This is a genomic window from Halorubrum amylolyticum (genome assembly GCF_004114995.1).
Taxonomy (GTDB): domain Archaea; phylum Halobacteriota; class Halobacteria; order Halobacteriales; family Haloferacaceae; genus Halorubrum; species Halorubrum amylolyticum.
The window spans coordinates 393640-495047 of sequence record NZ_SDJP01000001.1 but is presented as its reverse complement, the minus strand read 5'-3'; the positions used below and the strand labels follow the sequence as shown (position 1 = coordinate 495047).

The following is a 101408-nucleotide window of genomic DNA, read 5'->3' as shown; positions in this document are numbered from 1 at the left end:
GCCGCCAACTCCGTGACTCTCGTCCCATCTTCCCGTCTCAGTTCGTCAGCCGCGGCGTTAGAACTTGTGGGTAAGAGACAAGACTGAACTCGTGGGCATCCGCCTCGTATTTATGTGAGACCGGCCCGGTCCGCGTCCCGCGGCCCCCCGCTCGTCGGCCGTATCGAAGCAGCCGCCGCTCACCCGGATGAATCGCCGATACTCCGGCTTTTCGCTCGGCCAGTCGAAAACGTTTACAACGGCGGCCGGTCTCCCCTACGGTATGGCGGACTGTCCACTCGCCGACGACTGCCCCAGTTTCGACGAACGAATCGAGGGGATGGGGTGTCAACACTACGGCAACAAGGGCGGCGCGGAGTGGTGTAACCACTACGACATGCCCATCTACGAACTGAAACAGCAGCCGGTCCAGCCCGGCGAGGAGGTCGTCGTCGAGGTCGACGACATCCACGAGAGCGGCGCCGGCGTGGGGCGCACCGACGACGGGTTCATCGTCCTCGTCGACGGCCTGCTCCCCCCGGCGCGCGCCGAGGTCCGAATTCACCGGGTAAAATCGAGCCACGCGACCGCACAGGAGGTCGTCGAGCGCCTCCCCGACGATCCGGAGGCGGACGAGGAAGACGACGCCGACGGGGAGGTTCCCGACGACGACGCGGAGGAGGCGGACGGGGACGACGAGGGCGACCGGCGCCGCGACCGCCCCGACCGCGAGCGGCTCGGCAGCCGCGAGAACTTCTGGGGCAAGTAGATCGCGTCCCGGGGACGGCCCCACCCCACGGACAGTCCGGACGCTACCGATCCGCCGCCGCTCCCGACCTCGTTTTCTCCTCGTTCCGCCAACCCGCCGAAACCGCCGTTTTTTGAGCGCGCGTCCCCTGACGACGCGTATGGTCGCAGACGACGGGGCTCCGGAGTCCGATCCCGGTCCCGACCCCGACGACATCGACGCCGCGGCGCTGTTGGAGCGCGCGGGGTTCGACGCGGACGAGAGCGTCCTCACCCGCCGGCAGGCCGAGGTGCTTGCCCTCCGCGAGCGGGGGCTCCGCCAGTCCGACATCGCGGACCGGCTCGGTACCTCGCGCGCGAACGTCTCCAGCGTCGAGGCCAGCGCCCGCGACAACGTGGCGAGCGCCCGCGAGACGGTCGCGTTCGCGGAGGCGCTCGCCGCCCCGGTCCGCGTCGAGATCGAGGCGGGGACCGACCTCTACGACGCGCCGAAGCGCGTGTACGACGCCTGCGACGAGGCGGGCGTGAAGGTGAACCAGACCGCCCCCGATCTGATGAAGACGATCGGCGACCGCGCGGGCGACGCGGTCCGCGGACGCGAGGTGCGTGACCAGCTGTTCGTCACCGTCGACGCGAACGGACAGATCCGAGTGCGGCAGCCCTGAGCGGGCGTCGAAACCTGTACCGCCGTATCACGTCACTCCTCCAGCCGCTCGGCCACGCCCACGAGCGTCCCGCCCGCCGTCACGGTCGCCTCGCGAGCGATCGAGTAGACGATCCCGTCGCGGTCGGCCGCGGCGGTCTGGAGCGGCTCGAACGTCGCGGGGTCGTGAACGACGCCGAGCCGGTCGCCCGCCTCGACCTCGTCGCCGACCGACAGGCCGCGCTCCGGAGCGAACAGCCCGGACTCCGCGGCCTCGACGCGCCCGAGGTGGTTTCGCGCGACCGTGCCGTCCCACGGGGCCGGCTCGCTGGGCAAGAGGCCCTCGTGGCGGAGCACGCCGAGCATCCCCCTGACCCCCGTGTCGACCGCCTCGGGGACGACCTCGCGGCTGTGCGCGAGTTCGGGGGTGACCGTCGGAATCCCCTCGCGGGTGGCGGCGACGCGGAGCTTGCCCGCGAAGCCGCGCTCGGTCCACTCCGTGTTCGCCTCGTCATCAGAACTCGTCGAGTGCTGATTGGCTCGCAAACCTCCCGATTTGCGATCGTCGCCCGCGGCCTCCGCGAGCAGGAGGTCGGTGCCGAACGCCTCCGCGAGCCCCCGGCAGGCCGCGTCGTCGCGCATGTACACCGCGTGGGTGAGCATCGCCGGCGAGCCGGTGTGGAGGTCGACGACCGCGTCCGCCGCGCTCGCGAACCGCCACAGCCGGGCCGCCATCCGCTCGTGGAGGGTCCCGTCGGCGTCGCCGGGCCAGCAGCGGTTCATGTTCGAGTGGAGCGCGTCGAGCGACTCCGGCGTGGTGTAGGAGACGCGGTCGAACGTGAGCGGGTCGGCGACCGGGACGGTGACGAGCGTCCCGTCGAGGGCGAGAGCGTCGGCGTCGGCCGCGTCGCCGCCCGCCCCCGTCAGCCGCTCGTGGAGTCGGCGGAGGACGGCCGTCCCGTTCACCTCCCGGCCGTGCTGGGCCGCCTGCGCGTAGACGACCGGGCCGCCGTCGGCGGGAACGTCGAGTTCGGGACCGTCCGGGCCGTCGACGAGGTCCCCCTCGCCGTAGGCGTGGACGGTCGTTCGGACCGGGACCCCAGAGGGGAGTCGCGCGAGGACGAGGTCGCGAGCGCCGTGCATACCGGACCGTCGCGCCTGACGGGCTTATAAATCGGGGCGAGAGAGGGTCGATCACGGACGCTAAGTCGGTGCGCCGCCGACCCCGATCCGAGATGCGGGTCACCCTCCTCGGCACCGGCGACACGACCGGAACGCCGACGGTCGGCTGCGACTGCGACACCTGCGCCGCGGCGCGCGAGCGCGGCGTGTCGCGCTCGCGGTTCTCGGTCCACGTCGCCAACGAGCGCACCGGCGAGTCGCTGCTCGTCGACTTCAGCCCCGACTTCCGGAGCCAGTTCCTCGACCGCGACGTGTCGCTGCCCGACGCCGGACTCGTGACGCACATCCACTTCGACCACCTCGACGGGCTCGGCAACGTCTACCGGCTGGTCGACGGGCTTCCGGTCCACGCGCCGAACGAAACCGACCCCGCCACCGACGAGAGCGTCGCGGAGACGATCCGCGCGAAGTACGACTACCTGGAGGACCGGATCGGTGTCCACGCCCGCGACCCGTTCGAGCCCTTCGAGACGTGCGGGTTCGAGGTCCGGTTCGTCCCCGTCGACCACCCGCCGCTCCTGTGTTACGGCGTCGTGATCGAAGACCCCGAGACGGGCGGGAGGCTCGCGCTCACGGGCGACACGAGCTACGACATCCCGGAGCGGTCCCGTGAGGCCCTGTCCGGCGCCGACCTCCTGCTCGCCGACGCCATCGTCCCCGCGTCGCTCTGCGAACACCACCCGATCGGCGGCCGCCACGAGGGACCGGACGGCGTCCCGCGCACGTTCGGCACGAAGCACATGACCCGAGAGGGCGCGATCGCGCTCGCCGACGAGCTGGACGCCGACCGTACCCGCCTCGTCCACCTCGCGCACTACTACCCACCCGACGAGGCGTTCGAAGAGCCGCTCGCGGTCGACGGGGAAGTCTACGAGCTGTAGCGCGAGAGAACCGGCTGTAGCCTTTTGTCTCGGTAGCACGTACCGCGGTCGAGATGGGCGTGCGATCCCGGGTCGGCGACGCGCTCGACCGGCTTGAGCCGCCGCCGCGAGCGGTCGACTGGTCGCTGTTCGCGTTCGTCGTCGCCGAGGCCGTGACGGGGCTCGTCTCGTTCACGGTGGGCGTCCCCGAGGGATGGCCGCTGTTCTGGCTCCACCGCGCGTTCGGCGTCGGGATCGTCGCGCTGCTCGCGTGGAAGCTCGCTCGGGTCCGGCGCCGGCTCACCGATCCCGGCCTCTGGCAACGGTCGACCGCGCTGTCCGTCCTGACGTTCGTCGCCGCGCTCGGCGCGCTCGCGACCGGAACCGCGTGGGTGTTCGGGCTCGACGTTCGGCTCTCCTCTTGGACGCTCCTCTCGGTCCACGTCGGCTTCGGGCTGGTCCTGCTCCCGCTCGTGGCCGCGCACGCGACGACCCGGTTCCGGCTCCCGCGCCGGGTCGACTTCGAGCGCCGCCGGACCGCGCTCCGGTACACCGCCCTGCTGGCCGCGGGGGCGGCGACGTACCGACTTCAGCAGGGCGTCAACGACGCGCTCGACACCGCCGGCTCCGACCGGCGGTTCACCGGGTCACAGCCGCGCGAGGGCGAGGGCAACGCGGCCTTCCCGATCACCTCGTGGGTCGCCGACGACCCCGACCCGATCGACCGCGACGACTACCGGCTGCGCGTCGAGGGGCTCGTCGCCGAGCCGATCGAGCTCGACGCCGACGAACTCGCCACCGGCCACGAGACGGAGGCCCTCCTCGACTGCACCAGCGGCTGGTACACGGTTCAGGAGTGGGGAGGAATCCGCGTCGGCGACCTGCTCGATGCGGCCGGCAAACTCGACGACGACGCCGCATACGTGCGGTTCACGTCAGTCACTGGCTACCGCTGGAGCCTCCCGATCGAGGAGGCCGAGGACGCCCTGCTCGCCACCCGCGTCGGCGGCGAGCGACTGAGCCACGGCCACGGCGCGCCCGCTCGGCTGGTCGCGCCCGACCGGCGGGGGTTCCAGTGGGTGAAGTGGGTGACGCGCGTGGAGGTCCGGTCGGAGTACGACGTGGGCCAGTGGGTCGTGACGCTGGTGAGCGGGTTCGAGTAGTCCTCAGACGAGGTCGAGATCGAGAACGGCACGCAGCCCGTCGACATCGAAGTCGGCGTCGGACACGACGAGTCGCTCGTTTAGGACGACAGCGGTTCCCGCGATGAATGCGTCACGGGCCGCAAGCGGGTCACCTCGGTCGCGGAGCGCGTCCTGAAGCACCGCCGCCTCACGGGCGACCGCAGCCGACGTGTCGACCACCTGTATCCAGTCGAGAGCGTCGTCGACCGCGTCGAGATTCGTTGATCCCGACCGGAACACCTCGCCTTGGTACACCTCGAACAGCGCGAGCGGCGGTGCGTTCGCCGGCTCGTCGGCGTGTTCGCGGACGTACTCGACGGCCGCATCTCGTCCAGCGAGATAATCGATGAGAACGCTGCTGTCGTACACCGTCACCGCGAGTCGACCCCGCGTTTCATCTCTCGGCGTTTCTCTCGTGCACGCTCGGGCGCGTCGGTCCCCGACCAAAGGCCGGCCCCGGCCCGGATATCCTCACGGCGCTCGCGGATCAGCCGCGTCAGTAGGTCGTCGAAGGTCTCGTCATCGCTCTTCAGCGACGCGAGTGCAGCGTGCGTGTCCTCGTCGACGCGGATACTCTTGCTCATGTGAGTTCGTATACTACCCAGTATACAATACTGTTTCGCCGAGCAGACTCTCGGAGTACGCTTTTCGTGGCGAGCGGTTCTGCCGTCCCGTCGCAGCTACTCGTACTCGCTCCCGACGACCTCGCGGATGCGCTCCGCGGTCACCGGGCCGACGCCGTCGACCTCCAGTAAGTCGTCCTCGGGTGCGGTCATCACGGCCTCGACGGTGCCGAAGTGTTCGAGGAGGGTGCGCGCGGTGACCGGGCCGATGTCGGCGATGGCGGAGACGACGTACTCCTGCTGTTCCGCGCGGGTCTTCGTCGTCTTCTCGCCGTGGACGCTCACCTCGCGGTCGCGCGTCTCCTGCTCGCGCTTGGCGATGGTCGCGAGCAGTTCGGTGGAGTCAGCCTCGTCCTCGGTGCGGAGGACGCTCACGTCGAAGTCGACCGCGAGCGACGCGAGCGCGCCGCGGATCGCGTTGGGTTCGATGTCGCGCTGGCCGTAGAGGTTCGTCCCCTCGACGACCATCACGGGCCGGGCGTACGCCCGCGAGAGCTCGCCGACCTGCTCGAACATCGACCGGTCGGCGTCGAGCATCGAGTCGACGAAGTCGGCGGCCGACTTGCGCTCGACCGCGACCCGGTCGGAGAGCACGTAGTCGCCGACCGCGAGCGTCTCCAGCCGGGTGACGAGCCCGTCGCGCGTCGAGAGGTCCTTCGCGATCGATGAGTCGAGCTCGCGCTGGTCGACGACGACCTCGACGCCCTCGTCGACGCCGGCGGTGGCGACGACCCCGTCGTCGTCGCTGTCGGCGTCGCCGTCCCGGTCGGCGTCGCTCGCTTCGGCCTCGTCGCCGTCCCCGTCAGCGTCGTCGCCCTCTCCCTCGGCGTCCCCGCCCTCGCGCGCCTCCTCGGCGAAGTCGGTGAGGCCGGCGTCGGCGTCCTCGCTGTCGTCGCTGCCGGTATCCCCGGCGTCGGCGCCGTCGTCGGCCGCGCTACCGCCGGCTTCCGGCTCGGTGTCGCCGTCGCCGTCGGATTCTCCGGCGAACGCGTTGAGTCCCGCTTGGCCGTCGTCCCCGACGGTCTCCTCGATGTCGTCGGTGGCCTCCTTCAGCTCGGCGAGCTGGCTGGCCATCTTCTTCTCGCGGCGCCGCGAGATCCAGAAGAACGCCTCGTCGCGGGTGTCTTCGGCCATCAGGACGACGACCTTCCCCTCGGCCTGCCGGCCGGTCCGGCCCTTGCGCTGGATCGACCGGATCGCGGTCGGGACCGGCTCGTAGAAGCAGACCAGATCGACCTCGGGCACGTCGAGTCCCTCCTCGGCGACCGACGTGGAGACGAGCACCTCGAACTCGCCGGACTTGAACTCGTCGAGCGTCTCCTGCTGCTGTGTCTGGCTCATCCCGTCGGAGCCCTCCTTGTCGCCCTGCCCGACGAACTTCCGCACGTCGAAGCTCGCGGAGAGGAACTCCACGAGCGCCTCGGCGGTGTCGCGGGACTCGGTGAACAGGATCGCGCGCTCGCCCTCGTTGATCCCGAGCGTCTCCGCGAGCAGGATGCGGGCCTTCGAGAACTTCGGATGGAGCCCGTCGAACGCCTCGACCTTCCGCATCGATTCCCGCACTTTGGGGTCCGCGACCATGCGCTGGCTCGCCTTCGACGCGCCCGACGAGCGGGCGGCCTCGCGCTGGCGCTCGAAGTAGCGACGGACGGACTCGACCGACTGCGTCTCGACCAGCTCGGTCGCGCGGCGGAGCTTCATCACCTCCGCGTGGGTGGACATCCCCTTGTACCCGTCCGACTGGTCGTTGTCCATCATCTTCTTCAGCTTCCCCCGCATCTCGTTGAGGTCCTTCTGCGAGAGGTCGGGGTTCGTCGTGTTCGTCACGCCGAGCGACTTGAGCTTCTCCAACCGGTCGGTGATCACCTCGTTGAGCGCGTCGCGGATCTCGAGGACCTCGTCCGGGAGCGTGACCTGCTCCCACTGCACGTCGGTGTCGTGGGTGTACTCGTCGACGTCGGCGTCCGCCTCGGTCATCACCTCGACGTTCACGAGCCCGAGGTTCTCACAGACCGTCTCGATCTCCTCGGTGTCGCCGCCGGGCGAGGCGGACATCCCGGTGACGAGCGGGTCGGCCGCGTCGGCGTGGTAGCGCTCGGCGATGTAGACGTACGCGTAGTCGCCGGTGGCGCGGTGACACTCGTCGAAGGTGCAGTGGGTCACGTCGCGCAGCGAGATCCGGTTACCGACGAGGTCGTTCTCGACGACCTGCGGTGTCGCGATCACGATCCGGGCGTCCTCCCAGAGCGCGGCCCGGTCGTCGGGCTTCACGTCGCCGGTGAACACGACGATCTCGTCGTCCGGAATCTCCAGCGCCTCGCGGTAGAAGTCGGCGTGCTGCTGGACGAGGGGTTTCGTGGGGGCCAAGAAGAGCGCCTTACCGCCCGCCTCGTGGAGGCGCTCGGCCGTGACAAGCAGGCTGACCGTCGTCTTGCCGAGGCCGGTCGGGAGACAGACGAGGGTGTGTTCGTCGGCGGCCGCGTCCGCCAGCTGGAGCTGGTAGCGGCGCCGCTGGAGGAAGTCGTCGACGAGCAGGTGTCGGTCGATCCCGGCGGCCTCGGTCGCCATCGGCGGGGCTTCGCCGCCGTCGGCCTAAAGCCTTCGCGAAGCGGGGTGAAAGTTAACGGTCGTCGGATCGCTCCTCTCGGAGCTCCTCCGGCACGTCCTCGTCGACCAGCTCCGCCCACTCGGCGAGCCGGTCTCCGGTTCGGGTCTGTGCGCTCATCACGCGACGGATCTCCGTGGTGCGTATTAACAGTTCCCCCGATTCCACACGAGCTGGCATCGGTTCGGCCGTTCGCCTCCTCGCACGTCCGATCGTGGGCGGAGCCGACTCGCGCGCCAGTCGCCGGAGCCGACTCGCACGCCTTTTACCGCTCACGCGCCTCGGACCGGCATGAGCAACCTCGACGAGTTCCTCGCGGGCGAGCGGCTCGACGACGTGGTCTTCTACGTGAGCGATGCGTACCTCGACGACGACTCCCGGCTCCGAAGCGTCGGCACCGAGACGGACGGCGGCGTCCGGCTGATCCTCGACGGCGAGACCGGTCGGTCCGCGTTCCAGGCCGGCACGGGGATGGGCGCGATGGAGTTCGCGAAGACGGCGATGGGCGCCGAAGGGGAGATCGCTCGCTCGCTCGACGACGGGGCGTGTCCGTTCGCGGACGACGCGGACGCAGACCCCGACGACGACCACGAGATCCGGTTCGTCTTCGCCTTTGCGGAGGCGCAAAACGAGGAGGTCGGCGGCCTCTACGCCGAGGGCGACGTGGTCCACGCGTACGCCCACTGCACCTGCGGCGAGAGCTACTCGCACAAGTGGGTCATCGGCGATCGCGACGACTGAGCCTCTGGAAGCGCCCGTAGCTCGTGCTCACTCCGAGCCCGGGGCGTCTTCCTCCGGCACCGACCCCTCGACGAGCGACTGGTCGGCGTACCGCTCCCGGAGGTCCTTCTTCGAGAACTTCCCGGTCGCGGTCTTCGGCACCTCGTCGATGAACTCCACCGCGTCCGGCACCCACCACTTCGGATACTCTTCGCGGAGTCCCGCTCGGATCACCTCGACCAGCGCCTCCCGGTCGACGCCCTCTCCCGCGACGACGAACGCGACCGGGCGCTCCTGCCAGCGCTCGTGCGGGACGCCGATCACGGTCGCCTCGCTGACGCCGTCGTACGCCATGATCGCGTTCTCCAGCTCGACGCTGGAGATCCACTCGCCGCCCGACTTGATCACGTCCTTCGTCCGGTCGACGAGCTGGATGTAGCCGTCCTCGTCGACGGTGACCACGTCGCCGGTCTTCAGCCAGCCGTCCGCGAACCCATCCTCGCTGGCCTCCGGGCGCGCGAAGTACTCCTGAGTCACCCACGGGCCGCGGATCCGGAGTTCGCCGAACGCCTCCCCGTCCCACGGAATCTCCTCGCCGTTCTCGTCGATCACCTCGAACTCCAGTCCGGGGGCGACGAGTCCCTGCTTCGACCGCTTGTCGACCTGCCTCTCGTAGTCGGCGTCCCGCAGGTCCGAGGTGAGGTGCGAGACGGTGCCGATCGGCGACAGCTCGGTCATCCCCCACGCGTGGAGCACCTCGACGCCGCGGTCGTCGTACCACTCGATCAGCGCCCGCGGCGCGGCCGCGCCGCCGACGATCACGGTGTCGAGCGTCGAGAGGTCCACGTCGTTCCCCTCGGCGATGTACTCGCGGAGCCCGAGCCACACCGTCGGCACGCCCGCGGAGATCGTCACGCCCTCCTCCTCGATCAGGGCCGCGAGGTCGGCCGGGTCGGGCGACGGGCCGGGATAGACGTGTTTCGCGCCCGCCGCGGTCGCGGTGAACGGCATCCCCCACGCGTTGACGTGGAACATGGGGACGACCGGCATGACCACGTCGGAGTCCTCCATCGGGATGCCCTGCGGCGTCTGCGAGGCCATCGTGTGGCTCCACAGCATCGACTGGGTGTACTCGACGCCCTTCGGTTTCCCCGTCGTGCCGGAGGTGTAACAGAGGCCGGCCGGTTGGTCGCCGTCGAGGTCGGGCCAGTCGTAGTCGGTCGACCGGTCCGCGACGAACTCCTCGTAGGGCGTCGCGTCGAGCGCGTCGATCTCGGACGAGCCCATCACGACGAAGTCGACGCCGTCGAACTCCGGAGCCCCGTTCGCGGCGCCCTCGTCGCCCCCAGCGGCCGAGGCGAGTTTGGGGGCCAGCGACGGGTCGACGAAGATTATCTCGTCGTCGGCGTCGTCGACGATGTACCGGATGTGCTCGTCGGGCAGGAGGGGGTTGATCGTGTGGAGCTGCGCGCCGGTGTTCGGGACGCCGAAGTACGTCTCGAAGTGGCGGGCGTGGTTCCAGCAGAACGTCGCGATCCTGTCGCCGCGCTCGATCCCGTGGTCGGCTAAGGCGTTCGCGAGCCGCGCCGTCCGGTCGGCGTACTCGGCGTACGTGTGTCGCGTGCGCCCCTCGTGGGTCCGAGAGACGATCTCCGTGTCCGGGTACAGTCGTTCGGCGCGCCACAGGAACGGTCGGAGCGTCTGAGCGTGTCCACCGGGCATACCTCACACACCACGGAGTCGAGAACTATGAACGTTATCATGGTTGATCGTGATGGTTATAGAGAGTTCGACGACTCACCTGCTCATTCATACACAGTCGAGACGGGACCGACGGTGAAGGCCTCCAAAGCCCCAGCCGCGAGGACTCGCGCGGCTCGCTGCGCGCTTCAGTCGCTCACTCCGTTCGCTCCTTCCAGTGCTTGCGTCGCCGTGCTTCGCCCTCGTGACTGCCCCTTTAAGTCCCACCCGACCGCACAGCCCCGCACCTCACGCCTCCCCAGCCTCGTCGGGGGTCCTTCGCTCCGCTCCGGACCCCCGACTCCCTCGCACGCGCTCTCGCCGGCGGCTTTGCCGCCGGCTGTCAGAGAGACCTTCGGTCTCTCCCTACTCGCGCTCTTCGAGCGCTCAGAGGCGCGCGCCGACCGCACATCGGCTGTCGGTTAGAACGTCGTCACCTACCCCCGGAAGAGGCTCGCGTGGACCGGCGCGTGGTCGGGTTCGGGGCGCGCGGAGTCGTCGCGCTCGCCGCCGCCGTCGGAGACGGCGCGGCCGGCGGTGCCCTCGGCGAGGAAGTCGCGGAGGGGCGGACCGACGTGCTCGGGCTCGACGAGGAACGCGTCGTGGCCGTGGTCGGAGTCGATCACGTGGTGCGCGACCGGGGCGTCGCCGGCGCGGAACGCGTCGGCGAGCGACGACGACTGCTCGACGGTGAAGTGCCAGTCGGCGGTGAAGCTCAACAAGAGCGCCTCGCCCTCGAAGGCGCCGAGCGCGTCGGCGTCGGTGCCGTGGCCCGCGGAGAGGTCGTACTCGTCCATCGCACGCGTGAGATAGAGGTAGCTGTTGGCGTCGAACCGGTCGCTGAACCCCTCCGCCTGATAGTCGAGGTACGACTCCACCTCGCGGTACGGGAAGAACGCCGCCGTCGGCTCCGGCGGGAGCCCCAGATCACCCTCCTCGCGGGTCAGCGAGTCGCGGCCCGCCGATCGGCGGCCGAACTTCCGCTCCATCGACGCCTTCGAGAGGTACATGATGTGGCCGATCTGGCGGGCCAAGGCGAGCCCCTCGTCCGGCGAGGGGCGGCCCTCGCCGTAGTAGTCGCCCCCGTTCCAATTCGGGTCCGCGCGGATCGCCCGCCGAGCGACCGCGTCGAGCGCGAGACACTGCGCGTCGAGGCGCCCGGCGGTCGCGATGGCGACCACCCGGTCCACGTCGTCCGGGTAGCGCTTCGCCCACTCCAAGGCGTTCATGCCGCCGACGCTCCCGCCCACGACGGCGCGGAGGCGACCCACGCCGAGGTGGTCGAGCAGGCGGCGCTGTGAGCGCGCCCAGTCCTCGACCTGCACCGGCGGGTAGGCGGTCCCCCACCGGTCGTGGTCGGGCTCGTCGGGGAGGTCGAGGTCGGCGGGGCGCTCGCTCGCCGGCCCGGTCGTGCCGTAACAGGAGCCGGGGACGTTCGCGCAGACGACGTAGTACTCGGTGGTGTCGATCGCCTTCCCCGGGCCGACGATGTCGTCCCACCACGCGCGGGCCTGCCCGGCCTGCCCGGCACCGCGGGTCTCCTCGTCGCGCTCCGGCGCGGGCGACCGGGCGACGTTCTGGCTGCCGGTGAGCGCGTGACACACCAAGACGACGTTGTCGCCGTCGAACTCGCCGTGGGTCTCGTAGGCGACCTCTAGGTCCGGGACCGACTGGCCGCACTCGAAGGTGAACTCCCCGAGCGCGGCGACGCCGTGGCCGGTCGGAACGGTGCTCACGGCGTCACACCTCCGGGTCGTCCGCGGATCGCTCCAACGCGTCCGCGGATCGCTCGGCCGAGCCGTCCGCGGCCCGCTCCCCCGCAGCGCGCTCGCCGGCGGCGAGCCCCTGATCGAGGTCGGTAATTACGTCGTCGGGGTCCTCGATCCCGACGGAGAGCCGGAGCATCTCCGGGTAGACGCCGGCGAGCCGCTGTTGCGTTTCGTCCATCTGCGCGTGCGTGGTCGAGGCCGGGTGGATGACGAGGGTCTTCGCGTCGCCGATGTTCGCGAGGAAGCTCGTCAGGTCGACGGCCTCGCAGAACGTCTTGGCGGCCTCGTAGCCGCCGTCGACGCCGAACGTGACCATCCCGCCGTAGCCGTCGAGGTACTCGGCCGCGTTGTCGTGGCTCTCGTGGTCCTCGAAGCCGGGGTACGCCACCCAGTCGACCCGGTCGTCGTCGCGGAGGTACTCGGCGACGGCCCGGGCGTTCTCGCAGTGTCGCTCCATCCGGAGCGGGAGCGTGTTGAGCCCCTGGATCGTCTGCCACGCGTCGAAGGGCGACTGCTGTCCGCCGGTCGGTCGGACCCCGCGTTGGCGGGCGACGTTGGCGAAGGCGGCGTCGCCGAACTGCTCGACGAAGTCGATCGGAAACGCGGGCGACTCGCCGTCGAGTTCGTCGTAGTCGGCGTCGGGATGGTCCCACGGGAACTGCCCGCCGTCGACGACGACACCGCCGACGGTGGTGCCGTTGCCCGTGATCCACTTCGTCGTCGACTCCCAGACGATGTCGGCGCCGTGCTCGAACGGCCGACAGAGGTAGGGGGTCGCGAACGTGTTGTCGACCACGAGCGGGACCGCGTGCTCGTGAGCGATCTCGGCGAGCCGCTCGAAGTCGGGCGTGACGAGCGAAGGGTTCGCGACCGTCTCGACGTGGACGAACGCGGTGTCGTCGTCGATCGCGTCGGCGTACGCCTCGTCGTCGAGCGTGTCGACGAGCCGCGCCTCGACGCCGCGGCGGCTCGCGATGCTCGTGAGGTACGCGGCCGTGCCGCCGTACATCTCGGAGCTGGCGACGACGTTGTCGCCCGCGCTCGCGAGCACGGTGGCGATCGCGTCGAGCGCGGCCATCCCCGAACCGGTCGCGACCGCGTCGGAACCGCCCGACAGGTCGGCGAGCCGGTCTTCGAGAACGCTCACAGTCGGATTGGAGAGCCGGGAGTAGATGTGGCCCTCCGCCCGGAGGGCGTACATCTCCGCCGCCGTGTCCGCGTCGTCGAAGACGAAGGAAGTCGTCTGGTGGATCGGGGTCGCGCGCGACCCGGTCGCCGGGTCGGCCTCGGCGCCGGCGTGGAGACTCCGGGTGTTGAACCCACGTGTCATGTGTGTAGTGCATATATCCACAAACGTCTATAACCGTCAGTTACGGCAAGTGATGCCCCTGCCTGTGTCGGAGCGGCGACGGCAAGGCTCTGGTGCGGGCGCGACCTCCACCGTCGACCGGCCGAAGCGTGAATTTATCCCCGATCGAGAGCCAACGTTCGGTAATGGCAGTCGCCGATCCTCCCGTGCCGAAACTCACTGCGCGCGCGAACGCCTGCGCCGACCGGGTCCGCGCCGCGGACCGCGTGCTGCTCGCGTCCCACATCGACGCCGACGGGCTCACCAGCGGCGCGATCGCCTCGACGGCGCTCGCGCGGGCCGGGATCGACCACGAGGTCGTCTTCGAGAAGCAGCTCGACGCCGAGTCGATCGCCGGCATCGCCGCGCGCGAGTTCGACGTCGTCCTCTTTACTGACTTCGGGTCCGGCCAGCTCGACGTGATCGCCGACCACGAGGACCGCGGCGACTTCGTCCCCGTGATCGCCGACCACCACCAGCCGGCCGACCGCGAGACGGAGTTCCACCTCAATCCGCTTCTCGAAGGGATAAACGGCGCGAGCGAGCTGTCCGGGGCGGGCGCGAGCTACGTGCTCGCCCGCGCGCTGGAGGGGCCGGACGGCGACAACCGCGACCTCGCCGCGCTGGCGGTGATCGGCGCGGTCGGCGACATGCAGGACTCGGACGGCGGACTCGTCGGCGCCAACGAGGCGGTCGTCGCCGACGGCGTCGACGCCGGCGTCATCGAGACGCGGACGGATCTGGACCTGTACGGCAGGCAGACGCGCCCGCTCCCGAAGCTACTGGAGTACGCCTCCGACGTGAAGATCCCGGGGATCTCGAACGACGAGGCGGGCGCGATCGCTTTCCTCACCGACCTCGACATCGAGGTGAAACGCGACGGGGAGTGGCGGCGCTGGGTCGACCTCGACGGCGAGGAACGGCAGATTCTCGCGTCCGGACTGATGCGCCGCGCCGTCGCCTCCGGCGTTCCCGCGGACCGGATCGAAGCGCTCATCGGCACCTCCTACACCCTCGTCGACGAGGAGCCGGGCACGGAGCTGCGGGACGTGAGCGAGTTCTCCACCCTCCTCAACGCCACCGCCCGGTACGAGCGGGCCGACGTGGGGCTCGCGGTGTGTCTCGGCGACCGCGGCGACGCGCTCGCCGAGGCGCGCCGACTCCTCCGAAACCACCGGAAGAACCTCTCAGAGGGGCTCCAGTGGATAAAAAACGAGGGCGTCACGGACGAGGAGCACCTCCAGTGGTTCGACGCCGGTTCGCGAATTCGCGAGACGATCGTCGGCATCGTCGCGGGAATGGCGATCGGGTCGCCGGCCCTCGACGGCTCGAAGCCCGTGATCGCGTTCGCCGAGGAGAGCGCCGAGGAGCTGAAGGTTTCCTCGCGCGGGTCGCACGCGCTGGTCCGGAAGGGACTCGACCTCTCGGCGGTGATGCGGGACGCGAGTCAGGCGGTCGGCGGCGACGGCGGCGGACACGACGTGGCCGCGGGCGCGACCATCCCGATCGACGAGCGCGACGCGTTTCTCGCGGAAGCGGACCGGCTGGTCGGCGAACAGCTCTCGTGAGGGGGTCGCGGCTCCCGGCCCGACCGCGCGATCGGACGCCGATCATTTCAGCGTCGCGTACGTCAGCAGCGACACCGCGAGCAGTTCGAGCACGCGCATCCCGAGCACGACCCGTCCCACGAGCGGGTCCATCGCGTACAGCGTCCGCATACTGCTGAAGAAGAAGGCGATGGAGACGAGGTTCTCGACCAGCAGGACGGCGCTGAACCCCAACAGACCGAGCAGTAGCGTCTCGCGGTAGTTGCGGAGCCAGACCGCGGCCAGCACCGCCAACAGCGCCCTGTTGACGCCGGTGAGCAGGATCCCGAACGCGATGGGAGTGGCGGGGGTCATAAAAATCGTTTCGGCGCGAACAACGCGGTCCGGGAAGCCACCGGGAGACGGCGGTCGACACGTCACCCGACCGTCCGCCGGACCCACCCGGCCGAGCCGGTCGGCGACGGGTCGGTGGATTCTCGGATCTGGCGGGTCCCTTCGCCGTCGACCGCGCGGACGACGACCTCGTGTGTCCCGTCGGGATCGAAGACGTGGCGCCACTGGTGCCAAACGTCCGCGTCGGGGAGGGAGTCGGAGAGGGCGGCGTCGGTCCACGAGTCGCCGCCGTCGGTCGACACCTCGACCCGCTCGATCCCGCGCGTTCCGGCGTACGCGTGGCCGGCGAGTTCGATCCGGCCGTCGCCGCGCTCCGTGATCCCCTCGTCCCAGAGCTTGGCGACCGTCTTCACCTCGCCGGTCCCTTCCCAGCCGCGCTCCTCCCAGTAGCCGTCCTCCTCGACGTTCAGCAGCTCGATCTCCGAGAGCCACTTCACGTTCGTCTCGCCCCAGTGGCCCGGGATCAGCACCCGCACCGGGTGGCCGTGGCTGGGGGGCAATTCCGTCCCGTTCATCCCCCACGCGAGGAAGCCCTCGGCGAGCACGTCGACCGGGAACTGGACGTAGTACCCGTCCTCGCCGCGGAGCATCGCGCAGTTGCAGTCGCCCTGCGGGTCGACCGACTCGAGCAGCGGACGGATCGGCGTCCCCGTCCAGACGGCGTTGTCCAGCTTCCGACCGTTCAGGTCCTCGCCGACGCACCGCAGCGTCACCGCGCGGTGCTCGACGGGACGGTCGATCAGCTCGTCGAAGTCGACGGTCCGGTCCCCATCGGTCTCGCCGGTGAACGTCAGCGACCACTCGGTCGCGGCGACCCGCGGGTCGAACTCCGCGATGTCGACGTTGTAGAACTCGCCGATCGGGCTCACCATCCCGTGGAGGTCGTCGCTCTCGACCGCCAGCGAGGCCGCTTCGAGCTCGCCGAGCCGCGCGGCGGCGCCCTCGGACCGCGGAGCGTCGGCGAGCGCCTCGTCGTCGGCCCCGATCGACCGCCGACCGACGACCGTCGCGACGACGAACCCGAGCGCCCCGACGACGACGCCTAGGGTCCGACGGCGCACCGCGTCGACGGCACCGGTCGGCCCCTCCGGGACTGGAGCGTCGTCACCGGAGGCCGAATCAGGTGCGGGCGAGGAAGCGGGGAGCCCGCCGATCCCGACGACGACCGCCGCGGAGAGCGCCGCGCCAAGCGCCTGCGTCGAGAGTCCGGTCAGACCCGCAGCGAGCAGCCACGTCCCGGCGCCGGCGGCCGCGGCGCCGACCAGCGGTCGATCCGCGTGCGCTGAGAGTCGAAGCCCCGCCAACGCGATCGCACCGAACAGCCCGACCACGGCCGCGAACGCCATGGCGACGTGGATCAGGTGGCCCGCGTCGCCGACGGTCTCGATCGCGACGGTCACGATCGGGCCCGGCGTCAGGTTGACGATTGCCTGGTCGACGGGCCGGACGACGAACGAGGGGGACCACCCCGTGACGAGGTACGAACCGGCAACCCCCGCTGTTCCGGCCGCGGCCGCGAGGAGCACCTCTCGGTGTTCGGTAACGTAGGTCATGATCTACGTCGGGGTTACAGTCACTTGAACCACGTCCTCGGCGGCCGGGTACTCGTGGCCATCGTCGACGTCGCTCAGCCGGCGCACGGTGCCGCCCTCGTCCGTTGGAACCGGCGCCGCGTGTCGTGTTCCGTCATGTCCCCGACGAGGGCGATAACGAGGATATAGATTTTTCAACTACCGGACAACTTTGGTGCGAGATCGGGACAAGTTCCGTTCAAACTTCGTTCAAGATCCGGGCGGGGTCGGGGAACACTCACGGGCGGAAGCGCATCGACATCGACGAGAAGACGAGCGAATCGACGGGTGAAACGACGGCGGCGAGGCGGGGCAGCGACGAGCCAAGTCGACGACGCGTCAGGCCTCGCCGAGGTCGCGGAACATCGCGCGGTAATCGTCCGACGACAGCGACTCGCCGAGCTCGTCGATGTCGGCGTCGAGGGCTTCGAGCCGCTCGACCAGCTCGGCGTACGCCTCGTTCCCCTCGCGCTGGGCGGCCGGCTTCTGGGCGTTGAGCACCGCCCGCTTGCCCGCCAACGCCGCGGCCTTCTGGATCAGATCGTCGTACTCGCTTCGGGTCAACAGCGTGTCGATCGCCGCCAGCAGCTTCGAGCGGCTGACGGGCTTGGTGAGGTACAGATCGAACCCCATATCGATAATGTCGAAGTCGGGTTCGACCGCGGTGACCATCGCGACGCGGCAGTCGTAGCCGGCCTCGCGAATGTGTTCGAGCACGTCGTCGCCGCTCCCGTCGGGGAGGCGCCGGTCGAGCAACACCACGTCGACCGCGCCGTCGACCCGGTCGATCGCTTCGGCGGCGGTCTCGGCGAGATCCACGTCGTACCGCTCTTCGAGGAAGCCGGCGTACAGCGCGGCGATGTCGGGCTCGTCCTCGACGACGAGGACCGTCTGCTCGCTCACCGCCGATCACCGCCGGGGTCGACGGGGGACGCTTCACCGGGCATACAGGAAGGGGCGGCGTGTCGAGGAATAAACCTGTCGCCGTCCGTGCGGTCGGTCCGTCGGATCGTCTTTTATATACTCCCGTCGCCAATGAAGGGACGAATGTCAGAACTCGTCTCCACCGGGGTCGAGGGACTCGACTCGATCCTCTCCGGCGGTATCACGGAGCGGTCGACGGTCCTCGTCTCCGGGAACCCCGGCACCGGCAAGAGCATTTTCGGGATCCAGTACCTTCACCACGGCGTCACCGAACACGACGAGCGCGGCGTGTACGTCTCCTTCGAGGAGGACGAGGCGGACATCCGCGGCGCCGCGGAGTCGATCGGGTTGGAGGGGTTCGACGACCTCGTTGACCGCGGCGACATCGTCATCCTCGACAAACGCGAGATGCTGCGCGAGACCGACTTCTCGACGGCTGTCGACCGGCTGCTCGACACGATCGAGGACGGTGACTTCGACCGGCTGGTGCTCGACTCGCTGTCGATGTTCCAGCTCTTCTTCGACGCCGAACAGGAGAAGCGGACGTATCTCCTGAAGTTCTCCGATATCCTCAAGGCGAACGGGCTGACCTCGCTGCTCATCAACGAGCAGGGAGCCGTCTTCCCCGACACCGAGGTCGGGCTGGAGAACTTCCTCACTGACGGGAACATCTACTTCATCCAGACGCCGACCGACTCCGGCGTCAACCGGTACGTGTGGGTGGCGAAGATGCGGAAACAGGACATCGACACCGACATCTTCCCGATGGAGATCGGCGAGGGAGGGATCACCGTTCACGAGCGGGCCGGCGGGTTCTCGATGATGGGACGGTCGGACGAGCCCTCGTTCTAACGCTCGGTGGGGCGCAGACCGAAAGAGGGGCGGGGACGACCGCTGTATCGCGGGGCCGAAATCGGGTCGTTACTGTCCGGACGAGAGGTCGCGCCACACGTCGTCGAGCCGGTTCTTCACCGCGGAGCGCTCCTCGACCTCGACGGTAAACCCGTCGCGGAAGTCGACCTCGACGCCGTCGACCTTCCGGCGATACACCTTCACGCGACGGTGCTCGTCCGAGAGCGGGCGGTCGTGGAGCTCCAGCAGATCGGCCTCTTCCAGTTCGTTGATCCGGCGGTAACACGTCGCGATCGGAACGTCGAGCTCGTCGCTGAGGTCCTGCGCGGACTTCGCGTCACCGGTCGCGGTCAGGATGTCCGTGTTGTACTTGTTGCCGAGCACCGTGATCAGATCGTCCCCCACCATTCACGTTATCGATGTTGATTTCTGGGGCTTAAAAGGATACCGGTGATCGATCGGGTGCGAGACGCCGTGCCGGGGCGCCGCCGCACGGTGATGTCGGGCGTTCGGCTTTGCCGGATATTCGCGGGTGTTATCGCCGGTGATAGCCGCCCCCGTAGGTTTATAACCCGACTCCGGTCAGGGTGCGTATGGAGCTCATCGAAGGGCTGTATCTCGTGACGACCACCGTGTTGGCCGGCGCGAGCGCGACGCTGTTCGCGTTCGCGGTCTCGGCGTACCGGTCGTCGGGCCGGACGGCGATGGCGTACTTGGCGGTCGGATTCGGGCTCGTGATCCTCGCCGCCGTGGCGACGCCCGCCGCCGCCTTCCGGACGTCGTTCGCGAACCCGCAGGCGCTGCTGCTCGTCAACACCGGTCTGCTCGCGGCGTCGATGGCGCTGGTCGCCGGAAGCCTCGCCGTCTACGAGCCCGGCACGCAGGAGTTCGTGATCCCCGAGTCGGAGCTGGCGCGGATTCAGGACCGCTGACCCCGCGCTCGGCGGACGCCGGGCGACCGGCGCCGACCCGCCGACCCGCCGATTCGACTCGGGTTGACCCTCCCGAGACCGCGGGCACGCCCTCACCGCCCGCCGACGCGATCGCACTGCCGACGAGATCGCACTGCCGACGAGATCGCACTGCCGACGAGATCGCACTGCCGACGAGATCGCACGCCCAGCGCCGCCCGACACCGTTCCGGTTCCGGCCTCGATTCCGGCGTCGCCGTCGCTCTCGCTCTCGTCCTCACCTTCGCCCCCGCCCCGCGACTCGACGCCGTCGAGCGTCCCGACACTTGTCGGTTCGAGTAGCGTGCTTTGGGATCTCACTCAGTCGATTTTACCCGGTCGGTTCCGCGACGCCCTGATCCAGAATCGATAACGCGATCTCCCGATCGTTGATGTGTTCAGAAACATATTTAGGGAAAGAAACCGAATGATCGCAAGACTGCAGTTCTTTATCAGTCCGTATAATCGGCACGGAGTCTTTAATAGGGAAATCCCGCTCCGTAGCGATAACGCCCGCCGGGCAGGCCGGGGGCCGACGCAACACACAATGTTCGAAACACTACTGGACGAGGAAGAGCGCGGTCAAGTGGGGATCGGGACCCTCATCGTGTTCATCGCGATGGTGCTGGTGGCGGCGATCGCCGCCGGCGTCCTGATCAACACGGCCGGGTTCCTCCAGACGCAGGCGGAGGCAACGGGCGAAGAGAGTACAAGTCAGGTGAGCGATCGGCTGCAGGTCGTGAGTACCTCCGGGAACGTGGTTTCCAGCGGTGGCGATTATGTGGTTGATAACGTCACGTTCGTCATGGCCAAGGCCCCGGGTGCCGGAAACGTCGACCTGAACGAGACGACCGTCCAAGTCATCGGTGAGGGCGGACAGGAAAGTCTGCAACTTAGTGAGCTTGAATCCGAGGTCGAGAGCGTCTTGGACGTTGATAACGCTGTGCTTACTGACAACAGCGATCGCGCTGCTGTGCACTTGAACTTTGACACCGGCCAGTTCAGTGGATACGGGATGCTCAACGCCGGGGAAGACGCGACCGTCACCTTCACGACACCGTCCGGTGCCACGACGACGAAGGAGATTCGCATCCCGACTACGCTTACGGAAGAGCAGGACTCGGTGAGGCTATAACAATGTTCGAAGCAATCACGAACGAGGAGCGCGGTCAGGTGGGAATCGGGACCCTCATCGTGTTCATCGCGATGGTGCTGGTGGCGGCGATCGCCGCCGGCGTCCTGATCAACACGGCCGGGTTCCTCCAGTCACAGGCCGAGGCGACCGGTCAGGAGAGTACCGATCTCGTGTCTGAGCGCATTGATGTGACGAGCACAGTTGGTGTCGTGGAAGATGGCACCTACAGCTACGGTCAGGGCATCGGAGATAACCCGCAGAATCTCACCGAGGTCCGTATCGGTGTCGCCGGTGCGGCCGGCGCTGATCAGATCGACCTGAACAAGACCACTATCCAAGCGGTCGGACCGAACGGACAGGCGACGCTGACGTTCGAAGATGGAACTGGTTATTCCAACGGCATAAGCGACGCCTCCGTGGGGAACTTCGCTGTCCAAGACGCTGATGGTTCCTTCGTCAGCGCTGATGGGGCGGTTCTCAACTCGACCAACTCGTTCACGATCGTACTCAACACCCACAATGAGCCGTTCGGGAACAATAGTGGAAGCAATCCCGCTAACGTGACCCTGTTCGGCGAGAGCGAGTCCTCGTCGCTCGACATCGTCTCGCCGTCCGGCGCGACGACGTCCGTCCAACTCACCGCGCCCGACCTGTTCAGCAGCGAGGGCGAAGCGGTCAAGCTCTAACGAGCCCCGAATAGCCCCCTAACAACTGCCGCGGCGGAACCGGTCCGCCCGGAACACCTATTTTCTCGCGTCACCACGACTACGCCATGAGTGACCACGACACACCGCCGGCCGATCCCGACGAGCTCGACTTCACCGACGACGAGGACGTCGTGGAGATCGGGGAGAGCCGGTACGTCGTCGGGACGAACGGCCGGCCCAACGTCGGCCGGTCACAGCCCGACCGCCGCTCCGCCGACGAGACGGGCTTCACGTCCGCCGACCCGGCGAATCCGTCGGAGCGGCGACCGCCGGACCCGGGCGGAGGTGCCGGCGGTCGACCGCGGGACGGTCAGCCGCAGGGAGGCCGGCCGCAAGGGGGCCACGCGCAGGGCGGCGCCGGCGGTCGGGCGCAGGAGGCTCCCGGACCGGGCGGCCGCCGCGCCCCCGAGGTCGACCGGCAGTCGGTGAGCCGGTGGCTGGCGAACTCCTTCGACGGGGACGGGTTCACCTACGGGATCGACGCCACGCTCCACGTCGACGGCGACACCACGCGCCAGCGGATGGTCTCGAACGACGTGACGGCGACGTTCGACTCGCTCGTGACGTGGTTCGCGTCGAACGCCGGACCGAGCTCGCCCACGCCGGAGGCGCTCGGGCTCCTGCTCCTCGCGTCCGAGACGACCGTCGACGTCCCGCCGGTGGCGATCAAGCGCTTCGCCGCGAGCCAGGGGCTCACGGCGAGCGACAGCATCGGCGATCTCGTCCGCGCCGCGGAGGCGGCCGACGGCTTCCGGATCGAGTGACCGGACCGAGCGTCACAGCGCGAGGAGCAGCGCGGCGCCGAGCAGCGCGAACGCCGCGTACAGCCCGACCATCACCTCGCGTTTCAGCGGGCTCCCGAGCGGCTCGGCGGTCAGCCGCCGGATCGGCGGCAGGATCGCGATCCCGCCGAGGATCAGGGGGAAGGCCCCCGGACGCGGGACGAACGTGAGCGCGACGACGATCGTCCCGTACCCGAGGACGTAACATCCGCGGCGCCAGAGCTGCTCGCGGTCGGTGAGGTTCTCCGTCGGGACGAAGCCCGACCCGCCGTCGTCGTCGTCGGCGGCGGCGCCGCCCTCGGACTCGGCCGCGACCTGCTGGGCCTGTCGCTGCACGTACTCGTCGAGCTCATCCGCGGCGTCCTCCGTCTGCGGGGCGCCGCACTCGACGCAGTAGCGGGCCTCGTCGTCGAGCGACGAGTCGCACCGGGGACAGGTCTTCATCGTAGTGTGTAGGGCAGACGGTCCGGTTTAATTCTTCGGAAGACCGCCACCCGCGTGCCCGATCGCCGGCACTCCGGGCGTCCCCGCCCTCCGGTCCGGATCGGTTATCAGCCGTAATATTCGAAGGCGTACGTTTTAATCCGTCACGCCCGCACGTCGACGCAGATGGACCTGCTGCAGCGGAATCGGCCTCGCGCGACGAGCGGCGACGACGGGTCCGACCCGTCCGCCCGGCCGGCGTCTCTCCGGATCGAACGCCCGGCGTCTCCGACCGCGGCCGCGCCCCGCCGAGCGACGGGCGCCGCGCGCTTCGTTACCGGACGGGACGCCCGCGCTCGCTCGCGTGATCATGTCTGAGCGCGTCGGCGGAGCGCCGCTCCTCCTGTTGCTGGTCGTGCTGTGCGTCCTCATGTCGGGAACCGTCGCGGGGGCGGGCCACGGGATCGACCGCGTCGACGGGACGGCGTCTCCCCACGGGGCGGGCGCGGACGGCCTCCGCGCGACCGACGACGCGGACCGGAACCTCAGCTCGGGGGCGACGTTCTGGCAGGGACAGACGGTCGCGTTCGACGATCCGAACGAGACCGTCGAGGCCGATCGGTTGCATCTCCGGGAGTACGACGACGAGGCGGACGAACCGGGGGCGCTCGTCCGCGAGTTCGAGGTCGACGGCCCGGTGCGGATCGACACGGCGTCGCTTCAGGGCACGTACGTCCTCGTCCCGGCGGGGGAGCGGACGAGCGCGGTCGCGGTCGACAACGGGACGATCACCGGGACCACCGAGGCGGAGGCGGCCGCCCCGTTCGAGGTGCTCGTGCAGACGCTCGACGTGGGCTTGGTGGGGAGCGGCGCCGGCAACGGGACCGTCGAGACGGATCTCGAACTGGAGCTGACGTCGAACCGCGCCCGGTACAACGTGAACGTCACCGCCCCGGGCCTGACGTTCGACGAGCTCGAGTCGGCGTTCATCCGCGACCGCCTGCTCAGGGACCGGAACGCGCCGCACGCCGACCGACCCCCGATCGATCGCCGCGGCGACGGCTACGGGATGTACGCCGCCGACGACGTGATCGTCCTGCGCGGGTTCGCCGACGGGCGGCTCCGGTCGGACTTCGGCGAGGCCGAGTCGATCCCCCGCGCCGTCACCGTCGAGGTGTCCGACACGGGCGTCACGGACACCGCGGAGATCTCGGCGAGCGGCATCGAGACCGGTCCGTTCGAGATAACCGAGGTCGCCGCGCCGGGCTCGGTCGAGCCGGGCGCGACGGTGACGCTCTCCGCCACGGTCCGGAACCGGTGGAGCACGACGAGCGAGCGGGACGTGACGTTCCGGCTCGGCGACGGGGGACAGACCGCGATCGAACCGTCCCTCCCCGCCGGCGCGTCGACCACCGTCTCCACGACCCTCTCGGCGCCGAGCGAGCCCGGGGAGTACGAGTTCACCGTCGACACCGACGGCGACTCGGCCAACGGGACGGTCACGGTGACTGACCCGAACGGCTCCGACGGGGAATCGGACGGCGGCAGCGACGGCGACGACGGTGACGACGCCGGTAGCGACGAGGACGACGGGGGAGCGGACGACGGCAGCGACGGCGACGACGGTAGCGACGGCGGTGACGAGGACGACGGCGGTAGCGACGGCGACGGCCCCATCGCGATCGACATCAACCTCCGGCTGGGCGCGGGGGCGCTGCTCACCCTCCTGTCCGGGGCCGGGGTCGTCGCGTGGCGTCGTCGCTGAGGTCGTCGCTGGCGTCGTCGCTGAGGTCGTCGCTGAGGTCGCCCCGATTATAGCGGGCGAGAACTGCACCCGATATCTTAAATTCTCCCGTTCGATACCTCGCCGTATCCGATGGATTCCGTCACGTCGACCGGCGGCGCCCCCGGTCCCCGCCGCCTGCTGGTCGTTGGACTGCTGTTGTGCTGTGCCGTCGGCCTGGCGGCGTCCGTCCCGTCGGGCGCGGCGCAGTCCGGCGCCAACGGCACCGTCGAGGGGACCGTCACCAACGCCGCCGGCGAGCCGATCTCCGGCGCGACGGTGACGGTCGACGGCCACTCAGGCCTGACGGACACGACCGTCGAAAACGGGAGCTACGAGATCGACGGCGTCCCGTACGACGAACAGCGGCTGGTGGTGACCCACGACAAGTACGAGGAGCTGGGCACCGACGTCGCGGTGTCGACGACGAACTCCCCGGTGACGGAGGACGTCACCCTGACGCGAAAGACAGGAACACTGACCGGAACGATCGCAGGCGAGTTCGGTCCGATGGGGGGAGAGGCGCTTCCCGAGGTCACCGTCACGGTACGACACGACAACGAGACGGACCGAGAGATTCTGGCAGCCACCGAAGAGGAGTACGACTGGGGCGCCGAGACCAACGAGAACGGCGAGTCCGTGATCGTGACCGACACCAACGAGAACGGCGAGTATACGATGACTCAGGTCCCGACGGGAGACGTCACGGTCACCGCGACTCAGGACGGGTTCGAACCGCAAGAAGCGGATGTGACAATCCGGAACAATGAGACGACCACTCGAAACGTCGATCTGGCCCCCGTCCTCACGACCGTCGACGGGACGGTCACCAACACCGAGGGGGAACCGATCGCGGACGCGACGGTTTCCGTCAACGCGGACACCACCATCTGGCCCGGCATCGACCAGAACTCTCTGGAAGCCGAAACCAATGGGGACGGGACCTACGGGATAACCACGGTCCCGTCGACGACGACTGGCGGGCAGCGCGACGTCGAGGCCGACGCCGACACGTTCCAGACGAAGACGATGTCGCGGTCGATCCCCGAGGACGGGCTGACGGAGAACTTCGATCTCACTCATGTGGACAACGACATCACGGGACGCGTCACCGACCGGCACGGGAACGGGCTGTACAACGTGTCGGTCCGGATCGAGGACGACGTGGACCACAGCGCGACGACCGGCTCGGACGGGCAGTACCAGCTCTCGGACGTCCCGTTCGGGACGCACACGGTCGTCGCGGAGCACGCCGACTACGAGAACCAGGATCATCCCGTGGAAGTCGGGCGGACGGGAGAGCCAGAGACCGAACGGGACTTCAACCTGACCCGCACGACAGACGTGCGGCTGTCGGTGGACGACGTGTGGACGGACCTCGGACAGGCCACGGAGACGGTGACGGTCCAGTACACGTTCGACGAGGAGGTGGAAGACGAGGTGAACGTCGCGGTCGAGGGGCCGTCGTCGACGATCGACAACAGGTCCGTGACCGTCGGCCACGACCCCGACTCGCCGTACACGGAGACGTTCCAGCTGCCGGCCCGAAGCGAGATCGACGACGGCGACTACACCGCCGAAGTCAGCGCGCTCGACGAGAACGACTCGTCGTCGTTCGCGGTGTCGAACGTCTTCGAGAGCGGCGCCGTCGAGTTCTCGCAGGACCGGTACCAGTCGCCCGCGGGCGACTTCGTCGTGGTCGACGTCACGATGGACGACACGCTCGACGAGGCGTACCTCCTCGTCGGCGGCGACCGGGAGTCGACGGAGCGCAGCCTCCAGAACCACCTCGACGTCCTGCACGTAACCGGCGACGCGTCGTTCGTGATCAACACCCGGCTCGTCGGCACCGACGCGCCCTCCGAGGACGTGTACATCCCCATCTCCGACGGCGACGTGACGAGCTACGCGCACAGCATCGGCGCCGCGAGCGACCCGGACAAAGAGGGCGTTGACCCGGAGGGGACGTTCTCCGACGTGACGTTCCAGAACCACCGTGGCACCGAGGTGGCGGACACGCTCGCCGAGTTCCGCGACGAGGTCGGGCTCACCGCGCGCGGGAGCCCCCTTCAGGCCGGCCGGTACCGCCTCGTCGCCGGCGCGACCGGAACCGTGATGCTCCGCGACGACGACGTCCCCGACTTCCGGCACCCGGTCGACCGGTCGAACCTCGTCCTCACGCAGCCGGAGCTCGGCGGGGTGAACACGTACGTCCTCCCGCCCGGCCCGGCCGACCAGCTTGACCGGTTCGACGAGGAGTCGGGGCCGCTTCAGCTCGGCGACATCGGGGCGCTCCGCTCCGACGCCACCGAGACCGACACGATCGCCCGCGGCGACCGGGTCCTCGTCGAGGTGCGCGGGAGCGGGACCTTCGGCGCGCTTCTGGAGGGCGACACCGAACACCCCGCGATCAACGAGGACGCCGACTCCGGGGAGGGCGCTCCCGGGAACATCGACACCGAGCAGTTCGCGACGCTGCTCGAACGCCACGAGGGCGTCCACGCGGAGCTCACGCACCGGTCGCTCGGCGCGCCGAACAACCCGGGATCGACGCTTCGGTTCACCGACGTCGCCAGCAGCGACCTCTATATCCTCCCGGACGACAGCGCGTTCCAGTGGGAGAGCGGCGACGCCGTCGGCGACGACCCCGTCGTCGGCGGCCTCTACTTCGTGATCGACACCCGCGGGTCGGACCCGTTCGACAATCAGCCCCGCGACGGCGACGAGCTCGCCTTCGAGATGGCGTACGAGTCCCCCGAGGGCGAGCGGTATCAGTTCGAGGACTACTCGCTCGCCGACGGGGAGCGGCCCGACCCGTTCAACCGGACCATGGAGGAGAGCGACGGCCTCGAACACTTCCCGTACTTCGGCGACGACGACACGACGGTGCGGACGAACGACTCGTTCGTCTTCGAGGACCCGTACGTCGAGTACCGCCAGACGGGTCTCGACAGGGAGCTGATGGTCCCGTCCAGCCAGAACGGGGTGATCGCCGGGAACACGAACATCGCCCCCAACTCGGACGTCACGGTCCAACTGATCGCGAGCGACCGCCCCGAGCCGACGACGATCACCGTCGAGGACGTCACCATCGACGAGGACGGCGGCTTCGAGGTCGTTCACGACTTCTCCGAGCTGGAGCCGGGCGAACGCGTCGAGGTCGAGTTCTACACCCCCGAACGGCTCGTCGGGAACAGGCTGCTGGACAAACGCGGCGCGATCGTGGTCGACGAGCTCGACGAGCCGGCCTACTTCGAGGTCAGCAACCTCACGGCGGAGACGACGGTCGCCCAGGGCGAGCGCTTGGACTCGATAGCGGGCGAGGTCACCAACACGGGCGAGATCGCCGACCGGCAGATGGTCGAGTTCGCCATCGACGGCGAGACCGTGACGGAGACGTCGACGACGCTCGACAGCACGGAGTCGACGACGCTCGACCTCTCCGACCGGTTCGTCGTCCTTCCTCCGGGCCAGTACGAGTACGCCCTCCGGACGGACGACGACGAGGAGACCGGGCAGCTGACGGTCACGGAGACGGACGACGGGAACGTCACGGCGGCGGACCGGGACAACGGGACCGCCCGGACGGTGAGCGAGTCACCGGACACCGGGGACGCGGAGTCCGGCGCCGAGGACGGCTCCAACGGCGGTGAAGACGACTCGAACGGCGGTGAGGGCGGCCCGGACGGCGGCGACGACCAGACCGATCCGACGCCGGCGCCGCCGCTCGGGATCGGGACGCGCGAGACGTTCGGCGGGACCGTCCTCGTCGGCGCGACGTACCTCCTCGGCCACTGGGTCTGACGCGTCGTTCGCCGGGGCGCGGGCGCGTCATCGCGGGGCGCGGGCGCGTCATCGCCCGGTCTCCGCGGCCGATCGACGCGCCGATCGGTTCTCAGTGATGAGAACCGCGGGGGAGTCGTTAAGTGAACGCTGTCCCGCGTTCCAGATAACTATGGCGACGCGCGTGCTTATCGCGGACGATTCGGAGTTCATGCGGAACCTGCTCCGGGAGATCCTCGAAGGGGAGTTCGAGATCGTCGGCGAGGCCGAAAACGGCGTTGAGGCGGTCAACATGTACGAGGAACACGGTCCTGACCTCGTGATGATGGACATCGTCATGCCGATCCGGGACGGCATCGAGGCGACGACGGATATCCTCGAGCAGAACCCGGAGGCGACCGTGATCATGTGCACCAGCGTCGGACAGGAGGAGAAGATGAAGGCGGCCATCAAGGCCGGCGCCGAGGGGTACATCACGAAGCCGTTCCAGAAGCCGAACGTGCTCGACGCCATCGGATCGGCGGTATAATGCGCGTCGACGTTCGGGCGCTCGGCGCCTGCAACCGGCTGGCGGAGCGGGGGGCCGGACAGGCCGCCGGCGCGCTCACCGACCTGACGGGCACGGACCTCTCCGTGGAGGTCACGGGCGCCAGCGCCGCCAGCGGCGAGGACCTCGCCGAGGCGTTCGCCGGCCGGGAGTCCATCGGCGTGAGCGTCGGGCTCCGCGGCGGGCTGGAGGGCGAGGCGGTCCTCGCGTTCGACGCGGAGAACGTCGACGACCTGCTCTCGCTTCTGCCGGGCGGGTCGTCGATGGGGCGCAGCGCGGTGACCGAGGTCGGGAACATCGCGCTCGGCGGCTTCCTCGACGGCTGGGCGAACTACCTCGGGACGGCGATCGACATGACGCCGCCCCGGTACTTCGAGGCCGACGGCGCCGCCGTCCTCCCCGACGGGGCGCTCGCCGGCGACGGCGTGTTCCTCTTCGAGAGCCGGCTGGACGCGACGACGACGGACCTCGACTTCTCCATCTACATGCTCCCCGACTCCGGGCAGTTCCGCGACCTCGTCGTGGGGAAGACCGCGCCGGCCGCGGCGCCGGGCGCGGACGGCGAGGCGGGGAACGACGACACCGGCAGCACCGCGGTGTCGTACGAGTCGCTGTCGACGTTCTCGTCGCTGGCGAAGCGCGGCTCCGCGAACGCCGCCGACAACATCGCGATGATGACGGGCCTCGACACCAGCGTCGACGTGAGCCGGCTGCGGTTCGTCCCGCTCGCCGACGTGCCCGCGGAAGTCGGCGTCAAGCCCCACGCGGGGACCGTCTTCGAGCTGCAGGGGGAGCCGAGCGGCTACCTCGCGATCCTCTTCGAGGAGGAGTCCGCGGAGAAGATCGCGGCCTCGATGCTCCCGAGCGAGCCGGACGAGCCGCTTGGCGGGATGGCGGAGAACGCCCTCTGCGAGCTGGGCAACGTGATGACGAGCGGGTTCATCGACGGCTGGGCGAACGTGCTCGGTACGTCGATCACCCACTCGCCCCCGGAGTTCGTCCACGACATCGGCTCGGCCACGATCAGCCCGCTGGTCGCCAAGCTGAGCCGGCGGCAGGACTACGGGTTCGTGATCGACGCCGCGATCCAGACGGAGGGGGTGCAAACGCGGTGTGACGTGTACGCGCTCCCGGACGAGCGCGAACTGGCGCGGGCGCTCGACCGGCTCTCGGAGCCGTGAGACACCCCTCGTCGTCCCGCGACCGAACGCTCTCCGAGGGGTCCGACGCCGCGGCGGGGTCCGACGCCCCCGGCGTTCACGCCGACGCGGACGCCGGCGGGAGTCGGATCAAGGTCGGCGTGAGCGAGCTGGCGGTCGCGGCCGACGGCGAGACGCTGACGACGAGCGGGCTCGGGTCGTGCGTCGCCGTGGCGCTCGTCGACGAGGCGGACGGCGTTCGCGGGCTGTTGCACGCGATGCTGCCGACCGGTACCGGGACCGACACCGGCATCGAGCGACCGGGCAAGTACGTCGACACCGGGATCGAGACGCTGATCGCGGAGCTGGAGGCTGCGGGCGCGTCCCCCGGTCGGCTCGAGGCGCGCGTCGCCGGCGGCGCGGAGATGCTCGATCTCACGGACGCGGTCGGGCCGCGGAACGTCGCACGCGCCGAGCAGTATCTCGACGCGGTCGAGATCCCGGTGGTCGAACGCGCCGTCGGGGACGGCGTCGGCCGGACCGTCCGGTTCAGGCCGGACGGCCGGCTGGTCGTGCGAGCGGCCGACGGGTTCCAGCGGACGCTGTAGGTTCCAGCGGACGCTGTACGGACCACCCGCACGGGCGGGGACGGACGATGGGTACGAGACCCCCGCGGTGTCGCCGGATTCCCGGACGAACGCGTGTTTTCTCACAGTTGATATTTTGAGGGGTGAATTGAAGTATGTTCTTGGGGTCGTACACGGTAATGGGCCTCGAACTACCGGTGTGGGGAGCTCCAACGGCCGCATGGATAGTCGCCACGCTGGGGCTCGTCGGTGCGAGCGTCCTCGACCGTTTCCTCGACGATGACGGCTCCAACGACGACGATTCCGGGGGCATGGGCGGCGACGACGATCCCTTCGGCGGCGGGATGGGCGGCGGCGAAGGCGGCGGCGGCATGGGCGGCGGAATGGGCGGCGGCGACGACTTCGACGACTTCGACGGGATGGACGAGTGGGACGACGAGTTCGACGACGGCGGCGGCGGCGGCGGGGGGTCGGACACCGACGAGCTGGAAAAGCGGCTCGACGACCTGGAGAACGAGGTCGCCTCCCTCTCCTCGACGGTCTCGACCGTCCGGTCGGAGAACGAGGAGATCTCGGCCGCCGTCGACGACATCGAGGAGGACGTGCGGAACCTGCTCGACATCTACGAGATGGTCACCCGCGGCATCAACCCGTTCGTCGACGACTCCAGCGGCTTCGACGGCGTCGACGGCGGGGGGGAGGGGTCGTTCGGCCTCTTCGACGACGACGGCGAGGACGACGGGTCCGACGACCTCGACGAGGACGTCGCGAACGCGGACGCCGACGGGTTCTTCGACGACGACCTGCTCGACGACGACTTCGAAGAGGAAGCGGAGGACGACGAGTTCGCCGAGCTGGACGAGGAACCGGACGACGAGCACACGGACGACGGCGACCCCGCCGACGCCGCGTCCGAGACCGCGGCGGCGGACGACGGAGACGACATGAACGACGATGGAAAGAGCTTCAGCGAGCTGAAAGAGGAGTACGACGCCGGGGAGGCCGACTGGGCCGACGAGGAGGGGGGCGACGGCGACGCCGGTGCCCCCGCGGACGAAGACCCGTTCGACGACGGGGAGGACTCGTTCGACGACGACCTCGGCGACGAGACGGACCCGTTCGACGACGGCATCGACGACGACGTCGAGTCGTTCGACGACGAGGGCGACTCGTTCGACGACGAGGGCGACTCGTTCGACGATGGCCCGCTCGACGAGGGTCACGAGCCCGATCCGGAACCGGAACCCGACCGCTCGCGCGGTCGGCAGCCCGGCGGCGACCCCGCCGAGGCCGGCGGCGACGGCTTCGAGTACGTCCGCGAGGACGACCTCTCGGGGACCCGCGGCAAGCCGTACCTCACGGAGCTGCCCGGCGACTACGTCGGCGACCTCCTCGTGATGGAGTGGCTGGAGTTCCTCGTCTCCGAGAGCGACGTCACCGACGCGGTGCGCGCGATCAACTACTACGAGCGCATCGAGTGGATCGCCCCCGAGGCGGCCGCGCGGCTCCGCGACTTCCTCTCCGGGTTCGGCACGATCGACCGCAACCTCGTCGACCGGCCAGGGACCGACCGGCTGGTCCGGGAACACCACACTCGCAGCCTCCGGTACGTGACCCAGCTCAACGGGACGAGCGGTCACCTGCTGCTGCTCGACCGCTGGGACGACCTCGCCGGGGGATCGCTGGTCGGCGGCGGCCCGCCGCCGGTCGGTTCGAGGGGTCGCGGAGGCGGCCGTCGGGGTCGCGAGGGCGGCCGCGACCGCCGGGACCGCCGTGACGGTCACGAGGGACGTGCCCCGCGCGCGGACCGCGGCGGCGACGACCGCGACCGACGCAGCGGCGACGACCGCAACCGACGCGCCGGCGGGAACGGTCGCGGCGGCGACGCGGACCGCCGGGAGAGCCAGACGGACCGCCGGGAGAACCAGACGGACCGCCGAGACGGGCACGCGGACCGCCGCGGCGAAGGGCCCGAGGACCGCGACCGCAACGGCGGCTCTCCACGGCCGATGAACGATCCGAACCCGCGTTCCGACCGCGCCGACCCGGCCGACGGAGGGTGGGGAGATGGGCGTTAGCGTCTCCGCGTCGACGGCCATCATCGTGGCGGGGCTGTTCTTCGCGTTCACGACGTTCTACCCCGTCGCGGCCAACGGCTTCGACCGCGTCACCGACGCGCAACACGGGATGAACGAACGCGCGCTCGAACGGCAGAACACGGCGTTTACGGTGTCGAACGCGACGTACGACAGCGGAACCCTCACCGTCAACGCCACCAACGACGGCTCGCTCGGGCTCGTCGCCGGCGACGCGACGCTGCTCGTCGACAACGAGTACGTCGACGTGGGCGGAGCCAACGCGACCGCGACCGTCGACGGCAACGGCGACACCGAACTCTGGCTCGCCGGCGAGACGCTGACGATCAAGGTCGACGACGGCAACCTCTCGACCGACGTGGCCGCGGGGACCCGCGTCGTCCTCGTCGTCGAGTCCGGCGTTCGCGACGCCGCGGAGGTGAGCGCGTAGATGGCCAGCGTTCCCGTCTCGCACCTCATCCTGTTCATCGCGAGCCTCGTGATCGCGGCCGGCGTGGTCGGCACGATCACCACGGGCGTCGACCGCGTGAGCGCCGCCGTCGACGACGCCGGGCTGGACGCGACCGAGACGCTCCGGACCGACGTGACGATCATCTCCGACGCGAACGCGGGGGTGTACAACGTCAGCGGCCAGCAGAACGTGACCCTTTTGATAAAAAACACCGGGACCCATCGGCTCGCGCCCGACGGCTCGGGGCTCGACATCGTCTTCGACGGCCAGTACGTCCCGCCGAGCGCGGCCGACGGCGAACTCGTCTCCGCCGACGCGGGCGCGGCGTGGAGCCGGGGCGACGTGTTGCGGCTCACGATCAACGTGAACGATCTCGACGACACCACGAACGGCCTCGACGACGGCGACCACCGGGTGTTCATCACCGTCAACGGCGACGAGGAGCTGTTCCAGTTCCGTGTGGAGGGGGGGAACTGAGATGCCCCACGACAACCTCCTCTCCTTAGGGCTCGGCGAGCGCGACCGGCTGAACAAGGAGCTCGGCGGGGGGATTCCCCGCGGGAGCATCGTCCTCATGGAGGGCGACTACGGCGCCGGCAAAAGCGCCATCTCCCAGCGGTTCGCCTACGGGCTCGTCGAGGAGGGCGCGTCGGTGACGATGATGTCGACCGAGCTCACCGTCCGCGGGTTCATCGACCAGATGCACTCGCTGGAGTACGACATGGTGAAGCCGCTCTTACAGGAGGAGCTGCTCTTCCTCCACGCGGACTTCGACTCCGGCGGGGCGTTCTCCGACGAGGACGGGGAGCGCAAGGAGCTGCTCAAGCGGCTGATGAACGCGGAGGAGATGTGGCGCTCGGACGTGATCTTCCTCGACACGTTCGACGCCATCTTCCGGAACGACCCCACCTTCGAGGCGCTGGTCCGGAAGAACGAGGAGCGGCAGGCCGCCCTGGAGATCATCTCCTTCTTCCGGGAGATCATCTCGCAGGGGAAGGTGGTCGTGCTCACGGTCGATCCCTCGGCCGTCGACGACGACGCGATCGGCCCGTTCCGGTCGATCGCCGACGTGTTCCTCGAACTGGAGATGATCGAGGTCGGCAACGACATCCGCCGCCAGATCAACGTGAAGCGCTTCGCGGGGATGGGCGAACAGGTCGGCGACACGATCGGCTTTTCGGTCCGGTCGGGGACCGGAATCGTCATCGAGAGCCGCAGCGTCGCCTGAACACATGGACGAGTCGACGCACAGCCGTCCCGGCCGCCGGGACGCGACCGACCCGACCCGACACACGGAGTAGGACATGACCGAACACGGAACCGCCAAACCGTCGGACGAGCTTCGGAAGGCGGCCATGCGGCGGCCGCACCTCCGCGAGCACCTGCGGGAGTTCAAACAGATCACCGGGGAGTTCCCGCAGTTCATCGAGGAGCCGAAAGACGAGTACGAGTCGAACCACCCCAACGTCATCTACCCCGTCGGGGGACCGATCTACAGCCACATCTACGGCGACCTCGGGCAGGACACCAAGTACTACGCCATCGAGCCGGAGGTGTCCGGCCCGCAGGCGGAGGTCCTCAACGAGGTGAAGAGCCGCCTCCTCACGGTGAGCGGTCAGCACACCGCCCCCGACAACGAGGCGGAGTACGACGACCTCATCGAGGAGCTGTTAGAGGAGGTCACCCACGTCGACGAGCAGAACGGCGGGCTGCGCGGCAACCTCTCGAAGGTGCTCAACATGGGGAGGCTGTCGGTCACCGAGGAGACTTACGAGAACATCCGCTACCGGCTCAACCGCGACATCGTCGGGCTCGGGCCGCTCGAACCCGTGATGCGCGACCCGGCCAACGAGGACATCCACGTCATCGGTCCCAAGGAGTGTCACGTCGACCACGGCACCTTCGGCATGCTGGAGACGACCGTCGACTTCGGCACGCCACAGGAGTTCGACAACTGGCTGCGCAACATGGGCGAGCGGATCGGCGACCCCCTCTCCGACTCCGACCCCATCGTCGACTCCACGCTGCCGGACGGATCGCGTATCAACATCATCTACTCCGACGACGTGTCGTTGAAGGGCTCCTCGCTCACGATCCGGCAGGGCGAAGAGGTGCCGCTGTCGATCAACCAGATCACCAACTGGGGGACGCTGTCGCCGCAGCTGTCGGCGTACCTCTGGCTCTGCTTGGAGAACGAACAGACCGTCTTCGTCGTCGGGGAGACCGCGTCCGGGAAGACGACCACGCTGAACGCTATCCTCTCGTACATCCCGAACGACTCGAAGATCTACACCGCGGAGGACACCGCCGAGGTCATCCCGCCGCACAACACCTGGCAGCAGCTGTTGACCCGCGAGGGCGGCGGGGAGGGCTCCTCCGACGTGGACATGTTCGACCTGGTCGCCGCCGCGCTGCGGTCGCGCCCCGACTACATCATCGTGGGCGAGGTCCGCGGCGCCGAGGGGCGCATGGCGTTCCAGGCGGCCCAGACGGGGCACCCGGTCATGCTGACCTTCCACGCGTCCGACATCGTCTCGATGATCCAGCGGTTCACCTCCGAGCCGATCAACGTCCCGGAGACGTTCATGGACAACGCCGACGTGGCGCTGTTCCAGAACCGGGTGAAGCAGGGCAACGACGTGCTCCGCCGGGTGACGAGCGTCCAGGAGATCGAGGGGTACTCCAAGGAGATGGAGGGGGTCGTCACCCGCGAGGTGTTCAGCTGGGACCCCGTCGAGGACGAGATCGTCTTCCAGGGGATGAACAACTCCTACGTGCTCGAAGAGCAGATCGCGACGCTTTTAGGCTACGCCGACACCCGCGACATCTACGACGACTTGGAGTTCCGCGCGGAGCTGATCGAACGGATGATTCAGGAGGGAATCCTCGGCTACCACGAGGTGAACGACGCGATCAACTCCTTCCAGCGCGACGGCGTCGAGGGGCTTCCCTTCGACATGCACCGGAACGTCAGATAGCCATGGCGGTGAAGGAGGTCGGCAACGGGCTCGCGACGGCCGCGCAGCTGACCTCGGACGTTCTGGAGTCGTACGAGAAGCTCGACATCTCGAAGCGGAAGTACGTCGGGCTCGTGTTGATCCCGGCGATCGCCGTCTTCCTCGCGAGCGTCGTCGGGCTGTTCGTCCTCCCGCTTCCGTTCGCCGCGCGGGTCCCCGTCCCGATGTTCGGCGGGCTCGTGTTGGTGGCGGCGGTGATCTATCCGAAGATCTACCTCTCCAGTCTGGAGACCAAGATCGACAACCAGCTGCACCTCGTGATGACGCACATGACCGTGTTGTCGACGACGAACATCGACCGGATGGAGGTGTTCCGGACGCTGGCGAAACAGGAGGAGTACGGCGTCGCCGCCGAGGAGATCGGACGGGTCGTCCACCTCGTCGACACTTGGAACCAGAGCCTCGACGACGCGTGTCGCCGGCGGGCCGAGGAGGTCCCCTCGGACGCGATGGCCGACTTCTTCGACCGGCTCGGCTACACGATGGGGGCGGGCCAGTCGCTAGAGGAGTTCCTCGTCTCCGAGCAGGACGTAATGTTAGCCAAGTACGAGACGGTCTACGAGTCCTCGCTGTCGAATCTGGAGGTGATGAAGGACCTGTACATGTCGATGATCCTCTCGATGACGTTCGCCCTCGTCTTCGCGATCGTCCTCCCGATCTTGACCGGGAACGACCCGACGGCGACGGTGGCGGCGGTCATCGTCCTGTTCGTCTTCGTCCAGCTCGGCTTCTACGCGATGATCCGGGCGACCTCGCCGTACGACCCGATCTGGTTCCACCCCGACGAACGGGCGCCCGGCGACCTGAAGCTGTGGGCGTCGCTCGGGGTCGGCGGCGCGCTCTCCTTCCTCATCATCGGGATCACGGCCGCCGGGATGTTCGGGTACGGCCCGGGGCTCCCCGGACTGCTCTTCTTCCTCGACGACGTGCGGCTCCCGCTGTACCTCGCGGTGCCCATCTCGCCGCTTTTCATCACCGGCGTCGTCCTCCGCAACGAGGAGCAGGCGATCACGGCCCGCGACGCGGAGTTCCCCTCCTTCATCAGGGCCCTCGGCGCGACCGAGAGCGCCAAGCAGTCGACGACGACCGACGTGTTGACCACGCTGCGCGAGAAGAACTTCGGCGACCTCTCCCCGGCGATCGAGCGGCTCTACCGCCGACTCAACATGCGGATCAGCACCGAGGGCGCGTGGAAGCAGTTCACCTACGACACCCGGTCGTACCTCATCCAGAAGTTCTCCGAAATGTACCTCGTCGGCCGGCAGATGGGCGGCGACCCGAAGATGCTCGGCGAGCTGATCTCGAAGAACATGAACGCCGTCAACCAGCTCCGCGAGCAGCGCCGGCAGGCGGCGATGACCTTCATCGGCCTGCTGTACGGGATCACGGCGGCGGCGACGTTCGCCTTCTTCATCGGGCTGGAGATCGTCGCGATCTTAGCGGACCTGACGTCCGACTTCGGGCTCGATCAGATGGACATCGGCCAGATCGTCTACCCCAGCGCGTACGACATTCCCCTCATCGAGTACCTGCTGCTCACGGTCGTCCTCTTCAACGCCGCGCTCTCCTCGCAGATGATCCGGCGGATCGACGGCGGCAACCCCGCGAACGGGTACATCCACTTCGTCCTGCTGACGTGGCTCGGCACGGCGACGGCGATCGCGACCCGGACGCTGGTGAACGCGATCCTGTCGATTTAGGAAGTGAATCGTTCTGTGGATCGGTTATGAAAAGTTGATACCGGAGTGGCGGCAGTGAACACCGCCAAAGCCCCAGTCGCGAGGACTCGCGCGGCTCGCTGTGCGCTTCAGTCGCTCACTTCGTTCGCTCCTTGCAGTGCTTGCGTCGCCGTGCTTCGTCCCTTCGGGAGACTTCGTCTCCCGTGCCCCCGCTCGCTTCGCTCGCGGGGATCACGACTGCCCCTTTGAGTCCCACCCAACCGCACCGCACAGCGCCTCACGCCTCCCCAACCTCGTCGCTCACTCCGTTCGCGACTCCCTCGCGCGTGCTCCTCGCGCCCTTATGCGGGCGCTCGGAGGCACGCGCCACCACCTCGTTCGTTTATAAGTACTTTTCCACCAGATCTACCGCTCGAACAGCGTCGGCTCGGGAACGTTCTCGGCCGCGGCCTCCCGCCACGAGCGCGAGGGCGTCCAGCCGAACAGCCGCTCGGCCTTCGCGATCGCGTACGCGCCGCGGTCGTCGCCCTCGGCGAGCGCGCTCCCGTCGACTTCGCAGTCGTCCGGAATCTCGCCGTACGCCTCCCGCAACAGGTCGAGCAGGGGACGCCCGAGGGAGTTGTCGGCGGCGACGCAGTTGACGGCCTCGTGGGTGCCGGGCGCCACGGCCGGGTCCGGTCCCGCCGTGCCCGCGAGCGCGGCGGCGACGAGGTCGGCGACGTCGCGGGCGTCGACGTACGACCAGAAGTTGCCGGCGCCCGCGTCGAGATCGCGGACGTATCCGTCGTCTCGGCAGGCGTACGCGCCGGGGTACTGGACCCACGAGGGGCGGATCGAGACGGCCGGGACGCCCTCGCGGCGCGCGACCGCCCCCGCGGCCGCCTCCGCGGTCACCTTCGAGAGGCCGTAGGGGTCCTCCGGCCGAAGCGGGTGCTCCTCGGTGATCGGAAGTGCGTCGGGAAGCGGGGTCGGTTCGGCGAAGAAGAAGCCGTAGGCGCCGTCGCTCGACGCCTGCACGATCCGGGCGTCCGCGCGGCCGGCGGCGTCGAGGACGTTCTTCGCGGCGCCGACGTTCGTCTCGAACACCCGACCGTCGGGGTGGGTGCCGGCGACGGGGATCGCGGCCCAATGGACGACGGCGTCGGGGTCGACCGCGTGGACGGTGTCGAGCGCCTCGCCGCGGTCGGCGAGGTCGGCCGCGCGGAACGAGACGCCCGGGGCCGGGTCGGCGTCCGGGCCGGGGTGCTCGTAGTCGACGACGACGACCTCGTAGTCGCCGGCGAGGCGGTCGACGACCCAGCGCCCGGAGGCGCCGCGGCCGCCGGTGACGAGGACGGTCTCCATGCGTGCGGGTCGCCGCGGCGGTGCAAAAGCGCACCGTCGTCGCGTCGCGACCGGGGGCCGGTCGGCATCGGACGCTCCCGCGGCCGCGGCGGCCCGCCGGAACCCCGGCAGGCTTTAATCCGGCGAACGGTAAAACTCGGGTATGGAATGGAAGACCGACTGGGGACTGCGTGGACGGATGGCGTTCACGATGTTCCTCCTCTTCGCCCTCTACGTCGTGTTCGTCGGCGTCCTGACCGTGTACTTCGGTAACTTCCTGTTCCCGCTGATCATGCTCGGCGGGTTCTCGATCGCCCAGTACTTCTTCAGCGACAAGCTCGCCCTGCGGAGCATGGGCGCCCGCGAGGTGAGCGCCGAGGAGTACCCGGACCTCCACCGGCGGATCGAGCGGCTGAGCCAGCAGGCCGACCTCCCGAAGCCGACGGTCGCCGTCGCCGACACGCAGGTGCCGAACGCGTTCGCGACCGGCCGGAACAAGAAGAACGCGACCGTCGCGGTGACCACCGGGCTGCTCCGGTCGCTCGACGACGACGAGCTCGACGGCGTGCTCGCCCACGAGCTCGCGCACGTCAAGAACCGCGACGTGATGGTGATGACCATCGCCTCGTTCCTCTCGACGATCGCCTTCTTCATCGTGCGGTGGGGGTGGCTGTTCAGCGGCGACAACCGACAGGGCGCGCCCGTCATCGTCGCGATCCTCGTGTCGATCCTCGTCTGGATCGTCTCGTTCCTGCTCATCCGCGCGCTCTCGCGCTACCGCGAGTACTCCGCCGACCGCGGCGCGGCGCTCATCACGGGCAAGCCCGGCGCGCTCGCCTCGGCGCTGATGACGATCGACGGCCGGATGGACCGCGTGCCGAAGGAGGACCTCCGCGAGGAGGCGGAGATGAACGCCTTCTTCATCATCCCGATCAAGTCGGGGTTCGTCGGGAAGATCGCCTCGACGCACCCCTCGACCGAGAACCGGATCGAGCGGCTCCGCGACCTCGAAAAGGAGATGGAAACGGCCTGATCCGGGCCGTCGAGACGACCGCCCGTCGGACGGGCGCCGAATCCCCGGTCCTCTTTTTCAGCTACCTGTAGACGAAGCCCGCCGAAGCGCCGTCCGCATTGCCGCGGGAGCGTCGCGTTCGATTCCGTCGAACACAAGCGATCAGAGGACGGCGGCGGAGTCCGATCGATCACGGGTGAAGTGACGGAGGCGAGCGAGGACACAGCGGGTCACCGTTCGGCCGACATCAAAAACGAGATCGCACAGGAAATATACGATACTACACTATATAATAACTTTGTTATGAAGTACACTTCTCGATCGCGAACGAATCCGATCACCCGGCAAGCGGTGTCAAAACGGGAGAGGGAACCGATAGCGCGTCCGGCGTCGAAAAGGAATCTTGTTCGGACGATATAACAAATATATCAGATAACACGACAGTTATACATCGAATTTCTGTTCTGAACGAATGAACGATCAGAGTGTTACGAACAGTTGGTCACGATCGAGTCGTTCACGAATCGGCGTCCGCCGGGAGTTCGTCGAACGGCGATCCGCGATCGATCGAGACGATTAATCATAAGAAATCAGGTGATTATCGATACACTACGAGAAATTTATCTATACAGATCGGGTCGATCGGCGCCGGACGGGGGTCCGAACCGTCCCGTAGAGAGCGACTCGCCGTCGGAACCGCGGCTCGTCGGAGCGGCTGAAATAACAATAGTACTCGTGTTATTTTCTCGGCGACCACCGTCCTTTCTTCGCGTCGACGACGATGGTGCCGTTCGACGTGTTCGAACTGACTGCCGACGGCGGACGGGCCTTCGGTCGTTCGACGGCGTCAGGAGTGCGCGATGTTGAGCTCGAGCTCGTTAGCCGCCCCGAGCAGCAGGTCGGGGAGCTCGCTTTCGAGCCGCTCCCCGTTCAGGCGGTGAGAGGGGCCGGTGACGCTGAGTCCGCCGATCACGTCGCCGTCCGGGCCGCAGATCGCGGCGCCGACGGCGTGGGTCCCGCGGAGCGACTCCTCGCGGTTGAAGTAGTAGCCGCGCTCGCGTCCCGCCTCGATTTCCGCGCGAAGCTCGTCCGGATCGGTGATCGTGTGTTCCGTCACGGGGGCAAACGACATGTGTTCGAACCTGTCGGACAGCTCTGACTCCGGCAGTTCGGCGAGAATCGCTTTCCCCGCCGACGCGGCGTACAGCGGGATGCGACTGCCGAGGCCGGGGTCGGTACGGACCGCCTGGTCCCCGGCGGCCCGCGCGAGATACACCGCCTTGCCGTGCTCCTCGACGAAGAACTGGGCGCGCTCGCCGGTGACCTCGGCTATCTCTTCGACCTTCTGGCGCACGAGGTCGTACCCCCGGTAGCCGCTCCGGGCGGTGACGCCGATTTCGAGGAATCGGAGCCCGACGCGGTAGCCGTCGTCGCGTCGGACGACGTACCCGAGGTCCTCCAAGGTGCGGAGGTGTCGGTGGACCGTGCTCTTCGCGTACTCGACCTCGGCCGCCAGCTCGGCCAGCGACGCGCCGTCGTCGTCGACCAGCCGTTGCGCGATGTCGAACATCGTTTCCGCGGTCCGTACCGTGTCCGCATCCCCGTCCACGGCCTCAGGCTCCGTTTCGTTCATGATCGTTGGTCGTACTCCAGCCCCATAAGCGTTCGACCGTATCGAACGGTGTCGGCGGTCGCGACCCGGACGCTGGGGTTCGAGACGGCGATCCGCGCGATCGGCGTCAGCACCGGCGTCGCCGGCACGGGCGTCGGGATCGCCTGCCTGCTCCTGATGAGCGCGTCGCCGCCGATCCGGATGGGGGAGTAGGGCGATTCTCTCGCCCCGATGACCGCGACCCCGGGAACTTTGTCGCCCGGCCGCGACGCGTGGACCATGTCCACGGTCGATATCGCGGTGCTCGATCACGATGCGCACGGCATGCCGGCGGCCGACTACGCGGCGATACTCGGTCGGTGGCTCCCGGACCGCGAGGTCCGCCTCGCGGCGACGCCCGCCGAACACGACCGCTACCTGCGGGAGGCGACGGTCGTCGCCGGGAAGGCCGTCGACGCCGAGGAGGTGGACGGCGCCGAGAACCTGCGGCTGTTCGCGTGCAACGCCGCCGGCGTCGACCACCTCCCGCTGGACGCGCTCGCCGAGCGGGGCGTCGCGGTGACGAACGCGTCGGGCGTCCACGGGCCGAACATCGCCGAGCACGTCCTCGGCTGGGTGCTCGCGTTCGCGCGGCGGCTCGACGAGGGGTGGCGTCGCCAGCGGCGCCGAGAGTGGCGCCGCTTCCAGTCGTTCACCGAGCTCGCCGGCAGCACCGTCACCGTCGTCGGGTTCGGCTCGATCGGCGAGGCGATCGTCGAGCGGTTCGAGGGCTTCGACGTCGACACGATCGGTGTCCGTCACACCGTCTCGAAAGGCGGGCCGACCGACGAGGTGGTCGGCTACGGCGACCTCCCCGAGGTGTTGCCGGGAACGGACGTGCTCGTCCTCGCGTGCCCGCTGACGGCGACGACGGAGGGGCTAGTCGGCGCGGCCGAACTCGACGCGCTGCCGACGGACGCGATCGTCGTTAACGTCGCGCGCGGCGGCGTGATCGACACGCCGGCCCTCGTGGACGCGCTTCGGGCGAACGCGCTCCACGGGGCCGCGCTCGACGTCACCGACCCGGAGCCGCTCCCGAGCGACCACGACCTGTGGGGGTTCGAGAACGTCTTCCTGACGCCGCACGTCGCGGGCCACACGCCGAAGTACTGGGAGCGGCGCGCGGACATCCTCGTCGAGAACCTCGACCGGGTCGCGGAGACCGGCGAGTACGAGGGGCTGCGGAATCAGGTGGCCTGACGGAGCGGGACGGGTGCCGAGGGTCCGCGACGCTACTGATACGCCTGCATCCCGGTGAGGTCCTCGCCGAGGATCAGCGTGTGGATGTCGTGGGTGCCCTCGTAGGTGTACACCGTCTCCATGTTGGCCATGTGGCGCATCGGCGAGTAGTCGGCCGTGATCCCGTTGCCGCCGAGCATCTCGCGGGCGATCCGCGACTGGTCGCGGGCGGTGCGGACGTTGTTGCGCTTGGCCATCGAGACGTGTTGCGGCCGCATCTCGCCCGCCTCCTTGAGGTCGGCGAGCCGGTGGGCGAGCAGCTGCGCGAGCGTGATCTGCGTCGCCATCTCCGCGAGCTTCCGCTGTTGCATCTGGAAGCCGCCGATCGGCTTGCCGAACTGCTCGCGGTCGGTGGCGTACTGACGGGCGACCTCGAAGCAGTCCTGCGCCGCGCCGACCGCGCCCCACGCGATGCCGTAGCGGGCCTGGGTCAGACACGACAGCGGCCCCTTCATCCCCTCGACGCCGGGGAGGCGATTCTCGGCGGGCACGCGAACGTCCTGGAGGCTGATCTCGCCCGTGATCGACGCGCGCAGGCTGAGCTTCTCGTCGATCTTGTTGGTGGTGACGCCGTCGCGGTCGGTCTCCACGAGGAACCCGCGGACGGGAGTCCCGTCCTCGGTGTGGTCCTTCGCCCAGACGACGGCGACGTCCGCGATCGGGGAGTTCGTGATCCACGTCTTCGAGCCGTTCAGGACGTAGCCGTCGCCCTCGCGTCCGCCGGCACGTTCGGCGCGCGTCTCCATCGCGGAGGGGTTCGACCCGTGCTCCGGCTCGGTGAGCCCGAAGCAGCCGACGGCCTCGCCGGTACCGAGCTTCGGGAGCCACGCCTCCTTCTGGGCGTCGCTGCCGAACGCGTGGATCGGGTACATCACCAGCGCGCCCTGCACGCTCGCCATCGACCGGAGCCCGGAGTCGCACGCCTCCAGTTCGCGCATCAGCAGGCCGTACGCCCGCTCGCTGACGCCCGGCAGGCCGTATCCCTCCAGATTTGGCGCGTAAAACCCCATCTCGCCCATCTTCGGGATGAGTTCCGTGGGAAACGTGCCGTCGATCCAGTAGTCTCCCATATCCGGGACCTCGCCGTCGACGAACGACCGGGCGGAGTCGACGAGCAGCCGCTCCTCCTCGGACAGGGTCGACTCCATGTCGAAGTAATCGAGCATACGATCGCTTGCGATCCCAAGGATAAATAAGTATACTCTCACCGGCCGAGACGGCGAATTCGCGCGTCGTGGTCGCGACCGGGGTCGGCCCGCCGGGGACCCGGCAGGAGGCCGATCGAGGGCCGGCAGGAGGCCGATCGAGCCGCCTCAGAACCCGTCGGTTCCCTCGAGGAGGTGCTCCTCGACGACGGACTCGTCGAGTTCGATCCCGAGCCCGGGCGCCTCCGGAACCTCGATGCGCCCGTCCTCGATCAGCGGCTCGTCGCGCGCCAGCAGGTCGTCCCACCAGTCGACCTCCAGCGCGTGGTACTCCAGCAGGTCGAAGTTCGGCGTGGCCGCGCCAAGGTGGACGCAGGCCATCGTCCCCACCGGGCTACAGACGTTGTGCGGGGAGATCGGCACGTAGTTCTCCTCGGCGCGGTCGGCGATCCGCATCGTCTCCGTGAGGCCGCCGACCGTCGTCGGGTCGGGGGTGACGATGTCGACGCCGTGCTCGTAGATCAGGTCGGACAGCTCGAACACGCGGAAGCGGTTCTCGCCGGTCGCGACCGGCGTCCGCGTCGCCTTCGTCACCTCCTTCTGGGCGTCCATGTTCTCGGGCGGGATCAGATCCTCCAACCACATCAGGTCGAACTCCTCCAACTCGTGGGCGAGCCGCTTCGCGCTCTCGACGGAGTAGTCCCAGTGGCAGTCGAACGCGAGGTCGACGTCGGAGCCGATCTCCTCGCGCACGGCCGAAACGATCTCCCGCTTCTCGCGGATCGCCGCGTTCGTCAAACGGCCGTTGTACGGGTCGTTCTCGTTGTCGGCCGGGAGGTCGAGGTCGAACTTCAGCGCGTCGAATCCCATGTCGGTGACGCGGGCGGCCTCGGCGGCGTACGCCTCGGGGGAGTACGCCTCGGCGTCGGCGTAGGCGGTCGCGCCGTCCTCGACCGCGTACGCCTCGCCGGCGTGGCAGTCGCAGTAGAGCCGGACCTCGTCGCGGTACTTCGAGCCGAGCAGCTGGTAGACGGGGAGCCCGAGGATCTTCCCGGCGGCGTCGAGCAGCGCAATCTCGATCCCCGAGGCCGCGGTGACGACCTTCCCGGTCGTGCCGCCGTGGCCCGACATCTCTTGGAAGACGTACCGCACCAGCCGCTCGACGTCGAGCGGGTTCTCGCCGACGAGGAACCGGTTCGTGTACTCGACGAGCTCCGGGACGCCGCCGCCGCGGTACGCCTCGCCGATCCCGGTGACGCCGGCGTCGGTCTCCACTTTGATCAGGTTCCACTCGAAGTTCCCCTCGACGACGCAGGCGTCGATGCTCGTGATCTGTACGTCTCGGTCCGGGTCGCGGGTGTCGATCTGGTCTGAGTAGTCTCGCATGTGTTGTGGTGTGTGCAGTCTCGTGGTCGTATCGGAGTCAGTCGTCTCTGAACCGCTGAAGCGCGTCTTTATCCAGCGGGACGCCGTGGCCGGGGCGGTCCGGAAGGTCGATGGTTCCGTCGTCGCCGGGTTTCACGGGGTCGGCGACGACGTCGTCGAACGCCTTCACGTCCATGTCGCGGTAGAAGTACTCGACCCAGAGGCCGTTCTCGATGGCGCCGAGCAGGGAGGCGTGGATGTTCCAGTTGTAGTGGGGCGCGATCGGGATGTCGTACGCCGAGGCGTGGTTCGCGATCTTCAGCCACTCCGTGACCCCGCCGCAGACGGTGACGTCGGGCTGGAGGATCGTCGCCGCGCCCGAGTCGGCGAGCCGGGCGAAGCTGTGTCGCGTCCCCTCCAGCTCGCCGGTGGCGACGGGGTAGTCGAGCCCGTCGTTCACCTCGGCCATCGTGTCGACGCGGTCGATCATCACCGGCTCCTCGATGAAGTACGGGTCGTACGGCGCGAACGCGCGACAGTTCCGCAGCGCCTCCGTGCTAGACTCCCAGACGCCGTTGGCGTCGAGCAGGAGGGTGCGGTCGTCGCCGATCTCGTCGCGCACCGCGGCGACGCGCTCGGCCTCCTCCGCGGCCGACAGGCGGCCGACCTTCATCTTCACGACGTCGTGGCCCTCGTCGAGATAGCGGCGCATCTCGCCGCGGAGCGCCTCGTGGCCCTTGCCGTCGCGGTAGTAGCCGCCGCTGGCGTACGACGGCACAGACCCCGAGTGCCCGCCGAGCAGCTTGTGAAGCGGCATGTCGGCGGCCTTCGCCTTCACGTCCCAGAGCGCGATGTCGACCGTCGAGATGGCGCGCAAGAAGAGCCCGGTCCGCCCGATCTGGACGTTCCCCTCGTACATCTCGTGCCACAGCCGCTCGGTGTCGCGGGGGTCCTCGCCGACGAGGATCGGTTCGAGCAGCGACTCGACCGCGTCGGCGATGAGGCCGGCCCCCTCGTACCCCAGCGAGTAGCCGACCCCCTCGTGGCCGGCGTCCGTCCGCACGTACGTGATCGCGTGGTCCCGGTAGGTGAGCGTCCGGTTGGAGAAGGAGACGGGCGACTCCAGCGGCAGCTTGATCGGGAACGACTCGACTTCGGTTATCTCCATGCGTGGTGCGGCGTCACACGGGTACAAGTAGGCGCCTGTATCGGCAACACTCTCGCAGGCCGTTGCGCCGTCGCGGTCGCCGACGGGGTTCCGCGCCGTCGCGGTCGCCGACGAGGCTCCGCGCCGTCGCGGTCGCCGGCAGCGGTCGTCGCCCGCCCACCCGCAGCTTTTGTACCGGCGTCCCGAGGGACCCCACATGGAGTTTCCCGACCGAAGCGGCGTCGACGGGCTCATCGACCCGCAGCCGCTCCCGGGGTTCGCGCGGGTGCGGTACGAGCCGCGGACCGAGCGCCTCGACGACCCGGTCGCGGCGACCCGCGACGAACTCGACGCGCTCGATCTGGACGCCCTCCCCGCGGGCGCGACGGTGGCCGTCGGGGTCGGCAGCCGCGGTATCGACCGCATCGACGAGATCTCGGCCGCGGTCGTCGACCGGCTCGCAGAGCGGGGCTTCGACCCCGTCGTCGTGCCGGCGATGGGGAGCCACGGCGGCGCGACCCCCGAGGGACAGCGCGAGGTGCTGGCGGCGCTCGGGATCACCGAGGAGACGGTCGGCGCGCCGATCGACGCGCGCATGGGTGTCGAGCAGTTGGCGACGGTGGCGGTCGGCGACGCCGATCTGCCGGTGTCCTTCCCGGAGGCCGCGCTCGCGGCCGACGCCGTCCTCGTCGTGAACCGCGTGAAGGCTCACACCAACTTCACCGGGCCGGTCGAGAGCGGGCTCGCGAAGATGACCGTCGTCGGCCTCGGTAAGCAGCGCGGCGCGAAGTCGTTCCACTCGACGGCGATCGCCGAGGGGTACGTCGAGACGCTGACGGCCGCCCTCGACGTCATCGAGCGCGAGACTCCGATGATCGGGGGGATCGCGCTCGTCGAGAACTTCGAGGAGGAGATCGGCCACCTGGAGGCCGTGCCCGCCGGCTCGTTCCTCGACCGGGAGCCGGAGCTGCTGGAGCGCGCGTACGAGGAGATGCCGACGCTCCCGATCGACGACGTCGACCTGCTGGTCGTCGACGAGATCGGCAAGGAGATCTCGGGCGCCGGGATGGACACGAACGTCATCGGTCGCTACCGCGTCCTCAACGCGCCCGACCCGGAGACGCCGGATGTCGACCTCATCTACGTGCGGGGACTGACCGAGGAGACGAAGGGGAACGGCAACGGGATCGGGCTCGCCGACCTCACCCGACGGGCCGCGGTCGACGGGCTCGACCTGAAGAAGACGTACGCGAACGCGCTCACGAGCGGGTCGCTCGCGAAGTCGAAGCTCCCCGTGGTGGCGCCGGACGACGAGTTCGCGCTCCGGACCGCGCTGGCGGCGCTCGGCGGCTACGACCCCGAGACCGTCCGGATCGTCTGGGTCCGAAACACCCAGGACCTCGGGGAGCTCCGCGTCTCCGACGCCGTGGTCGACGACCTCCCCGAGGCGGCGAGGGTGGTCGGCCGCGAGAGTGTCGGGTTCGACGAGGGAACGGCGGGGTTCGAGAGCGAACCGACGGACGGTTCGGACGCGTGAGCGCGAGCCCGACCGGAGTCGCCTCGCCCGGCCGGCTCCCGTCCCCTTGCCTGTAGGGAAACGTTTTCACGCCGCACTCGGGATGGGTGAGACATGGACCTACAGATCGACGGGAACGCGGCACTCGTCACGGCGTCGTCCAGCGGACTCGGCAAGGCATCGGCGAAAGCGCTCGCCCGAGAGGGGGTCGATGTCATCATCAACGGCCGCGACGAGGAGCGGCTGGCGGCCGCGAAGGAGGAGGTCGAGTCGGTCGCGACCGGGGAGGTCGTCACCCAGCCCGCGGACCTGACCGACGCGGACGAGGTCGCGGCGCTCGTGGAGGCGACCGTCGACGAGTTCGGCACGATCGACCACCTCGTGACCAGCGCCGGCGGGCCGCCCTCGGGCGCGTTCCTCGACACCGACGACGAGGACTGGCAGCACGCGTACGACCTGCTCGTGATGAGCGTCGTCAGACTGGCGCGGGAGTCGTACCCGCACCTCAAGGAGGGCGACGGCGGGACGATCGTCAACATCACCTCCCGCAGCGTGAAGGAGGCCATCGACAGCCTCGTGCTGTCGAACGCCGTCCGAATGGGCGTCATCGGGCTGGAGAAGACGCTCTCGAAGGAGTTCGCGCCGGAAGTGCGCGCCAACGCCGTCCTGCCGGGTCCCCACGAGACCAGCCGGATTCGGGACCTCGTCGAGGCCGCCGTCGAGCGCGGCGACTACGACTCCTACGAGGAGGGGCTCGACGACTGGGCGGGGAACCCGCTCGGGCGCATCGGCGACCCCATGGAGCTCGGCAACACCGTCGCGTTCCTCTCGTCGCCGAAGTCGGGGTACGTCAACGGCACCGCCCTCCCGATCGACGGGGGCTCGACCGGAGCGAACCTATGAAGCCGGTCGCGTTCGACGAGGCGGAGACGTACGAGCCCGAGGAGGGGTGGCGGCGCGTGGCGATGGCGGGCAGCGACCGGTTCTCCTTCGAGTGGTTCGAGAAGCCCCCGGGCCACAGCTCGCCGATGCACGACCACGAGAACGAGCAGGTGTGTCTCTGTCTGAAGGGCGAGCTCACGGTCGCGACCGAGGACGACGAAGTGGCCCTCCGGAAGAACGACTCCGTCCTCTTGGAGTCCAACGAGACCCATCGGGTCGAGAACACCGGCGACGAGCGCGCGGTCGGCCTCGACGTGTTCGCGCCCGGGCGCTCGTTCGACTTCTGGACGGACCGCGAGGAGTGACCGAGCGATGAAGTACCTCGCACGCGCGGCGACCGGCGACCCCCTGCTCGGCGACGACGAGGGGTACGTTCCCCTCGGCGCCGTCGAACCGGACTTGGAGAGCGTCCGGGACGCGCTCCCTCGGGCGGCCGCGGGGACGCTCGGCGACGTGGCCGACGCGACCGCCGACCCAGTCCCGGCGGAAGACGTGTCGTTCGGCCCGCCGCTGGCGTCGTTCGGGAAGCTGTGGGGGATCGGCCTGAACTACGAAGAGCACGCCGGCGACCTCGACGAGCAGCGTCCGGCGGAGCCGGCGAGCTTCATGAAGCCGTCGTCGGTGCTGACGGGGCCGGGCGGGCCGATCCGCCTGCCGCCGGTCTCGGAAAGCGAGCGCGTGACCGCCGAGGCGGAGCTGGCCGTCGTGATGGGCCGGACGTGCCGGAACGTCGACGAGGGCGACGTCGACGACGTGATCGCGGGTTTCCTCCCCGTGATCGACATGACCGCCGAGGACGTGCTCCAGCGCAATCCCCGGTTCCTCACCCGAGCGAAGAGCTACGACACGTTCCTCGTCCCCGGCGCCGCGCTCGCGGTGCCGGAGGAGCCGCTCGACCTCGACGCTCTCTCGGTGCGGACGGAGGTCAACGGCGAGGTCGAGGCCGAAAACGAGATCCGGAACATGCTGTTCCCGCCGGCGGAGATCGTTTCGTTCCACTCCGGCGTGATGACGCTGGAACCCGGCGACCTGTTCAGCACGGGGACGCCCGGCGCGGCCCCCATCGACCCCGGCGACGAGGTGCGGGCCGTCGTCGAGTCGATCGGCACCGTCGACGCGCCGGTGACGCGGTAGGGGGCCACACCGATTCCGGCACGCACCTTTATTATCCGCTGTTCGGTTAGATTCTGGCATGTACCGCGTACTGCTGCCCGTCGGCGAGGACACCGAGCACGCGCTGGCCGCGGCCGACGCCGTCGCCTCGCTGCCGAACGCCGCGGCCGACGTCGAGGCGGTGATACTCAACGTCTACGAGGGGTTCGAGGTCAGCGGCGAGGGCGGGCGCGTCGACTCCGAGGACGTGTGGAACGAGGAGAACTATCCCGAAAGCGTCGACGCCGTCGAGGACCGGTTGGCGGAGGCCGGCGTCGAGACGACGAGGCGACGCGAGCACGGCGACCCCGCAGACACGATCGTCGAGGTCGCCGCGGCGCTCGACGCCGACGGCATCACCATGAGCGCGCGGCGGCGGAGCCCGACCGGCAAGATGCTGTTCGGAAGCACGACCCAGTCGGTGTTGCTCGGGGCGGGCTGCCCGGTGACGGTGGTCGTCGACGAGTAGCGCGACCCCGTAACGTGTTCTACAGGCTTCACGAATGTGAATATTCCTCACATGTACACTGAAACAAACAGGTACATTGTTAATGACAGACAAGGTGTACTCTGTTGAGTATGTCTGAGAACTCGGTCAATCGACGGAAGTTCCTGTACGGTACCGGCGCGGTAGGCATCACCGGAATCGCCGGCTGTAGCGACAACGGCGGCGACGGGTCCGACGGTTCGGACGGGTCCGACGGCGACGACGGAATGGACGGGTCGGACGGTTCAGACGGGTCGGACGGGTCGGACGGTTCAGATGGTTCGGACGGCTCCGACGGCGGCAGCCAGGACCTCTCGCTGCGCGTGGGGACGTCGGCCGGGGGGACCCAAGACGTGGGGCTCGCCGTCGAGCGCGCGGTGAGTCAGGAGAGCGACACCCTGAGCTACTCGACGATCGAGAGTCCGGGCTACATCGGGACGATCCGCCGGATGGCGAACAACCAGTTCAACGCCGGGATCACGGACAACAACTCGTTGGCGAAGGCGCTCGACGAGACGGGGGCGTTCGAGGAACAGCCCGTCGAGCGCATCCCGCAGTACGGCTTCTACGCGTTCCCGTACAGCATCTACATCATCGCCCGCGACGGCACGGGGATCGAGACCTTCGACGATCTGGCCGGCGCGAACGTCTACCCCGCCGAACCGGGATACTCGACGCGCGCGACGACGCTGGACGTCTGGTCGCAGGACCCGACGGCCGACGTCTACGACCAGATGAACATCCAGAACATGGGCGTCGACTCCGCGCCCGGCGCGATGGAGGAGGGCAACATCGACGCCAGCATCGCGTACGGCACGCCCGGCGTGCGGTACACCGGGTTCGTCCAGGAGATCGCCTCCCGGATCGACGTCCACTACGTCGAGCCGACCGACGCGCTCCGCCAGTCCGCCGAGTCGTACCCCGGCGCCGGAACCGGCACCACGAGCTACGAGGACTGGTCCATCGCGGACACGGACATCGGCACGGACGAGGTGTTCCACTGGAACCTCGAAGTGAACTACACGTTCAACCCCGAGGCGAATCCGGACGCCGTCTACGAGCTGTGCCGCGTCGTCGACGAGCACAACGACACGGTCAACGAGGGCGAAGAGCAGTTCAACGACTTCGAGTCCACCGAGGACTTGCTCGGTTCGGCCCGCGAGAACATCCCCGTCCACCGCGGCGCCGTGCAGTACTACCGGGACAACGACGCGTGGGACGACAGCCTGACCGAAGGCGACAGCGCCTGATCGGCCGGTAGTCCGGATTTTCTCCCCACCCGGAACGTCTCGATCAGTAATTTAAAATCATCGAATGCGCAACCGACAACCCAGACACCAATCATGATACTATCAGACACACCCGGACGGACGAACATCCCATCTACGGTACGCCGGCGCCAATGAGCACGGAAACGGCCTCGGCGGAACCCGAATCCGGACTGCTGCGCGGGCTCGACGTGACGGTCACGGCGGCGGCGCTGCTGTTCTGGGCCGGCGTGCTCTACTGGGCACAGACGCAGGCGATCTCGCAGGTGCGGTACGCCACCGCGTTCGTCGGCGGCATCCTGACGGTGTACGCGCTCAACGAGACGCGGCTCGCCATCGAGGACGGCGACTGGATCGACGGCGCCGTGTTGATCCCCGCGTCGCTGGCGCTGATGACCGCGTCGGCGTTCTTCGCGATCAATTTCCAAGACGTGTACCTCCAGCGGCAGGGGTACGCGCTCGAACACGAGTACATGCTCGCGCGGCTCGTCATCGTCTCGCTGATGTACCTCACGTGGCGCGAGTTCGGCAACGTGTTCCTCGGGCTCATCTTCGCCGTGTTCGGGTACGCGATGTACGGGAACCTCGTCCCGGGGGTGTTGGGCCACGCGGGGATGAATCAGGCGACGCTGCTGCAGGCGACGGTCACCGACCTGTACGGGTTCTACGGGAGCCTCACGCAGATCACGGCCTCGTGGATCGCGCCGTTCCTGCTGTACGCCGGCCTGCTGTTCGCGTACGGCGCGTTCGACCTCATCCTGCGGGTCGCCATCGTGGCCGCGAGGTACATCGAGTCCGGGATCGCCCAGACCGCCGTGCTCTCCTCGGCCGTCATCGGCTCGATCAACGGCTCGTACACCGCCAACGCGGCGATGACGGGCTCGTTCACCATCCCGACGATGCAGGAGGCCGGGATGGAGGGCCACCGCGCGGCGGGCATCGAGGCGGTCGCGTCCACCTCCGGGCAGGTGCTCCCGCCCGTCATGGGGGCGTCCGCGTTCGTGATGGCGTCGTACCTCGGCGTCCCGTACCTCGACATCGTCGTCGCCGGGCTCGTGCCGGCCGCGATCCTGGTCGTGTCCATCTCGATCGCGGTCCACTACCTCGCCATCTCCGACGCCAGCAGTCAGGAGATGGAGTTCTCCGAGTTCTTCGACGAGAAGCTCTCGATCGAGAAGAAGGTGTTCGAGGCGCTCCGCTTCGGCGTCCCGTTCGCGATCCTCATCTACCTCCTCGGGGTCGTCCAGTACACGGTGATGACCTCCGCGCTGTACACGGTGGTTGCGATGATGCTCACGGGGGTCCTCATGCCGCCGCTCCAGCGGCTCGTGGACAGCAGCGGCATCGGACCGGTGTCGGAGTTCGTCACGCAGGTGAAAAACACCGTTCACGGCGTGCGCCGCGGCGCGATCATCCTCGCGCCGATCGCGATCATCCTGGTCGTCATCAGCGGCGTCGTGAACCTGTTCAGCACGACCGGCATCCCGGCGAAGATCGCGCTGCTGCTCATCAACATCTCGGGCGGCGTGCTGCTGTTCGCGGTGCTGCTCGGAATGGCCGTCGCCATCCTGATGGGCGTCGGCATGCCGACGGTCGCCGCGTACGTCATCGTGGCCATCCTCATCGTGCCGACCTTCGTCTCCGACTTCAACGTCCCGGCGATCACCGCCCACTACACGATGTTCTACGCGGCGATCCTCGCGGGGATCACGCCGCCGGTGGCGACCGCGGCGGTGATCGCGGCCGGCATCGCGGAGGCGAACTTCTGGCGGACCTGCGGGGCCGCGATCCGGATCGCCGCGCCGCTGTTCGTCCTCCCGGTCGCGTTCGTCTACAACCCCGGCCTGATCTCGATGGACGTGGGGGCGTACACGCTGTACGTCGGGCTGCTCGTGCTGTTCGGCGCGGTGGCGATCATCTACGGGCTCAACTACCCGTTCAAGATGCGTCCGGGCCGGAAGATCGGCGTGCGAGCCCTGATCGCGACGCTCGGCGTTCTGATCATGGTGTACCCGAGCAACGCCGCGAAGATCGCGGGGATCGCCGCCTTCGCCGCGGTGTTCGTGGCCGAGAAGGTGATGATCCGCGGTCTCACGCTGCCGTTCGGCAGGGGGGCGAGCCAATGAGCGACGACGACTCCCCCGAGGCGGTCGCCGAGGAGTCCGCACAGCAGGCCGGCGGCCTCGGCGAGATCATCCCGGAGCCGCTGATGCCCGTGTGGAGCCGAGTCGAGAAGGTGCAGGCGTTCCGCCGGACCCACGGCGAGACGTACGTCGGCGTCCTCGAACTGCTCACCGCGCTCGCGCTCGCCGGCGGCTACGTCTGGTGGCTGCTCATCTTCCTCGAAGTGCTGTGAGGCCGCGGTCGGCGCCGGCCGACCTCGATCGGCCCATCGTATCATATTCACTGATAACTATGATTGTTGATTTGTATGACGATCTCGACGGACGGGGCGGCCGTCGGCGCCGTCTGCGGCCGAAGGGGATCGGCGGCGGGGGCGTCGGAAACGCCGTCGACGACGGGTCCTACGGAACGCCTATGCCGCTGCCCGACGGTGTTTCGGACGAATGAGCGACACGGACCACGCGGGCGGCCGCCGAACCAAGGTGGCCCGCCTCGTCGACGAGTACGATCTGATCGGCGTCGGCGACGAGCTGGAGGCGCGGTGGACCGCCACGGGCGACGACCACACGAGCCTGCGCGATCTGGCGGCGGCGTTCAACCGGAAGCTGATCGAGGCGCGGCTCGACGAGGCGGGCGTGCGGTTGACCGAACGCGAGATCGACGCCGTGAGGCGGCTGCTAACGGGCGACGAGGTGAGTGCGGCGGACCGGACGCACCTCCGGCGGCGCCTCGAACGCGACGGCGTCGACGTCGACACGCTGGACGGCGACGTGGTCACGTACCAAGCCATCCGAAGCTACCTCCGGGACCACCGCGGCGCGGAGTACGAGCGCGCGGACGGCGACCGCGGGGCGACCGTCGCCGAGGCGATAGAGAAGCTCCGTGGGCGGCTCGCCTCGGTCACGGAGACGAAACTGGACGGCCTGCGGAAGACGCCGCACCTCGATCTGGGGGAGTTCCGCGTGGCGGTCGACGTGCGGGTGTTCTGCACGGAGTGCGACTCGCGGTACGGTGTCGTCGAACTGCTCTCATCGGGCGGATGCGACTGCTCGGAAGCGAGGACGACGGGGGACGCGGAACCGGCCCAGTAGGGCGACGATCCGTGTCGGGCCGTTCCGAATGCGACACCGGTCCGTACACCCCGTCGTTCCCGTGCGCGTCGAGCACCTCGGGCGGCGCGCGGCGGGACGGGAGTAAGTAATCGGAATATGATGTTTTTGAGATCGTATCTGTAATCGTATCGTTCTCCTCCTCGATTGCGGGTTCCAGCCGGAGAGCGGTCGCCGGACACACACTCGGGTCCGACCGACGGGCAGATAACAGGCCGACGCCGGACGCGCCACGAGGACCGGACGCGCCACGGGCAGCTATGCAGGTGAGGACATCGTTTCAGGAGAGGGCCGGTCGGTCCGCGCGCCTACTCCGCGCGGCCGGCGGCCGCGTCGACCAGCTCTTCCGCGACCGCCTCCGGCCCCATCAGGGCCGGGTCGATCGCGAGGTCGGCGACGCCGGCGACGAACTCCGGCAGCGACCGCTCCGCGTACGTCACCGCGAGGATATCCGGATTCAGCTCCTTGGCGATCGGAATGCCGGTCGCCTCCTCCACGTCGGTGAGGACGAAGTAGGCGGCCTCCGAGATTCCGGCCTCGGAGAGCGCGTCGGCGGTGGCGAGCCCCTCGATGCGGCGGATCGCGACGCCGAGCGCCGCGAGCTCCCCCCCGATCCCGTGCTCGTCGGGGCCGGCGACGACGGCGATCGGTCCCTCGACGTGGCCGCCGTCGGGGCGGGCGGCGGTGGTGGTCCCCGCCATCACTCGTACTCGATCGTCGCGGGCGGTTTGTGGGTCACGTCGTAGACGACGCGCGCCACGTTCTCGTTCTCGCCGGTGATCCGGCTCTGGATACGCTGGAGGGTGCTCCAGTCGAGCTCCTGAGCGCGCGCGGTCATCCCGTCGCGGCTCTCGACCGAGCGCACGGCGACGACCCAGCCGTGGACGCGGTTGTCACCTTTCACGCCGGTGGCCTTCCCGAGCACGGCGGCGAACGCCTGCCACGGGTCGTACTCCTCCAGCTCCTCCTCGACGACGTGGGTCGCCTCGCGGGCGACCGCGGCCTTCTCGGGGGTCACCTCGCCGACGATCCGAACGGCGAGCCCGGGACCGGGGAACGGCATGCGCTCGGAGATGATCGCTTCGAGCCCGAGCGCGCGAGCGACCTCGCGGACCTCGTCCTTGTAGAGGTCGCGAACGGGTTCGACAATCCCCTCGAAGTCGACGACCTCGGGGAGCCCGCCGACGTTGTGGTGCGACTTGATGTTGCCCTCCGACTCGATGCGGTCGGGGTAGATCGTGCCCTGCACGAGGTAGTCGGCGCCCACGTCGCGCGCGACGGTCTCGAACTCGTCGATGAACCCCTCGCCGATGACGTGGCGCTTCTCCTCGGGGTCGGTGACGCCTTCGAGGCGGTCGAAGAAGCGGTCCTGCGCCTCGATCACCCGCAGCGACTCCATGAACGAGAAGGTGTCGCGGATCTCGTCCGTCTCCCCCTTCCGCATCAACCCCGTGTCGACGTACACCGGGGTGAGCTGGTCGCCGACCGCCTCGTACGCGAGCGTCGCCGCGACCGAGGAGTCGACGCCCCCCGAGAGGGCGATCACGGCGTTCGCGTCGCCGATCGCCTCCCGGATCTCCGCTTTCGCCTCCGCGATGAAGTCCTCCGTCTCGACCATCTATAGCCTCACGTCCGCGTTCCGCTCGGTTGTGTCCGTCGATCCCAGCGCCGCCTCGACGAGGGCGACGAACGGGGGGCTCGCGCGGTCCGGCCGCGACCGGAACTCGGGGTGCGCCTGCGTGCCGAAGAAGAACGGGTGGTCCGCGCGCTCGAGGATCTCCATCCGGTTGTCTGCCCGCCCGGAGAACGTGAGCCCGTCGGCCTCCAGCTCGTCGATGTACTCCGGATTCACTTCGTAGCGGTGGCGGTGGCGTTCCGTACAGGAGTCGGCGCCGTACACCTCGGCCGCGAGGGTGTCCGGGTCGATGTCGGTCTCGTGGGCGCCGAGCCGCATCGTCCCGCCCATGTCCTCCGTCTCGTACTGCTCGGGGAGGAGATCGATGACGGGGTAGGTCGTGTCGGGGTCGATCTCGGCGGAGTGGGCGTCCTCTAGCCCGAGCACGTTGCGCGCGTGCTCGACGACCGCCATCTGGAAGCCTAAGCAGAGCCCGAGGAAGGGCACGTCGTTCTCGCGGGCGTACCGGACCGCCTCGATCTTCCCGTCCGTCCCGCGGGAGCCGAAGCCGCCGGGGACGACGACCGCGTCGGCCGACGCGAGCCGCTCCTCGTGGAGATCCTCGGTCTCGTCGGCGTCGACCCACAGCACGTTCACCTCGGTCTCGGTCTGGATGCCGGCGTGTTTCAGCGCCTCGTGGATCGACATGTACGCGTCTTCGAGGGCGTACTTGCCCACGAGCGCCACGTCGATCTCGCGGTCGCGGTCGCGGGTGACCAGCTCGCGCCACTCGGTCGAGCGCTCCGCCTTCGGGAGCGCCTCGTCGGCGATGCCGAGCCGCTCCATCACGTACTCGTCTAACCCCTCGTCTTCGACCATCAGCGGGACGTGGTAGATGTCCTCGACGTCGGGGTTCGAGAAGACCGCGTCGGTGGGCACGTCACAGAATAAGGCGATCTTCTCTTTCGTCTCGGGGTCCAGCCGGTCGTCGGCGCGGCCGACCAAAATGTCGGGCTGGAGCCCGATCGACCGCAGCTCTTTCACCGAGTGCTGGGTCGGCTTCGTCTTCTGCTCGCCGTTCTTCGAGTAGGGGACGAGCGTGACGTGGGTAAAGAGGATGTCCTCGTCGTCCTCCTCGTGGGCGAACTGCCGGAGCGCTTCGAGGAACGGCATCGACTCGATGTCGCCGACCGTGCCGCCGATCTCGATCAGACAGACGTCGCTCCCCTCGGCGGCCTCCCGGATGCGCCGCTTGATGTCGTCGGTGACGTGCGGGATGATCTGGACGGTCTTGCCGAGGTAGTCGCCGGCACGCTCGCGTTCGATGACGTGCTGGTACGTCTTCCCCGTGGTGACGTTGTGGTCGAACGTCATGTCGGTGCCGAGGAAGCGCTCGTAGTTGCCTAAATCGAGGTCGACCTCGCCCCCGTCCTTGAGGACGTACACCTCGCCGTGTTCGTACGGGTTCATCGTCCCGGCGTCGACGTTGAGATAGGGGTCCACCTTCACGGCGGTGACGTCGAAGCCCGCGTTCGCGAGGAGGCGCCCGGTGCTGGCGGCGGTGATGCCCTTGCCCAGCCCGGACATCACCCCGCCCGTGACGAACACGAACTTCCGACCCAGCGAGGGGTCGTACCCAGTGTCAGGGTCCGTTGGCATATCGACCGTCCGTCAGGGGCCGGCAAAACCGTTTCGGACCCTTCGTTTCGGGTGGACGTTCGTGACCTTTTGACGACGGGTGCGGAAAGCGGCGGGAGAGTCCGACGCCGGAGCGAAAGCTACTCACCGGTCGCGGACGCACGACCCGCCCGTCCCATGAACTGGTCCCCAGTCCCTCCCGCGGTCGCGGCCGTCGTCGCGGTCGCGATCAGCGTCACGCGTCGCATCCCGCCGATCATCTTGGAGTCGTCGATCGGTCTCTCCGGGCCGGGAGCGATCAGTCTGTACACCCTCGGCGGGCGCTTCGTCGCGTTCGCCCTCGTCTACGGGCTGCTCCTCGGCGTCGCGTATCGGGTGGGTCGGCGCGGCGACGACGCGCTCGACGTGGGCGGGACGACGCTGGCGACCGGCGCCGTCGGCGGGATCGCGTACCTCGTCGGGACCGGCGCGGTGCTGCTGTGGATCGGTCCCGATCAGGGTGTGATCGTCGCTCTCGGCGCACTCGGGTCCGCGGTCGCCGTCGGCGTCGAGCTGGCGGTCGTCGCGTTCGCCGGGCTCGCGCTGGGTCGATCGGGTATCAGCGGTTGAGTATGGATCGACAGTAAACAGCTCCAAAGCCCCAGCCGCGAGGACTCGCGCGCTTTGCTGCGCTCCTCAGTCGCTCGTTTCACTCGCTCCTTGCGATGCTTGCTACAGCGTGCTTCGTCCTCGCGGCAGCGAGGCGCTTCGCGCCTCTGGCAGCCGGCGGCCCCTGCCGCCGGCGACTGCCCCTTTGAGTCCCACCCGACCGCACCGCACAGCGCCTCACGCCTCCCCAGCCTCGTCGGTGGTCCTCCGCTTCGCTTCGGACCACCGGCTCCCTCGCGCGTGCACCTCGCGCCCGCTGGGCGCTCGGCGGCACGCGCCACCGCATCGTGTAGGTGTAACTCAGCGATCGATGCGGATGATCGCTGCGAGCAATCCGGTTTATAAATAGCCGACGCTCGTCAAGTTCGAGTGAAGTGTTGCGAGGGAAGAGCGCTCCGAGAGCGTCTTCCGCATCGCGGGGGTGGACCCCGACGATGCGAGGGGAGGGATTTGAACCACGGTCGCGCCAGAGGCGCTCCCTGATTCAAATCCTCCCCCCGTGTGCATTCGCGCGTTGTGGACGCGCTCATGCGAGGGGAGGGATTTGAACCCACGGACCTCTACAGGAGCGGATCTTGAGTCCGCCGCCGTTTCCGGGCTTGGCTACCCTCGCACGCGGCCCTGAGTTCGACACCCCACCCCTTTACCCCGTCGGTTCCGCGCCGACTAGTCGCACCTCGAAACCGCCGTCGGGCGACTCACCGACCTCCAGCGTCCAGCCGTGCGCGGCCGCGACGCGCTCGACGATGGCGAGCCCGATCCCCGTGCCGCCGTCGTTCGAGACGCCGAACTCGGTTACGTCGGCGCGCTCGTCCGGGGGGATTCCGGGACCGTCGTCGGCGACGTAGATCCCCCTGTCGTCGACGCCGACGCGGATCGCGGGCGCGTCGCCGGCGTGGTCGAACGCGTTGCCGAGCAGGTTCCCGATTGCCCGCCGGAGCAGGTCGCGGTCGGCCGCGACCGGACCAGCCCCTTCGACGACGAGCGTCGCGCCCGCCGGCGGCTCCCCGACATCGCCGGGCTCCCAGCAGTCGGTCGCGAGCGCGTCGAGATCGACCGGTTCGAGATCGACTTCGATCGCCGCGGGGTCTCTGGCCATCACGAGCGCCTCGTCGATCAGGGCGTCGATCCGGTCGAGCGCGTCGTCCGCGGGGTCGAGCCGGCCGAGGTCCTCCGTCTCGCGGGCCACGTCCAGATACCCCCGCGCGACGGCGAGGGGGTTCTTGAGGTCGTGCGAGAGGAACCCCGCGAGGCGTTCGAGCCGCTCGTTGAGCCGCTCCAACTCGCGCTCGCGTTCGACTCGCTCGGTGACGTCGCGGATGACCCCGACCGTGCCGACGATGTTTCCGTCGCGCTCGATCGGCGTCAGTCGCGTTTCGGTGGTCACGTCGCTGCCGTCGCCGAGGGTCGTCGTAAGCTGGACCCGCTCGTCGTCCGCCTCGCCCGCGAGGACGCGGTCGGCCGCCTCGCGGTAGCGGTCGCCCATCTCGGCGCTCCAGTACCCCTCGGCAACGACGCGCTCGGGGTGTTTCGCGTGGAGCACGTCCTCGCCGAACGCGGTCACCTCCCGGAGCCGATCGTTGACGAACACGCGGTTCCGGTCCGCGTCGAGAACGTACGCGCCGTCGCCGAGAGCGTTCACGATCGACTCGGCGTGGTCGATCGACGTGGGGCCCGTCGCGGTGTCCATACCGCTGACACGGGCTGATCGGTCAAGTGTTCTCCGGGTGGCGGCAAGGCTCGGCGCCCCGCCGCGGACGAGCTAGAGCGCGATCATCCCGACCCCGATGACTGCGAGGAGCGCGGCGACGAGCCGAACGCGGAAGTAGCGCTCGCCGAGGATCACCCCGCCGAGCACGACGGCGACGATGGCCTGCGTGTTGATCACCGGCGAGGCGATGCTCGCTGGCAGCGCCGCGAACGCGACCGTGGTCAGGTGCTCGCCGAGCGCGACCAGCGCGCCGGCGGCGAGGAACTTCGGCGCGTCGCGGCGCGTCACGCTCGGCGGATTCCGAACCGCGCCCGGGAGCAACACGAGCGTCACGCCCGCGAGCAGGAGCGGCACCCACAGCGTTCCGGGGATCGCGAACTCCTGAAGCGCCACCCGTTTCCCGAGGTCGGAGACCGCGTAACACGCCGCGCTCACGAGTGCGAGCTGGGCCGGCCGCGAGTGAACGGCCCCGACAAGGGGTGCGAGCAGGTCCCCCGGCTCGTAGTTCGCGACGTACACGGCCGCGGTGGCGACGACGACCCCGGCGACCTGTATCGGCGCGAGCACCTCGCCGAGCAGCAGCACCTCCAGCGGGAGCACGAACATCGGGACGACCTTGTTGATCGGGGTCACGTACGACACGTCACCCTCGTCGATCGCCCGGAGGAACAGCACGAACGCGGCCGCGGTCGCCGCCGCGGTCCCGGCGACGACCGCGACGGCGGCGGGGTCGGCGCCGGTCACCCCCCGGACGAATCCCTCGATGCCGCCGGCAGCGAGGTCGTTCGTCGCGAGGGTCACCGGGAGGAACCACGCGATCGCCGAGGCGTTGATCAGCACCGTGAGCCCGGCGGGCGGGTACCCCGAGAAGGAGCGCTTGAGCACGAAAATGTACACCCCCCAGACGACCGCGGCGCCGATGGCGGAGAAGAGGCCGGCGTCCATTGCCCGACCCGACGCCCGGCGGGGGAAAGAACCGTTCGATCCGGCGGGACCGACCGGCCGCCGCGAAGCGACTCGGTCGGGCCTCGGGGCGGCGCCCCGTCCGTCACGCGCGAAACGGTTAGGTCGCTGCGGGCGCGACGCGCCCCCATGGACGAACACACCCGCGATCCCGGCGTCGCCCCGCCGCTCGGGAACCCGACCGGGTGGCACGCGGCGGACGAGGACGCCGCCGCCGACACCCGGATCGCCGGCGGCCACTGGGAGCACGCCACCCTCCGGCGGGCGACCGAGCACGGCGTCCGGCTGTTCAACGCCGGCGCGTTCCACGAGTCCCACGACTGCTTCGAGGACGAGTGGTACAACTACGGCAGCGGCACCGCCGAAAGCGCCTTCCTTCACGGGATGGTGCAGGTCGCGGCGGGCGCGTACAAGCGCGTCGACTTCGGGAACGACGACGGGATGCGGTCGCTGTTCGAGACCGCGTTGGAGTACCTCCGCGGGCTCCCGGGCGACTTCTACGGGGTCGACCTCGACGAGGTCCGGGCGACGCTCCGGGCCGCGCTCGACGACCCGACCGCCGTCGACGGGTGGGAGATCCCCATCGACGGCGCCCGCCCGGAGGCGTACCCGGCCGACTACGAGTACGCGGAGCGAATCGACGAGGAGCACTGAGTCGGCGAGGAGAACTGAGCCGAGAGGGCCGCCGAGCCGCGTCCCCGATCCGAACGCCACTTATCGGCGGGCCTCCTTTCGATCGTATGGACGTTCACGATCTGGGCGAGGGGGAGCCGGAGGTCGCGGTCGTCGGCGCGATCCACGGCGACGAGCCCTGCGGTGCCCGCGCGGTCCGGCGGCTCCTCGACGCCGACCTCGACATCGAGCGCCCGGTCCGGCTGATCGTCGCCAACGAGACGGCGCTCGACGCCGGGGTCCGCTACCTCGACGCCGACCTCAACCGGTCGTTCCCCGGCGACCCGGACGCGGAGGCGCACGAGGGGCGGCTCGCCGCCGAGTTGCTCGACGCGCTCGGCGGCTGCTCCACGCTCGCGATCCACTCGACGCAGTCGTACGCCGAGCCGTTCGCCGTCGTCGACTCGATGGACGAGGTCGCCCGCGCGGTCGCCCCGCACCTCCCGGTCGACGCCGTGATCCAGACCGACGCGTTCACCGAGGGGCGACTCATCGAACACCCGCACACCCTCGAAGTGGAGGCCGGTCTGCAGGGCTCGGACGCCGCCGCCGACAACGCCTACTGGCTCGTGCGGGCGTTTCTGGCCGCGACGGGCGTCACTCCCGCGCCCGGCGCCGAAGACGTGGTCGACGCCGGCGGGCGCGAGGACGTGTCGGTGTTCCGCCTCCGCGACCGGATCCCCAAGCCGGACGCCGAGGTGTACGAGGTGTTCGCGCGCAATTTCGAGCGCGTCGAGGCCGGCGAGGCGTTCGCGGCCGCCGGCGACGAGCAACTCCGCGCCGACGAGCCCTTCTACCCCGTGTTGCTGTCGCCGTACGGCTACCGCGACCAGTTCGGCTACGTCGCGGACCGGGTCGGCACGATCGAGTAGCAGTTGGGCCGTACCGCCCCTACTCGACCAGTTCGATCTCGTCGTCCCCGTTCGGCACCGCGCAGATGAACGCCCCCGGCTCCTCGCTCTCGTTCCGGTACCAGTGCTCGACGCCCGCCGGGATGAGGAGGGCGTCGCCGGGGCCGACGACGTGCTCCTCCTCGCCGATCCCCACCACGTACTCGCCGGCGAGCACGTACTGCTCGTGTTCGACCGCGTTCGTGTGGCGCGGGACCGCGGCGCCGGCCGCGAGCTCGAACCGCCGCATCGCGAAGTGCGGAGCGCCGTCCGACTCGCCGAGGAGCACGCCCTTCCGGAGCCCGTCGGCGGCGTCGACCGCCTCGTAGTCGATCTCGTCGTCGCGCTTCACGACGGGGTCGGAGTCTCCCGTCGCCGCGTCGTCGGTGGTGTCGCGCATACCGGCCGATCGTCGGCCGGTGGCTTATAAACGACGGCGAGTCGGACCCCAGTCGCCGCTGTCACGTCGGTCCGATCGCCGCCCCACTCTCGTCCGATCGCCGCCCTCTCCCGCCGCCTCCCCGACGTTTAACCACCTACCCGCTCAACTCGTTGACATGCGCGGAATCAAGATCGGGACGGTGCTGGGAATCCCGGTCAGGCTCAACTGGACGTTCCTGATCGTGTTGCCGCTCTTCGCCTACCTCATCGGCTCGCAGGTCGGGATGATCGCCGAAGTGATGAACGAGTCGCTCGGCGCCGGCATCGACCCGACCGCACTCGCGGGGGGATTCACGCCGTGGGCGCTCGGGCTGGCGGCCGCGCTCGGGCTGTTCGGCGGCGTCCTCCTCCACGAGTTCGGCCACTCGATCGTCGCCATGCGGTACGGCTACGAGATCGAGTCGATCACGCTGTGGCTGCTCGGCGGGCTCGCCAACTTCGCGGAGTTCCCAGAGGATTGGAAACACGAGTTCTGGATCGCGATCGCGGGCCCGGTCGTCAGCGTCGCGGTCGGGCTCGCCTGTTACGGCGTGTTCGCGCTCGCGCCGGTCGGCTCGAACGCCGTGCTGTTCGTCTTCGGCTACCTCGCGCTGTTGAACGTCGTCCTCGCCGTGTTCAACATGCTCCCCGCCTTCCCGATGGACGGCGGGCGCGTCCTCCGGGCGATCCTCGCGCGGAACCAGCCGCACGCGCAGGCGACCCAGCGCGCCGCCGCGGTCGGCAAGGTGTTCGCCTTCCTCCTGGGGCTGCTCGGGGTGTTCTCCTTCCAGCTGCTGCTCATCGTGTTGGCCTTCTTCATCTACATCGCCGCCTCCGGCGAGGCCCAGCAGACGACCCTGAAGGCCGCCTTCGAGGATGTCACCGTCGCCGACGTGATGACCCGCCGCGAGGACCTCCACACCGTCACCGAGGACACCTCGGTCGCGGACCTGATGAGCCGGATGTTCGAGGAGCGACACACCGGCTACCCCGTGCTCCACGGGGACGACCTCGTCGGGATGGTGACCTTGGAGGACGCGCGGTCTGTCCGCGAGGTCGAGCGGGACGCCTACCGGGTCGCGGACGTGATGGAGACCGAGGTGGTCGGCGTCGGCCCCGAGACCGACGCGATGACCGCGCTCCAGACGATGCAGGAGCACGGCGTCGGCCGGCTCCCGGTCGTCGACCGGAGCGGCGAGCTGGTCGGGCTCATCTCCCGCTCGGACCTGATGACCGCGTTCAACGTCATCCAGACGGGCGGCACCCCGAGCGTCATCCGGGGGCGCCGACAGGGGGCCGAGGGCGGCCCCGGCGCGTTCTGAGGTCCGAGATAGCTGGTCGCTGAAGGATGCCTCTCGATCGATAACGGGAGTACGCGAATCACTGTGACAGAGCGGTTGTTTATAAGTGAACGAGCAGTGTTGCTGGCGGCTGTTTATCCGTGATCGATGATTCTGCAGTGAACAGCTCCAAAGCCCCAGCCGCGAGGCGCTTCGCGCCTCTGGCAGCCGGCGGCCCCCGCCGCCGGCGACTGCCCCTTTGGGTCCCCCCGACCGCAACCGCACAGCGCCTCACGCCTCCCCAGCCTCGTCGCTGGCGGCTGCCGCCGCCAGCGACTCCCTCGCACGCGCTCCTCGTGGCCTGTCGGCCACTCGGAGGCGCGCGCCACCGCACCTCCGTTCCATTTATAAGCGATCGTCGCTGCTGCTCACGATCATTTAAATACGGCATCACTGCCGCCAAACTGCAACACTCACTCCCGCTATCGATCGCCGCTGGTCCTGTATCGATCGCAACCGAGGCAAGGATATCACCGACTGAGGGTGCCAACAAAGCCGCTCGCGAAGAACGGCCTCACTCGCCGTCCGCGCTTGCGAAGAACTCCACGTCGCCGGCGATGACGGCGCTCGTGATCACCGCCGCGCCGACGACGACCGCGACGACGAGCGTCGTCAGCGTCACGCCGAGCGGGGTCCCGCCGACGGCGACGCCGACGAACGCGCCGACAGACCCGCCGACGCCGCCTGCGATGATCGCGAGCGTCTGCGCCTCGCCCATGATAGATGTCGGTTCACCAACAAGGCTGATAAACGTTCGCGTCGGGTTCTCTCGGGTGATAACGGCTCGCCACGGTCCTCCGGTCCGGGTCGAACCCCGCGACCGCCTCGCGACCGTTTCAGCGGGGGTACCGCCGACCGAGGTCGAGATCCGTCTCGGCGTCGGCCGCGCCCTCGCTCGCGTCGTCGTCGGTGTCGCCGGCGCCGTCACCGCCCGCGTCGTCGCGTCCCTCGGCGTCTCCGTCGCCTCCCGGGCTCACGCTCCCGGTGCGGTAACCGGCCATGTCGAGGGTGACGTACTCGAACCCCACGTCGGTGAGGTGCTCGTGGACCGCGTCGGCGAAGGCCGGATCGAGCGCGCGCTCAAGCTCGTCGGGGGCGATCTCGACGCGCGCGAGCCCGTCGTGGTCGCGGACGCGGAACCCCTCGAACCCCCACTCGCGGAGCACCCGCTCGGCCTTCTCGACGCGAGTTAACCGCTCCTCGGTCACCTCCAGTCCGGTCGGGATTCGCGAGGAGAGACACGCCATCGAGGGCTTGTCGGCGACCGACAGGTCGTACGCGTCGGCGATCGCGCGGACCTCGTCTTTCGTGATCTCCGCGTCCAAAAGCGGCGAGAACACGTCCAGCTCCTCGACCGCGCGCAGGCCGGGACGGTGGCCCTCGCCGGGGTCGTCGGCGTTCGTCCCGTCACAGACCGTGCCGATCCCCAGCTCCGTGGCCGTCTCGTACATCCGACCGAGCCGCATCGTCCGGCAGTGGTAACAGCGGTCGCCGTCGTTGGCGACGAAGTTCGGGTCGTCGAGCTCCGAGAAGGTGACCGTCTCGTGGCGGACTCCGATCTCGCCGGCGACGCGCGTCGCGTCGTCGAGTTCCGCGGCGGGCAGCGTCTCGCTCCGCGCCGTACAGGCGACCGCGTCGTCGCCGAGCGCGTCGCGCGCGAGCGCGGCGACGACCGAGGAGTCGACGCCGCCGGAGAAGGCGACGAGCACCCCGTCGCGCTCGGCGAGCGCGTCGCGGGCGGCCGCCGCTTTCGACGCCGTCTCTGGGGCGAGATCGCTCCCGTCGGCGGCGAGGGTGTCGTGGCTCATGGCCTCGGGTTCGCGGGCGGCGGGAAAAAGCGCGTCGGCCGCGGACGATCTGGGGGGCGAGCGTGAGTCGGAACGGTCTCGCTCGCGAACTGGGACCCCCTATCCTTTTGCGCGTTGCCGCGATACCCGCGGACAGATGGAGTTGGAGGCGATCCCCGGCGTCGGCGCGAAGACGGCCGCGTCGCTGCGCGAGCTCGACGACCCGGTCGCGACGGTCGAGTCCGGCGACGTGGCCGCGATCGCCCGCGCGCCCGGCGTCAACGAGGCCCGCGCGGCCCGCATCGCCCGCGGGGCGATCCGTCGCCGACACGGCGACGACGGGCGCGTGCTGGCGACCGACCGCGCCCGCGAGGTGTACCGCTCGGCGATCGACTTGCTGCGCGAGCGCACCGTCACCGACTACGCCGCGAAGCGGCTGGAGACGTTCTACCCGAGCGCCTCGGCCTCGCGGATCGGCGAGGCGCAGTCGTTCGTCGAGAGCGCGATGGATCGCGAGCCAGACCCCGCCGTCCGCGAGGCGCTCTCCGGGGTCGAACCCCTCACCGACCCGCCGACGGTCCGGGTGCGCGACCGCTGTCTCGCGACCGCCGACGCCGAGACGCTCGCGCACGCCGAGTCGGCGGTGCCGGAGCTGTCGGTCGAGACGGTCGAGGACACGCGCGACGTCTCCGAGCTGGCGCGGTCGTACGCGACCGTGATCGTCTTGGACGAGGAGTTCGCCGGGCTCGATGTCGAGGGGGACGTGCACGTCCGCCCGAACGCCCTCGACGAGTCCGCCGAGACCGTCCCCGAGCGCCTGCTCGCCTTCTTCGCCGCGAACCGCGAGCGGCTGGAGGCGGCCGCGGCGGTCCACGAGGCGGCGGCTATCGCTCCTGCGGCGGACCCCGACCGCCTCCGCGACGCGCTCGCGCGGCTCGACGACGACGGAACGATCGTCGGCGACGCGGAACTCGAACGGGTGACGGCCGCCGTCGACGATCTCGACGCCGCGGTGTCGACCGCCGAGTCCGTCGCCGACGACCGGCTCAGGGAGGCGATCCGGGAGCGCGACGTGACCATCGAGGGGACCGACTTCCTCTCGCTGGTCGAGCAGGGGGCCCGCGTCGACTCGCTTCTGGACCGCGAGCTGGCCGACGAGTACGACGCGGCGCTGGCCCGCGCCCGCGAACACCTCGCGGACGCCCTCCGCTTGGAGCCCGAGGAGGCGGAACTCGCCGACCGCGTCTTCGGCGGCGACCCCTCCTTCCCGGTCGAACACGACGAGAGCGCGGTCTCGCGGCTCCGCACCGAGCTCGCGGCGGCGCGCGATCGCCGGGGCGCCCACCTGAAGGCGGAACTCGCGAGCGACCTCGGCGACCTGCGGGAGCCGGTCGAGGGGCTGGTGCGCGACGCCCTCGAACTCGACGTGGAGCTGGCGATCGCGCGGTTCGCGCGCGACTTCGACTGCGCGATGCCCGAGGTGGTCGGGCCGGAGTCGGACGCGTCCGGCTTCCGCATCGAGGGCGGTCGCTCACCACTCCTCGACGTGGAATTCGTGGACGTGGAGCCGATCGACTACGCGGTGTCGGGTGCGACGCTCCTCTCGGGGGTCAACTCCGGCGGGAAGACCTCCACCCTCGATCTGGTGGCGCTCGTCGTCGTCTTGGCGCAGATGGGGATGCCGGTTCCCGCCGAATCGGCGAGAGTCGAGCGCTTCGAGGAGGTCCACTACTACGCCAAGTCGCAGGGGACCCTCGACGCGGGCGCGTTCGAGGCGACGCTCCGGGACTTCGGCGACCTCGTCGAGGGCGCGGACGACCGGCTCGTCCTCGTCGACGAGCTGGAGTCGATCACGGAGCCGGGCGCCTCCGCGAAGATCATCGCGGGCATCCTCGAAGCGCTCGACGAGCAGGACGCCACCGCGGTATTCGTCTCCCACCTCGCCCGCGAGATACGGGACGCCGCCGACTTCGAAGTCGCCGTCGACGGGATCGAGGCCGCCGGGCTCGTCGACGGCGAGCTCCGGGTGAACCGCTCGCCGAAGAAGGGGCACCTGGCACGATCGACGCCGGAGCTCATCGTCGAGAAGCTCGCCGGCGACCGCGGTGGCGACTTCTACGGCGACCTCTTAGAGAAGTTCTGAGGGGCCGGAGTGCCGTAGTGTGTCGTGAAGGGGCTCTCAGCCGCGAGGAGACCCGAAAGGTCGGAGAACTACAGCAGTCTCGGCGGCTCGGGCGACCGGTGCTACCGCTTTCGGTCGGACGTTCGGTAGTCTTCGACTTCGATCACCTCGCGCGTCTCGGCGTGCGTGAGGTCGCCGTCGGTGGACACCACCGGCGCGTCGAGTTTGCGCCCGACGGCAGCGACCATCGCGTCGACGCCGTCGAGAAACGGTCCCTCCGCGCCGACCTCGTCGGCGACGTAGCCCGCCTCCTCGGACAGCGCTTCGTCGACGGAGTAGACCTCCGTCCAAGCGAGCGCGTCGATCGCTTCGTCGACAGACGCGCCGGGGAGGTTACCCACGCCGACCAGCGTCTCGGCGTAGGCGGGCACCGGCGCGATCCACACCTCGTTGTCACCGTCGTTCGCCTCGTAGAACCGCCGGGCGGCCGGCTTCCCGTTCAAATAATCGATGAGATAGTTCGCATCGAGGACCTTCATGTGCGCTCGCCGAGCCGACGCATTCGCTCTTTGCGCTTCGCTTTGGTCCGCTCACGCTCTTCGCGAATCCGATCGGCCTGGTCGTCAGACAACAGCCCGAACCCGTCGTGAAAGTCGGCGTCGCTCTGCTCCGTCAGCAGCCGTTCGAGCACGTCGTTGTAGCTCTCGCCACCGCTTCGGCGGCGATCGAGGCGCTGTTTCACCCGATCGCTCACTCGGATCTGCTCGTCCGCCGTTGCCATATCGTGTCAACGTTAGCGTTGACACGGCTTGAACGTTAGGGCTACGAGAGCGGCGGTGTCCGTCGTCGACATGCGTCAAGAGCGCCTTTTCGAGTAGATCACGGGAGTAACCGCGCCATCGATGGCAGTTGGACTCCCACGACGCGGGCCACACCGTCCTCAGTCGTCGTCGGCCACCGCCGGCTTCCGGCGGTCGTCGCGCGGCCCCTCCAAGTCCACGTCGGGGAGCATGTCGCGGAGGTACCGCCCCGTGTGGGAGTCCTCGGTGCGGGCCACCGCTTCCGGGGTGCCGCTGGCGACGAGTTCGCCGCCGCCGTCGCCGCCCTCGGGGCCCAGATCGATCACGCGGTCGGCGTTTTTCACCAAGTCGAGCTCGTGTTCGATGACGACCACCGTGTTGCCGGCGTCGACGAGGCGGTGGAGCACGTCGATCAGCTTGCGCTCGTCCTCCTTGTGGAGCCCCGTCGTCGGCTCGTCGAGGAGATAGAGGGTGTCGCCGGTGGCTTTCTTGCCCAGCTCCTCGGCGAGCTTCACGCGCTGCGCCTCGCCGCCGGAGAGGGTGGTGGAGGGCTGGCCCAGCTCCATGTAGCCGAGCCCCACGTCCTTTAAGAGCTTCAGGCGGCGCTGGAGCCCTTGGTGGCTCTCGAAGAAGTCGTACGCCTCGTCCACGCTCATGTCGAGCACGTCCGAGATGGTCGCGCCCTTGTACTCCACGTCGAGCGTCTCGTCGTTGTAGCGCGCGCCGACGCACTGCTCGCAGGGGACGTACACGTCCGAGAGGAAGTTCATCTCGATCTTCACGGTTCCCTGCCCGCCGCACTCCTCGCAGCGCCCGCCCTTCACGTTGAAGGAGAACCGCCCCTTCTCGTAGCCGCGGCGCTTGGAGAGTTTGGTCTCCGCGAACAGCTCCCGGACGTAGTCGAACACGTCGGTGTACGTCGCGGGGTTCGAGCGAGGCGTCCGACCGATCGGCGACTGGTCGATCAGCCGCACCGTCTCGATCCCCTCTTTCCCCTCGATCGCGTCGTGCTCACCGGGGTCGACCGAGGTGTTGTCGTTCATCTCGCGGACGAGCCCCTTATACAGCACGTCGTGGACGAGCGTCGACTTCCCGGAGCCGGAGACGCCGGTGACGGTCGTCAGCGTACCGAGCGGGAGCGACACGTCGAGGTCCGTGAGGTTGTGCTGGCGGGCGCCGCGCACCGTCAGTTCCCCGTCCGACTCGCGGCGCTCGTCGGGCACCGGGATATCCTTGCGGCCGGCGAGGTAGTCGCCCGTGATCGACTCGTCGGCGTCGACCACGTCGTCGAAGTCGCCCTGCGCGACCACCTCGCCGCCGCGCTTGCCCGGCCCCGGCCCCATGTCGATGATCTCGTCGGCGCGGCGCATCGTCTCCTCGTCGTGCTCGACGACGACTAGGGTGTTGCCGAGGTCGCGGAGTCCGGCCAAGGTGTTCAGCAGGCGGTCGTTGTCGCGCTGGTGGAGTCCGATCGACGGCTCGTCGAGGACGTACAACACGCCGACGAGCCCCGACCCGACCTGCGTGGCGAGCCGGATGCGCTGGCTCTCGCCGCCCGAGAGCGTCGACGCCTCGCGGTCGAGCGTGAGGTACTCCAAGCCGACCTCCTCCATGAAGCCGAGCCGGGCGCGGATCTCCTTGAGGATCTCCGTCGCGATCGTCGTGTCGCGATCGTTTAGTTCGGCTTCCATCCCCTCGAAGTGCTCGTGCGCCTCCGCGATCGACATCTCGTTCACCTCGGTGATCGCGGTGTCGCCGACGAGCACGTGCCGCGACTGCTCTTTGAGGCGGGTGCCCTCGCACTCGGGGCACGTCGTCACGGCCATGTACTCCTCGATGTGGTCGCGGGCGCGCTCGGAGTCGGTCTCGACGTGGCGACGCTCCAGATTCGGGATGACGCCCTCGAACCGCTCGGTCTTCTCGCGGGTGCCGTTCTTGGTGGTCCACTCGAAGTGGACGAGGTCGTCGGTGCCGTAGAGGAACTGCCGCCGAATCGCCCCGTCGAGCTCCTCGAAGGGGGTCTCCAGCGAGACGCCGAAGTGGTCGGCGACGTTGTCGAGCTGGCGGGAGTAGTAGGTGCGGTCGTAGCTCCACGGCTCGAAGACGTGTTTCAGCGGCTTCGAGGGGTCCTCGACGACGAGGCCCTCGTCGACCTCCTTCGTCGAGCCGATCCCCTCGCACTCGGGACAGGCGCCGTAGGGGCTGTTGAAGGAGAACGAGCGCGTCTCGATCGCGGAGAACTGCACGTCGGAGTTGGGGTTGCCGAGCTCCTCGGAGAACTCGACGACGAGGCGGTCGTCGCCCTCGGCGTCCGCCGCCAGCGACCCGGTCGAACGCGCGTTCGACGCGAACGGCACGTCCGCGGGCGGATCGGGGACGATCAGCTTGAGAGCGCCGCCCGCTTCCTCCAGCGCGGTCTCGACGGAGTCCGCGATCCGCGAGCGGGCGTCGGGCGACACCCGCACCCGGTCGACGATCACATCGATCGTGTGGTCGTAGTTCTCATCGAGCTCGGGATCGTCCAAGGTCAGATCGATCGGCTCGCCGTCGACCTCGACGCGGGCGTACCCGTCGCTCACCAGCTCCTCGAACAGCTCCTCGAAGGCGCCCTTCTGGTCGCGGACGACCGGCGCCGCGACCTTCGCGCGGGTCCCCTCCGGCAGTTCGAGGATCTGGTTCACCATGTCTTGCGCGGACTGCTCGCCGACCTCCTCGCCGGTGACGGGGTCGTACTGGGTGCCGATCCGGGCGTACAGGAGTCGGAGGTAGTCGTGCAGTTCGGTGACGGTCCCCACGGTCGAGCGGGGGTTGTTCGCGGCGTTCTTCTGGTCGATGGAGATCGCGGGCGAGAGCCCCCCGACCGACTCCACCTGCGGTTTGTCCATCTGCCCGAGGAAGTTGCGGGCGTACGCCGACAGCGACTCGATGTACCGGCGCTGTCCCTCGGCGTAGACGGTGTCGAACGCGAGCGACGACTTCCCCGACCCGGAGAGCCCGGTGACGACGGTGAACTCCTCTCGCGGGATTCGGACGTCGAGATCCTTGAGGTTGTGTTCCTCGGCGCCGCGGACCTCGATGTAGTCCTTGCTCATCTCGTCCGCCCGTTGCGTGCGCGCGCGGGAATACCCGTCGGTCTCGGCGGTCTACGGCGGTGGCGAAAGGGTGAGTGAACGGCGGCGGCGAGGGCGAGCGACGAACGAGCCGCGCTCGTCAGCGCCCGACGAGCTCCGAGGGCGGCGAGAGGTTCCGCCGGCCGCCGAAGGTGACGAGGAACAGGACGCCGATGCCGACGCCGTACGCCGCCATCAGCGGGAGCGTCGCGAGAATCATCGTGATCACGTCGGCGGGGGTGAACACCGCCGCGAACAGCATGATCCCGACGGTGACCTCGCGCCAGCGGTTCCGGAAGACCCGGTACGGAACCCCCGCGTTGTTCAGCAGGAGCATCGCGATCGGGATGTCCGCGAGGAAGCCGATTCCGATCGTCGTGTAGACGACGAGCCAGAGGAAGTCGCTCACTTGGTAGGTGATGATCATGTTCGCCAGCTCGGCGTCGGTGACGAGCCACCCGATGATCCCGGGTGCGATGTACGCGTACCCGAGCGCGAAGCCGCCGATCAGGCCGGCGAACAGCGCGCCCGCCCAGAGGTACACTTGATAGATGCGTCCGGCGACGAAGCCGCGCTCCCGCAGGGCGGGCCACGCGTAGTAGAGCACGACCGGGAACACGGCGACGATCCCGAGCAGGACGGAGAACTTCACCATGAAGATCAGCGCCTCGACCGGGTGGAGCGTGATGACGTTGATCCCGCCCTCGATCTCGGCGGGGACGCGGGACTCCAAGTCGTTGCGCACGGTCGCGAGCCCGCCGAGGTACAGCCACGTGAACGCGGCCGCCATCACGCCGCCGAAGACGGCGACGAGCCGGAACGACCGCGACCGCAGCGAGTCGAAGATGAACTTGAGGTCTTTGTAGTACCCGCCGATGTCGTCTTCGGCTTCCTCCTCGTCGCCGTCGGTGAGCTCGGAGAGGAAGGTGGAGCTGGCTCGGGAGGTGCGGTTCTGAACGGTGCCCATCAGGCCGTCGCCGCCGCCGGCGCCGCCAGAACCGCCGGAGCCGCCAGAGCCGCCAGAGCCACCGGAGCCACCCTCCACCGCGGAGCCGCCAGCTCCGTCGCCGCCCTCTCCGTCCTCTCCCTGCACCCCGTCGAACCGATCGAGAATCGCCTGCGCCTTCTCGGGGTCGTCGTCGTCGAGCGCGGCCTGCGCGAGCGCGAGCGACTCCTCCTCGTCCATCTCCGCGAACGCGTCGTCCGGGGCGGCGCGGACGCCGGCCGCGTCGAGGTCGCCTACGTCGATGGCGGCGGGATCGCCGTACTGGTAGCCCGCGCTCGTCGTGTCGAGGTCGGCGTAGACCGCCCACAGCGTCGCGACGGCGACGAACGCGAGCGCCCACGCGGCGGCGTAGATCCCGGCCGCCGTCGCGGGGTCGACGCCGAGACCCGCGCCGGGTTCGAGGAAGCGCCAGTCGCTGTTGACGAGCCGAAGGAGGTCGTTGATCGCGACGCGACCGCCGTACTCGTAGAAGGCGTAGACGAGTCCGCCGCCGAGCACGGCCGCGCCGCCCACCACGTTCCAGTGGTTCCGCGCGGCGCCGAACACGTCGATTCGGTCGGAGCTCCGCTTGGCCGTGACGACGAGCTTCGCGAGGTAGAGGCTGAACCCGTATAAGGCGATCAGCGGGAACGCCCACATCAGCTGAGTGAACGGGTCCGGCGGGGAGAACATCGCGCCGAAGACGAAGATGGCGACGACCGCGTAGCGCCACTTGTCGCGGAACGTCTCGTACTGGACGATCCCGGAGTACGAGAGGCCGGTGATGAGAAGCGGCATCTGCCCGGCGAGCCCGAAGGACAGCGAGAGGAAGACGATGAACTCCGTCCACATCACGATCCCGTAGGTGGGCTGGAGCCCGGCCTCCAGCCCGAAGCCGGCGAGGAAGGAGAACATGATCGGGAAGAAGGCGTAGACGCCGTAGGCGACACCCACGGTGAAGAGTCCGGCACCGAGGAGGGCGATCCCGGCGAGCTTCCAGCGCGGGACCGGCGACTGCGGCCACGCTCCGCGGGCGCGGAGCTCGTCGCGGGCGACGTAGATGAAGGGCGGAATCGCGACGATCACGCCGACGATCAGCCCGATCTTCGCCTGCAGAAGGATCACCTCGAACGGGGTCGTCGCGATCACGTCCGTCTCGGCGGCGACCGCGGGCGACATGTTCGCCTCCGTGATCGCTCTGAGCCGGTCCCAGATGTACACGCGGAGCGCCCAGAACGTCGCGAGGAACCCCAACAGGAAGACGACGAACACCTTCTGAAGGTCCTTCTGGACCGACCGGAGGAAGGCCTTCGCCGACTCGCGTCCCTCCGCGAGCGACTGCTGGGTATCCTCGTCGAGGGCACTCGCCATACGGGACCGGAAGTCCGTCGCCGTTATCAACCTTTTCGACCGCGTTCGCGTCCCCGCGTCGGGGCGCCGCTCGCCGCCATCCGAAAAGGCCTATAGTCACCCGGTTGCCTAGAAGAAGTGAATGGACGACTCGGACCGGTCGCGCGACGAGCCCTCGGCCCCCGGTGACGGTTCGGTCGACAGCGCCGACGCCGACGACGAGGGAGCCGGAGACGGCGGCGGCCCCGTCGACGGCGCCGAGGGGGGAGACGGCTCTCGGTCGGAGCCCGTCGAGCCGGAGGTCTCCCCCGAAGTCACGTCCGAGATCGGGTCAGACGCCGCAGACGACGCGGAGGGGGACGCCGTCGCCGACGATCCGTCCGCCCCGCTCTCGTCGGACGCGCCGACGGTCGAGGACCGTGGCGTCGCCGGAGGGACCGCCGACGGTGACGGGGGGATAGCGGGGCTGGAGGCCCCGGAGTCGGACGAGGAGATGCCGCTGGCCGAGCACATCGAGGAGATGATGCGACGGCTCGCTGTCGTCTTCGCCATCGGCGGGCTGGCGACGCTGGTCGTGGTCACCGAGTCGACGGAGCTGATCAACTACTTCTGGGGCTACCACATCCCCGCGCCGCTGGAGAACCGCCCGCGGCTGTACGGCCCCCTCGAACTCCCGCTCACCCGGCTGAAGGTCGCCGGGCTCGCGGGCGTCGTGGTCGGGCTCCCGGCGTTCGTCTACCAGACCTACCGGTTCATGAAGCCGGGGCTCTACGAGACGGAGCGGCGCTACTACCTCGCGGCGGTCCCGACGAGCCTCGTGCTCGGCGGCGTCGGCATCGCGTTCGCGCACTTCCTCGTGTTGCCAGCGATCTTCTCGTACTTTACCACCTACACCTCCGACGCCGCGACTATCGCCTTCGGGCTCGCGGAGACGTTCAACTTGATCGTCATCATGCTCGCGTTCATGGCGATCGTCTTCCAGATCCCACTTTTCATCATGCTCGCGATCATGATGAACCTCGTCACCCGGCAGTGGCTGGAGGCGAAACGGCTGATCTTCTGGGGGTCGTTCCTCGGGATCGCCTTTTTGTTCAGCCCCGACCCGACCGGGATGGCGCCGATCATCGTGACGCTGACGATGATCGTGCTGTACGAGGGGACGCTCGCGGTGCTGCGCTGGACCGGGAACTAGATCGCGGATCGGAGTTTTTGAGGCGGTTTATCGTCGCGGTGAGGGCCTTCATAGGCTCAATCTCTCGCTTATAAGTAACTGCTGGAAAATCGGCTGTGAGCACGTCCAAAGCCCCAGCCGCTTGCTTATAGGTCGCCGAGATCGGATCGACGGTCAACACCTCCAAAGCCCCAGCCGCGACGACTCGCGGCTGCCCCTTTGAGTCCCACCTCTCCGTACAGCATCGCAGCCTCACGCCTCTCCAGCCTCGCGGCTCCCTTCGTCGCCGGCGCTACGCGCCGGCTGCATGAGGGACCTTCGGTCCCTCTCTGGTCGCCGCGTCCCTCGCGCGGCGCTCCTCGCGCCCTTCGGGCGCTCGGAGGCGCGCGCCACCGCACGTCTGTTCATAAATAGTCCTGCAATACCACTACCCCCGTCCGCTCTCACTCCCCGCCGAGCAGCTCGACGAGCAGCGCGTTCTGCGCGTGCATCCGGTTTTCCGCCTGATCCCACACCAGGGCGCGGTCCGACTCCAACACGTCGTCCGTGATCTCCTCGCCGCGGTGCGCGGGCAGGCAGTGCATCACCTTCGCGTCGGTGCCGGTGAGCAGCTCCCGATTCACCTGGAACCCCTCGAAGGCGGCCAGCTTCTCCTCCCGTTCGTCCTCCTGTCCCATCGAGATCCACACGTCGGTGTAGACGATATCCGCGCCGGCGATCGCGACCTCGGGGTCGGCCGTCGGCTCCACGTCGAGCCCGAACTCCGCGGCGCGGTCGAAGACGGCGGGGTTCATCCCGTAGTCGGCGGGGGTGGCGACCTCGACGTCGATACCGGCCATCGCCGCGCCGACGACGAACGACTGCCCGACGTTGTTGCCGTCGCCGACCCACGCGACGGTGGCGTCCTCGCCGACCGTCTCGCGGATCGTGAGGAGGTCGGCGAGCGTCTGGCAGGGGTGCGCCTCGTCGGTGAGCCCGTTGATCACGGGGCAGTCGGCGTGCTCGGCGAGAATCTTGACGTCCTCGTGGTCGAACAGGCGCGCCATCACCCCGTCGACGTACCGGCCGAGCACGCGAGCGGTGTCGCGCAGCGGCTCGCCGTGACCCAGCTGGATGTCGTCGGGGCCGAGGAACATCGCGTGACCGCCCAGTCGGGTCATGCCGGTCTCGAACGAGACGCGGGTGCGCGTCGAGGGCTTCTCGAAGATCATCCCGAGCGTCGCGTCGCCCAGTCGAGGTTCGGTCTCGCCCGCCTTCATCGCGGCGGCGCGGTCGAGCAGGGCGTCCAGTTCGGCCGGCGTCACGTCGTCGATGTCGAGGAAGTCGTTGGTGGCGAGTGGCATGGGTGGATGGTGGGTATGGGTAGACGGTGGTACGTCGCGAGCGGTGGGGTCAGTCGTCGGAAGCGAACCGGATCGGTTCAGAAGGAGGCGGCGTCACGGTCGGTGCCGTGACGCCTACGGTCGGTCCCGGCAGACGTCGCTCAACACCGCCGTCGCGCGGTCCAACTCGGAGAGGGGGAGCCGCTCGTTGGGCGCGTGGTCGAGGTCCGAGTTCCCGGGGCCGTAGGTGACCATCGGACAGTCCCACGCGGCCGCGAACAGGTTCATGTCGCTCGTCCCGGTCTTGCGCAGCAGGCGAACGTCGCCGCCGGCGCCGCGGATCGCGACGCGGAACGCCCGCGCCAGCTCCGTCCGCGGGCTCTCCATCACCGACGGGATCGGCTCCTTCCAGTGGACCGAGCCGGTCGACAGCTCCGTCTCCGCCAGCTCGTGGATCTCGTCGACCGTCCGGTTCGGAGGGACGCGCAGCTGCACGTCCATCGTCGCCTCGACCGCCAGCCCGTCGTCGGTGAGCCCGCCGTCGACCGAGACGGGCTTGGTCGTCACCTGCTCGAAGACGGGGGTGTCGTCGTCGGTGGGGTCGAACGTCTCCTCGACGCCGTGCCACCAGTCGATCGCGTGCTGGATCGCGTTCGGCTCCGGCCGCGAGGTGTGGCCGGACTCGCTCGTGTTCACGTACGTCCCCGCGAGGAAGCCCCGGTAGCCGAGGGTGACGCCGTCCCAGCCGGAGGGCTCGCCGTTCACCACGGCCTCGGGCGCGTCGCGGTCCTCGACGAGGTGGCGGGCGCCCCGCGAATCCGTCTCCTCGCCGGCGACGCCGACGAACGAGACGCCCGTTTTCACCGCCGCGACCGCCATCGCGACGAGGGGGCCGGTGGCGTCCACGGTCCCGCGCCCCCAGAGGACGGGCTCGCCCGCCTCGCCGGCCTCGTCGTCCTCGGCCGCCGGCTTCACCTCGACCGGGATGTCGCCCGGGACGGTGTCGATATGCGAGGTCAGCAGGACGGCGTCGCTGGCGGGCGCGCGGACGTTGCCGACCTCGTCGATCCACGCCTCCCGGCCGTTGGCCTCGAAGAAGTCGACGAGGCGCTTCGCGGCCTGCTCCTCCTCGCCCGAGGGCGAGGGGATCGACACCATGTCGTACAGCAGCTTCCGGGCCGGCGTGTCGCAGGCCTCGGGGTAGCCGCCGCCCGCGACCACGTCGGTCCCGGCCGACGACTCGTCGGCGGTCGACTCGGTCCCGGCCGCGTCGCTCGCGCTCTCGTCGTCCGCATCGCGCTCTTTCCCGGTCGACATCACCCGATCACCTCCGCGAGCGCGTCCACCACCGCGTCGGCGTGCTCGCGCTCGATCGTCAGCGGCGGGAGCAGGCGCAACACGGTGCGGCCCGCCGGCAGCGCGAGCACCTGATGGTCGATCGCCAGATCGCGCAGCAGCCGGTTCGAGCCGCGTTTCACTCCGACGCCGATCATCAGGCCGTCGCCGCGCACGTCGCGGACGTCGTCGCCGAGGCGCTCCTCGATCTGCCCGCGGATGTACTCGCCCATCTCGCCGGCGTGTGTGGGGAGCCCCTCGCGCTCGATCACGTCGAGGGTGGCACCCGCGGCCGCGGAGACGACGGGGCCACCGGAGAACGTCGAGCCGTGGTTGCCGGCGTCCTCGGCGACCCAGTCGCGACACAGCGTCGCGCCGATCGGGAGCCCGCTGGCGAGCCCCTTCGCGGTCGTGAGCACGTCGGGCACCACGTCGTGGCGCTCGGCGGCCCAGAGCGTTCCGGTGCGGCCGAGCCCGGTCTGGATCTCGTCGAGGACCATCGCGGCCCCCGCCTCCTCCGTCGTCTCTCGGACCGCCTGCAGGTACTCGGTGGCGGCGGGGTTGATCCCGCCTTCGCCCTGCAGGGGCTCCAAGATCACCGCGGCGGTCTCGTCGTCGACCGCCTCCCGCATCGCGTCGGCGTCGCCGTACTCGACGAACTCGACGCCGCCGGCGAGCGGCTCGAACCCCTGCTTATACTTCTCCTTCCAGGTGGTCGCGAGCGACCCCATCGTCCGGCCGTGAAAGCCCTGGGTCGTCGCGACGATCTTCTCGCGACCGGTCGCGTGCCGAGCGAACTTCAGCGCGGCCTCGTTGGCCTCGGTCCCCGAGTTGCAGAGCCAGACGTTGTCGGCGTCGCCCGGCCCGATCGCGGAGAGCTGCTCGTACAGCGCCGTCCGCGCCGCGTGCGGGTACGACGCCTGCACGTACATGAGTTCCTCCAGCTGGCTCGTCGCGGCGTCGACGACCTCGGGGTGGCAGTGACCCACCGGAGTACACGCGTAGCTCGCGCCGAAGTCGAGGTACTCGGTCCCGTTCGCGTCGGTGAGCGTCACCCCGTCGCCCGAGGCGATCTCGATCGGCTTCTCCGAGAAGACGAAGCCGCTCATGCGGTCTCGCCCTCCGTTTCGGCCTCCGATCTGTCCCCCGCGTCGTCAGCGTCCCCCGCGTCGTCAGCGTCCCCCGCGTCGTCAGCGTCCCCCGCGTCGTCAGCGTCCCCCGCGTCGTCCACGAGCGCCGACCGCTCGATCGTCGTCCCCTCGCCGCCGAGCGCGGCGACGATCGGGTCGCGGACGTTGGCGTCGGCGACGACGACGCGGCCGGAGCCGCCCGAGAGCGCCTCCGTCGCGGCCATCACCTTCTTGCCCATGAACCCCTCGGCGGCGTCTTCGACCGCCGCGAGTTCGTCGGGCGCCGCCGCCGACTCGATGAGCGTGTCGGGGGCGTCGGGGTCCGCGTACACGCCGGCAACGTCCGTCAGGAGGACGAGGTCGGCGCCGAGCGCGCCGGCGACCGCGGCGGCCGCCCGGTCCGCGTCGGCGTTGACGGGCGTGACGCCGCCGTCTCCCTCCTTCCCCGCCATCGGGGGCGAGACGACGGGTGTGTAGCCGTCGGCGAGCAGGCCGGAGAGGAGGTCGGCGTTCACCGACTCGATCCGGCCGGAGTGCTCGCCGCGGCGGATCTTCTTCTTCCCGTCCTCGACCACCCGGACCGCCGATTTTCGGGGGCCCGAGAGGAGCCCGCCGTCGACGCCCGAGAGGCCGACAGCGTCGACGCCGGCCTCGCGGAACCGCGCCGTCAGCTCGGTGTTGAGCTTGCCGGCCATCGCCATCGTGAACGCCTCCATCGTCTCCGCGTCTGTGAACCGACCCGTGACGCCGGAGGCGGACTCGACGTACTCGGGCTCCATGCCGAGCCGCTCGATGGTCTCGTCGACGACCGTCGACCCGCCGTGGACGACGACGACCTGCCGCCCGTTGGCGGCGAGATGCGCCACGTCGCCGACCGCGCCGGCCGGGTCGACCGCCTTCGCGCCGCCGACCTTGACGACGACGGGCGGCTCGTCGGCGGGTCCGTCGCCGGCGTCGGTCCGCTCCCCGCTCATGGCGATCCCACGGGGTGGAGCCCCTGGAACTCCAAGCCGGCGTCTTCGGGCAGCCCGAGGGCGACGTTCGCCGCGTGGACCGCCTGTCCGGCGGAGCCTTTCATCATGTTGTCTATCGCCGAGAAGACGACGATACGGCGGTTTCCGGGGTCGAGCTCGAAGCCGACCTCGCCGTGGTTGGTGCCGGCGACCGCCTTCGGCTCGGGGTAGCGATAGACGCCGCCGCCGCCGGAGACGATCCGCATGAACGGCTCGTCGGCGTAGGCGCCGCGGTACGCCTGCCAGAGGTCCGCCTTCGAGACGGGCTCGTCGGGGAAGACGTGGCAGGTCGCGCTCGCGCCTCGCACCATCTCGACCGCGTGGACGGTGAAGGAGACGTCGAGCCCGAGGTACGCCTCGATCTCCGCCTCGTGGCGGTGGCTCGTGGGCGCGTACGGGCGCACGACGCCCGAACGCTCCGGGTGCGAGGAGGCCGCGCCGCCGCCGGCGCCGCCCTCCGAGGAGCCAACCTTCACGTCGACAACGACCTCGCCCGCGTCGGGACCGAGCGCCCCCGCGTCGACGAGGGGCTTGAGCCCGAGCATCGTCGCGGTCGCGTTGCAGCCGCCGCCGGCGATCAGGTCGGCTCCGGGGAGGTTCTCGCGGTTGAGCTCGGGGAGCGCGTACTCCGCGCGCTCTAAGTACTCGGGCGACTCGTGGCCGTCGTACCACTCGTCGTACAGCTCCGCGTCGGGGAGCCGGAAGTCCGCCGAGAGGTCGACGACCGTGTCGGCGGCCTCGAAGTACTCGTCGATCCGGCCCATCGAAACGCCGTGAGGCGTCGCCGAGAACAGCACGTCGACCGATTCCAGATCGTCGGGGTCGGAGAAGCGCAGGTCGAGCCCGCGCAGGTTCGGATGCGACCGGCCAACCGTCATGTTGTCGGCCGACCGCGACGTGGCCTGCACCACGTCGAAGCCGGGGTGGCCCGAGAGGATCCGCAGCAGCTCGCCGCCGGTGAAACCGGTACCGCCGACGACGCTCGCGGTGTGCGTCTCGTCAGCCGTCGCGTCGACCGCGCCGTCGGCGCTCATGTGCGTGCCTCCGCGGCGTCGTCGTCGGCCGCCGCGGCCGCCTTCGCCTCCAGCCAGTCGACGACCTTCGCGGGCACGTCGACGTCGGTGGCCGAGTCGAGCGCCTTGAACTCGACCGTGTGGTTCACCTCGTGGACGGTGTACTCGCCGGAGCCGGTGCCGCCCACCTCCATCAGGTCGACGCCGAGCATGCCGCCCCCGACCGCCGCCGAGGCGCGCTCGACCAGATCGAGCGCGCGGTCGTCGAGGTCGAACGACTTCGTCTCGCCGCCCTTCGCGGCGTTCGTGAGCCAGTGGTCGGACGACCGCGTCATCGCGGCGACCGGCTCGCCGTCGACCGCCACCACGCGGATATCGCGACCGGGCTTGTCGACGAACTCCTGGACGTAGAACACCTTGTGTTCGTAGTGGCCGAGCGTCTCCTTGTGCTCTAAGATCGCCTCAGCGGCGTTCCGCGTGTCTATCTTCGCCATCAGCCGGCCCCACGAGCCGACGACGGGCTTGAGCACGCAGGGGTAGCCGAACTCCTCGATGGCCTCCATCGCGGCCTCCTTGGTGAACGCCACCTCCGTCGCCGGGGTGGGGATGTCGGCCTCCGCGAGCGCGAGCGAGTTCTTCGCCTTGTCGGCGCAGACGTCGCCCGTCTCGGGGGAGTTGATAACGGGAACGCCGTAGCTGTCGAGGAACTTGGTCGCGTACAGCGACCGGCTCGTCGACAGACAGCGGTCGACGACCAGATCGAGGTCGGCGACGTCGGCGGTGGTCGATTCCAACCCGAACCGTTCCTTGCGCACGTCGATCTTGGTGACCTCGTGGCCGCGCTCGCGGAGTTCGCCGAGCAGCAGCTTCTCGTCTTTCCGGATCCGCGAGTAGAGGATGCCTATTTGCATGTCGACCACTCGCGTGTCGCGGTCGTGGCGGTCGTCGCCATCTACTCGCCCCAGTCCTCCTCGAGTTCGGGTGCCTCCTCCAACACGACGGGGTCCAGCGAGATGACCTCCAGCTCGGTCCCGGTGACCGGGCTGTCGATGATCTCGCCGACCTCGACGTCGGCCGGAAGCTCGATCTCTTCGCCCGTGATCGGGTCCTCTGCCAGCACCGGGTCAGTGTCGCTCGTCATCGTACCACCCACTCGGCCGTGAACCCGCATAAACCCTTCGAACTTGTAGTTTGATTTACAATAAATAGACTACCCGCTAACGGACGAAATTCGGTCGCATAACCGCCGTGTGAAATCCGATGTCAGATTCCAGTAGTTAGTGTGTCCCCTCGCGGGGACGGCGGCGTCGTCGGCGGTCGCGGATCGACCGTCGACGGCGCCGGTCGTCGCGGTGGTCGCGGCGGTCGCAGCCGCTGCCCCGCGGCGGTCGTCGTCGACTCACGCATACGAGTCCACCTCCGCGTCGAGCAGTTCCGCCGCCGCCGCGAGCGACTCCCGCTCGTCGGCGAGCGCCGCGGCGTCGGTCTCGTTCCCGGCCTCCGCGGTCGCGACCTCGTCGGCGACCGCCTCGGGGGCGGGTCCCCCGGCGGAGTCGCGGCTCGCGACGCTGGCGGCGGGGTCGAGCGCGGACTCCACGTCCTCGCGGCTCACGTGCGCCGAGAGGGGCTCGCCCGTCACCTTTCGAGCGGCCTCGTCAACTTTTGCGGCCGCGGCGGCCGGTGAGTCGTCGTCCGAGACGGTCTCGGCGGCGGTCGCGACGATCTCGTGGGCGGTCCGGAAGGGCATCCCGTCCATCGCGAGCAGGTCGGCCACGCCCGTCGCCGTCGAGAAGCCCTCGCCCGCGGCGTCCGCGAGCGTCTCCTCGTCCCAGTCGGCGGTCGCGACCGCGCCCGCGGCGACCTCGGTCGCCTCGCGCACGTCGTCCGCGATCTCGAACACGCCCGCGTGGGCGCGCTGGAGGTCGCGGTTGTACGCGCGCGGGAGCCCCTTCAGCAGGCTCAGCGTCCCCGTCGCCTCGCCGATCGCGTCGCCGGCGACGCCGCGGGTCAGCTCCAGCGTGTCGGGGTTCTTCTTCTGGGGCATGATCGAGGAGGTGGAGGCGTACGCGTCCGACAGCTCCACGAACCCCTTGTTCGAGAAGAGGACGAGATCCTCCGCGAGCCCCGACAGCGTCGTCGCGAGCGTCGCGCACGCGGTCGACCCCTCCGCGAGGAAGTCGCGCGCCGACGCCGCGTCGGTCGAGTTCCGGACGGTCCCGTCGAACCCGAGCAGTTCGGCGGTCCGGTCGCGGTCGACGTCGAAGGGCGTCCCCGCGAACGCGGCCGCGCCGAGCGGCGACCGGTCGACCCGGTCGTACGCGTCGAGCAGGCGCTCGGTGTCGCGGGCGACCCCGCCCTCGTACGACAGGAGGTAGTGCGCGACCGTCGTCGGCTGGGCCGGCTGGAGGTGCGTGTAGCCGGGCATCACCGTCTCCGCGTGCTCGCTCGCCACGTCGACGAGCGCCTCGCGGAGCGCGATCGTGGCTTCGGCGGCGGCGAGCAGGTCCTCGCGAAGGCGGTACCGGATGCAGGTCGCCACCTCGTCGTTGCGCGAGCGGGCGGTGTGCATCCGCCCGCCGTCCGGCCCGATCCGGTCGATCACGGCCGTCTCGATCGCCTCGTGAACGTCCTCGCCGTCGGGCAACTCGGCGTGGCCGGCTTCCTCCACGTCGTCGAGCGCCGCGAGTATCTCGCCGGCGACCGCGCTATCGACGATCCCCCGCTCGGCGAGCATCACCGTGTGCGCGCGGTCGACCGCGAGGTCGGCCTCGAAGATCGCCGCGTCGGCGGCGAGGCTCGACAGGAACTCGCGGGCGGGGCCGCCGCTGAAGCGGTCGCGGCGGACGGCCGTGCCGGGATCGTCGTCGGTCATTTAGTTCTCGTCCGTCTCGCCGGAGCCGTCAGTGGCCAGTTCAGGCTTCGAGACCGACTTCTTCACGTCGTTGGCGAGGCGCTCCTGCAGCCCGTGGTACTTCGCGACGCCCGTGGCGTCCTCCTGCGCGATGCCGGCCACGTCCTCGGTGTTGAAGGAGGCCATCTCCTCGGAGTAGACGGCGTACTCGGAGTCGCGGGCGACGACGCGGCAGTTGCCCCCCGAGACCTTCACGGTGGCCGTGCCCGTCACCACGTCCTGCGTCTCGTCGATGAACGCGTCGAGCGCGTCGACGACGGGGGCGAAGACGAGCCCCTGGTACGCCTTCTCGGACCACTCCTGCTCGATCCCCTTCTTGAAGGAGCGCTCGTTCTTCGTGAGCACGAGGTCTTCGAGGGCCTGGTGAGCCGTCAGCAGGACGGTCGCGGCCGGGTGCTCGTAGTTCTCGCGCACCTTCAGCCCGAGCATGCGGTCCTCCATCACGTCGGTGCGGCCGATGCCGTAGCCGCCGGCGTACTCGTTGAGGTGCTGAATGAGCGGGACCGGGTCCATCTCCTCGCCGTCGACCGCGACCGGGACACCCTCCTCGAAGGCGACCTCGATGGTGGTCTCGCCCTCCGGCTCCGCGGTCCACTCGTAGATGTCCGCCGGCGGCTCGTAGTTCGGGTCCTCCAGCTCGCCGCCCTCGACCGCGCGCGACCAGATGTTCTCGTCGATGGACCAGACGCCGCCATCGCCGGCCTCGACGGGCAGGTCCTTCTCGGCGGCGTAGTCGATCTCCCACTCGCGGGTGAGCCCGAGCTCGCGGACGGGGGCGATGACCTCTAGGTCGGAGCCGCGCCAGACGGCCTCGAACCGGAGCTGGTCGTTCCCCTTCCCCGTGCAGCCGTGCGCGATGGCGTCACAGCCCTGCTCCTCGGCGACGCCCAAGATGGCCTCGGCGATGACCGGGCGCGCGAGGGCGGTTCCGAGCGGATAGCCCTGATACGTCGCGTTCGCCTTCACCGCGTCGTAACACAGGTCCGCGAACTCCGCTTTCGCGTCGACGACGTGGATGTCGAGCCCGAGCGCCTCAGCGGTCTCCTCCGCCTCGTCGAACTCCTCGGTCGGCTGCCCGACGTCGACGTTGACGCCGATGACCTCGTCGTAGCCGTACTCCTCTTTTAACAGCGGCACGCAGACGGTCGTGTCGAGTCCCCCACTGAACGCGAGTGCAACGGTTGCCATTACCGGAGTAGAGTAGACTCTATCCCTTAAATTCACCGGTTTAAATATTGTAAGAAAATGGCGGCGGCGACGCTACGGACGGATGTAGCTGTCACTCTCCGGAACGGAACGGCGCGAACGCGACGAGGGAGGAAGGTTACTGGCCCGAAGGGGCCGGTCGTCGCGCCGCGCCGGAAGCCGGTCGCGGCGGTCGGACGCCTCGTCGCGGTCGCGGGGCTCGTCGGCCTCGGACGAGGGCGGCGTCGAGACGAGCCTCCGCGGTCATCACGTGTATCTACCCGAGTTTCGGTATAAAAAGATTCCGCACCTGACGGCCGATCGCAACGTTTGCCGCCCGGAGGCGCCGGCTACAGCGCCTCCCGGTACGCCGCCAGCGTCTCCTCCACGTCTTCCTCCGTGTGCGCGTACGAGGCGAACTGGCACTCGAACTGGTTGGCGGTGAGGAACACGCCCTGCTCTTTCATCTCCTGCCAGAACACGCGCTCCCAGCGGTCGGTGGCGGCGTTAGCGACATCGGCGCCGTTCTTCGGACAGCCGTCGTAGCGGTCGCAGTCGGGGTCCTGCCGACAGCCGCCGGGACAGCAGGCGTCCGGATCGTCGGGCGCCTCGCGGGTGAAGATCGTCTTGAACATCGAGTCGGTGCCGACGACGGTGTACTCGGGCGCGCGCTCCGCGCAGATCTCGGCGATTCCCTCGCGGAGCCTCCGGCCGAGGCGGTTGACGTGCTCGTACACGTCGTTCTCGGCGGCGTACTCCAGCGTGGCCTTCCCGGCGGCCATCGTCACCGGATGCCCGGAGAAGGTCCCGGACTGGAACACGTCGCCCGCGGGCGTGAACTCCTCGATTATCTCCGCCTTCCCGCCGATCGCGCCGACCGGGAACCCCCCGCCGATGATCTTGCCGAACGTCGTCACGTCCGGCGTGACGCCGAACTTCGACTGCGCGCAGCCGAGTCCGCCCACGCGGAACCCGGTGATCACCTCGTCGAAGACGAGGAGGGAACCGTGGTCGTCACACAGGTCTCGGAGCGTCTCGTGGTACCCGTCGATCGGGGTGACGATCCCCGTATTTGCGAGGATCGGTTCGACGAGGACCGCCGCGATGTCGTCGCCGTGTTCCGCGAACACCTCCTTCGCCGCCTGCGGGTCGTTGAACGGGATCGGGAGGGTGTGCTCGGCGAACGACTCCGGAATTCCCTTCGTCGAGGGGTGGGCGTCCCCCGGCGACCCCTCCACGAGCGTCGACTCCTGGGCGCCGTGGTAGCCGCCCTGCATGACGACGATCTTGTCGCGGTCGGTGTGGCCGCGGGCGAGCCGCACCGCCGAAACGGTCGCCTCCGTCCCGGAGTTGACGAACCGGATCGATTCCACGCTCGGGACGTGCCGCGCCACGAACTCCGCGTGTTCGACCTCGATCTCGGTGGGCGCGCCGTACATCGGCCCCGCGGCGACGTGCGACTGGATGGCCGCCTCGACCGGCTCCGGGAGGTCGTGGCCGTACAGCAGCGGCCCGTACCCCATCACCCAGTCGACGTAGCGGTTGCCGTCGGCGTCGATCACGTGGCCTCCGTCCCCGCGCTCGACGAAGAACGGGTGCGGCATCGTCGCGCGGACGGAAGAGTTGACGCCGCCGGGCGTGACCGACAGCGCGCGGTCGTACAGCCCGCGAGAGCGCTCGTGGTTCATGTCCCGGCGTTCGGTCGGGAGCGTGAAAGTTGTTGCCGAACCGGGCGACGAGGGGCGAAGGAGCGCCGGACCCCCGCCGGAGACCGCGAGCGACGCGGTCGCTGGGTGCCGTGGCGTCGCGGAAAAGGCGTCAGCCGAAAGCCGCCGTCGCGTCCGTCGTTTCTTCGCGTTGTTCGTCGGCGAAATCTCGAAGCCGACGCTCCGGCCCTACACCGCCTCCGGGCCGGTCGCGCCCGTACGGACCTGCAGCGCGTCCTCGACCGGGAGGATGAACACCTTGCCGTCGCCGGGCTCGCCGGTCTTCGCGGCGTCGGCGATCGCGTCCGCGACCTCGTCGGCCGGGATGTCGGCGACGACCACGTCGACCTTCACCTTCTGGTGGAGGTCCACCGTGAACTCCTCGCCGCGCCACTGGCCCGTCTTCGCGGGCTGGCTGCCCCGGCCCGAGACGTTCGTCACGGTGAGCGAGGGCGCGTTGATCTCCGCGAGCGCCTGCTTGATGGCCCCGAGCTTGTCGGGACGGACGACCGCCGTGACCATCTTGATCTCCGAGCCCGCCTCCTCGCCGCCGTCGGCGCGCGGGGACTCGTCGGTGGTGTCGACGACGGAGGGGCCGCCGTCGGTCGCGACGTTGGCCTTGCCGAACTCGGGGTACGTCTCGACGCCGTGTTCGCTGACGTCGAGCCCGTCGCGCTCGTGGTCGGGGGTGACGCGGGCCTGACCGACGGCCTTGAACGCGCCGAACACCACGGCGGTCGCGACGACCGTCCACGCGGTGATGACGACGACGCCGATCACCTGCGAGACGAGCAGGTCCACGGAGAAGCCGTCGACGTGGATGAACGGCAGCGCGAGGACGCCGATGACCCCCGCGGAGCCGTGAACCGGGAACACCGCGCACACGTCGTCGATCTTCATCTTGTCCGAGACGAACTCGAACACGAGCGGGAGCTGGAGCCCGCAGATCAGCGCGACCGCGATGGCGCCCCACCAGGTGATCGCGTTGGCGGTGCCGGTGACGGCGACGAGCCCCGCCAGCACGCCGTTGGCGACGTACAGGGTGTCGACCTTCTTCGTGAGGGACATCGAGCCGAGCGCCGCGCCGACGGCCCCGGCACCCATGCCGAGCGTCGTCGTCAGGGAGACGCGGCCGACCGCCGAGTAGCCGCCGAGCGCGAGTTCGCCGGACTCCGTGACCGAGAAGACGGTCGCGGTCGTCCCGACGTTGAATCCGTACCAGCCGAACGCCAAGACAAGGGTGCCGAGCACCGCGAACGTCATCGAGTGACCGGGGATGACGTTCGTGGAGCCGTCCTCGGCGTAGCGGTCCATGCGCGGTCCGAGCATGTACGCCGCGGTGAGGCCGGCGATACCGCCGACGCCGTGGACGATCATCCCGCCCGCGAAGTCGGTGAAGCCGAGGCCGGCGCCGCCAAGGAAGCCGCCGCCCCAAGTGATGCCCGCGACGACCGGGTAGATGACCGCGGAGATGGCGACCGTGTACGCCACGTACGCGCGGAGCTTCGCGCGGCCGGCGACCGCCCCGGAGACGATCGTCGCCGCCGTCATCGCGAAGACGGCACCGAACAGCCAGCTGTTGACCCAACCGCCGTCGCTGAGGGCCGACGCCGGAGAGAATCCGCCGCCGCCGGCGACGCCTTCGATCCCGAAGCCGATCAGGAAGTACACGAGAACGCCGACCCCCCACGTGAGGAGATTCTTCGTGAGCTGGTTCGCGACGTTCTTCGCGCGTACCTGCCCGGCCTCCAGCATCGCGAACCCGGCGTGCATGAAGAAGATCAGGAAACAGACCACGGCGACCCACATCAGGTTCACGCCCTCAGCGAGGACGCTCGGATCGATGCTCGCGAGTACGCCGGCCGTCACGACCCGAACACCTCAACTGAACATACGTCCTTCGAACTGCGCATTTCGCCCGTGTTCATGTTCTGAATCACGTCTCGACAACGGTGAACGGTAGTATATAAACATTTGAGTTGAGTTTCACAAAAAATATCGTTGATGATACGGGAAGCGTTCAATATAAGGATACGTCAATGTTGTATAAGGTCATATGTCTCGGAAGTCGGCAGCAATATTTGCGCCCGAAGCGACCGGACGTGTTATTAACTAACCGTCAATATCTGCCGGATCGGACGATTCGGGCCCTCAAAGCGCCGTGCGCGGCGGCTGGTGGAAATACTTGCCGCCCCGGCGATCGTCGCGAAAACCGCACGACGGCCTGACTGCCCCGATATCGGGCGTCTCGGGCGGTTCTCCGAGAAAATAACGTTTGTCAACCCGATCTGGACTCCGCCGTCCGATCCGGGTTCCGACACCCCACGGCGTCGCTCATTCGACGCGTTTTCCAGAAAATCCCGTTCGAATCGCGATGCGGACCGGAAGCGAACGGGTCCTAGACTTGGAGGACCGCTCCGCGAGAAGCGCCATTACTCCGGCTTCAGCCCCTCGCCCTGCACGCGCATCACGGCCTCGCCGTCGGCGAGGTTGGGCGCGTCGACGAGCCGGACGATCCGCTTGTTGCCCTTCGACTTCCGGAGGTAGATCCGGAACGTGGAGGCGTGTCCGAGGATGTTACCGCCGATCGCCTGTGTCGGGTCGCCGAAGTAGGAGTCGGGATTGGAGGCGACCTGATTCGTGACGAGGATGGCGGTGTTGAACAGGTCGCCGAGCCGCATCAGGTCGTGGAGGTGTTTGTTGAGCTTCTGCTGTCGCTCCGCCAGTTCGCCGCGGCCGACGTACTCCGCGCGGAAGTGGGCCGTCAGCGAGTCGACGCAGACGATCCGGACGGGCCACTCGCTCTCCTCGTGCTCGCCGGCGAGCTCCTTGGCCTTCTCGGCCAGCAGGATCTGGTGGTTGGAATTGAACGCCTTCGCGACGTGAATCTGGTCCAAGAACGCCTCGATCAGTTCCTCCATCGCCTCCTCGTCGCTCGGCGTGCCTTCGATCTCACGGCGCTCCATCTCGTCGGCGAGGATCTCGTCGTCGAGCCCGCGGACCATGTCGTCGATCCGCTCCGGACGGAACGTGTCCTCGGTGTCGACGAAGATACAGCCGCCGTCGAGCCCGCCGTTCTCCGGCAGGAGCTGGACGTTGACCGCCATCTGGTGGGTCACCTGCGACTTGCCGGACCCGAACTCGCCGTACACCTCGGTGATCGACTGCGTCTCGATACCGCCGCCGAGCAGGTCGTCGACCTCGTCGATCTGCCACGAGAGCTTCCCGATCTCCTGTCGGCGCTCCAGCACGCTCACGCCAGTCTCGAAGCCGCCGACGTCGGCGGCGTCGCGGGCGGCGTTGATGATGTCCGAGGCCGAGGATTCGCCGATATCGGCGGTGTTCGACATCTCGCCGGGGCTCGCGACGGCGATCGACTGGTAGCTCTCGAATCCGTTCTCGACGAGCTTGTCTGCGGTGGCGGGGCCGACTCCGGGGAGGTCCTCGAGTTCGTCTTCTGGCATGTACTCGACCCTTGTTCGCCATCCGGTATAAAGACTGGTTTACAGCCGGGTGAAAGTGGAAATCGGGCGGAAACCGCGCTCCGGACTGGCTCGGCACCGCAGATACGACTCCGGACGGTTCCAGCGGTTCACGGTCGCGGCGGAACTGATCGGTTCGGTCGGCTAGGAAGAGATATCCGTTCGGAACAGCCGCCTCAGAACCCGACGCGGTGGACGTACTCCAGATCGCGGATATCGACGAGCAGATCGCCGGAGATGTCGGCGTCGGTGATCACGTACAGCTTCGGGTCGTCGGTGAACTCCGGGTCCTCGCTCAGCACTTGCCGGATCGAGACGCCGTGGTCGGCGAGGATGCCGGTCACCTCGGCGACGATCCCGGCCTCGTCGGCGGCCGCGACCTCGATCGTAAGCACCGTCAGGTCCAGTACGGGGGCCAGATCCATCAAGCTCGGTACCGACGAGATGTTGGTGAAGATGCGCTTCAGCTCCGGATCGGCCAGTATCGCGTCCGTGGTCGAGTCGACGACGCGGCGGTCGACATCGAGCTCACGCGCGATCCCGGTGTACGGGATCTCGATCCCGCCGGAGACGACTCGTCCCTCCTCGTTGATCGAGAAGCCGCGCTCCAAGAACAGCCGGATCACGGCCTGCTGGCTGGGTGACCCCTCGAACTTCTCGAGGATCTCGTCGAACATTCGTCTGCGGATGCTCGCCGCGCGTTCTTAAAAAGGCGGGTGTGCCGCGGGCGGTGAGCCCGGCGAACGCCGGATCGACGGCGCGCGGCGAACGCCGGATCGACGGCGCGCGGCGAACCCCGGATCGGCGGCGACTTCGAGACCACTTCCGCTCCGCCACCCCACCCCTTTTAGCCGATGGCACCGAACCTTGTCCCGTGTCAGAGTCGCCGCATCTGCGGTTCTTCCCGTACGAGGAGCCGTACCCGAACCAGCGCGAGGCGATGGACAGGGTCGCCAACGCGCTGGACCGCGGACAGGACGTGCTGTTCGAGGGGGCGCCCGGGACGGGAAAGACCCTCTCCGCGCTCGTGCCCGCCTTGGAACACGCCCGCGAGCACGACCGCACGGTCGTCATCACGACCAACGTCCACCAGCAGATGCGGCAGTTCGTCGAGGACGCCCGCGCGATCACCCGCGAGGAGCCTATCCGCGCGGTCGTGTTCAAGGGGAAGTCGTCGATGTGCCACATCGACGTTGACTACCAAGAGTGTCAGACCCTCCGGGACACCACCCGCGAGATGGTGGAGACCGAAAGCGAGGTCCGCGAGCTGGAGTCCCGCCAGCGCGAGCTGCTGGCCGAGAGCCGCGAGGGCGACGCGGGAGCCGCCGAGGCCCGCGAGTCGGTGATGGACGAGCTCGACGAGCTGGAAGCCGCGATCGAGGAGTACGAGACCGCGAACGTCTGCGCCCACTACCGGAACAACCTCGTCGAGGACACCGAGGAGTTCTTCGGGTGGCTGTTCGAGGACGTTCGCACGCCCGAGGACGTGTACGCGTACGCGGACGAGCGCGAGCTGTGCGGCTACGAGCTGTTGAAGGAGGGGATGGAGGGCGTCGATCTGGTGGTGTGTAACTACCACCACCTGCTCGACCCGAACATCCGCGAGCAGTTCTTCCGGTGGATCGACCGCGACCCCGCCGAGATAATCACCGTCTTCGACGAGGCCCACAACGTCGAGGACGCCGCCCGCGACCACGCCACCCGCACCCTCACCGAGAGCACGCTCGACGCCGCCCTCGACGAACTCACAGAGAGCGACGACTCCCGCGCCGAGGCGGCCGAGAACGTGGTCCGCGCGTTCCGCGACGCCCTCGTGGAGACCCGCGACGACGCGCTCGGCGTCGGCCAGCGCGAGTCGGTCGGCGAGAACTGGGAGGACCTGTCGATCGCCAACGACGACCGCCGCGACGACCTCACGCTCGCGTTCCTCCGCAACTACGAGGGGAAGGGGATCGACACGGAGACCGAGCTCGCCGTCCAGCTCGGACAGGCGTTGGACGAGGAGTACGAACGCCGCTACCGCGACGGGGAGACCACGACCCGCACGGAGTGTCAGACCCTGCAGGTCGCCCGGTTCGTCTCGACGTGGATGGAGGAGGGGACCGAACTGGGCCAGTACCCGGTCGTCTCCGTGCGCCGCGACGGCGCCACCGACGAGGTGTACGGCCGCGCGGAGCTGTACACCTGTATCCCCCGCCGCGTCACGCAGGAGCTGTTCGACGAGGTCGCCGCCTCGGTGCTGATGAGCGCGACGCTCCGCCCCTTCGACGTCACCGAGGACGTGCTCGGGCTGGAGGACGTGGCGTCGCTCGCGTACGAGATGGGATACCCCGAGGCGAACCGCCGGACGTTCGCGGTCGACACGCCCCCGCTGTTCGCCTCCGAGCGCAACGACCCGGAGACCCAAGAGACGGTGGGGTCGCTGCTGCGCGACGCGATCCGCTTCACCCCGGGCAACACGCTCGCCTTCTTCCCCTCCTACGCCGAGGCCGAGCGCTACTACGAGCGACTCGGGGGGTCGGCGGGCGGCGGGGGCGGCGGGGGCGGCGGGGGCGGCAGCGACACCGGCGTCGGCGGCAGGCTCGCGGGCGCCGACCTCGGCTCGCTCTACCTCGACGGCCCCGGCGAGGACGAGGAGAAGCTTCGCCAGCGGTTCGTCGAGAGCGACGACGCGACCCTCTTCACCTCGCTGTGGGGAACGCTCGCCGAGGGCGTGAGCTTCGACGGCGACGACGCCCGGACGGTCGTGGTCGTCGGCGTCCCGTACCCGCACCTCTCGGATCGGATGGAGGCGGTCCAAGACGCCTACGACCGGGCGTTCGCCGACCGCGACCGCGCTCGCGATCCCGGCTGGGCGTACGCGGTCGAGATCCCGACGATCCGCAAGACGCGACAGGCGCTCGGGCGGGTCGTCCGGGGTCCCGACGACTTCGGCGTGCGAATCCTCGCGGATCGCCGATACACGTCCGCGGACATGGGGAAGTACTCGGTCCGCGGCGCGTTCCCGCCCGAGGAGCGCGAGGAACTGCTCGACCTCGACCCGGAGAAGCTGAAGTTCGCGATGCTGAACTTCTACGGCGACCACGACGCGTACGACGGGGCGCCGCCGGAGCCGTGAAACGGTGGCGGACAGGGAGTGCCGCCGGAACCGTGAGCCGGTGGCGAGTGAGCCGCCGGCGGCGACCACCTCCTACCCCGGTCGCGCCGCGAACAGCACCGCGATCCCGAGCAGCACGATCCCGAGCAGCGTCGTGATCACCGCGTGGATCACGGTCATCCCGACCACGAGCCGCCGAGGCTGATCGTAGCTCCACGAGAACACGGCGGCGTCGACGAGGAGCGCGGCCGCGACGATCAGCACCTCGGGGAGCGCGAAGGCGCCGCCGACGACGCCGATCACCGCGGGGAGCGGGCCGACGTAGAGTGCGCGGCGCGGATCCACGTCGCCGAGGACGTTCCGAGCGGCGAGGTGGGCGGTCACGGAGAGGAACAGCGCGAACACGACGGTCGTCCCCAGCACCGACGCCGGCGTCACCGTCTGCAGGAGCATGGGTGACCTACGAGGCGGCGGGTAAAAGTGGTCGCGGAATCGGATCGGGCGGTATCGCGGTCAGGCGAGCAGCCCGAGACCGTCCAGCTCCTCGACGATCACGTCGACGGCGGCCGCGGCGTCGTCGGGGCTCGTCCCGCCGGTGACGACGAGCTTCCCGCTGCCGAACAGAAGCGCCACCACGTCGGGCTCGTCGATCCGGTAGACGAGGCCGGGGAACTGCTCCGGCTCGTACTCGATGTGTTCTAAGCCGAGCCCGATCGCGATCGCGTTGAGGTTGAGGCTCTCGCCGAGGTCGGCGGAGGTGACGATGTTCTGGACCGTGATCTCGGGGTCCTCGATCGGGATCTGGAGCTTTCGGAGCTCGTCGAACACCAGATCGAGGCTCTCGTGGACGGCGTCGATGGAGTTGGCGCCCGTACAGACGATCTTCCCCGACCGGAAGATCAGCGCGGCAGACTTCGGGTCCGTGGTGCGGTAGACGAGTCCGGGGAACTGCTCCGGGTCGTAGTCCGCGCCTTCGAGGTCCATGGCGACGCTCTGGAGATCGAGTTCCTGCCCGATCCCCGTGGAGGCAACGACGTTCTCTATCGTGATCGTCTCCTTCGGATCGGCCATTACTACCTCGATACACACTTGAAGCACGTAAAAAGGTGGCTGGTCAGAACCGCTATCCTCTTGCGACCGGCGGCCCGACTCCGCGGCGTGTACTGGCTCGAACTCGCCGGCGAGGAGGACGCGTTCGCCGCCCGCGAGGCCGCCGTCGCGGCGACGGGCGTGGAGCTGCTCGCGCCGGGGGTCGCGCGGGCCGGGAGCATTGGTGGGGACGTCGGCGGTGACGGTGGGAACGTCGGCAACCGGAAGACCCCGGTCGGCCGGCTCGCGTACACTCGCGCCGCCCACGAGGCGATCGCTCGGACCGACGCCGACCTCGACGCCGCCGCGGCCGCCCTCGACGCGGCGCCGCTCGATCGGTCGGGCACCGTCGCGGTCCGCGCTCGCAACGTCCGGAACACGACCGAGATCTCGACGAGCGCGGCCGAGCGCGAACTGGGCGGCGTCCTCGTCGATCGCGGGTTCGAGGTCGACCTCGACGACCCCGATCACGTCCTGCGCTCGCTGTTCGCGGCCGGCGAGCGCGACGACCACGACGCGGTTCCCGGCGCCGACGGCGGCGACGCAGCGATCTGCGCGCTCGGGTGGGTGGCCGTCGAGGCCGCCCGGGATTTCGCCCCGAAACCCACCGACCGGCCCTTCTTCCAGCCGGGGAGCATGGCGCCGGCCGACGCCCGCGCGTACGCCAACCTCGCCGGCGCCGCGCCCGGCCGGACCGTCCTCGACCCGATGTGCGGCACCGGCGGGCTCCCGCTGGAGGCCGGGATCGTCGGGAGTGACCTGATCGCGTGCGACGCCCAAGCGAAGATGGTCCGCGGGACGCGCGAGAACTTCCGGGAGTACGTGGGCGACGGGGACGAAGGCGACGCGGAGAGCCCCGGCCCTATCCCCGACTGGCACGTCGCCCGCGGCGACGCCACGGACCTCCCCCTGCGCGACGACGCGGTCGACGGGGTCGCGTTCGACGCCCCGTACGGCCGCCAGTCAAAGATCGCCCGCCACGAGCTCGCGGATCTCGTCGGGGGCGCGCTCGCGGAGGCCGCCCGGGTCGCGCCCCGCGCCGTCGTGGTCGCCGATCGCGACTGGCGCGGGGAGGCTTGGGAGGCCGGTTGGACGGTCGACGCCGCGTTCGAGCGCCGGGTCCATCGGTCGCTCACGCGGCACGTGCTGGTGCTCGACCGGGAGTGACGGGAGCGACGGGCGGACGACGGGCGCGGGACCGACGCCAGCCCGAGACGGGAGCCGGAGCGAGATCGGCGGGATTCCACCGTCCCGAGAGTGAACGATCGGTCGGCGATACTCGGCGAATGAGCGTCGCAGGCGACAAGTTTCAGTTTCACTCTCCCTGCGGGTAACGGTTAAGTGGACGGCCTGTCGTGGTGTGCACATGACCGGGGACGCCGGCGGCGATATGCTCTCGTGGGACGAGTCGGTGTTCCGCGACGAGTCGGTGTTCGAGATCGACCACGTCCCCGAGACGTTCCGCCACCGCGAGAGCCAACTGGAGAGCCTGAAGTACGCGCTCAGGCCCGCCGTCCGCGGCTCCCGCCCGCTGAACACGATGGTTCGCGGCCCGCCCGGCACCGGGAAGACCACGGCGGTCCAGAAGCTGTTCGGCGAGCTCGGCGCCAGGACCGACGTGCGAACGGTCAGAGTGAACTGTCAGGTGGACTCGACGCGCTACGCGGTGTTCTCGCGGCTGTTCGAGGGGATCTTCGACTACGAGCCGCCCTCCTCCGGGATCTCCTTCAAGAAGCTGTTCGGCCAGATCACCGACCGGCTCGTCGAGGAGGACGACGTGCTCGTCGTCGCGCTCGACGACGTGAACTACCTCTTCTACGAGAACGAGGCCTCCGACACGCTTTACTCGCTTTTGCGCGCCCACGAGGCGCACTCCGGCGCGAAGATCGGCGTCATCGTCGTCTCCTCCGATCTTGGCCTCGACGTGATCGACGACCTCGACACCCGCGTCCAGTCGGTGTTCCGCCCCGAGGAGGTGTACTTTCCCGTCTACGGCGCCACCGAGATCTACGACATCCTCTTCGAGCGCGCGAAGCGCGGGTTTCACGACGGCGTCATCGGCGACGCCGAACTGGAGCGCGTCGCGGACCTGACCGCCGAGAGTGGCGACCTGCGGGTCGGGATCGATCTCCTCCGCCGGGCCGGGCTCAACGCGGAGATGCGCGCCTCGAAGACCGTCGCCGCGGAGGACGTGGAGTCCGCCTACGACAAGTCCAAACACGTCCACCTCTCCCGCTCGCTCCGCGGGCTCTCAGAGTCCGAGCGCGCGCTGGTCCGCGTGCTCGCCGAGAACGACGGCGAACGCGCCGGGACGGTGTACGAGGCGTTCCACGACGAGACGGACCTCGGCTACACCCGGTACTCGGAGATCATCAACAAGCTCGACCAGCTCGGCGTGATCGACGCGGAGTACGCCGAGGTGGAGGGACGCGGGCGCTCGCGAGAACTCTCCTTGGCCTACGAGGCTGAGGCGGTGTTAGACCGGCTGGAGTGAGCCGAGGCGTCGCCGGCCGACCCTCCTCGCGACCCCGACGCCTTTTCAACCGCTCCCGCACAGTCGGTGGTATGAAGACGAGCGGCGGCAGCGACGCGGCGAAGCGACGCGCCGGGGAGTCGGCGGCCGAGGCGGTCAGCGACGGCGACGTGGTCGGCCTCGGCACCGGATCGACCGCGGCGCACGCGATCCGCCGACTCGGCGACCGGGTCGATTCCGGGCTCGACGTTCGGGGCGTCGCCACGTCCTTCGCGAGCCGCGAACTCGCGGGCGACTGCGGGATTCCCCTACTCGACCTCGACGAGGCGGTCGGTCCCGGTGCGCCCGGGATCGACGTGGCGATCGACGGCGCGGATCAGGTCGCGGCCGGCGGAGAGGGCGACGAGGCGGAGCCCGGCGTCGGCCCCCTCATAAAGGGCGGCGGCGCCGCCCACGCCCGCGAGAAGCTGGTCGACGCGGCGGCCGACCGCTTCCTCGTCGTCGTCGACCCCTCGAAGGAGGCACCGGTCCTCGACCGGTCCGTTCCGGTGGAGGTGCTCCCCGCCGGTCGATCCGCCGTCGCCGAGGCGGTGCGGGCGGCCGGGGGCGAGCCGACCCTGCGGCGGGCAGAGCGGAAGGACGGGCCGGTCGTCACGGACAACGGGAACCTCGTGCTCGACTGCGCGTTCGGCGAGATCGACGACCCGGACGCGCTGGCGACGACGCTGGCGACGACGCCGGGCGCCGTCGAACACGGGATCTTCGTCGGCCTCGCGGACGAGGTCCACGTCGGGACGGAGACGGGCGTTCGGGTCGCGAGGCGGTGAGTGGGTCAGCAAACCGACGGACGCGTCGCTCACCGGTCGGCAGTCGCGCAAAAAATGAAGAACGGAAAGCGCGTCCGACTTAGAGGTCGCGAGGCTGGACCGTCTTCCGGTCGTTGGCCTCGGCGCGGCGCGCGGCGTCTTCGAGCAGCTCGTCCACTTCGTCGTCCAGCGCGTCGTAGAAGTCCGAAGCGACGTTCTTGTCGTCCAGGGCTTCCTTGACGGCCGCTTTGACAATAAGGTCTGCCATGCGCTCGACGCTATCCGTCGACAGTTAATAAGAGTTCCTGAATTCGACCGCGAGGGACGCCGTGCGGGCGGTTCGCGGCGGTGTCCCAGAACCATCCTTTATAAACTTTGTGAGAGCGAGAGGCCGTCGGCGGCCGAGACCGGCACGGATCGATAGGTACGACACCGCTCGGCCCCCACGGACGACCATGCGCGACACGCTTGAGGCGCTCGACGCCGGGGAGATCGGCGTCGCGGAGGCGGAGTCACGGCTCGCGGGCTACGCGACGACGGCGGCGGGGCGGTTCGACGCCGGCCGCGAGGGGCGGCGCGGGATTCCCGAGGCGATCCTCGCGGAGGGGAAGACCCCCGCCGAGGTCGCCGCGCTGACGACGACCGCGGTGGAGACGACGGGCCGCGCGCTCGTCACGCGCGCGGACGCCGACGACGCGGCCGCGATCCGGACGGCGGTGGAGGACCTCGATCTCGACACCGCGGACCCGCTCGACGCGACCGTCGACCACGACGAGCGGACCGGCACCGTCGTCGTCCACGCCGGGGACTTCGAGCGCCCGGCCCTCGACGCGACCGTCGCGGTCGTCGCGGCCGGCACCGCGGACGCGGCGGTCGCGGGGGAGGCCGCGGTCGTCGCCCGCGAGATCGGCGCGACGATCGATCGGGTCGACGACGTGGGAGTCGCGAACCTCGACCGGATCTTGGACCAGCGCGACCGCATCCGCGAGGCGGACGTGGTCGTGGTCGCCGCCGGCCGCGAGGGGGCGCTCCCGACGGTCGTGGCGGGGCTCGTCGCCGCGCCGGTGATCGCGCTCCCGGTCTCGACCGGCTACGGCGTCGGCGGCGAGGGGGTTGCCGCGCTGCAGGGCGCGCTCCAGTCCTGTTCGGTGCTCACGACGGTGAACGTCGACGCCGGCTTCGTCGCCGGCGCGCAGGCGGGCTTGATCGCCCGCGCGGTCGACGCGGCGACCGACTCGTAGCCCGGGTCGATTTTTCCGGCCGGCTGATCGAGCGATACCGGAAGCGATCGGGGGTGAGAAAGGGTACTTGTTCGACGAACCCCTAGGTCGGCCGCCGGTGACGGCCGGTACCGAATGCCACGCTGTGACCACTGCGGGTCGCACGTCTCGGACCGCTTCGCGCGCGTGTTCGCGGACGAGCACGGCGACCTCAACGCCTGTCCGGAGTGTTCCGCCAACGCGGGGATCGCGGAGGTCGTGCGGGAACGCGGTCGAACCGGGGATTAACTCCGTCCGCCGCGTCGTAACCGACCGCGGCGAACCCGTACCTCCTTGGCGGTCGGGACGCAACCCCCTCCCGTGTCGGACCACCACGTGTACGTCATCGAGTGTTCCGACGGCACGCTCTACACCGGCTACACCACCGACGTGGAGCGACGCGTCGCCGAGCACGACGCCGGCGAGGGCGCCAAGTACACCCGCGGGCGGACGCCCGTTACCTTACGCCACGTCGAGTCGTTCGGCTCGAAGTCGGCCGCGATGTCGCGCGAACACGCCATAAAATCCCTGTCGCGCGCCGAGAAGGAGCGGCTGATCGACGCCGCGTAGGCGCGGAGACACGGAGGCCTCCGCTCGGGCTCACTCGACGAGCCGCTCGATTTCCGTGACGAGGATGCCGGTCGCGCCGACCGACTTCAGCTCCGAGATCGTCGCGAACACGTCGCGCTCCTCGACGACGGCGTGGACCGCGACCATGCCGTTGCCGTTCTCGTCGGCCTCGACGTTCATCACCGTCGGCCCGCCGAGCCCGGGGATCACGTCTTTCACCTCGTCGAGCCGATCGTTCGGGGCGTTCATCATCAGGTACCGGCGCCCGTCGGCCGCGAGCACGGACTCGAAGGCGGTCAGCACCTGCTCGACTTTCGGGTCGTCGACCACGTCCGGGCGGGCGAACAGCCGCACCGAGGAGTCGAGCACGTCGTCGATCACGGCGAGGCGGTTCACCTTCAGCGTCGTTCCCGTGGAGGTGATGTCGACGATGGCGTCGGCCATGTCGACGTGAGGGGTCAGCTCCGTCGCGCCGGTGACGGTGACCACGTCGGCGTCGACCCCCACGCGGTCGAGGTAGTCGCGGGTGACCGCCGGGAACTCGGTGGC

Annotated in this window: 93 protein-coding genes, 1 tRNA gene and 1 pseudogene (1 of these 95 running past the window's edge); 47 read left to right on the top strand and 48 right to left on the bottom strand. The window is 69.2% G+C overall.

Annotation, left to right across the window (positions count from 1 at the left end; genetic code table 11):
• Positions 1–262: 262 nt before the first annotated feature.
• Entirely contained in the window at positions 263–748 is a 486-nt protein-coding gene (locus ESO89_RS02325) for a TRAM domain-containing protein (RefSeq protein ID WP_128904064.1), read from the top strand.
• Between the two features lie 139 nt (positions 749–887).
• A complete protein-coding gene (locus tag ESO89_RS02320) occupies positions 888–1391 on the top strand; it encodes a Tfx family DNA-binding protein (RefSeq protein ID WP_128904063.1) in 504 nt (167 codons plus the stop codon).
• 32 nt (positions 1392–1423) lie between these two features.
• Here the strand turns inward: ESO89_RS02320 and ESO89_RS02315 are convergent, their stop codons facing one another.
• A complete protein-coding gene (locus ESO89_RS02315; protein WP_128904062.1) occupies positions 1424–2512 on the bottom strand; it encodes a succinylglutamate desuccinylase/aspartoacylase family protein in 1089 nt (362 codons plus the stop codon).
• 92 nt (positions 2513–2604) lie between these two features.
• Here ESO89_RS02315 and ESO89_RS02310 point away from each other — a divergent pair, with 92 nt between their 5' ends.
• Both ESO89_RS02310 and ESO89_RS02305 read left to right on the top strand, forming a co-directional pair.
• Positions 2605–3432: an MBL fold metallo-hydrolase gene (locus ESO89_RS02310; RefSeq protein WP_128904105.1), complete on the top strand. Its 828-nt coding sequence runs from the start codon at positions 2605–2607 to the stop codon at positions 3430–3432.
• Positions 3433–3485: 53 nt separating this feature from the next.
• A complete protein-coding gene (locus tag ESO89_RS02305; protein WP_128904061.1) occupies positions 3486–4574 on the top strand; it encodes a molybdopterin-dependent oxidoreductase in 1089 nt (362 codons plus the stop codon).
• A gap of 3 nt (positions 4575–4577) precedes the next feature.
• Here the strand turns inward: ESO89_RS02305 and ESO89_RS02300 are convergent, their stop codons facing one another.
• From ESO89_RS02300 to ESO89_RS02290, 3 genes are all read right to left on the bottom strand, one after another.
• The gene (locus ESO89_RS02300) at positions 4578–4970 is read right to left on the bottom strand and encodes a PIN domain-containing protein (RefSeq protein WP_128904060.1); all 393 of its coding nucleotides are present in this window, start codon (positions 4968–4970) and stop codon (positions 4578–4580) included.
• Entirely contained in the window at positions 4967–5179 is a 213-nt protein-coding gene (locus tag ESO89_RS02295; RefSeq protein ID WP_128904059.1) for a DUF7557 family protein, read from the bottom strand. Before ESO89_RS02295 ends, ESO89_RS02300 begins: the two co-directional genes overlap by 4 nt.
• Before the next feature lie 96 nt (positions 5180–5275).
• Positions 5276–7786 (bottom strand): DEAD/DEAH box helicase, encoded by a 2511-nt coding sequence (locus ESO89_RS02290; RefSeq protein WP_128904058.1) that lies wholly within the window; start codon positions 7784–7786, stop codon positions 5276–5278.
• Between the two features lie 328 nt (positions 7787–8114).
• Between ESO89_RS02290 and ESO89_RS02285 the strand changes: the two genes are divergently transcribed.
• Positions 8115–8564 (top strand): DUF5807 family protein, encoded by a 450-nt coding sequence (locus tag ESO89_RS02285; protein WP_128904057.1) that lies wholly within the window; start codon positions 8115–8117, stop codon positions 8562–8564.
• Positions 8565–8591: 27 nt separating this feature from the next.
• Here ESO89_RS02285 and ESO89_RS02280 read toward each other — a convergent pair whose 3' ends face one another.
• From ESO89_RS02280 to ESO89_RS02270, 3 genes are all read right to left on the bottom strand, one after another.
• Positions 8592–10265 carry a long-chain fatty acid--CoA ligase gene (locus tag ESO89_RS02280; protein ID WP_128904056.1) on the bottom strand — a complete coding sequence of 558 codons (1674 nt, stop codon included), beginning with the start codon at positions 10263–10265 and terminating at the stop codon, positions 8592–8594.
• 455 nt (positions 10266–10720) lie between these two features.
• Positions 10721–12019, bottom strand: a complete 1299-nt coding sequence (metX, locus tag ESO89_RS02275; RefSeq protein ID WP_128904055.1) for a homoserine O-acetyltransferase MetX — start codon at positions 12017–12019, stop codon at positions 10721–10723.
• A gap of 4 nt (positions 12020–12023) precedes the next feature.
• Positions 12024–13382, bottom strand: coding sequence for an O-acetylhomoserine aminocarboxypropyltransferase/cysteine synthase family protein (locus tag ESO89_RS02270; protein WP_128904054.1), 1359 nt, complete (start codon positions 13380–13382; stop codon positions 12024–12026).
• Between the two features lie 164 nt (positions 13383–13546).
• Between ESO89_RS02270 and ESO89_RS02265 the strand changes: the two genes are divergently transcribed.
• The gene (locus tag ESO89_RS02265) at positions 13547–14968 is read left to right on the top strand and encodes a single-stranded-DNA-specific exonuclease RecJ (protein ID WP_128904053.1); all 1422 of its coding nucleotides are present in this window, start codon (positions 13547–13549) and stop codon (positions 14966–14968) included.
• Between the two features lie 42 nt (positions 14969–15010).
• Here ESO89_RS02265 and ESO89_RS02260 read toward each other — a convergent pair whose 3' ends face one another.
• The 4 genes and pseudogenes from ESO89_RS02260 to ESO89_RS02250 all read right to left on the bottom strand — a co-directional run bounded on the left by ESO89_RS02260 (position 15011) and on the right by ESO89_RS02250 (position 17814).
• Positions 15011–15301 carry a hypothetical protein gene (locus ESO89_RS02260; protein ID WP_128904052.1) on the bottom strand — a complete coding sequence of 97 codons (291 nt, stop codon included), beginning with the start codon at positions 15299–15301 and terminating at the stop codon, positions 15011–15013.
• A gap of 62 nt (positions 15302–15363) precedes the next feature.
• Complete coding sequence (locus ESO89_RS02255) at positions 15364–16893, bottom strand: molybdopterin-dependent oxidoreductase (protein WP_128904051.1); 1530 nt, start codon at positions 16891–16893, stop codon at positions 15364–15366.
• A gap of 3 nt (positions 16894–16896) precedes the next feature.
• Positions 16897–16995: pseudogene (locus tag ESO89_RS19465) on the bottom strand (spondin domain-containing protein); the annotation flags it as partial.
• Positions 16996–17250: 255 nt separating this feature from the next.
• On the bottom strand, positions 17251–17814 hold the full coding sequence (locus ESO89_RS02250; protein WP_128904050.1) for a response regulator transcription factor: 564 nt from the start codon (positions 17812–17814) through the stop codon (positions 17251–17253).
• A gap of 144 nt (positions 17815–17958) precedes the next feature.
• Here ESO89_RS02250 and ESO89_RS02245 point away from each other — a divergent pair, with 144 nt between their 5' ends.
• Positions 17959–18687 carry an RAD55 family ATPase gene (locus ESO89_RS02245; RefSeq protein ID WP_128904049.1) on the top strand — a complete coding sequence of 243 codons (729 nt, stop codon included), beginning with the start codon at positions 17959–17961 and terminating at the stop codon, positions 18685–18687.
• 69 nt (positions 18688–18756) lie between these two features.
• Here the strand turns inward: ESO89_RS02245 and ESO89_RS02240 are convergent, their stop codons facing one another.
• Positions 18757–19095 carry a helix-turn-helix domain-containing protein gene (locus tag ESO89_RS02240; protein WP_128904048.1) on the bottom strand — a complete coding sequence of 113 codons (339 nt, stop codon included), beginning with the start codon at positions 19093–19095 and terminating at the stop codon, positions 18757–18759.
• Positions 19096–19280: 185 nt separating this feature from the next.
• Between ESO89_RS02240 and ESO89_RS02235 the strand changes: the two genes are divergently transcribed.
• The 4 genes from ESO89_RS02235 (at position 19281) to ESO89_RS02220 (ending at position 22243) form a co-directional block, all read left to right on the top strand.
• Positions 19281–19619: a hypothetical protein gene (locus ESO89_RS02235; RefSeq protein ID WP_128904047.1), complete on the top strand. Its 339-nt coding sequence runs from the start codon at positions 19281–19283 to the stop codon at positions 19617–19619.
• Positions 19620–20184: 565 nt separating this feature from the next.
• Positions 20185–20772 carry an archaellin/type IV pilin N-terminal domain-containing protein gene (locus ESO89_RS02230; protein WP_128904046.1) on the top strand — a complete coding sequence of 196 codons (588 nt, stop codon included), beginning with the start codon at positions 20185–20187 and terminating at the stop codon, positions 20770–20772.
• A 2-nt stretch (positions 20773–20774) separates the two neighbouring features.
• On the top strand, positions 20775–21458 hold the full coding sequence (locus ESO89_RS02225) for an archaellin/type IV pilin N-terminal domain-containing protein (protein ID WP_128904045.1): 684 nt from the start codon (positions 20775–20777) through the stop codon (positions 21456–21458).
• 86 nt (positions 21459–21544) lie between these two features.
• A complete protein-coding gene (locus ESO89_RS02220; protein ID WP_128904044.1) occupies positions 21545–22243 on the top strand; it encodes a DUF7500 family protein in 699 nt (232 codons plus the stop codon).
• Between the two features lie 12 nt (positions 22244–22255).
• On the opposite strand, the gene ESO89_RS02215 is transcribed toward ESO89_RS02220, so the two are convergent.
• Positions 22256–22705: a zinc ribbon domain-containing protein gene (locus tag ESO89_RS02215; RefSeq protein ID WP_128904043.1), complete on the bottom strand. Its 450-nt coding sequence runs from the start codon at positions 22703–22705 to the stop codon at positions 22256–22258.
• Between the two features lie 349 nt (positions 22706–23054).
• On the opposite strand from ESO89_RS02215, the gene ESO89_RS02210 reads away from it, so the two are divergent.
• From ESO89_RS02210 to flaJ, 11 genes are all read left to right on the top strand, one after another.
• The gene (locus tag ESO89_RS02210) at positions 23055–24449 is read left to right on the top strand and encodes a CARDB domain-containing protein (protein ID WP_128904042.1); all 1395 of its coding nucleotides are present in this window, start codon (positions 23055–23057) and stop codon (positions 24447–24449) included.
• Positions 24450–24560: 111 nt separating this feature from the next.
• The gene (locus ESO89_RS02205) at positions 24561–28271 is read left to right on the top strand and encodes a carboxypeptidase-like regulatory domain-containing protein (protein ID WP_128904041.1); all 3711 of its coding nucleotides are present in this window, start codon (positions 24561–24563) and stop codon (positions 28269–28271) included.
• 151 nt (positions 28272–28422) lie between these two features.
• Positions 28423–28779 (top strand): chemotaxis protein CheY, encoded by a 357-nt coding sequence (gene cheY, locus ESO89_RS02200; protein ID WP_128904040.1) that lies wholly within the window; start codon positions 28423–28425, stop codon positions 28777–28779.
• On the top strand, positions 28779–29978 hold the full coding sequence (locus ESO89_RS02195) for a chemotaxis protein CheC (RefSeq protein ID WP_128904039.1): 1200 nt from the start codon (positions 28779–28781) through the stop codon (positions 29976–29978). Before cheY ends, ESO89_RS02195 begins: the two co-directional genes overlap by 1 nt.
• Positions 29975–30544 carry a chemotaxis protein CheD gene (locus ESO89_RS02190; RefSeq protein WP_128904038.1) on the top strand — a complete coding sequence of 190 codons (570 nt, stop codon included), beginning with the start codon at positions 29975–29977 and terminating at the stop codon, positions 30542–30544. Before ESO89_RS02195 ends, ESO89_RS02190 begins: the two co-directional genes overlap by 4 nt.
• Positions 30545–30702: 158 nt before the next feature.
• Positions 30703–32601 (top strand): FlaD/FlaE family flagellar protein, encoded by a 1899-nt coding sequence (locus tag ESO89_RS02185; RefSeq protein ID WP_128904037.1) that lies wholly within the window; start codon positions 30703–30705, stop codon positions 32599–32601.
• On the top strand, positions 32591–33049 hold the full coding sequence (locus ESO89_RS02180; protein ID WP_128904036.1) for a flagellin: 459 nt from the start codon (positions 32591–32593) through the stop codon (positions 33047–33049). The genes ESO89_RS02185 and ESO89_RS02180 overlap by 11 nt, the downstream gene beginning before the upstream one ends.
• Entirely contained in the window at positions 33050–33547 is a 498-nt protein-coding gene (locus tag ESO89_RS02175; protein WP_128904035.1) for a flagellar protein G, read from the top strand. It abuts the gene before it with no gap.
• 1 nt (position 33548) lies between these two features.
• Positions 33549–34298 (top strand): ATPase domain-containing protein, encoded by a 750-nt coding sequence (locus ESO89_RS02170; protein WP_128904034.1) that lies wholly within the window; start codon positions 33549–33551, stop codon positions 34296–34298.
• 76 nt (positions 34299–34374) lie between these two features.
• On the top strand, positions 34375–36048 hold the full coding sequence (locus ESO89_RS02165) for a type II/IV secretion system ATPase subunit (protein WP_128904033.1): 1674 nt from the start codon (positions 34375–34377) through the stop codon (positions 36046–36048).
• 2 nt (positions 36049–36050) lie between these two features.
• Positions 36051–37787: an archaellar assembly protein FlaJ gene (flaJ, locus tag ESO89_RS02160; protein WP_128904032.1), complete on the top strand. Its 1737-nt coding sequence runs from the start codon at positions 36051–36053 to the stop codon at positions 37785–37787.
• A 384-nt stretch (positions 37788–38171) separates the two neighbouring features.
• On the opposite strand, the gene ESO89_RS02155 is transcribed toward flaJ, so the two are convergent.
• Positions 38172–39110, bottom strand: coding sequence for an NAD-dependent epimerase/dehydratase family protein (locus ESO89_RS02155; protein WP_128904031.1), 939 nt, complete (start codon positions 39108–39110; stop codon positions 38172–38174).
• Positions 39111–39252: 142 nt separating this feature from the next.
• Here ESO89_RS02155 and htpX point away from each other — a divergent pair, with 142 nt between their 5' ends.
• On the top strand, positions 39253–40122 hold the full coding sequence (gene htpX / locus ESO89_RS02150) for a zinc metalloprotease HtpX (RefSeq protein ID WP_128904030.1): 870 nt from the start codon (positions 39253–39255) through the stop codon (positions 40120–40122).
• 826 nt (positions 40123–40948) lie between these two features.
• Here the strand turns inward: htpX and ESO89_RS02145 are convergent.
• Positions 40949–41734, bottom strand: coding sequence for an IclR family transcriptional regulator (locus tag ESO89_RS02145; RefSeq protein WP_128904029.1), 786 nt, complete (start codon positions 41732–41734; stop codon positions 40949–40951).
• A gap of 48 nt (positions 41735–41782) precedes the next feature.
• On the opposite strand from ESO89_RS02145, the gene ESO89_RS02140 reads away from it, so the two are divergent.
• Together ESO89_RS02140 and ESO89_RS02135 are read left to right on the top strand one after the other, a co-directional pair.
• Positions 41783–41926, top strand: coding sequence for a hypothetical protein (locus ESO89_RS02140; protein ID WP_241686086.1), 144 nt, complete (start codon positions 41783–41785; stop codon positions 41924–41926).
• Between the two features lie 66 nt (positions 41927–41992).
• The gene (locus ESO89_RS02135) at positions 41993–42952 is read left to right on the top strand and encodes a D-2-hydroxyacid dehydrogenase (RefSeq protein WP_128904028.1); all 960 of its coding nucleotides are present in this window, start codon (positions 41993–41995) and stop codon (positions 42950–42952) included.
• Positions 42953–42984: 32 nt separating this feature from the next.
• On the opposite strand, the gene ESO89_RS02130 is transcribed toward ESO89_RS02135, so the two are convergent.
• From ESO89_RS02130 to ESO89_RS02120, 3 genes are all read right to left on the bottom strand, one after another.
• Positions 42985–44157 carry an acyl-CoA dehydrogenase family protein gene (locus ESO89_RS02130; RefSeq protein ID WP_128904027.1) on the bottom strand — a complete coding sequence of 391 codons (1173 nt, stop codon included), beginning with the start codon at positions 44155–44157 and terminating at the stop codon, positions 42985–42987.
• Positions 44158–44304: 147 nt separating this feature from the next.
• Complete coding sequence (locus tag ESO89_RS02125; RefSeq protein WP_128904026.1) at positions 44305–45522, bottom strand: mandelate racemase/muconate lactonizing enzyme family protein; 1218 nt, start codon at positions 45520–45522, stop codon at positions 44305–44307.
• A gap of 37 nt (positions 45523–45559) precedes the next feature.
• A complete protein-coding gene (locus ESO89_RS02120; protein ID WP_128904025.1) occupies positions 45560–46669 on the bottom strand; it encodes a mandelate racemase/muconate lactonizing enzyme family protein in 1110 nt (369 codons plus the stop codon).
• Between the two features lie 196 nt (positions 46670–46865).
• On the opposite strand from ESO89_RS02120, the gene ESO89_RS02115 reads away from it, so the two are divergent.
• The 9 genes from ESO89_RS02115 (at position 46866) to rdfA (ending at position 55228) form a co-directional block, all read left to right on the top strand.
• Positions 46866–48185, top strand: a complete 1320-nt coding sequence (locus ESO89_RS02115; RefSeq protein ID WP_128904024.1) for a DUF362 domain-containing protein — start codon at positions 46866–46868, stop codon at positions 48183–48185.
• Between the two features lie 93 nt (positions 48186–48278).
• On the top strand, positions 48279–49067 hold the full coding sequence (locus ESO89_RS02110) for an SDR family oxidoreductase (protein ID WP_128904023.1): 789 nt from the start codon (positions 48279–48281) through the stop codon (positions 49065–49067).
• Positions 49064–49411, top strand: a complete 348-nt coding sequence (locus ESO89_RS02105) for a cupin domain-containing protein (protein WP_128904022.1) — start codon at positions 49064–49066, stop codon at positions 49409–49411. The genes ESO89_RS02110 and ESO89_RS02105 overlap by 4 nt, the downstream gene beginning before the upstream one ends.
• 7 nt (positions 49412–49418) lie before the next feature.
• A complete protein-coding gene (locus ESO89_RS02100) occupies positions 49419–50240 on the top strand; it encodes a fumarylacetoacetate hydrolase family protein (protein ID WP_128904021.1) in 822 nt (273 codons plus the stop codon).
• Between the two features lie 58 nt (positions 50241–50298).
• Positions 50299–50727 carry a universal stress protein gene (locus ESO89_RS02095; protein ID WP_128904020.1) on the top strand — a complete coding sequence of 143 codons (429 nt, stop codon included), beginning with the start codon at positions 50299–50301 and terminating at the stop codon, positions 50725–50727.
• 110 nt (positions 50728–50837) lie between these two features.
• Positions 50838–51995: a TAXI family TRAP transporter solute-binding subunit gene (locus ESO89_RS02090; RefSeq protein ID WP_128904019.1), complete on the top strand. Its 1158-nt coding sequence runs from the start codon at positions 50838–50840 to the stop codon at positions 51993–51995.
• Between the two features lie 152 nt (positions 51996–52147).
• Entirely contained in the window at positions 52148–54139 is a 1992-nt protein-coding gene (locus ESO89_RS02085; protein ID WP_128904018.1) for a TRAP transporter permease, read from the top strand.
• Positions 54136–54369 (top strand): hypothetical protein, encoded by a 234-nt coding sequence (locus ESO89_RS02080; protein WP_128904017.1) that lies wholly within the window; start codon positions 54136–54138, stop codon positions 54367–54369. Before ESO89_RS02085 ends, ESO89_RS02080 begins: the two co-directional genes overlap by 4 nt.
• Before the next feature lie 211 nt (positions 54370–54580).
• Positions 54581–55228, top strand: a complete 648-nt coding sequence (rdfA, locus tag ESO89_RS02075; protein ID WP_128904016.1) for a rod-determining factor RdfA — start codon at positions 54581–54583, stop codon at positions 55226–55228.
• Positions 55229–55554: 326 nt separating this feature from the next.
• Here the strand turns inward: rdfA and ESO89_RS02070 are convergent, their stop codons facing one another.
• Genes ESO89_RS02070 through ESO89_RS02060 form a run of 3 tightly spaced genes read right to left on the bottom strand, consistent with a single transcriptional unit; the run spans position 55555 to position 58520 of the window.
• Positions 55555–55947, bottom strand: a complete 393-nt coding sequence (locus tag ESO89_RS02070) for a DUF7126 family protein (RefSeq protein WP_128904015.1) — start codon at positions 55945–55947, stop codon at positions 55555–55557.
• The gene (gene guaA / locus ESO89_RS02065; protein WP_128904014.1) at positions 55947–56864 is read right to left on the bottom strand and encodes a glutamine-hydrolyzing GMP synthase; all 918 of its coding nucleotides are present in this window, start codon (positions 56862–56864) and stop codon (positions 55947–55949) included. The genes ESO89_RS02070 and guaA overlap by 1 nt, the downstream gene beginning before the upstream one ends.
• Complete coding sequence (locus ESO89_RS02060; protein ID WP_128904013.1) at positions 56865–58520, bottom strand: CTP synthase; 1656 nt, start codon at positions 58518–58520, stop codon at positions 56865–56867.
• A gap of 156 nt (positions 58521–58676) precedes the next feature.
• Here ESO89_RS02060 and ESO89_RS02055 point away from each other — a divergent pair, with 156 nt between their 5' ends.
• Complete coding sequence (locus ESO89_RS02055) at positions 58677–59108, top strand: hypothetical protein (RefSeq protein WP_128904012.1); 432 nt, start codon at positions 58677–58679, stop codon at positions 59106–59108.
• A 568-nt stretch (positions 59109–59676) separates the two neighbouring features.
• Here the strand turns inward: ESO89_RS02055 and ESO89_RS02050 are convergent.
• The 3 genes from ESO89_RS02050 to ESO89_RS02040 all read right to left on the bottom strand — a co-directional run bounded on the left by ESO89_RS02050 (position 59677) and on the right by ESO89_RS02040 (position 61803).
• A tRNA-Leu gene (locus ESO89_RS02050) sits at positions 59677–59760 on the bottom strand.
• Between the two features lie 30 nt (positions 59761–59790).
• The gene (locus ESO89_RS02045; protein WP_128904011.1) at positions 59791–60837 is read right to left on the bottom strand and encodes a PAS domain-containing sensor histidine kinase; all 1047 of its coding nucleotides are present in this window, start codon (positions 60835–60837) and stop codon (positions 59791–59793) included.
• Between the two features lie 72 nt (positions 60838–60909).
• Positions 60910–61803 carry a DMT family transporter gene (locus ESO89_RS02040; protein ID WP_128904010.1) on the bottom strand — a complete coding sequence of 298 codons (894 nt, stop codon included), beginning with the start codon at positions 61801–61803 and terminating at the stop codon, positions 60910–60912.
• A 147-nt stretch (positions 61804–61950) separates the two neighbouring features.
• On the opposite strand from ESO89_RS02040, the gene ESO89_RS02035 reads away from it, so the two are divergent.
• Together ESO89_RS02035 and ESO89_RS02030 are read left to right on the top strand one after the other, a co-directional pair.
• The gene (locus tag ESO89_RS02035) at positions 61951–62475 is read left to right on the top strand and encodes a DUF309 domain-containing protein (RefSeq protein WP_128904009.1); all 525 of its coding nucleotides are present in this window, start codon (positions 61951–61953) and stop codon (positions 62473–62475) included.
• 86 nt (positions 62476–62561) lie between these two features.
• Positions 62562–63365, top strand: a complete 804-nt coding sequence (locus ESO89_RS02030) for a M14 family metallopeptidase (RefSeq protein ID WP_128904008.1) — start codon at positions 62562–62564, stop codon at positions 63363–63365.
• Between the two features lie 19 nt (positions 63366–63384).
• Here ESO89_RS02030 and ESO89_RS02025 read toward each other — a convergent pair whose 3' ends face one another.
• Positions 63385–63783 (bottom strand): cupin domain-containing protein, encoded by a 399-nt coding sequence (locus ESO89_RS02025; RefSeq protein WP_128904007.1) that lies wholly within the window; start codon positions 63781–63783, stop codon positions 63385–63387.
• A gap of 157 nt (positions 63784–63940) precedes the next feature.
• Here ESO89_RS02025 and ESO89_RS02020 point away from each other — a divergent pair, with 157 nt between their 5' ends.
• Entirely contained in the window at positions 63941–65125 is a 1185-nt protein-coding gene (locus tag ESO89_RS02020; RefSeq protein WP_128904006.1) for a CBS domain-containing protein, read from the top strand.
• Between the two features lie 532 nt (positions 65126–65657).
• Here the strand turns inward: ESO89_RS02020 and ESO89_RS02015 are convergent.
• Together ESO89_RS02015 and larE are read right to left on the bottom strand one after the other, a co-directional pair.
• Positions 65658–65861: a hypothetical protein gene (locus ESO89_RS02015; protein WP_128904005.1), complete on the bottom strand. Its 204-nt coding sequence runs from the start codon at positions 65859–65861 to the stop codon at positions 65658–65660.
• A 118-nt stretch (positions 65862–65979) separates the two neighbouring features.
• Positions 65980–66951, bottom strand: a complete 972-nt coding sequence (gene larE, locus ESO89_RS02010) for an ATP-dependent sacrificial sulfur transferase LarE (protein ID WP_128904004.1) — start codon at positions 66949–66951, stop codon at positions 65980–65982.
• 136 nt (positions 66952–67087) lie between these two features.
• On the opposite strand from larE, the gene ESO89_RS02005 reads away from it, so the two are divergent.
• Complete coding sequence (locus ESO89_RS02005) at positions 67088–69073, top strand: MutS-related protein (protein ID WP_128904003.1); 1986 nt, start codon at positions 67088–67090, stop codon at positions 69071–69073.
• Between the two features lie 101 nt (positions 69074–69174).
• On the opposite strand, the gene ESO89_RS02000 is transcribed toward ESO89_RS02005, so the two are convergent.
• The 4 genes from ESO89_RS02000 to tatC (ESO89_RS01985) all read right to left on the bottom strand — a co-directional run bounded on the left by ESO89_RS02000 (position 69175) and on the right by tatC (ESO89_RS01985) (position 75318).
• On the bottom strand, positions 69175–69591 hold the full coding sequence (locus tag ESO89_RS02000; protein ID WP_128904002.1) for a PIN domain-containing protein: 417 nt from the start codon (positions 69589–69591) through the stop codon (positions 69175–69177).
• Positions 69588–69833 carry an antitoxin VapB family protein gene (locus tag ESO89_RS01995; protein WP_128904001.1) on the bottom strand — a complete coding sequence of 82 codons (246 nt, stop codon included), beginning with the start codon at positions 69831–69833 and terminating at the stop codon, positions 69588–69590. Before ESO89_RS01995 ends, ESO89_RS02000 begins: the two co-directional genes overlap by 4 nt.
• A 159-nt stretch (positions 69834–69992) precedes the next feature.
• The gene (gene uvrA, locus ESO89_RS01990) at positions 69993–72944 is read right to left on the bottom strand and encodes an excinuclease ABC subunit UvrA (protein ID WP_128904000.1); all 2952 of its coding nucleotides are present in this window, start codon (positions 72942–72944) and stop codon (positions 69993–69995) included.
• 118 nt (positions 72945–73062) lie between these two features.
• Positions 73063–75318: a twin-arginine translocase subunit TatC gene (tatC, locus tag ESO89_RS01985; protein ID WP_128903999.1), complete on the bottom strand. Its 2256-nt coding sequence runs from the start codon at positions 75316–75318 to the stop codon at positions 73063–73065.
• A 121-nt stretch (positions 75319–75439) separates the two neighbouring features.
• Between tatC (ESO89_RS01985) and tatC (ESO89_RS01980) the strand changes: the two genes are divergently transcribed.
• Entirely contained in the window at positions 75440–76489 is a 1050-nt protein-coding gene (gene tatC / locus ESO89_RS01980; protein ID WP_128903998.1) for a twin-arginine translocase subunit TatC, read from the top strand.
• 422 nt (positions 76490–76911) lie between these two features.
• On the opposite strand, the gene argF is transcribed toward tatC (ESO89_RS01980), so the two are convergent.
• From argF to ESO89_RS01910, 13 genes are all read right to left on the bottom strand, one after another.
• Entirely contained in the window at positions 76912–77811 is a 900-nt protein-coding gene (gene argF / locus ESO89_RS01970) for an ornithine carbamoyltransferase (RefSeq protein ID WP_128903996.1), read from the bottom strand.
• A 114-nt stretch (positions 77812–77925) separates the two neighbouring features.
• The gene (locus ESO89_RS01965) at positions 77926–79107 is read right to left on the bottom strand and encodes a [LysW]-lysine hydrolase (RefSeq protein ID WP_128903995.1); all 1182 of its coding nucleotides are present in this window, start codon (positions 79105–79107) and stop codon (positions 77926–77928) included.
• A complete protein-coding gene (locus ESO89_RS01960; RefSeq protein ID WP_128903994.1) occupies positions 79107–80234 on the bottom strand; it encodes an aspartate aminotransferase family protein in 1128 nt (375 codons plus the stop codon). Before ESO89_RS01960 ends, ESO89_RS01965 begins: the two co-directional genes overlap by 1 nt.
• Positions 80231–81229, bottom strand: coding sequence for an acetylglutamate/acetylaminoadipate kinase (locus tag ESO89_RS01955; RefSeq protein WP_128903993.1), 999 nt, complete (start codon positions 81227–81229; stop codon positions 80231–80233). The genes ESO89_RS01960 and ESO89_RS01955 overlap by 4 nt, the downstream gene beginning before the upstream one ends.
• On the bottom strand, positions 81226–82302 hold the full coding sequence (argC, locus tag ESO89_RS01950; RefSeq protein WP_128903992.1) for an N-acetyl-gamma-glutamyl-phosphate reductase: 1077 nt from the start codon (positions 82300–82302) through the stop codon (positions 81226–81228). Before argC ends, ESO89_RS01955 begins: the two co-directional genes overlap by 4 nt.
• On the bottom strand, positions 82299–83192 hold the full coding sequence (gene lysX / locus ESO89_RS01945) for a lysine biosynthesis protein LysX (RefSeq protein WP_128903991.1): 894 nt from the start codon (positions 83190–83192) through the stop codon (positions 82299–82301). The genes argC and lysX overlap by 4 nt, the downstream gene beginning before the upstream one ends.
• Before the next feature lie 41 nt (positions 83193–83233).
• The gene (lysW, locus tag ESO89_RS01940) at positions 83234–83422 is read right to left on the bottom strand and encodes a lysine biosynthesis protein LysW (RefSeq protein WP_008001778.1); all 189 of its coding nucleotides are present in this window, start codon (positions 83420–83422) and stop codon (positions 83234–83236) included.
• A 258-nt stretch (positions 83423–83680) separates the two neighbouring features.
• A complete protein-coding gene (gene argH / locus ESO89_RS01935) occupies positions 83681–85153 on the bottom strand; it encodes an argininosuccinate lyase (protein WP_128903990.1) in 1473 nt (490 codons plus the stop codon).
• A complete protein-coding gene (locus ESO89_RS01930; RefSeq protein ID WP_128903989.1) occupies positions 85154–86380 on the bottom strand; it encodes an argininosuccinate synthase in 1227 nt (408 codons plus the stop codon). It abuts the gene before it with no gap.
• Positions 86381–86727: 347 nt separating this feature from the next.
• Positions 86728–88065 (bottom strand): glutamate-1-semialdehyde 2,1-aminomutase, encoded by a 1338-nt coding sequence (gene hemL / locus ESO89_RS01925; RefSeq protein WP_128903988.1) that lies wholly within the window; start codon positions 88063–88065, stop codon positions 86728–86730.
• 207 nt (positions 88066–88272) lie between these two features.
• Positions 88273–89952 (bottom strand): ammonium transporter, encoded by a 1680-nt coding sequence (locus ESO89_RS01920; RefSeq protein WP_128903987.1) that lies wholly within the window; start codon positions 89950–89952, stop codon positions 88273–88275.
• A 563-nt stretch (positions 89953–90515) separates the two neighbouring features.
• The gene (radA, locus tag ESO89_RS01915; protein ID WP_128903986.1) at positions 90516–91547 is read right to left on the bottom strand and encodes a DNA repair and recombination protein RadA; all 1032 of its coding nucleotides are present in this window, start codon (positions 91545–91547) and stop codon (positions 90516–90518) included.
• Between the two features lie 194 nt (positions 91548–91741).
• Complete coding sequence (locus tag ESO89_RS01910; protein WP_128903985.1) at positions 91742–92242, bottom strand: ACT domain-containing protein; 501 nt, start codon at positions 92240–92242, stop codon at positions 91742–91744.
• A gap of 197 nt (positions 92243–92439) precedes the next feature.
• Here ESO89_RS01910 and ESO89_RS01905 point away from each other — a divergent pair, with 197 nt between their 5' ends.
• A complete protein-coding gene (locus tag ESO89_RS01905; protein WP_128903984.1) occupies positions 92440–94683 on the top strand; it encodes an ATP-dependent DNA helicase in 2244 nt (747 codons plus the stop codon).
• Between the two features lie 72 nt (positions 94684–94755).
• On the opposite strand, the gene ESO89_RS01900 is transcribed toward ESO89_RS01905, so the two are convergent.
• Together ESO89_RS01900 and ESO89_RS01895 are read right to left on the bottom strand one after the other, a co-directional pair.
• Positions 94756–95115, bottom strand: a complete 360-nt coding sequence (locus ESO89_RS01900) for a DUF7473 family protein (RefSeq protein WP_128903983.1) — start codon at positions 95113–95115, stop codon at positions 94756–94758.
• A 60-nt stretch (positions 95116–95175) separates the two neighbouring features.
• Positions 95176–95733: a TATA-box-binding protein gene (locus ESO89_RS01895; RefSeq protein WP_128903982.1), complete on the bottom strand. Its 558-nt coding sequence runs from the start codon at positions 95731–95733 to the stop codon at positions 95176–95178.
• An 87-nt stretch (positions 95734–95820) separates the two neighbouring features.
• Between ESO89_RS01895 and ESO89_RS01890 the strand changes: the two genes are divergently transcribed.
• The 3 genes from ESO89_RS01890 to rpiA all read left to right on the top strand — a co-directional run bounded on the left by ESO89_RS01890 (position 95821) and on the right by rpiA (position 99051).
• Positions 95821–96918 (top strand): THUMP domain-containing protein, encoded by a 1098-nt coding sequence (locus tag ESO89_RS01890; protein WP_128903981.1) that lies wholly within the window; start codon positions 95821–95823, stop codon positions 96916–96918.
• 199 nt (positions 96919–97117) lie between these two features.
• The gene (locus ESO89_RS01885) at positions 97118–98245 is read left to right on the top strand and encodes an ORC1-type DNA replication protein (protein ID WP_128903980.1); all 1128 of its coding nucleotides are present in this window, start codon (positions 97118–97120) and stop codon (positions 98243–98245) included.
• Between the two features lie 71 nt (positions 98246–98316).
• Positions 98317–99051, top strand: coding sequence for a ribose-5-phosphate isomerase RpiA (gene rpiA, locus ESO89_RS01880; protein ID WP_128903979.1), 735 nt, complete (start codon positions 98317–98319; stop codon positions 99049–99051).
• Positions 99052–99130: 79 nt separating this feature from the next.
• Here the strand turns inward: rpiA and ESO89_RS01875 are convergent, their stop codons facing one another.
• Positions 99131–99298, bottom strand: a complete 168-nt coding sequence (locus tag ESO89_RS01875) for a DUF1931 family protein (RefSeq protein ID WP_004047560.1) — start codon at positions 99296–99298, stop codon at positions 99131–99133.
• A gap of 187 nt (positions 99299–99485) precedes the next feature.
• On the opposite strand from ESO89_RS01875, the gene larB reads away from it, so the two are divergent.
• The 3 genes from larB to ESO89_RS01865 all read left to right on the top strand — a co-directional run bounded on the left by larB (position 99486) and on the right by ESO89_RS01865 (position 100859).
• Positions 99486–100271, top strand: a complete 786-nt coding sequence (larB, locus tag ESO89_RS01870; protein WP_128903978.1) for a nickel pincer cofactor biosynthesis protein LarB — start codon at positions 99486–99488, stop codon at positions 100269–100271.
• A 114-nt stretch (positions 100272–100385) separates the two neighbouring features.
• Entirely contained in the window at positions 100386–100538 is a 153-nt protein-coding gene (locus ESO89_RS18375) for a DUF7563 family protein (protein ID WP_164932730.1), read from the top strand.
• A 72-nt stretch (positions 100539–100610) separates the two neighbouring features.
• Positions 100611–100859, top strand: a complete 249-nt coding sequence (locus ESO89_RS01865) for a GIY-YIG nuclease family protein (protein ID WP_128903977.1) — start codon at positions 100611–100613, stop codon at positions 100857–100859.
• A gap of 30 nt (positions 100860–100889) precedes the next feature.
• Here ESO89_RS01865 and hisG read toward each other — a convergent pair whose 3' ends face one another.
• On the bottom strand, positions 100890–101408 hold the 3' portion of the coding sequence (gene hisG / locus ESO89_RS01860; RefSeq protein WP_128903976.1) for an ATP phosphoribosyltransferase. Its footprint extends 372 nt past the window's final position; 519 of the gene's 891 nt are visible here — the last part of the coding sequence; the start codon falls outside the window, past its right edge — the gene reads right to left on this strand; its stop codon occupies positions 100890–100892.

Bases quoted from the DNA above. Each gene is read 5' to 3' on its own strand.
- larB (WP_128903978.1), top strand. From the start codon at position 99,486: ATGCGCGACACGCTTGAGGCGCTCGACGCCGGGGAGATCGGCGTCGCG.
- ESO89_RS02185 (WP_128904037.1), top strand. From the start codon at position 30,703: ATGGGCCTCGAACTACCGGTGTGGGGAGCTCCAACGGCCGCATGGATA.
- lysW (WP_008001778.1), bottom strand. From the start codon at position 83,422: ATGACGAGCGACACTGACCCGGTGCTGGCAGAGGACCCGATCACGGGC.
- ESO89_RS02230 (WP_128904046.1), top strand. From the start codon at position 20,185: ATGTTCGAAACACTACTGGACGAGGAAGAGCGCGGTCAAGTGGGGATC.
- ESO89_RS02155 (WP_128904031.1), bottom strand. From the start codon at position 39,110: ATGGAGACCGTCCTCGTCACCGGCGGCCGCGGCGCCTCCGGGCGCTGG.
- ESO89_RS02235 (WP_128904047.1), top strand. From the start codon at position 19,281: ATGGAGCTCATCGAAGGGCTGTATCTCGTGACGACCACCGTGTTGGCC.
- ESO89_RS02060 (WP_128904013.1), bottom strand. From the start codon at position 58,520: ATGCCAACGGACCCTGACACTGGGTACGACCCCTCGCTGGGTCGGAAG.
- ESO89_RS02210 (WP_128904042.1), top strand. From the start codon at position 23,055: ATGTCTGAGCGCGTCGGCGGAGCGCCGCTCCTCCTGTTGCTGGTCGTG.
- argH (WP_128903990.1), bottom strand. From the start codon at position 85,153: ATGACCGACGACGATCCCGGCACGGCCGTCCGCCGCGACCGCTTCAGC.
- ESO89_RS02245 (WP_128904049.1), top strand. From the start codon at position 17,959: ATGTCAGAACTCGTCTCCACCGGGGTCGAGGGACTCGACTCGATCCTC.
- cheY (WP_128904040.1), top strand. From the start codon at position 28,423: ATGGCGACGCGCGTGCTTATCGCGGACGATTCGGAGTTCATGCGGAAC.
- ESO89_RS02120 (WP_128904025.1), bottom strand. From the start codon at position 46,669: ATGGAGATAACCGAAGTCGAGTCGTTCCCGATCAAGCTGCCGCTGGAG.
- ESO89_RS02085 (WP_128904018.1), top strand. From the start codon at position 52,148: ATGAGCACGGAAACGGCCTCGGCGGAACCCGAATCCGGACTGCTGCGC.
- ESO89_RS02170 (WP_128904034.1), top strand. From the start codon at position 33,549: ATGCCCCACGACAACCTCCTCTCCTTAGGGCTCGGCGAGCGCGACCGG.
- tatC (WP_128903999.1), bottom strand. From the start codon at position 75,318: ATGGCGAGTGCCCTCGACGAGGATACCCAGCAGTCGCTCGCGGAGGGA.
- ESO89_RS02315 (WP_128904062.1), bottom strand. From the start codon at position 2,512: ATGCACGGCGCTCGCGACCTCGTCCTCGCGCGACTCCCCTCTGGGGTC.
- ESO89_RS02225 (WP_128904045.1), top strand. From the start codon at position 20,775: ATGTTCGAAGCAATCACGAACGAGGAGCGCGGTCAGGTGGGAATCGGG.
- ESO89_RS02240 (WP_128904048.1), bottom strand. From the start codon at position 19,095: ATGGTGGGGGACGATCTGATCACGGTGCTCGGCAACAAGTACAACACG.
- ESO89_RS02285 (WP_128904057.1), top strand. From the start codon at position 8,115: ATGAGCAACCTCGACGAGTTCCTCGCGGGCGAGCGGCTCGACGACGTG.
- ESO89_RS02055 (WP_128904012.1), top strand. From the start codon at position 58,677: ATGAACTGGTCCCCAGTCCCTCCCGCGGTCGCGGCCGTCGTCGCGGTC.
- ESO89_RS02025 (WP_128904007.1), bottom strand. From the start codon at position 63,783: ATGCGCGACACCACCGACGACGCGGCGACGGGAGACTCCGACCCCGTC.
- ESO89_RS02280 (WP_128904056.1), bottom strand. From the start codon at position 10,265: ATGCCCGGTGGACACGCTCAGACGCTCCGACCGTTCCTGTGGCGCGCC.
- htpX (WP_128904030.1), top strand. From the start codon at position 39,253: ATGGAATGGAAGACCGACTGGGGACTGCGTGGACGGATGGCGTTCACG.
- ESO89_RS02145 (WP_128904029.1), bottom strand. From the start codon at position 41,734: ATGAACGAAACGGAGCCTGAGGCCGTGGACGGGGATGCGGACACGGTA.
- ESO89_RS01910 (WP_128903985.1), bottom strand. From the start codon at position 92,242: ATGTTCGACGAGATCCTCGAGAAGTTCGAGGGGTCACCCAGCCAGCAG.
- ESO89_RS02295 (WP_128904059.1), bottom strand. From the start codon at position 5,179: ATGAGCAAGAGTATCCGCGTCGACGAGGACACGCACGCTGCACTCGCG.
- tatC (WP_128903998.1), top strand. From the start codon at position 75,440: ATGGACGACTCGGACCGGTCGCGCGACGAGCCCTCGGCCCCCGGTGAC.
- ESO89_RS02215 (WP_128904043.1), bottom strand. From the start codon at position 22,705: ATGAAGACCTGTCCCCGGTGCGACTCGTCGCTCGACGACGAGGCCCGC.
- ESO89_RS02165 (WP_128904033.1), top strand. From the start codon at position 34,375: ATGACCGAACACGGAACCGCCAAACCGTCGGACGAGCTTCGGAAGGCG.
- larE (WP_128904004.1), bottom strand. From the start codon at position 66,951: ATGAGCCACGACACCCTCGCCGCCGACGGGAGCGATCTCGCCCCAGAG.
- ESO89_RS02115 (WP_128904024.1), top strand. From the start codon at position 46,866: ATGGAGTTTCCCGACCGAAGCGGCGTCGACGGGCTCATCGACCCGCAG.
- ESO89_RS02030 (WP_128904008.1), top strand. From the start codon at position 62,562: ATGGACGTTCACGATCTGGGCGAGGGGGAGCCGGAGGTCGCGGTCGTC.
- ESO89_RS02195 (WP_128904039.1), top strand. From the start codon at position 28,779: ATGCGCGTCGACGTTCGGGCGCTCGGCGCCTGCAACCGGCTGGCGGAG.
- ESO89_RS02205 (WP_128904041.1), top strand. From the start codon at position 24,561: ATGGATTCCGTCACGTCGACCGGCGGCGCCCCCGGTCCCCGCCGCCTG.
- rpiA (WP_128903979.1), top strand. From the start codon at position 98,317: ATGAAGACGAGCGGCGGCAGCGACGCGGCGAAGCGACGCGCCGGGGAG.
- ESO89_RS02045 (WP_128904011.1), bottom strand. From the start codon at position 60,837: ATGGACACCGCGACGGGCCCCACGTCGATCGACCACGCCGAGTCGATC.
- ESO89_RS02125 (WP_128904026.1), bottom strand. From the start codon at position 45,522: ATGCGAGACTACTCAGACCAGATCGACACCCGCGACCCGGACCGAGAC.
- ESO89_RS02180 (WP_128904036.1), top strand. From the start codon at position 32,591: ATGGGCGTTAGCGTCTCCGCGTCGACGGCCATCATCGTGGCGGGGCTG.
- ESO89_RS02015 (WP_128904005.1), bottom strand. From the start codon at position 65,861: ATGGGCGAGGCGCAGACGCTCGCGATCATCGCAGGCGGCGTCGGCGGG.
- ESO89_RS02305 (WP_128904061.1), top strand. From the start codon at position 3,486: ATGGGCGTGCGATCCCGGGTCGGCGACGCGCTCGACCGGCTTGAGCCG.
- ESO89_RS01875 (WP_004047560.1), bottom strand. From the start codon at position 99,298: ATGGCAGACCTTATTGTCAAAGCGGCCGTCAAGGAAGCCCTGGACGAC.
- ESO89_RS02175 (WP_128904035.1), top strand. From the start codon at position 33,050: ATGGCCAGCGTTCCCGTCTCGCACCTCATCCTGTTCATCGCGAGCCTC.
- ESO89_RS01900 (WP_128903983.1), bottom strand. From the start codon at position 95,115: ATGCTCCTGCAGACGGTGACGCCGGCGTCGGTGCTGGGGACGACCGTC.
- ESO89_RS02105 (WP_128904022.1), top strand. From the start codon at position 49,064: ATGAAGCCGGTCGCGTTCGACGAGGCGGAGACGTACGAGCCCGAGGAG.
- ESO89_RS02070 (WP_128904015.1), bottom strand. From the start codon at position 55,947: ATGGCGGGGACCACCACCGCCGCCCGCCCCGACGGCGGCCACGTCGAG.
- ESO89_RS02095 (WP_128904020.1), top strand. From the start codon at position 50,299: ATGTACCGCGTACTGCTGCCCGTCGGCGAGGACACCGAGCACGCGCTG.
- ESO89_RS02020 (WP_128904006.1), top strand. From the start codon at position 63,941: ATGCGCGGAATCAAGATCGGGACGGTGCTGGGAATCCCGGTCAGGCTC.
- ESO89_RS01930 (WP_128903989.1), bottom strand. From the start codon at position 86,380: ATGGCAACCGTTGCACTCGCGTTCAGTGGGGGACTCGACACGACCGTC.
- ESO89_RS02270 (WP_128904054.1), bottom strand. From the start codon at position 13,382: ATGACACGTGGGTTCAACACCCGGAGTCTCCACGCCGGCGCCGAGGCC.
- ESO89_RS02035 (WP_128904009.1), top strand. From the start codon at position 61,951: ATGGACGAACACACCCGCGATCCCGGCGTCGCCCCGCCGCTCGGGAAC.
- ESO89_RS02320 (WP_128904063.1), top strand. From the start codon at position 888: ATGGTCGCAGACGACGGGGCTCCGGAGTCCGATCCCGGTCCCGACCCC.
- argC (WP_128903992.1), bottom strand. From the start codon at position 82,302: ATGAGCGCCGACGGCGCGGTCGACGCGACGGCTGACGAGACGCACACC.
- ESO89_RS01955 (WP_128903993.1), bottom strand. From the start codon at position 81,229: ATGAGCGGGGAGCGGACCGACGCCGGCGACGGACCCGCCGACGAGCCG.
- ESO89_RS01895 (WP_128903982.1), bottom strand. From the start codon at position 95,733: ATGGCCGATCCGAAGGAGACGATCACGATAGAGAACGTCGTTGCCTCC.
- ESO89_RS02000 (WP_128904002.1), bottom strand. From the start codon at position 69,591: ATGAAGGTCCTCGATGCGAACTATCTCATCGATTATTTGAACGGGAAG.
- ESO89_RS02290 (WP_128904058.1), bottom strand. From the start codon at position 7,786: ATGGCGACCGAGGCCGCCGGGATCGACCGACACCTGCTCGTCGACGAC.
- ESO89_RS02080 (WP_128904017.1), top strand. From the start codon at position 54,136: ATGAGCGACGACGACTCCCCCGAGGCGGTCGCCGAGGAGTCCGCACAG.
- ESO89_RS02110 (WP_128904023.1), top strand. From the start codon at position 48,279: ATGGACCTACAGATCGACGGGAACGCGGCACTCGTCACGGCGTCGTCC.
- ESO89_RS02265 (WP_128904053.1), top strand. From the start codon at position 13,547: ATGGCAGTCGCCGATCCTCCCGTGCCGAAACTCACTGCGCGCGCGAAC.
- radA (WP_128903986.1), bottom strand. From the start codon at position 91,547: ATGCCAGAAGACGAACTCGAGGACCTCCCCGGAGTCGGCCCCGCCACC.
- ESO89_RS02255 (WP_128904051.1), bottom strand. From the start codon at position 16,893: ATGACCTACGTTACCGAACACCGAGAGGTGCTCCTCGCGGCCGCGGCC.
- argF (WP_128903996.1), bottom strand. From the start codon at position 77,811: ATGCCACTCGCCACCAACGACTTCCTCGACATCGACGACGTGACGCCG.
- ESO89_RS02130 (WP_128904027.1), bottom strand. From the start codon at position 44,157: ATGCTCGATTACTTCGACATGGAGTCGACCCTGTCCGAGGAGGAGCGG.
- ESO89_RS01965 (WP_128903995.1), bottom strand. From the start codon at position 79,107: ATGTCGACCGGGAAAGAGCGCGATGCGGACGACGAGAGCGCGAGCGAC.
- rdfA (WP_128904016.1), top strand. From the start codon at position 54,581: ATGAGCGACACGGACCACGCGGGCGGCCGCCGAACCAAGGTGGCCCGC.
- ESO89_RS01960 (WP_128903994.1), bottom strand. From the start codon at position 80,234: ATGAGCGGCTTCGTCTTCTCGGAGAAGCCGATCGAGATCGCCTCGGGC.
- flaJ (WP_128904032.1), top strand. From the start codon at position 36,051: ATGGCGGTGAAGGAGGTCGGCAACGGGCTCGCGACGGCCGCGCAGCTG.
- ESO89_RS01995 (WP_128904001.1), bottom strand. From the start codon at position 69,833: ATGGCAACGGCGGACGAGCAGATCCGAGTGAGCGATCGGGTGAAACAG.
- ESO89_RS02310 (WP_128904105.1), top strand. From the start codon at position 2,605: ATGCGGGTCACCCTCCTCGGCACCGGCGACACGACCGGAACGCCGACG.
- ESO89_RS18375 (WP_164932730.1), top strand. From the start codon at position 100,386: ATGCCACGCTGTGACCACTGCGGGTCGCACGTCTCGGACCGCTTCGCG.
- hemL (WP_128903988.1), bottom strand. From the start codon at position 88,065: ATGAACCACGAGCGCTCTCGCGGGCTGTACGACCGCGCGCTGTCGGTC.
- ESO89_RS02325 (WP_128904064.1), top strand. From the start codon at position 263: ATGGCGGACTGTCCACTCGCCGACGACTGCCCCAGTTTCGACGAACGA.
- ESO89_RS01885 (WP_128903980.1), top strand. From the start codon at position 97,118: ATGACCGGGGACGCCGGCGGCGATATGCTCTCGTGGGACGAGTCGGTG.
- ESO89_RS02090 (WP_128904019.1), top strand. From the start codon at position 50,838: ATGTCTGAGAACTCGGTCAATCGACGGAAGTTCCTGTACGGTACCGGC.
- ESO89_RS02220 (WP_128904044.1), top strand. From the start codon at position 21,545: ATGAGTGACCACGACACACCGCCGGCCGATCCCGACGAGCTCGACTTC.
- ESO89_RS02005 (WP_128904003.1), top strand. From the start codon at position 67,088: ATGGAGTTGGAGGCGATCCCCGGCGTCGGCGCGAAGACGGCCGCGTCG.
- guaA (WP_128904014.1), bottom strand. From the start codon at position 56,864: ATGGTCGAGACGGAGGACTTCATCGCGGAGGCGAAAGCGGAGATCCGG.
- ESO89_RS02100 (WP_128904021.1), top strand. From the start codon at position 49,419: ATGAAGTACCTCGCACGCGCGGCGACCGGCGACCCCCTGCTCGGCGAC.
- uvrA (WP_128904000.1), bottom strand. From the start codon at position 72,944: ATGAGCAAGGACTACATCGAGGTCCGCGGCGCCGAGGAACACAACCTC.
- lysX (WP_128903991.1), bottom strand. From the start codon at position 83,192: ATGCAAATAGGCATCCTCTACTCGCGGATCCGGAAAGACGAGAAGCTG.
- ESO89_RS02135 (WP_128904028.1), top strand. From the start codon at position 41,993: ATGTCCACGGTCGATATCGCGGTGCTCGATCACGATGCGCACGGCATG.
- ESO89_RS02040 (WP_128904010.1), bottom strand. From the start codon at position 61,803: ATGGACGCCGGCCTCTTCTCCGCCATCGGCGCCGCGGTCGTCTGGGGG.
- ESO89_RS02260 (WP_128904052.1), bottom strand. From the start codon at position 15,301: ATGACCCCCGCCACTCCCATCGCGTTCGGGATCCTGCTCACCGGCGTC.